The 89,493-nt window shown below is 64.1% G+C and carries 83 protein-coding genes, 1 tRNA gene and 1 pseudogene; 33 read left to right on the top strand and 52 right to left on the bottom strand.

The features are described 5' to 3' along the window. Positions 1–68: 68 nt before the first annotated feature. Positions 69–422: a hypothetical protein gene (locus NTD82_RS09185; RefSeq protein ID WP_095155568.1), complete on the bottom strand. Its 354-nt coding sequence runs from the start codon at positions 420–422 to the stop codon at positions 69–71. Between the two features lie 265 nt (positions 423–687). Further along, positions 688–777: transfer RNA gene (locus tag NTD82_RS09180), tRNA-Ser, on the bottom strand. A 289-nt stretch (positions 778–1,066) separates the two neighbouring features. Here NTD82_RS09180 and NTD82_RS09175 point away from each other — a divergent pair. From NTD82_RS09175 to NTD82_RS09165, 3 genes are all read left to right on the top strand, one after another. Next, a complete protein-coding gene (locus NTD82_RS09175) occupies positions 1,067–1,756 on the top strand; it encodes a crotonase/enoyl-CoA hydratase family protein (RefSeq protein WP_262128520.1) in 690 nt (229 codons plus the stop codon). 124 nt (positions 1,757–1,880) lie between these two features. Next, positions 1,881–2,603: a lysophospholipid acyltransferase family protein gene (locus NTD82_RS09170; RefSeq protein ID WP_095155566.1), complete on the top strand. Its 723-nt coding sequence runs from the start codon at positions 1,881–1,883 to the stop codon at positions 2,601–2,603. A gap of 66 nt (positions 2,604–2,669) precedes the next feature. Continuing rightward, entirely contained in the window at positions 2,670–3,641 is a 972-nt protein-coding gene (locus NTD82_RS09165; protein WP_095155565.1) for a magnesium and cobalt transport protein CorA, read from the top strand. Here NTD82_RS09165 and NTD82_RS09160 read toward each other — a convergent pair. After that, on the bottom strand, positions 3,619–4,347 hold the full coding sequence (locus NTD82_RS09160) for an amidotransferase (protein WP_095155564.1): 729 nt from the start codon (positions 4,345–4,347) through the stop codon (positions 3,619–3,621). The two genes, NTD82_RS09165 and NTD82_RS09160, sit on opposite strands and share 23 nt — an antisense overlap. A gap of 534 nt (positions 4,348–4,881) precedes the next feature. On the opposite strand from NTD82_RS09160, the gene NTD82_RS09155 reads away from it, so the two are divergent. Next, positions 4,882–5,682 (top strand): cytochrome c, encoded by an 801-nt coding sequence (locus NTD82_RS09155; RefSeq protein WP_262128519.1) that lies wholly within the window; start codon positions 4,882–4,884, stop codon positions 5,680–5,682. 3 nt (positions 5,683–5,685) lie between these two features. On the opposite strand, the gene NTD82_RS09150 is transcribed toward NTD82_RS09155, so the two are convergent. From NTD82_RS09150 to NTD82_RS09125, 6 genes are all read right to left on the bottom strand, one after another. Further along, positions 5,686–6,480, bottom strand: a complete 795-nt coding sequence (locus tag NTD82_RS09150) for a transglutaminase family protein (protein ID WP_262128518.1) — start codon at positions 6,478–6,480, stop codon at positions 5,686–5,688. Then, a complete protein-coding gene (locus NTD82_RS09145; protein WP_095155561.1) occupies positions 6,477–7,427 on the bottom strand; it encodes an alpha-E domain-containing protein in 951 nt (316 codons plus the stop codon). Before NTD82_RS09145 ends, NTD82_RS09150 begins: the two co-directional genes overlap by 4 nt. A gap of 3 nt (positions 7,428–7,430) precedes the next feature. Beyond that, a complete protein-coding gene (locus NTD82_RS09140) occupies positions 7,431–8,840 on the bottom strand; it encodes a circularly permuted type 2 ATP-grasp protein (protein ID WP_095155560.1) in 1,410 nt (469 codons plus the stop codon). Between the two features lie 200 nt (positions 8,841–9,040). After that, positions 9,041–9,370: a ribonuclease E inhibitor RraB gene (locus tag NTD82_RS09135; RefSeq protein WP_095155559.1), complete on the bottom strand. Its 330-nt coding sequence runs from the start codon at positions 9,368–9,370 to the stop codon at positions 9,041–9,043. A 207-nt stretch (positions 9,371–9,577) separates the two neighbouring features. After that, positions 9,578–9,814 (bottom strand): hypothetical protein, encoded by a 237-nt coding sequence (locus NTD82_RS09130; RefSeq protein WP_095155558.1) that lies wholly within the window; start codon positions 9,812–9,814, stop codon positions 9,578–9,580. Between the two features lie 159 nt (positions 9,815–9,973). After that, positions 9,974–12,058, bottom strand: a complete 2,085-nt coding sequence (locus NTD82_RS09125) for an LTA synthase family protein (RefSeq protein ID WP_262128517.1) — start codon at positions 12,056–12,058, stop codon at positions 9,974–9,976. Between the two features lie 212 nt (positions 12,059–12,270). Here NTD82_RS09125 and NTD82_RS09120 point away from each other — a divergent pair, with 212 nt between their 5' ends. Next, on the top strand, positions 12,271–12,744 hold the full coding sequence (locus tag NTD82_RS09120) for a methylated-DNA--[protein]-cysteine S-methyltransferase (protein ID WP_175653683.1): 474 nt from the start codon (positions 12,271–12,273) through the stop codon (positions 12,742–12,744). 6 nt (positions 12,745–12,750) lie between these two features. Here NTD82_RS09120 and NTD82_RS09115 read toward each other — a convergent pair whose 3' ends face one another. After that, the gene (locus NTD82_RS09115; RefSeq protein WP_095155555.1) at positions 12,751–12,942 is read right to left on the bottom strand and encodes a PLDc N-terminal domain-containing protein; all 192 of its coding nucleotides are present in this window, start codon (positions 12,940–12,942) and stop codon (positions 12,751–12,753) included. Positions 12,943–13,068: 126 nt separating this feature from the next. On the opposite strand from NTD82_RS09115, the gene NTD82_RS09110 reads away from it, so the two are divergent. Then, positions 13,069–14,010 carry a ZIP family metal transporter gene (locus NTD82_RS09110; RefSeq protein ID WP_262128516.1) on the top strand — a complete coding sequence of 314 codons (942 nt, stop codon included), beginning with the start codon at positions 13,069–13,071 and terminating at the stop codon, positions 14,008–14,010. Here the strand turns inward: NTD82_RS09110 and NTD82_RS09105 are convergent. Both NTD82_RS09105 and NTD82_RS09100 read right to left on the bottom strand, forming a co-directional pair. Continuing rightward, the gene (locus NTD82_RS09105; RefSeq protein WP_095155553.1) at positions 14,007–14,537 is read right to left on the bottom strand and encodes a hypothetical protein; all 531 of its coding nucleotides are present in this window, start codon (positions 14,535–14,537) and stop codon (positions 14,007–14,009) included. The genes NTD82_RS09110 and NTD82_RS09105 overlap by 4 nt on opposite strands. Positions 14,538–14,597: 60 nt before the next feature. Beyond that, positions 14,598–15,119 (bottom strand): ankyrin repeat domain-containing protein, encoded by a 522-nt coding sequence (locus tag NTD82_RS09100; RefSeq protein ID WP_095155552.1) that lies wholly within the window; start codon positions 15,117–15,119, stop codon positions 14,598–14,600. A gap of 273 nt (positions 15,120–15,392) precedes the next feature. On the opposite strand from NTD82_RS09100, the gene NTD82_RS09095 reads away from it, so the two are divergent. Next, positions 15,393–15,665, top strand: a complete 273-nt coding sequence (locus NTD82_RS09095; protein WP_095155551.1) for a DUF3509 domain-containing protein — start codon at positions 15,393–15,395, stop codon at positions 15,663–15,665. A gap of 96 nt (positions 15,666–15,761) precedes the next feature. On the opposite strand, the gene NTD82_RS09090 is transcribed toward NTD82_RS09095, so the two are convergent. The 4 genes from NTD82_RS09090 to NTD82_RS09075 all read right to left on the bottom strand — a co-directional run bounded on the left by NTD82_RS09090 (position 15,762) and on the right by NTD82_RS09075 (position 23,387). Next, positions 15,762–20,294 carry a hemagglutinin repeat-containing protein gene (locus NTD82_RS09090; RefSeq protein ID WP_262128515.1) on the bottom strand — a complete coding sequence of 1,511 codons (4,533 nt, stop codon included), beginning with the start codon at positions 20,292–20,294 and terminating at the stop codon, positions 15,762–15,764. A gap of 24 nt (positions 20,295–20,318) precedes the next feature. After that, positions 20,319–22,034 (bottom strand): ShlB/FhaC/HecB family hemolysin secretion/activation protein, encoded by a 1,716-nt coding sequence (locus tag NTD82_RS09085; RefSeq protein ID WP_262128514.1) that lies wholly within the window; start codon positions 22,032–22,034, stop codon positions 20,319–20,321. 198 nt (positions 22,035–22,232) lie between these two features. After that, entirely contained in the window at positions 22,233–22,799 is a 567-nt protein-coding gene (locus tag NTD82_RS09080; protein WP_095154205.1) for a murein L,D-transpeptidase family protein, read from the bottom strand. A 27-nt stretch (positions 22,800–22,826) separates the two neighbouring features. Beyond that, positions 22,827–23,387 carry an NUDIX hydrolase gene (locus NTD82_RS09075; protein ID WP_262128513.1) on the bottom strand — a complete coding sequence of 187 codons (561 nt, stop codon included), beginning with the start codon at positions 23,385–23,387 and terminating at the stop codon, positions 22,827–22,829. Between the two features lie 130 nt (positions 23,388–23,517). Between NTD82_RS09075 and NTD82_RS09070 the strand changes: the two genes are divergently transcribed. The 5 genes from NTD82_RS09070 (at position 23,518) to purT (ending at position 26,703) form a co-directional block, all read left to right on the top strand. Beyond that, positions 23,518–24,117: a CoA pyrophosphatase gene (locus NTD82_RS09070; RefSeq protein WP_095154203.1), complete on the top strand. Its 600-nt coding sequence runs from the start codon at positions 23,518–23,520 to the stop codon at positions 24,115–24,117. A 41-nt stretch (positions 24,118–24,158) separates the two neighbouring features. Next, a complete protein-coding gene (locus NTD82_RS09065) occupies positions 24,159–24,683 on the top strand; it encodes a gamma carbonic anhydrase family protein (protein WP_262128512.1) in 525 nt (174 codons plus the stop codon). Next, the gene (locus NTD82_RS09060) at positions 24,683–24,895 is read left to right on the top strand and encodes a DUF1289 domain-containing protein (RefSeq protein WP_262128511.1); all 213 of its coding nucleotides are present in this window, start codon (positions 24,683–24,685) and stop codon (positions 24,893–24,895) included. The genes NTD82_RS09065 and NTD82_RS09060 overlap by 1 nt, the downstream gene beginning before the upstream one ends. A 64-nt stretch (positions 24,896–24,959) precedes the next feature. Then, entirely contained in the window at positions 24,960–25,427 is a 468-nt protein-coding gene (locus NTD82_RS09055; protein WP_095154200.1) for a VUT family protein, read from the top strand. A gap of 94 nt (positions 25,428–25,521) precedes the next feature. Then, on the top strand, positions 25,522–26,703 hold the full coding sequence (gene purT, locus NTD82_RS09050) for a formate-dependent phosphoribosylglycinamide formyltransferase (protein WP_110968192.1): 1,182 nt from the start codon (positions 25,522–25,524) through the stop codon (positions 26,701–26,703). A gap of 45 nt (positions 26,704–26,748) precedes the next feature. Here purT and NTD82_RS09045 read toward each other — a convergent pair whose 3' ends face one another. From NTD82_RS09045 to NTD82_RS09035, 3 genes are all read right to left on the bottom strand, one after another. Beyond that, positions 26,749–28,056 (bottom strand): MFS transporter, encoded by a 1,308-nt coding sequence (locus NTD82_RS09045; protein WP_262128509.1) that lies wholly within the window; start codon positions 28,054–28,056, stop codon positions 26,749–26,751. 303 nt (positions 28,057–28,359) lie between these two features. Beyond that, positions 28,360–29,589 carry a transporter associated domain-containing protein gene (locus tag NTD82_RS09040; protein ID WP_095154197.1) on the bottom strand — a complete coding sequence of 410 codons (1,230 nt, stop codon included), beginning with the start codon at positions 29,587–29,589 and terminating at the stop codon, positions 28,360–28,362. Positions 29,590–29,599: 10 nt separating this feature from the next. After that, positions 29,600–30,412: an inner membrane protein YpjD gene (locus NTD82_RS09035; RefSeq protein WP_410017037.1), complete on the bottom strand. Its 813-nt coding sequence runs from the start codon at positions 30,410–30,412 to the stop codon at positions 29,600–29,602. 197 nt (positions 30,413–30,609) lie between these two features. Here NTD82_RS09035 and ffh point away from each other — a divergent pair, with 197 nt between their 5' ends. The 6 genes from ffh to NTD82_RS09005 all read left to right on the top strand — a co-directional run bounded on the left by ffh (position 30,610) and on the right by NTD82_RS09005 (position 34,769). After that, positions 30,610–31,986 (top strand): signal recognition particle protein, encoded by a 1,377-nt coding sequence (ffh, locus tag NTD82_RS09030; RefSeq protein WP_095154195.1) that lies wholly within the window; start codon positions 30,610–30,612, stop codon positions 31,984–31,986. 238 nt (positions 31,987–32,224) lie between these two features. Continuing rightward, the gene (gene rpsP, locus NTD82_RS09025) at positions 32,225–32,476 is read left to right on the top strand and encodes a 30S ribosomal protein S16 (protein WP_095154194.1); all 252 of its coding nucleotides are present in this window, start codon (positions 32,225–32,227) and stop codon (positions 32,474–32,476) included. A 5-nt stretch (positions 32,477–32,481) separates the two neighbouring features. Beyond that, entirely contained in the window at positions 32,482–33,018 is a 537-nt protein-coding gene (rimM, locus tag NTD82_RS09020; protein WP_095154193.1) for a ribosome maturation factor RimM, read from the top strand. Positions 33,019–33,021: 3 nt separating this feature from the next. Next, the gene (gene trmD, locus NTD82_RS09015) at positions 33,022–33,774 is read left to right on the top strand and encodes a tRNA (guanosine(37)-N1)-methyltransferase TrmD (RefSeq protein ID WP_110968198.1); all 753 of its coding nucleotides are present in this window, start codon (positions 33,022–33,024) and stop codon (positions 33,772–33,774) included. Between the two features lie 42 nt (positions 33,775–33,816). Beyond that, positions 33,817–34,167 (top strand): 50S ribosomal protein L19, encoded by a 351-nt coding sequence (gene rplS, locus NTD82_RS09010; RefSeq protein WP_095154191.1) that lies wholly within the window; start codon positions 33,817–33,819, stop codon positions 34,165–34,167. A gap of 194 nt (positions 34,168–34,361) precedes the next feature. Beyond that, on the top strand, positions 34,362–34,769 hold the full coding sequence (locus NTD82_RS09005) for an acyl-CoA thioesterase (RefSeq protein WP_262128507.1): 408 nt from the start codon (positions 34,362–34,364) through the stop codon (positions 34,767–34,769). Between the two features lie 9 nt (positions 34,770–34,778). Here the strand turns inward: NTD82_RS09005 and NTD82_RS09000 are convergent, their stop codons facing one another. Then, the gene (locus NTD82_RS09000) at positions 34,779–36,584 is read right to left on the bottom strand and encodes a cation:proton antiporter (RefSeq protein WP_262128506.1); all 1,806 of its coding nucleotides are present in this window, start codon (positions 36,582–36,584) and stop codon (positions 34,779–34,781) included. A 77-nt stretch (positions 36,585–36,661) separates the two neighbouring features. Between NTD82_RS09000 and xerD the strand changes: the two genes are divergently transcribed. From xerD to NTD82_RS08970, 6 genes are all read left to right on the top strand, one after another. Then, positions 36,662–37,558, top strand: a complete 897-nt coding sequence (gene xerD / locus NTD82_RS08995) for a site-specific tyrosine recombinase XerD (RefSeq protein WP_262128505.1) — start codon at positions 36,662–36,664, stop codon at positions 37,556–37,558. A gap of 176 nt (positions 37,559–37,734) precedes the next feature. Further along, positions 37,735–38,460 carry a bifunctional protein-disulfide isomerase/oxidoreductase DsbC gene (gene dsbC, locus NTD82_RS08990; RefSeq protein ID WP_095154187.1) on the top strand — a complete coding sequence of 242 codons (726 nt, stop codon included), beginning with the start codon at positions 37,735–37,737 and terminating at the stop codon, positions 38,458–38,460. An 82-nt stretch (positions 38,461–38,542) separates the two neighbouring features. Continuing rightward, positions 38,543–39,847, top strand: coding sequence for a homoserine dehydrogenase (locus NTD82_RS08985; RefSeq protein WP_262128504.1), 1,305 nt, complete (start codon positions 38,543–38,545; stop codon positions 39,845–39,847). Between the two features lie 95 nt (positions 39,848–39,942). Next, on the top strand, positions 39,943–41,352 hold the full coding sequence (thrC, locus tag NTD82_RS08980) for a threonine synthase (protein ID WP_262128503.1): 1,410 nt from the start codon (positions 39,943–39,945) through the stop codon (positions 41,350–41,352). A gap of 275 nt (positions 41,353–41,627) precedes the next feature. Beyond that, complete coding sequence (locus NTD82_RS08975) at positions 41,628–42,839, top strand: EAL domain-containing protein (protein ID WP_262128502.1); 1,212 nt, start codon at positions 41,628–41,630, stop codon at positions 42,837–42,839. Positions 42,840–43,003: 164 nt separating this feature from the next. Then, the gene (locus NTD82_RS08970; protein ID WP_095154359.1) at positions 43,004–43,288 is read left to right on the top strand and encodes a DUF3509 domain-containing protein; all 285 of its coding nucleotides are present in this window, start codon (positions 43,004–43,006) and stop codon (positions 43,286–43,288) included. 149 nt (positions 43,289–43,437) lie between these two features. Here NTD82_RS08970 and NTD82_RS08965 read toward each other — a convergent pair whose 3' ends face one another. Next, entirely contained in the window at positions 43,438–44,268 is an 831-nt protein-coding gene (locus NTD82_RS08965) for a TIGR02285 family protein (RefSeq protein ID WP_262128501.1), read from the bottom strand. Between the two features lie 41 nt (positions 44,269–44,309). Beyond that, positions 44,310–45,509, bottom strand: a complete 1,200-nt coding sequence (locus NTD82_RS08960; RefSeq protein ID WP_262128500.1) for a CaiB/BaiF CoA transferase family protein — start codon at positions 45,507–45,509, stop codon at positions 44,310–44,312. A gap of 151 nt (positions 45,510–45,660) precedes the next feature. Between NTD82_RS08960 and NTD82_RS08955 the strand changes: the two genes are divergently transcribed. From NTD82_RS08955 to NTD82_RS08945, 3 genes are all read left to right on the top strand, one after another. Next, positions 45,661–46,203, top strand: coding sequence for a YaeQ family protein (locus NTD82_RS08955; RefSeq protein ID WP_095154181.1), 543 nt, complete (start codon positions 45,661–45,663; stop codon positions 46,201–46,203). A 45-nt stretch (positions 46,204–46,248) separates the two neighbouring features. Then, positions 46,249–47,958: a single-stranded-DNA-specific exonuclease RecJ gene (gene recJ, locus NTD82_RS08950; protein WP_262128499.1), complete on the top strand. Its 1,710-nt coding sequence runs from the start codon at positions 46,249–46,251 to the stop codon at positions 47,956–47,958. A 119-nt stretch (positions 47,959–48,077) separates the two neighbouring features. Further along, a complete protein-coding gene (locus NTD82_RS08945) occupies positions 48,078–49,184 on the top strand; it encodes an NADH:flavin oxidoreductase/NADH oxidase (protein ID WP_262128498.1) in 1,107 nt (368 codons plus the stop codon). 36 nt (positions 49,185–49,220) lie between these two features. On the opposite strand, the gene NTD82_RS08940 is transcribed toward NTD82_RS08945, so the two are convergent. The 23 genes and pseudogenes from NTD82_RS08940 to NTD82_RS08830 all read right to left on the bottom strand — a co-directional run bounded on the left by NTD82_RS08940 (position 49,221) and on the right by NTD82_RS08830 (position 74,118). Then, positions 49,221–49,553: a type II toxin-antitoxin system HicB family antitoxin gene (locus tag NTD82_RS08940; RefSeq protein ID WP_095154178.1), complete on the bottom strand. Its 333-nt coding sequence runs from the start codon at positions 49,551–49,553 to the stop codon at positions 49,221–49,223. Further along, positions 49,550–49,803 (bottom strand): annotated as a pseudogene (locus NTD82_RS08935) (type II toxin-antitoxin system HicA family toxin). Before NTD82_RS08935 ends, NTD82_RS08940 begins: the two are co-directional and overlap by 4 nt. A 179-nt stretch (positions 49,804–49,982) precedes the next feature. Next, positions 49,983–51,845, bottom strand: a complete 1,863-nt coding sequence (locus NTD82_RS08930; protein ID WP_262128497.1) for an NAD(P)/FAD-dependent oxidoreductase — start codon at positions 51,843–51,845, stop codon at positions 49,983–49,985. Between the two features lie 16 nt (positions 51,846–51,861). After that, the gene (locus tag NTD82_RS08925) at positions 51,862–53,286 is read right to left on the bottom strand and encodes a gamma-aminobutyraldehyde dehydrogenase (protein WP_262128496.1); all 1,425 of its coding nucleotides are present in this window, start codon (positions 53,284–53,286) and stop codon (positions 51,862–51,864) included. 27 nt (positions 53,287–53,313) lie between these two features. Then, entirely contained in the window at positions 53,314–54,120 is an 807-nt protein-coding gene (locus tag NTD82_RS08920; protein WP_262128494.1) for an ABC transporter permease, read from the bottom strand. Continuing rightward, positions 54,110–55,060 (bottom strand): ABC transporter permease, encoded by a 951-nt coding sequence (locus tag NTD82_RS08915; protein ID WP_095154173.1) that lies wholly within the window; start codon positions 55,058–55,060, stop codon positions 54,110–54,112. Before NTD82_RS08915 ends, NTD82_RS08920 begins: the two co-directional genes overlap by 11 nt. A 1-nt stretch (position 55,061) precedes the next feature. Beyond that, positions 55,062–56,099, bottom strand: coding sequence for an ABC transporter ATP-binding protein (locus NTD82_RS08910; protein WP_262128493.1), 1,038 nt, complete (start codon positions 56,097–56,099; stop codon positions 55,062–55,064). A 152-nt stretch (positions 56,100–56,251) separates the two neighbouring features. Continuing rightward, complete coding sequence (gene ydcS, locus NTD82_RS08905; RefSeq protein ID WP_262128492.1) at positions 56,252–57,403, bottom strand: putative ABC transporter substrate-binding protein YdcS; 1,152 nt, start codon at positions 57,401–57,403, stop codon at positions 56,252–56,254. A gap of 83 nt (positions 57,404–57,486) precedes the next feature. After that, positions 57,487–58,950 carry a gamma-aminobutyraldehyde dehydrogenase gene (locus tag NTD82_RS08900; protein WP_262128491.1) on the bottom strand — a complete coding sequence of 488 codons (1,464 nt, stop codon included), beginning with the start codon at positions 58,948–58,950 and terminating at the stop codon, positions 57,487–57,489. 117 nt (positions 58,951–59,067) lie between these two features. Continuing rightward, positions 59,068–59,979: a LysR family transcriptional regulator gene (locus NTD82_RS08895; protein ID WP_262128490.1), complete on the bottom strand. Its 912-nt coding sequence runs from the start codon at positions 59,977–59,979 to the stop codon at positions 59,068–59,070. 126 nt (positions 59,980–60,105) lie between these two features. Continuing rightward, the gene (locus NTD82_RS08890; protein ID WP_095154168.1) at positions 60,106–60,726 is read right to left on the bottom strand and encodes a TetR/AcrR family transcriptional regulator; all 621 of its coding nucleotides are present in this window, start codon (positions 60,724–60,726) and stop codon (positions 60,106–60,108) included. Positions 60,727–60,842: 116 nt separating this feature from the next. Beyond that, entirely contained in the window at positions 60,843–61,925 is a 1,083-nt protein-coding gene (locus tag NTD82_RS08885; RefSeq protein WP_262128489.1) for an endonuclease/exonuclease/phosphatase family protein, read from the bottom strand. Between the two features lie 61 nt (positions 61,926–61,986). After that, entirely contained in the window at positions 61,987–62,958 is a 972-nt protein-coding gene (locus tag NTD82_RS08880; protein WP_262128488.1) for a S1/P1 nuclease, read from the bottom strand. Continuing rightward, a complete protein-coding gene (locus NTD82_RS08875; protein ID WP_262128487.1) occupies positions 62,955–64,235 on the bottom strand; it encodes a phosphopentomutase in 1,281 nt (426 codons plus the stop codon). The genes NTD82_RS08880 and NTD82_RS08875 overlap by 4 nt, the downstream gene beginning before the upstream one ends. Next, positions 64,232–65,554, bottom strand: coding sequence for a thymidine phosphorylase (gene deoA, locus NTD82_RS08870; RefSeq protein WP_095154164.1), 1,323 nt, complete (start codon positions 65,552–65,554; stop codon positions 64,232–64,234). The genes NTD82_RS08875 and deoA overlap by 4 nt, the downstream gene beginning before the upstream one ends. Beyond that, entirely contained in the window at positions 65,554–66,330 is a 777-nt protein-coding gene (gene deoC / locus NTD82_RS08865) for a deoxyribose-phosphate aldolase (RefSeq protein ID WP_262128486.1), read from the bottom strand. The genes deoA and deoC overlap by 1 nt, the downstream gene beginning before the upstream one ends. 30 nt (positions 66,331–66,360) lie before the next feature. Further along, entirely contained in the window at positions 66,361–67,620 is a 1,260-nt protein-coding gene (locus NTD82_RS08860; protein ID WP_262128485.1) for a NupC/NupG family nucleoside CNT transporter, read from the bottom strand. A 65-nt stretch (positions 67,621–67,685) separates the two neighbouring features. Next, on the bottom strand, positions 67,686–68,102 hold the full coding sequence (locus tag NTD82_RS08855; RefSeq protein WP_095154161.1) for a cytidine deaminase: 417 nt from the start codon (positions 68,100–68,102) through the stop codon (positions 67,686–67,688). After that, positions 68,092–69,792 carry a bifunctional metallophosphatase/5'-nucleotidase gene (locus NTD82_RS08850; RefSeq protein WP_262128484.1) on the bottom strand — a complete coding sequence of 567 codons (1,701 nt, stop codon included), beginning with the start codon at positions 69,790–69,792 and terminating at the stop codon, positions 68,092–68,094. The genes NTD82_RS08855 and NTD82_RS08850 overlap by 11 nt, the downstream gene beginning before the upstream one ends. A gap of 16 nt (positions 69,793–69,808) precedes the next feature. Continuing rightward, complete coding sequence (locus NTD82_RS08845) at positions 69,809–70,453, bottom strand: MotA/TolQ/ExbB proton channel family protein (protein ID WP_095154159.1); 645 nt, start codon at positions 70,451–70,453, stop codon at positions 69,809–69,811. Between the two features lie 79 nt (positions 70,454–70,532). Further along, positions 70,533–72,833: a TonB-dependent receptor gene (locus NTD82_RS08840; RefSeq protein WP_262128483.1), complete on the bottom strand. Its 2,301-nt coding sequence runs from the start codon at positions 72,831–72,833 to the stop codon at positions 70,533–70,535. A 115-nt stretch (positions 72,834–72,948) separates the two neighbouring features. Next, the gene (locus NTD82_RS08835; protein WP_262128482.1) at positions 72,949–73,707 is read right to left on the bottom strand and encodes an energy transducer TonB; all 759 of its coding nucleotides are present in this window, start codon (positions 73,705–73,707) and stop codon (positions 72,949–72,951) included. 3 nt (positions 73,708–73,710) lie between these two features. After that, on the bottom strand, positions 73,711–74,118 hold the full coding sequence (locus NTD82_RS08830; RefSeq protein WP_095154157.1) for an ExbD/TolR family protein: 408 nt from the start codon (positions 74,116–74,118) through the stop codon (positions 73,711–73,713). A 415-nt stretch (positions 74,119–74,533) separates the two neighbouring features. On the opposite strand from NTD82_RS08830, the gene aphA reads away from it, so the two are divergent. After that, positions 74,534–75,175: an acid phosphatase AphA gene (aphA, locus tag NTD82_RS08825; protein ID WP_262128481.1), complete on the top strand. Its 642-nt coding sequence runs from the start codon at positions 74,534–74,536 to the stop codon at positions 75,173–75,175. Here aphA and NTD82_RS08820 read toward each other — a convergent pair. The 6 genes from NTD82_RS08820 to NTD82_RS08795 form a co-directional block, all read right to left on the bottom strand. Then, positions 75,172–76,437, bottom strand: coding sequence for an NAD(P)/FAD-dependent oxidoreductase (locus NTD82_RS08820; RefSeq protein WP_262128480.1), 1,266 nt, complete (start codon positions 76,435–76,437; stop codon positions 75,172–75,174). The two genes, aphA and NTD82_RS08820, sit on opposite strands and share 4 nt — an antisense overlap. A gap of 3 nt (positions 76,438–76,440) precedes the next feature. Next, positions 76,441–78,018 carry an aldehyde dehydrogenase (NADP(+)) gene (locus NTD82_RS08815; protein WP_262128479.1) on the bottom strand — a complete coding sequence of 526 codons (1,578 nt, stop codon included), beginning with the start codon at positions 78,016–78,018 and terminating at the stop codon, positions 76,441–76,443. 84 nt (positions 78,019–78,102) lie between these two features. Continuing rightward, on the bottom strand, positions 78,103–79,050 hold the full coding sequence (locus NTD82_RS08810) for a dihydrodipicolinate synthase family protein (protein ID WP_262128478.1): 948 nt from the start codon (positions 79,048–79,050) through the stop codon (positions 78,103–78,105). A gap of 94 nt (positions 79,051–79,144) precedes the next feature. Next, entirely contained in the window at positions 79,145–80,071 is a 927-nt protein-coding gene (locus NTD82_RS08805) for a 4-hydroxyproline epimerase (RefSeq protein WP_262128477.1), read from the bottom strand. 78 nt (positions 80,072–80,149) lie between these two features. Further along, on the bottom strand, positions 80,150–81,118 hold the full coding sequence (locus NTD82_RS08800; protein ID WP_262128476.1) for an Ldh family oxidoreductase: 969 nt from the start codon (positions 81,116–81,118) through the stop codon (positions 80,150–80,152). 17 nt (positions 81,119–81,135) lie between these two features. After that, positions 81,136–82,764 carry an APC family permease gene (locus NTD82_RS08795; RefSeq protein WP_262128475.1) on the bottom strand — a complete coding sequence of 543 codons (1,629 nt, stop codon included), beginning with the start codon at positions 82,762–82,764 and terminating at the stop codon, positions 81,136–81,138. A gap of 500 nt (positions 82,765–83,264) precedes the next feature. Between NTD82_RS08795 and NTD82_RS08790 the strand changes: the two genes are divergently transcribed. Then, the gene (locus NTD82_RS08790) at positions 83,265–84,047 is read left to right on the top strand and encodes an AraC family transcriptional regulator (protein WP_262128474.1); all 783 of its coding nucleotides are present in this window, start codon (positions 83,265–83,267) and stop codon (positions 84,045–84,047) included. A 564-nt stretch (positions 84,048–84,611) separates the two neighbouring features. On the opposite strand, the gene NTD82_RS08785 is transcribed toward NTD82_RS08790, so the two are convergent. Further along, on the bottom strand, positions 84,612–85,373 hold the full coding sequence (locus NTD82_RS08785) for a DUF2092 domain-containing protein (RefSeq protein WP_262128473.1): 762 nt from the start codon (positions 85,371–85,373) through the stop codon (positions 84,612–84,614). Between the two features lie 353 nt (positions 85,374–85,726). Here NTD82_RS08785 and NTD82_RS08780 point away from each other — a divergent pair, with 353 nt between their 5' ends. The 4 genes from NTD82_RS08780 to NTD82_RS08765 all read left to right on the top strand — a co-directional run. Then, on the top strand, positions 85,727–86,413 hold the full coding sequence (locus NTD82_RS08780) for a tellurite resistance TerB family protein (RefSeq protein WP_095154146.1): 687 nt from the start codon (positions 85,727–85,729) through the stop codon (positions 86,411–86,413). A gap of 197 nt (positions 86,414–86,610) precedes the next feature. Beyond that, positions 86,611–88,173, top strand: a complete 1,563-nt coding sequence (locus tag NTD82_RS08775) for a methyl-accepting chemotaxis protein (RefSeq protein WP_410017038.1) — start codon at positions 86,611–86,613, stop codon at positions 88,171–88,173. Positions 88,174–88,180: 7 nt separating this feature from the next. Then, on the top strand, positions 88,181–88,708 hold the full coding sequence (locus tag NTD82_RS08770) for a chemotaxis protein CheW (RefSeq protein ID WP_262128471.1): 528 nt from the start codon (positions 88,181–88,183) through the stop codon (positions 88,706–88,708). After that, positions 88,705–89,493: CheR family methyltransferase (locus tag NTD82_RS08765; protein ID WP_262128470.1), on the top strand; the 789-nt coding region annotated here is incomplete at its 3' end. The genes NTD82_RS08770 and NTD82_RS08765, both read left to right, overlap by 4 nt.

The following is an 89,493-nucleotide window of genomic DNA, read 5'->3' as shown; positions in this document are numbered from 1 at the left end:
GGGGGGGTTCAAGAACGGAGCCCCCCCCGGGGGGGCGGGCGGCGCCCCCCCCTCGACTGCCGGGGCAGTTATCGCGAACCCAGGTAGAACAAGCCGCCGATGAAAATAACGAAATACAGCGGCCCACGGAAGGCGACCGGGATTTTCCAGACCCCCAGGCCCCACAACCCCCAACTGCCCACCAGCAGCAGGAGCATCTGGAAGGCCATGAACATCCTGTCCTGGGAGAGCGCCTTGGGAATGCCAATGAATATCCCCATCGAGAGAATCAGCAGCCCGAGGACAATGAAAATGTCGGCGCGGCACAGATTGCCTTCGTTGAGTTTTTCCTCCTCCCGCACATAGGAGGAGTTAGCGTTCTGGGCATTCTGCTCACTGTTGTGCAACTTGCCACGCTGGTCTCGATACTTGTTGTCGAACACGCGAAGTACTCCTGTAAGTTCATGCCGCCGGTCCCATCCGTTTGAATGTAGCCGATTATGGCAATACGCCATAATTTTAACGAAGGCATACAAAGACTGCGCTTTTGGAGATGAGTTCAGGCTGACCAGAAAAAATCGGCGCCACGCTGACCAGGACGGTCGGGAGACAAAACGCGGGCAATAAAAAACGGCGATTTGCGGGGTTAACCTACAAATCGCCGTTCTTTGCGCCCGGCAAGTCAATGACTTGCGAGGCGTTTGAAAGTGGCGGTGAAGAAGGGATTCGAACCCTTGATACAGTTTCCTGTATACACACTTTCCAGGCGTGCTCCTTCAGCCACTCGGACACTTCACCGGATCTCTTCAAGCAGTTCAGCCTGTCGAGGCGCGCTAATGTAGTCGAAAGGTTTATCGATGGCAAAGGTTTTTTTCAGATTTTTCATGCGTTTAAGCCAATCCGCGAAAAATGGCGGGTGGCAATGGCAATTTGGCCAATCTGTGGTGTGCTTTGCCAGTCCTGGTCAGGCGAGCCCCGTCGAGCAAGGACGGCAGGCGATACGGTGACCCACCGGTCAGTCATCGTGCTTTACCTGACTGCGGCGGCTGGGTAACGTCTTTGCCACTTCTTATAAAGGAACACCGCCATGAGTGAGCTGATTACCTACCAACTGGACGACGGTATCGCGACCCTGACCCTGAACAACGGCAAGGTCAACGCCATTTCGCCCGATGTGATCGCCGCCTTCAATCAGGCGCTGGACCGCGCTACCCAGGACCGGGCGGTGGTAATCGTCACCGGCCAGCCGGGCATTCTCTCCGGCGGCTACGACCTCAAGGTAATGACCGCCAGCCCACAGGCCGCTGTGTCCCTGGTCACCGCCGGCTCGACCCTGGCCCGGCGCATGCTCTCCCACCCCTTCCCGATCATCGTCGCCTGCCCCGGCCATGCCGTGGCCAAGGGCGCGTTCCTGCTGCTGTCGGCCGACTACCGCATCGGCGTCGAAGGGCCGTTCAGCATCGGCCTGAATGAAGTCCAGATCGGCATGACCATGCACCACGCCGGTATCGAGCTGGCCCGCGATCGCCTGCGCCGTGCGGCGTTCCACCGTTCGGTAATCAACGCCGAGATGTTCGACCCGGTCAGCGCCGTGGACGCCGGCTTCCTCGACAAGGTGGTGCCTGCCGAGCAACTGACCGAGGCGGCCCTGGCCGCGGCGCAACAGTTGAAGAAGATCAACATGAACGCCCACAAGCACACCAAGCTCAAGGTGCGCAAAGCACTGCTGGATCTGCTCGACGACGCGATCATCCGCGACCAGGAACACCTCGGCTGAATCCAGCCACCGGGCCAGGCGCAGCCGCGTCTGGCCCTTGTCCATTTGCCCGGTAACACAGGACGTTTGCCGCCATCAGTGCACGACCGTACACTGGCCCGTGTTTTATCGAGTGAGTCGTACGATGCTTTTCCTTCCTCGCATGCTCCTGCTGGGTGTCCATTTCATCCTGGCGGGCGTGATCGGCGTGATCATTGGCCTGTGCCGTCCCTTCAATCCCGATAACAGCCGACTTTATGCCCGCGTGTACGCCTGGCCTTCGAGCTGGCTGCTGCGGCTGAAGATCGAGGCGGAAGTCGGTCCGCTGTTCGACCAGCCACCCGGCTGCGTGATCATCGCCAACCACCAGTCCAACTTCGACCTGTTCGTGCTCGGCAACGTAGTGCCGCCACGCACCGTGTGCATCGGCAAGAAGAGCCTGGGGTGGATCCCGCTGTTCGGTCAGTTGTTCTGGCTCGGCGGCAACGTTCTGGTCGATCGCGGCAATGCCTTCCAGGCCCGCCGCGCCATCCAGACCACCACCCGCACCCTGCGGGAAAACCACACCTCGATCTGGGTGTTCCCGGAAGGCACGCGTAACCCGGACGATCAGTTGCGCCCCTTCAAGAAAGGCGCCTTCCACATGGCCATCGACGCCGGCGTGCCCATCGTTCCGGTGTGTGTCAGCCGCTATGCGCGGCGCTTGAGCATCAATGGCTGGCGCCGCCAGCGGGTCATCATCCGCTCGCTGCCGCCGATTGCCACCGCCGGCCTGAGCCAGCAGGACGTCGCGGCCCTGGTGGAGCAATGCCGTACGCAGATGCAAAACTGCATCGATCTGATGGAGCGCGAGGTCGGACGCGGCTGAGCATTTGCCGATTCGCCAGGGTCAGACCAAGCTGTCAGTCACGTTAACGCAGAGAAATGGACAACCATGGGTCGAGTCGTTGCAGCGGCGGTGTACAGCGCCGGCAGGAAAGTCACCAATATCAGCCTCGACGAAGGCGCGGAGTGGGCGAAGAAGCCCGGGCACTTCGTCTGGATCGGCCTGGAAGAGCCCAACGCCCAAGAGCTGGCCAACCTGCAACGGCAGTTCAACCTGCACGAGTTGGCCATCGAGGACGCACTGGAAAAACACAGCCGGCCCAAGCTGGAAACTTTCGGCGACGCGCTGTTCATCGTCACTTACTCGCCGGTGCGCCAGGAAGGCAAGCTGGAGTTCATCGAAACCCACATCTTCGCTGGCAATGGCTACATCATCACCTGTCGCAACGGTCACTCGAAGTCCTACGCCCTGGTCCGTCAGCGCTGCGAGGCGCGGCCACTGCTGCTGGAACACGGTGAAGACTTCGTGCTGTACGCCCTGCTCGACTTCGTCACCGAAAACTACCAGCCGGTCAGCGAAGCCATTCACGGCGAGATCGAAGAGCTGGAACAGAGCGTGCTCAGTGGCTCGCTGAACGAACAAGACATCCGCCGCATTCACGGTCTGCGCCGCGACATCCTGCGCCTGCGCCGCTATGTGGCGCCGATGGTCGAGGTCAGCGAGGAATTGCAGCGCCTGGCCTTCCCCTTCATCGACAAGAACATGCGCCCGTACTTCCGCGACGTGCAGATCCACGTCACGCGGCAGATGGAGGACCTCGCCGGCATCCGCGACATCGCCAGCCAGACCATCGAGATCGGCATGCTGCTGGAGTCGTCACGGCAGAGCATCGTGCAACGCAAGTTCGCCGCCTGGGCGGCGATCCTGGCGTTTCCTACAGCGGTGGCGGGCATCTACGGCATGAACTTTCAGAACATGCCGGAGCTGAGCTGGCACTACGGCTACTTCGCCGTACTGGGGGTGATCGTGGTGGGTTGCACCGCGCTTTATGGCAGTTTCAAGCGTTCGGGCTGGCTTTAGGCTGCGCCACAAACCGCATCATCCACTCCGCGACAGTCTGGCCCTGGTGATCCACGCCCAGGCTGTCGACGCCCTTGCGATACACCTCCTGCCCCAGATGCTCCTGACGGAGTTCCAGCAGCGCGCGGGAATAGTCGTGGATAAATTCCGGGTGGCCCTGGAAACACAGCACCTGGTCGCCGATGTGATACGCCGCGTAAGGGCAGAAGTCACTGGAGGCAATCACGGTGGCGTTTTCCGGTAGCGCGGTGACCTGATCCTGGTGGCTGATCAGCAAGGTCAGCTCTTCAACCTGCGGACTCATCCATGGCGCCTTGGCGGCCATCACATAGCGGTGGGTGCCGACGCCCCAGCCCTGGCTGGCGCGCTCGCTCTTGCCGCCCAGCAGCAGCGCCAGCAACTGATGGCCAAAGCACACGCCCAGCAGCTTGTCGCCGCGGCGGTAGCGCTCCAGCAGGAAGGTCTTGAGCGTCTGGATCCACGGATCGTCGCCGAAGGAGTCGGCCTTGCTGCCCGTCACGAGGTAGGCATCAAAGACCTCGTCATCAGGCGGGTACTCACCGTTCATCACGTTGTAGACCGTGAATTCGGCGGCGATCGGCTGGCGGGTAAACAGTTGCTCGAACATCCGTCCATAGCCCTGATACTGCTCGACCAGCTCAGGTCGCAGGACGTCGGTTTCCAGGATGCAGATGCGTAACGACATAGACTTGGCCCTGAACGACAGTGGTGAAAAAAGACCGGTAGAGCCTGCCGCGAATATGGGCTACAGGCAAGCGTTGCCTCGGACGAACGGTCATTTCATTGCAAGGCGTGTGTGTATCCCGCGCACGCGTCTAGTCGGGCACGTCTTACGCATATGGCATAAAGCCTCATAAGAAAAAACGTTAACAACACTAAAGTCGAGACGAAACCGATCTAAAACAGCGGTAACGTTGCCCCTAAGGTTGGTTGTATACCGATATCCAGCAGGTTTGTAGCCGGTACGGGAAATCCCGTGCATTTCGTGGCCAGCGGACCCTGGAAAAGGATGTCTCTCGCTCTCAGGAATAACAACAAGAAGGCAGTCAGCCATGTTCAAACAACACAAAGTACGTCAGGCCGGACTCATTCTGTTCGCCACCACACTGCTGCTGATCCTGCCGAACCTCACGCGCCTGTTCGGCTGATCGCGCCCGGTATTCTCAGCGTTCCTGCGCTCTGGTATATGCTGCCGACCCTCACTGGTTGGAGACCGTCCATGCGCCTTCGCTTCGCCCTCCTGCTCAGCGTGCTGAGCCTGCCGTTGCACGCGGCGCAATTGACCCTCCAACTGGGCGACAGCGACAAGCAATGGCAAACCGCGGAGTTGCTCCAGCACCCGCAGGCCCGGGACATCCGTATCGAGCAGGATGTGTCGTACAAGAAGCCCATGACGTATCGCGCGGTGCCTTTGGCGGTCCTGCTGGAAGGGATCAAGCCGGATGACCATCTGCAGGCCGTGGCCCTCGATGGCTTCGCTGCCGAAATGCCCGCCGCCGCGTTGCTCAAGCAAGGACCGGCACAAGCCTGGCTGGCGGTGGAAGACCCGGCTCACCCGTGGCCGCCACTGGCCAAGGACAAACCTGGCGCCGGTCCCTTCTATCTGGTCTGGACGCACCCCGAGGCCGGCAATATCAGCCCCGAGCAATGGCCCTTCCAGGTGGCCAGCATCCGTCGCCTGTCGCCGGTGGCCGAGCGTTTTCCCGCCCTGCTCCCGGCCCCCGGCCTGGCCGCGAATGACCCGGTGAACCGCGGCTTCGCCCTGTTCCAGAAGAACTGCCTGGCCTGCCACCGCCTCAACGGCGCCGGCGATGCCCAGTTCGGTCCGGACCTGAACCTGCCCTACAACCCCACCGAATACTTCCGCCCCGAGTTTCTCCGCCGCTATATCCGCGACCCGCAGAGTCTGCGCCAGTGGCCGCAAGCGCGGATGCCCGGCTTCAGCGCAAGCATACTGCCGGACGCCGACCTCGACGCCCTGCTCGCCTACCTCGGCCATATGGCCAAACGCAAACCCTGACGCTTACTGCTGCGCCGAGAACCCGGATGTCACCAGCACGTTGGCGTGCATCTGCTCGTACCCGCCGCCCCGGCGCATGCCGCGTACCGGGCAGGCGTCGAGGTAATCCAGGCCCACCGCCAGCTTCAGATGGCGCTCGGGCACCGCGAGCTGGTTGGTCACATCGAAGCTGTACCAGGCGCCGTCCAGCCAGGCCTCGGCCCAGGCGTGGCTGGCCATGTGCTGGCTGTCGTTGTCGAACAGGTAGCCGGACACATAACGCGCCGGCACCAGCAGGCTGCGGGCGCAGGCGATAAAGGCGTGGGCGTGGTCCTGGCAGACGCCCGCACCGCCGGCGAAGGCCTGGGCGGCGCTGGTGTCTACCGCGGTGGCACCAGGGCGATAGGCCATACGCTCGTGCAGCGCCCCCATCATCTCGATCAGCGCGCTGCGATCACGGCGTTGCCCGCACTGCTGGCCGGCAAACCCACGCAGCGCCTCGTCGGCCTCGGTCAGGCGGGTGAAGCGCAGGAACGGCAAGGGTGACTGCGATTCGTGTTCGGCTTCGCGAGTCGGATCGATCTCGACTTCACCGCGCGCGGCGATCAGCAGGTCGACATGCGGTTCTTCCAGGCTGAGCACATGCAGAATGTTGCCGAACGGATCGCGCCGGGCCTGCGCGGGACGCGGCAGGTCCAGTTCCCATTGCAGCACCTGCTGGCGCTCGTTGTCCGGGGGCGTCAGGCGCAGGTACTGGATGCTGGTTCGCACCTGGTCTTCGTAGTGGTAGGCGGTTTCGTGGCTAATGGTCAGTCTCATACGACCTCCAGGTAAGCGCTGTGAATGGCGTTGCCCAACTCACGCACCAGCGGAATGTAGTGGTTCAACCAGGGATGCAGCCCTTGCGAGAGGATTTCGTCGATGCCGGTATAGCGCAGACGGGCATCCACTTCCGCAGCCAGGCGCTGGGCCGGACGGCCGTTGGCGCCGGGCAGGCTGGCGAGGATCTGGTCGATTTCTTCCGTGCAGGCACGCAGGGAACGGGGGACATCGGCACGCAGGAGCAAGAGTTCGGCAACATGGCGCCCCGTGGGAGCGTCGCGGTAGATCTCGGTATAGGCCTCGAACGAGGACAGCGCGCGGAGCAAGGCACTCCACTGGTAATAACCGCGGGCAGAGCTGTCGCTGACGGTTTCGGCGTCCTCACCGAACATCTCGTAACGGGCGTCGAGCAGGCGCAGGGTGTTGTCGGCCCGCTCGATGAAGGTGCCCAGGCGAATGAAGCGGAAAGCGTCGTTGCGCATGATGGTGCCGTAGGTGGCACCGCGGAACAGGTGCGAGCGCTCCTTGATCCACTCGCAGAAACGACTCATGCCATAGCGCCCCAGGCCCTGCTCGGCGATGCCGCGAATCTCCAGCCAGGTGGCGTTGATGTTTTCCCACATGTCCGCGGTAATCCGCCCACGCACCGCATGGGCGCTGGCCCGCGCGGCGCCCAGGCAACTGTAGATGCTGGCCGGGTTTTCCGGGTCGAGGGCAAAAAAGTGCAACAGACGCTCGGCGTGCAGTTGCCCATGCCGGCCCAGGTAGTCATCCAGGGTGCCGGTGATGCGCAGCGCCAGCGCCATTTCGTCCAGGCCATCGCCGCGACCGTCCTGCGGCATCAGCGACAGCGAATAACTGACATCGAGCATCCGTGCGAGGTTTTCCGCCCGCTCCAGATAACGCGACATCCAATACAGGTCCGAAGCCGTTCTACTGAGCATGATTCAATCCTCGACCACCCAGGTGTCCTTGGTACCGCCCCCCTGGGACGAGTTCACCACCAGCGAGCCCTCGCGCAGCGCCACCCGCGTCAGGCCGCCGGGCACCACGCGGGTCTCCCGTCCGGCCAGGACGAACGGGCGCAGGTCGATGTGCCGCGGCGCAATGCCGTTCTCGACGAAGGTCGGGCAGGTCGACAGCGACAGGGTCGGCTGGGCGATATAGGCCGCCGGGCGGGCCTTGATGCGTTCGGCGAAAGCGGCGATTTCCGCCTTGGTCGACGCCGGCCCCACCAACATGCCGTAGCCGCCGGAGCCCTGGGTTTCCTTGACCACCAGGTCCGGCAGGTTGGCCAGCACGTGGGAAAGCTCTTCCGGCTTGCGGCATTGCCAGGTAGGCACGTTCTTCAGGATCGGTTCTTCGTCCAGGTAGAAACGGATCATCTCGGTGACGTAGGGATAGACCGACTTGTCGTCGGCCACCCCGGTGCCGATGGCGTTGGCCAGCACCACGTTGCCGCAGCGATAGGCCGACAGCAGGCCGGGCACGCCGAGCATGGAGTCGGGGTTGAATGCCAGCGGATCGAGGAAGGCGTCGTCCAGCCGGCGATAGATCACGTCGACCGGCTTGGGGCCGTCGGTGGTGCGCATGAATACCCGCTCGTCGCGAACGAACAGGTCCGCCCCTTCCACCAGTTCCACACCCATCTCGCGAGCGAGAAAGGCGTGTTCGAAGAACGCGCTGTTGAACCGCCCCGGGGTCAGCACCACGACGCTGGGGTTATCCAGCGGACTGGAGCTTTTCAGGGTGTCGAGCAACAGGTTCGGGTAGTGGTCGATCGGCGCGATGCGCTGGGCGGCGAACAGTTCGGGAAACAGCCGCATCATCATCTTGCGGTCTTCGAGCATGTAGCTGACACCGCTGGGCGTGCGCAGGTTGTCTTCGAGCACGTAATAGCTGCCGTCGCTGTCGCGAACCAGGTCGACCCCGGAAATGTGCGCGTAGATGTCGCGGTGCAGGTTCAGGCCCTGCATCGCCAGTTGGTATTGATCGTTGGCCAGGACCTGCTCGGCGGGAATGATCCCCGCGCGGAGGATGCGCTGGTCATGGTAGAGGTCGGCGAGAAACATGTTCAGCGCCTTCACGCGCTGGATACAGCCGCGCTCTACCACCCGCCATTCGCTGGCCGGGATGGCCCGCGGAATGGTGTCGAAGGGGATCAGGCGCTCAGTGCCCTGCTCGTCCCCGTACAGCGTGAAGGTGATGCCGGCGCGGTGGAACAGCAGGTCCGCCTCGCGGCGGCGCTGCGCCACTTGCTCAGGCGGCGTCTGCGCCAGCCAGCGGGCGAATTCCCGATAATGCGGACGGAGCTGACCGTCGGCGGCGTACATCTCATCATAGAACGTGCGAATCATGCCGAACTCCTTGTCACCCGTGCACAGGCACTGTCGCAAAGCCCGTGCCAGCGGAATTAATCCTTTTCAATCAACGGGTTGGGGAAATCCAGAAAAGACGCCGCACCAGACTTGTGCAGCCAGCCCCACGCGAATAGGGCACGCGCTTCATTGCGAAGCGTGTGGGTTCCCGGGACGGCCAGGCCGCCCCGGGGTGCATTTCAGGTTACCGCGCGCTCCTGCTTCACTCCCCAGCCCTGGGCTTCACCGCCCAGTGGCACGACCACGGCTTCGAAATCCTGTTCGAATTCGCCGATGCCACCATAGGTGGCGTACATGATCTTGCTCAGTTCCAGTTGCCAGCCGTCGTCACTTTCATGCACCTGGGCACACAACGACTCACCCCGGAACTTTCCTGCAGCCCTGCGCGCCCGTTCCTCGTCCGGGAATACCGCATAGAACTCGATTGGATGGATTTGTGCGAAGTTGAAACCGCCTTCTTTCATGCGGCGCAATACCGTGCTGCTGATGTCCTCGTACAAGTTGCTCATGAATCGTCCTCCTCAATCACGATGGATAGACTTTCAGTGCTTGCGCACTTACCCCTGGCGCGGGACGCGGGTGGGGTTCTCGAGCGAATGCAGCAATGTTGCGGTAATGAATGTAGCGGTAATGGGAGAAAAGAGCCGTCGCCATAACCGACGGCCCTGCATGCAGCGTAGCGGCTGGTGAGGCACAACGCCAGCCAGCCTGTGGATTCAGGTCCGTTCAGTGATGTCGGTGATCTCCACCCCGTTCTGTTCCTTCAGCCACTTCGCGGTCGGACAGTCGGCACGGTCCTGGAAATCATTGAGGTCGAGTTCATCCATGACCGGGAACAGGTGGCCCCTGATCCGCCGCGCTGCGTCTTCAATGCTCGGGCGGTCTGCGGCGGCAAGCAACAACGAAGTGCGTTCGCCCTTCTGGTCCACAAAAGTGATTTCCCACTCTTTCATCTGGCGTGTCCTCGATGGCAGGTACAGGAGTGTTTCCAGCCTGTCTTCCGTTGACCCTCGCCTGCGGACATTGTTCAAGTCGGTTGGCCCGGCGGCGCACCCATAAAAAACCCCGGTCAGGCCGGGGTCTTGTGCAACGAACGGATTACGCCAGGGCGATCAATCCGGGATGCCGTGGACAACACCGGCGGTATTGTCCAGCAGGCTCTTGGTTGCGGTCTGGATGAAGGACTCGAGTTTCTTGAGCATGGCGTCCTGCTCCGGATGCTCGATCAACTCGGCCTTGAACTCGCTGCCCAACTGATAACGGTACAGGCGCGGCGACATGTCCTTGGACTCGATCAACACGCGATCACCCTGGATCAGGCCGACGATCTGCTCGCTGCCCGAAGGCTTGATCATGCCGATGCCCTGATCGCCTTCCGGCAGGTTCAGCAAGTCACGTCCCCAGCACTGGTGACGGGTTTCGCCACCCAGGCGGCCCATGACGGTCGGAACGATATCGATCTGGGTGCCAACGGTATGGCTGCGCTTGCCGAACTTTTCCTGGATGCCCGGAGCGATCAGCAACAGCGGCACGTTGAAACGGCCCAGGTCCAGCTCAGTGACCTGCTGGTTATTGCCGAAGCCATGGTCACCGACGATGACGAACAGGGTTTCCTTGAAGTACGGCTCCTTGCGCGCCTTCTCGAAGAACTGGCCCAGGGCCCAGTCGGAATAACGCATGGCGGTCAGGTGTTCGTCCAGGCGACCATGACCGGTCACCGGCTCAACCGGCAGGTCTTTCGGCAGGGCATACGGGGTGTGATTGGACAGGGTCTGGAGTAAGGCATAGAACGGCTTCTTGCCATAGTTGTTCGCCAACTCCTGGTTACCGCGGTCGAACATGTCCTGGTCGGACACGCCCCAGGTCGGGTCGGAGAACACCGGATTGACGAAGTCATTGCGGCCGATGAAGGTGGTCATGCCCTGGTTGCCGAAGAAACCGGACTGGTTGTCCCAGGCGAAATCACCGTTGTAGACGTAGACATCGTCGTAGTCTCGGGCGCTGAGCAGCGCGGGCAGGCCCGACAGTTTGTGGCCGCCTTCCGGGGTCTGCATCAGGTATTCGAAGCCCGGCAGGTTGGGGAAGCAGGCCATGGTGGCGAACATGCCCTGGTGGGTATGGGTGCCGTTGGAGAAGAAGCGGTCGAACAGCAGGCCTTCCTCGGCCAGTTTGTCGAAGTACGGGGTGATGTTGCCCGAAGCCCCCAGCGCACCGACGGAATGGCCGGCGAAACTCTCCATCAGGATGACCACGACGTTCTTGATCGGCAGGGTGTTCTCGGCCGGCGGCGTGAAGTCACGGCGAATCGCGGCGCTGTCGGCGTCGACCAGCTTGTCGCTCGGCGTCAGCAGCATCTGGCGCACCGTGTCCTGGGCGACCTTCTGATCGAGGGTGGACTTCCAGATGTTGTCGCGGTCCTCGGACATGCGGCTCTTGGCGGCATCGATCAGGGTCAGGGTGCCGTTGAGACCCAACTGGTTGACGAAGTTCGAGTCGGTGGTGAAGGCATCCCCCCAACGCATGGGCGGGCCCTGGCGCAGGGTGCCACGGGCGGCAATCACGGCCACCAGCAGGATCATGAAGAACACCACGCCGCGCACGTACCACGGCGCCACGCTGCGAGCACCGGCGAGGTTGCTCTGGTACTCGCCACGGGGCCGGGTCAGACGGTCGATGCCTTTGAACGCCAGGCTCATCACGATCGTGCCGCCGACCCACGCCAGCAGGTAGCGCACCACCGGGAAGCCGTACCACAGCATGCTGCCGACGGTCTTCGGGTCTTCCTTGATGTACTGGAATACCAGGCCGTTGAGGCGCTGGTGGAACTCGCGGTAGAAGTCCATCTCCACCAGGCCGAGGAACAGCACGATGCTGGAGGTCAGGGTCAGCCACAGGCGGAAGAAACCGCGCGCCGCCATCGCCCGCGCACTGAGGATCGCCAGCAGCAGCGGAATGCTCAGGTACACCACCACCCGCAGGTCGAAACGCAGGCCGTTGAGGAAACCTTCCACGACAGTGGACGACGGCGTATCGCCAACCATGTCGCTGTTGTAGGCCAGCAACGCGAGCCGCACCAGGCTGAGCATCGCCATGATCGCCAGGCCGCACAGCAGGGTGTAGAGCAGGTGTGATTTGACCGTTGGTTGCAACAGGCGCGAAGCAGCCCGCTGTTGACTCAAGGCGTCCGTATTAGCCATGAATTGGAAGATCCCTGGGATTCGGTTGTGGAAGGCATTGACGCGAAGCGGCGGCAGCGGCTCGGGTTATACCCGAAAAGTGCCGAACCATTAGGCGAATGGATAATTGCGCGCGCGGATTGTCTGCAATCGATTGTGAAAATTTCGTTGAGAACACCGGGGCCGCGGATCAGGCTATCTTTATTGCCCTCTCAAGCAAAGAGCCCGCCCACATGCACTATCGCTATCACCCCAGCCCCATTGGCCAGTTACTGCTGGCGGGCGACGAACAAGGCCTGCACCTGTTGCACATGGACAGCGCCCATCCCTGGGAACTGGATGCCACCTGGCGCCAGGCCGACAGCCAGCTCGACGACGTGGCGCGGCAGCTGGACGAGTATTTCGCCCACAAGCGCGAGCGCTTCGAACTGCGCCTGGCTGCCCGCGGGACGCCGTTTCAACAGGACGTCTGGCGAGCACTGGTGAACATCCCCTACGGCACCACCACCAGCTACGCCGAACTGGCCCGCACCATCGACCGGCCCAAGGCGATCCGGGCCGTCGGCACGGCCAATGGCGCCAACCCCATCGCGGTGATCGTGCCCTGCCACCGGGTGATCGGCAGCGATGGCAGCCTCACCGGATTTGCCGGCGGCCTTGAGCGCAAGCAACTGCTGCTGCAACTGGAAGGCGCGTGGCTGATCTGAAGCGCCCTACAGCCGCACATCGCCTCGCGGTCCGGCGATGGCCCAGATGATCAGACCGAGCACCGGCAACAGCAGGATCAGCAAGATCCACAGCACCTTGGCGCCAACCCCGGCGCTGCTCTTGATCACGTTGATGATCGCCCAGATATCCAGGGCAAGGATGATCAGGCCAACCAGCCCGTTGAACGCGGAACCCATGATGAAGCTCCCATGTATGAGTGAGCCTTCAGGATAGCTGGCTATTGGCCTGATAGACGCGTTTGCTTCGGCTCCGCCCTGCCGCTGTGCTTACACTCGCGCCATTGCCTTTCGGAGAAATGCGTTATGCCCTCGACGTCCAGCCACAGCCACTCCGCCCCCGTGTCGCTCTACACCGCGTGGCTGCAACAGGCGCAATCCTCGCCCTGGATGAGTGCCGGCCTGGGTCTGAGCCTGCTGGCGGTGCTCTGGCTGATGGGCGCCAGCGCCTGGAACGCCATTCACGGTGACCACCAGGAAAACCTGCACATGGCCCTGCTCGGCGGGCTGGCCGGTTTCTCCGCCACCGCCCTGGGCGCATTGCTGGCCATCGTGCTGCGCGATGTCAGCAGCCGGATGCAGGACGTGATGCTCGGCTTCGCCGCCGGGATGATGCTCGCCGCCAGCTCGTTTTCATTGATTCTGCCGGGCCTCGACGCCGCCCGGGAGATTACCGGCAGCGGCCCCTACGCGGCCCTGACGGTGGTGGTCGGCATGGGCCTGGGCGTGTTGCTGATGCTTGGCCTCGACCGCTTCACCCCGCACGAACACGAAAGTACCGGCCCTTGCGGCCCGCAGGCCGAGCGGATCAATCGGGTCTGGCTGTTCGTGCTGGCGATCACCTTGCACAACCTCCCCGAAGGCATGGCCATCGGCGTGAGCTTTACCACGGGTGACCTGAGTGTCGGCCTGCCGCTGACCAGCGCCATCGCCATTCAGGACATCCCCGAAGGCCTGGCGGTGGCCCTGGCGCTGCGCGCCACGGGGCTGTCGACGTTGAAGGCGGCGCTGGTGGCGGTCGGCTCGGGCCTGATGGAGCCGATTGGCGCGGTGATCGGCCTGGGAATTTCCAGCGGCTTCGCCATCGCCTACCCGGTGAGCATGGGCCTGGCGGCGGGCGCGATGATCTTCGTGGTGTCCCATGAAGTCATCCCGGAAACCCACCGCAATGGCCATCAGACCTCGGCGACCCTCGGCCTGATGGGCGGCTTCGCGGTGATGATGTTCCTCGATACCGCGCTGGGTTAAACGTGCAGCGCCACCCGCAGCGCTTCCAGGGCGGGCGCTGCGGTGATGTTCAGTTCGGCGCACAGTTCCAGCACCCGCGGCAGGTCATTGCCGCACACCAGCACCATCTGCAACTCGTCGTCCAGCAACTGGCTGAAGTTCATCAGCACATAGCCGCCGGCTTCCTTGTTCATGCTGCCCATCTGGATCTGGATGCGGTTGAGCGCGGTCAGCGCCTCGACCTTGGCCAGTTGCTTGGGTTTGATATTGAACGGGACGCTCTGGTCAAACGAATCGGTGATCTGCGCGAGCAGGTCCTGGTAGCTGTCGGCCTGGAACAGCACGGTGTCGGGCAGGCTGCCCACCACCACCCATTCACCCAGCGGGATCGGGAAGGTGTCGTCGTAGTTGATATCGGGGTTGGCGGCGAGGAAGCCCGCAGGATCGGCATAGGCCTGCACCGCTTCGTCGGCGATCCGCTCGATGTCCTGCTCGGTCATGCAGCCGGAGCTGATTTTGCCAAGGAGTTCGACCAGTTGGTTTTTCATGAGAGGCCCTGCGACGCTGGAAAAAAGTCGCCAAGGATAGCCGCAAAAGCCTCCCGCCGGTTAGGCCAGCGCTTGCAACTGCTGCGTGGTGTCAGCAGCGCCCATGGCCTGGGCGGCGCCGAGGGCATCGATGCCACGGGCGTCGCGGCGCTTGGGGTCGGCGCCGTGCGCCAGCAGGTAGTCGACGATCGCTGTGCGGTTGAACATCGCCGCCATCATCAGCGCCGTGCGCCCGTCGCCTGCGGCCGCATCCGGCTCGGCGCCCTGCTCCACCAGCAACCGGACCATTTCCAGGTTTCCCTTGAACGCCGCGCCCGCCAACGGCTGTTGGTTATTGTCGTTGGCGATGGACGGATCGGCGCCATGCTGCAACAACACCCGCGCCGCCTCCAGATGACCGTGATAGCTGGCGAGCATCAGCAAGGTGTCGCCCTTCTGGTTGCGCAAATTGGCTGGCAGACCGTTCTCCAGCAGGCGGGCGAGCATCGGCGCATCGCCCTGGCGGGCCCGGTCGAAGACTTGCGCGGCAAAGGCGGCAGCTTCATCGGCGTCCATGGTGACGGGCTGACGTTGATCGGACATACGGAACCTCCTGACGGGGATAAAGCCCAAGTCTTGTGAGGATTGGTCCCGGAATGGCTGTGGATAATTCCATGGCGTCGGCAGAAAAAACGCGAGGGCGGACGACCCTTGCAAAATGCACTGTGCAAAATGCACGACCTTGCACAATGCACGGCGGCCTTATTGCCAAAAAACAATAAGACACTGATTTATAAAGTATTTTTAATTTCCGGAAAGCTGGCACAGTCGCTGCACCCATCACTCCATGTCTGCCACCCACAGCCAGGAGCTGATATGGACCTCATTCAGGAAAAATTCGCCTCGGTATTCTCCGCCTACCAAGTGGCCACTCAAGCCCGCCCTGATGGCGGCATCCTGCTGACGCTGCGTGCTGCCGACGGCACACAGGTCAAACGCTCGATTTCCTACGCTCAACTGCACAGCGCCGAACAACTGTCGTGGGCCATCAGTGCCATTCGCCGTGACCTGGCCGAGCAAGCTAGCGAGTTGCCGGTGATTTCGATGTTGCAGAGCCAGCAGCGCTTTGCTTTGCCGACTTATCGCTGAGCGCTGACACTATCGCGAGCAAGCTCGCTCCTACAGGGTGTAGGAGCGAGCTTGCTCGCGATGGGGCCCCAATTGATTTAACTGACGGGCGGAACCTCATTTTTTCTCAATAATCCCCGACTCCAGCCTCACCTCCCGATCATGTCCCCCGGTGCGCAACAGCCCCAGATCCAGCGAAGAATCCCCTTCCTCCAGATTCATCCCGCCATTCTTGTAGGTATTGACCAGATCGCTGCCCAGCTCCACTGGCGCATTCGACAGGTTGGTCCCCACCACTCGCCGCACATCGCGGCCGTTCAGGGTTTCCTGGCTGATCCGCTCGCTACCCAGTTCGACCTTGCCCTGGCTTGAACGAACATCCGCCCCCGACAGCTTCACATCGCCGCCGACCTGCAAGGCAACGCCTTCCTGCCCGCTCAGCCGGCTCTGGCTGGCGACGCTGTCACGCCGTGCGTAATCCACTTTCAGGTCCAGCGTCGGTGAAATGCCCGGGTCGGCGCTCTGCACCGCGCCGCCGACTTTCTTCTCGGCGCTGGCACCCAGCGGACCACCGAAGGAGCGCACGGCGTTGAGGTAGCCCTGCGGGTTCTTCTCCCGGCTCAGTTGCGCATCGACATTCACCTTCAACGCGTTGACCCGGTCCTGGCGGCTGGCCAGTTGCAGGTCACCGCCGATAACGCCTTCGATACGCCCGGCATTGACCCGCACGCCGTTGAGCAGCATGTCGTTCATGCTGTACAGGCCGACGTTTCCGGCGTCGAGCTGGCTGTTCTGGTGCACAAGGTTGTCGCGTTGGTCGAGGTTGAACTGCGCCCGGCCATACAGACCTTTTTTCGTGTCGTCGCGCGTGGCTGCCGGGGTCATGGCGATGCCGGCACCCACGGTCAGGTCGAGGTTGTCGCGGCGCTCGCTGCTGGTGGCGGACTCGATCAGCACGCCGCCGTTTTCCGCCGCGACCTTGATCCGCTCGGCCGATGCCTGCAGGCCCTCAAGGTGAATCGCGTCGTCCTGTCTCGCCTGGCTCGACAGGTTCACCTCCTGTTGCGCGGTGAAGACCGCGCCCTGGGTACGGCGGTCGGACTCGGAAATCCGCCCGTTGCTGAAATGCCCGCCCAGCCCGCCGCCCTTGCCGGCGTCGTTCATCTTCAAGACCACCTCACCGCCGCCGCCAATGTTATCGCCGCTGGCCTCATGACTGTCGCTGGCCGCCAACACCCGCAGCGGGCCGTCGGCCTGCACGTCGATATTGGTTGGCTTGGCGCCGCTGCTGCCGATGCGGGTGCCGGCGAGCGTCAGCTCACCGCCGGCCTTGAGGCGGACATCGCCCGTGCTGTCGATGCTGGCGACCCGCGCCTGGCTGTCCTGGCTGTCGCTGCGTTTTCGATCCAGATAGCCACGGGCCTCCAGTGCACTGCCCGCCGGGCTGTTACCCGCCTTGAGCCAGGCATTGCCGTCGAGCTGGCGCAGGCTCTGCTCCTGGCGATCGTTGGCCTGGGGCAGGCTGAGATTGCCGGCCGTCTCGAGGGTCAGACCGCCCTTGCCGGCGTCGAAGGCGGTGCCCTCGTAAAGCCCGTCGCTGCCCAGTTGAATCTGGATGCCCTGCTGACCGTAGAGGCTCCCCGGGCGGGCGGTGGTCGTGGTGTTGCTGCTGCTCAGCGATCCGCCCTTGCCGGTGATTTTCCCGGCAATGTCCTTGCCCGTGCTGGTTTCCACCCGGGCAGTGCCGCCGGCTTCCAGGCGCTCGACGGTTTCGGCGGTGGTGTCTTGCGCGGCGACGAACTGGTGATTCCGCGCATCGATCTGCAGTCCGCCTTTTTCGGCGCGGTAGCGAGTGCCGGTATCGCTCACCTCATCGGCCTGGACCTTCACCGTGGTGCCGGACAGCTCGCTGACCCGCGCGGTTTCGCTGCGGCTGGTCTGTTCGCGGTTGAGGTGCTCCAGCGCCAGGTCCACGCCCAGGGTCGGCGGCGCCAGGGCGTCTTCCACCGAGGCTTGCTGGAAGCGCGCGGCCTCGTTGCCGTTGATCAGGTTTTCGATCGGACGGGTGATATCGCGGGTTTCCAGACTCAAGCCCAGGCTGCCCTGCCAGTTGCGCTCGCTGTCGCGGGTTTCGCGGACGCTGGCGGTGGCGCGGTTTTCCACCCGGGTTGCGTCGACCAGCAGGTGCTCGCCGGCGCTCACCTGCGCCGCTTCATTGATCAGCGTGTCGGCCTTGATGCGTAACGGTCCCGCTGCCGTCAGCTCGCTCGGGAGGCTGTCGACCAGGCTTTCCTCCTGTTCCCGTCGCTGGTAGGCACCCTCGTAGCCGCCGCCCTGGCGATCCATTCCTGCGGTCACCGCGAGGCCGCCCGCCGAGCGGGTGCTGGTGCTGAGTTGCCGCTCGCGGGTGGTTTGCGCGCCCAGGGTGACGGTCTTGCCGCTGATATCGATGGCGCCGCTGCTGTCGAGGTTGCTGCTGTTCAGCGACACGTCGGCCTGGCTGCCAATGTTGATCGCCGCGCCGCTGAGCTGGCTGGCAACCAATGTGTCCTGGCTGGCGCTGCGCTCGCTTTTTTTCACTTCATAGCCCGCTGAGGCCACGTATTGCTTCGACGCCGGCTTGCCGTCGAGCGCTTCGGCCGTCTGCCGGGCGCTGGCGTAGAGGCTTTTGTCGGTTTGTTGGGTGGTGCTGTTTTCGCTCTGGGTGGCGGCGCTGACGTGCAGGTCTTTCGCGGCGTCCAGTTGCAACTGCCCGCCGGCTTTCAGCCGCGCACCGATGACCCGCAACTCGTCGGCGCTGGCCAGGCGCAGGTTGCTTTCCGAGGCCAGGTCGCTGACCAGCGCGGTGTCACGTTGCTGGTGGGTGTCGGTGCTGCTGCCGAGCAGGCCGAACAACTTGCTGTCTTTGCTGCTGGTGCTGCGGGTCGAGCTTTCCCGCGCCGCTTCGACGCTGAGCAGGGCCTTTTCGCTGGCCAGCAGGGCGTCGCCGGTGCTGCTGATCCGGCTGCCGCTGACCCGCACTTCATCGGCGATCACGGTCAAGGCACCGCCCGCCTCAAGCTGGCTGCCACGAACGGTGTGCTGTTCGCCTTGTGCCCGCTCGCGGTTGCCGAAAAACGCCCCGGAGGCCAGGTCGCCCCGGTATTCCTTGCGGGAGTCACTGCCCTTGAGCGAGGTCCCGGCGATATCGAGTTCAGGGGTTTTGATGCTCATGTCCGCGCTGCTTCGCAGCTCGCTGCCGATGATGCGGGTGGGCCCCGCCGCCTCCACGGTCAGGTTGCGGCCTGAGAGTTGGCTGGGGCGGGCGCTTTCGCGGTAGTCGTGGGTGTCCTGGTCGCCGCGCCACAGGTGCTTGCGGTGGCGAATGCGTTCGTCGCGGGTCACGCTGTCGATGCCGGCGCTGACCTCCAGCGTGTTGCCGCTGCGCAGCTTCAGGTCGCCGCCTGCTTGTACCCCGGCGGCCAGCAGGCGGGCGTCGCCACCGGCGTCGAGGGTGATGTCGCTGACGGCCTGGAAATCGCTGCCGGTGGTCAGGCGTTCGACTTCGCTGCCCGTGCGCTCGAAGGTTTCGGTGGTGACGAACCACCACTTCTTGTCCCACTTCTCGTTGTCGCGGCGGATGCTTTCGCGGGTCTTGGCGTCGAGGGTGAGGTTTTTGCCGGTGCGGACCTTGATCTGTTCGGCCCGGCCTTCGACGGCGCTCAGCGTCATGTTGTCCTTGGCATCCAGCTCGAGGTTGCCTTTGCCCGCGTCGAGACGACTGCGTTGCTGCGCGCTGCCGCTGATCTTCAAGTCCCCGGCCGAGCGAATGCTGATGCCTTGGCGAGCGTCCATCGACGGCGCCTCGATTCGCACGCCCGCGCCCTCGGCGGTGCTGATGATCCGGATGCGCCCGGCCTGCATGGCGCCGAACAGCCTGGCGTCGATAGAGCCCGGCGTGCCGGCCAGATGCTCGACGATCTCGCCGCTGGCGCGGTCGATGCGGTTGCGGCCGACGGTCAGGTCCAGGTCGGTCGCCGCGCGAAGTGGGCCATGGCTCTCGATGCGCGGGGCGATCAGTTCCAGGGCGCCTTCTGCATTGCTCAGACCAAGGCCGTCGACCCGCAACTCGCCGCTGGCGGTGAGGCTGTTGAGGTAGGTGAGGCGCTGGTCTTCGATTTCCGGGCGCCCCACCAGAAAGCCCGCGCGGGTGGTGTTGATGAAGCTGCCGCCGTTGATGGTGATGCCGTTGGGGTTGGCGAGGATGTAGTCGGCGGGCTGGCCGAAGATTTCCTGGGTGCCGTCGATGCTGGAGGCGTTGCGGCTGATCACCTCGTTGAGGATGGTGGACGCCGCCTGGCCTTGGAATTGCGGGTTGGCGCCCAGCGCGCCGGCCAATTGCGATTGCCCGGCGTGCAGGGCGTTGTTGAGCACCACGCCAGGCTGGCCGACGTTGTAGTCGAGGAACTGGTTGTGCGACAGGCCGCTGGCGGACGGCGCGACGATGTTGATCACCGGCACACCGTTGTGCTCGTTGATGGATGGCGTTCCGCCCGGGCCGGTGGCCGGTTGCAGGCCGTTGTTGGCGATGGCTCCGGTGGGAACCAGCAGGCTGACGCTGATCGCCCAGCGCAGCAGGTCGGGGGTGAACCGTGGAGGTAGAGGGGTCATGGTGGTCTCTCTCTTGGGTGGGGATCAGAACGTCAGGGTCAGTTGCGCGCGCCAGTAGCCCGGCTCCAGATCGCGGCGCCGCGTGCCGCTGGCCTGCAGGGCGCGCTGGTAATCGAGGCTCAGCTGGCCGCGAGGCAGGCTCAGTTGCAGGCCGGCGTGGGCGCCGAGCAGTCGTTGTGTGGGGCTGCCGTGGTCGTAGCGGCTCCAGCCGGCGTCGAGGCCGAGGCTCGGACGGATTTCCAGCGGCACCGGCAGCGGGTTGTTCAGCGGCAGGCTGAGGGTGTTGCGCCAGACCGCGCCGCTGGCGCCGGACACCGTGGCGCGACGAAAGCCCCGCACCGCCGTGTCGCCCGCGACCGCCATCTGCTCGATCGCGGGTAGCGGTTCAGGGCTGTATTGCAGGCTCAGTTCGCTTTCCCAGCGCCAGCGAAACGCGGGATCGACGCCTTCGCGCAGTTGCCAGAGGCTTGCCAGGTACTTGCGGAACAGCGGCTGCGGCGCGCGCGGGTTTGCTGCGCGGTCATCGGATCCGAACCAGCCGAGCCCCTGGTTGTAGCCGAGGGTGGCGTTCCACAGCGCATCGTCGCGCCAGCTCAGGTTGAGACTGGCATCGAGGCTGGTGAGCGTCGGGCTTTGCAGGCGAAGGCGCAGTCTTTCGCTGGAGAACCGCGTGTCCAGGCGCTTGTAGTTGAGCCGCAGGTTGGCGCCGAGGGTGGTGGACTGGTCGTGCCATAGCGCGCGGTCCACGCCGAGGCTGTAGAAATCGCTCTGGCCGCTGTTGCTGGCGTTCGAGCCGGGCAGGGCGGCGCGGTATTCCAGGCGGTCCAGGCTCAGGGCTAAACGCCAGGGGCCATAAGGGCTGTTGTAGTAGAGCCCGTAGCCACGGCTGTCGCCACGCCCGGGCAACAGGCGGCGAAGGCTGTGCAGACGCAGGAAATCGTTGTGTTCCAGCGGACTGTCTAGGCTCAGGCTGACACCCAGTCGCTCGCGGCCCGTCGCCTCGCTGCCGCGGTTGTCGAGGCTGGTGGCCAGCTTCAGGCGTGATGCCGGTTGCCGTTGCGAGCGAATGATCACCCGCGTGCCGCCTCGCAGTTCGCCCGGCTCAAGGTCCGCGCTGAGGTCGAACGCCTGCAGGCGATTCATCTGGTTCAGCCCCTGCTCCAGCGTGCTCAGGCGCAGTGGCTGGCCAAGCAGATCGGGAAAGGCGCGGGACAGCGACAACGGCAGATCCGGGTCATCGAACTCCACCGATTCGACAAAACCTTCGACGATCAGGATGTCCAGGCTCGCCCCCGCGTGCGGCGGCTGGGCCAGATAAGGCCGGCTGGCGAGGTAACCCTGTTGCAGGTAAAGCCGAGTGATGGCTTTGAGCTCCGCGTTGACCCGTGCCTCGTCCATGCACGGTTGCAGCAACGGATCGACCACCTCGTTCAGCGCTTCGCGTGAAATCAGCGTGTTGCCCGCCAGGCGAAGGCCGGAGACAGGCCAGCAGCCTTCGGTTTCGAGCGCCGCAGCGGGCGTCTCGTTCGGCGTATCGATGACCGTCGGTGGCGTGAGCTGGCGCAAGCGCTGTTGCCGCTCCAGGGCCTCTGCGTCGCGGCGTTGCTCGCGCAATAGCGGCAGGACCGAAAAGGCCTCGTCGGCCAGCGCGGGTGCCACGAACAGCAAAATCAGGGTGATGAAGACCGTGGATGCCAGCGCCGGGTAGCGCGGGTTTCCGGTTCGCGATGAACGGGACATAGGCTGGCGTCCTTATGTTCTTGTTCTAGGACGAAGGAAGCATTTCAGGTGAGATGAATCTAAGGGAGGAGCATCCGTTTGAATGCTGGGGATGAGCGTGAGGAGGGGTAGGGGACGAGCGCGAGTGCCCTCGGAAATTTCCGAAGGTTATTCAGGAGGGTAGGAAATGTCCGGCGCGAAGGCGCCGGAGCGGGTCGATCAGGGGCGGATCTCGATCATGGTGCCGTCTTTTACCAGGCTCCAGACTTCGCGCATGTCGGTGTTGCGCATGGCGATGCAGCCTTCGGTCCAGTCCAGCGTATGGAAAAGCTGTTCCGGGTTGTCCTCCGTGTCCGGCGTTCCGTGAATCATGATCATCCCGCCGGGCTGAACGCCTTCGCGACGTGCCCGGGCGGCATCGGTGACGTTGGGGTAGGACACGTGGATCGCCAGGTTGTAGCGGTCCGAGACCTTGCGCCAGTCCAGCCAATAGAAGCCTTCCGGGGTGCGCTTGTCGCCCTCGCGCTCCTTGGCGCCGACGGGCTTCTTGCCGAGGGAGATGCGGTAGGTCTTGAGCGGTGCGCCATTGCTGATCAGTTCAAGGCGGCGCTGCGACTTGAGCACCAGCACCTTGTCGATCCGGTTCGATGGCTTGACCTCGGCGGGAGAGGACTGCGGCGCAAGCGGCGCGTCCTTGAGGATCGGCTTGGTGACGATGGTTTCGGTGTAAGCCGCCTGGGACACCGAAGCCACACTGAGGCAGAAAAGGGCAAGCAACCAGCGCATGAAACGGTATCCCTGATAATCGCGGTTTTACGAATCGGACTTGGGTGGCGGGGCGAACGACGCTGGCAGGCTCTCGGTGTGAACCGGGTAGTGCTGCCTTTCGCGGTCCCGATAGTAGCATTCTAGTGTGACGCGGATCGTCCTGAAAGCCAGCTCGTCCCACGGGATCTCGTTTTCTTCGAACAGGCGCACTTCCAGGCTTTCCTCGCCGATATCGAAGTCCAGGTCGGCCAGTTCGGCGCGGAAAAACACGTGTACCTGGTTGATGTGCGGCAGGTCGTACAGGTGATACAGGGTCATCTCGCCCAGGCGCGCGCAGGCTTCTTCGACGGTTTCGCGGCGGGCGGCCTGTTCCATGGTTTCGCCGTTTTCCATGAAGCCGGCGGGCAGGGTCCAGTAGCCGCGGCGCGGCTCGATGGCGCGACGGCACAGCAGCACCTTGCTGCCATGGTTCGGCAGCACGCCGGCGACGATATTGGGATTCTGGTAGTGGATGGTCTGGCAGTGGTCGCAGACATAACGCAAGCGGGAGTCGCCTTCGGGTATGCGCTGGGTGACCGCTTTGCCGCACGCGCTGCAGTATTTCATGCTTATCTTCCTGGGAGGTGCGCTATCTTCGCGCCGCGGTCCCGCGCCCCGCAAGTGCGATCGTCGCCGGGGGTTGGGCGTGGCGCGGCTTTGGTGCATGATGCAGAACGTTACTGGAATGAGAGAGACCATGCTGGACGAGCTACTTCGCCGTGTGAGCAGTCACACCCCGGGCACCCTGGAAACCGATCGACGTTTTCCTGAGGCCGCGGTGCTGCTACCGATCACCCGTAGTGAAGAGCCCGAGCTGGTACTGACCTTGCGCGCCAAGGGCCTCTCGACCCACGGCGGCGAAGTGGCATTCCCCGGCGGTCGCCGCGACCCGGAAGACCCCGACCTGATTTTCACCGCCCTGCGCGAAGCCGAGGAAGAAATCGGCCTGCCACCCGGCTTGGTGGAGGTGATTGGTCCATTGACCCCGCTGGTCTCGTTGCACGGACTGAAAGTCACGCCTTTCGTCGGGCTGATCCCCGATTACGTCGAATACCGGCCCAACGATGCCGAGATCGCCGCGGTGTTCAGCGTGCCGCTGGAGTTCTTCCGCCAGGACCCGCGCGATCACACCCACCGCATCGATTATCAGGGCCGCAGTTGGTACGTCCCCAGCTACCGCTTCGGCGAGTACAAGATCTGGGGCCTGTCGGCGATCATGATCGTCGAACTGGTCAACCTGCTCTACGATGCGCGCATCAGCCTGCACCATCCGCCTGAACGCTTCACCCCACTCTGAGCGGGATCACCCGCCGCGAACCCCACCGTGAGGAACCACGCATGAAATACCGTCTGGGCGACTTTCGGGTCGAAACCCATCCACAAAGCTGGGTGGCGCCCAATGCCACGCTGATCGGCAAGGTACGCCTGCAGGCGGGCGCCAATGTCTGGTTCAACGCGGTCCTGCGTGGCGACAACGAACTGATCGACATCGGCGCGAACAGCAACGTCCAGGACGGCACGGTGATGCACACCGACATGGGCTCGCCGCTGACCATCGGCAAGGGCGTGACCATCGGCCACAACGCCATGCTCCATGGCTGTTCGGTGGACGACTACAGCCTGATCGGTATCAACGCGGTCATCCTCAACGGTGCGCGGATCGGCAAGCACTGCATCATCGGCGCCAATGCGCTGATCCCCGAAGGCAAGGAAATCCCCGACGGCTCGCTGGTGATGGGCTCGCCGGGCAAGGTGGTGCGCGAACTGACCGAGGCACAGAAGAAGATGCTGGAAGCCAGCGCCGCCCATTACGTGCACAACGCCCAGCGTTATGCCCACGACCTGGCGCCGCAGGAGGATTGATGAGCACCGCTGAAAGGCCCGTGGCCTCACCTTGCGTCAGCATTTGCGCGCTGGACGAACAAGACATCTGCACCGGCTGCCAGCGCACCGCCGCTGAAATCACCCGCTGGGGCCGCATGGACAACACCGAGCGCCGGCAGGTGCTGCGCTTCTGTCACGAGCGCGCCGTGGCCGCCGGCCTGGTCTTCGCCCAACCCCGCGCGGCGAACTGATTCCCGGGGCTTGGCCGCACGCGGGCTGTGAAGTACCCTGTGCGGCTTGCTACCGGTGCCCCCAATGTTCTTTCTCATCGCCTATATCAGCAGCGTGGTGCTCATCAACTACGCCTTCTCCAGTGCGCCGCACCTGGACGTGATCTGGTCCGCCTGGGGCGGATTGGTGTTCGTCCTGCGCGACATGGTGCAGACCCGCTTCGGCCACGGCGCGCTGGTCGCCATGCTGGCGGCGCTGGTGCTGTCCTATGTCACCTCCGACCCGACCATCGCCCTGGCCAGCGCCACCGCGTTCGCGGTGTCCGAGCTGATCGACTGGGTAGTGTTCAGCATCACCAAGCGCCCGCTGCATGACCGCCTGTGGATCAGTTCCGCGCTGAGCATTCCGCTCGACACCTTCATCTTCTTCGGCATGATCGGCGCCCTGACGCCGGCCGTGGTCGGTACTGCCCTGGCGTCGAAATTCGCCGGCGTCACCGCGGTGTGGCTGGCCATGGCCTGGCGGGTGCGGAAAAACGCCATCGCCGGCTGAGCCGCGACGGCGTTCAACCATGTAAAATGTGCCCCTTTCGCTGGCCCGCACCGTGCTGGGGCGGCCATGGATTCCTTCCCTTTGAGGACCTGAGATGACCCGTATCGGAACCCCATTGTCGCCCACCGCGACCCGTGTACTGCTCTGTGGCTGTGGCGAGCTGGGCAAGGAAGTGGTGATCGAGCTGCAACGCCTGGGCGTCGAAGTGATCGCCGTGGACCGTTACGCCAATGCCCCGGCCATGCAGGTGGCGCATCGCAGCCACGTGATCAACATGCTCGACGGCGCCGCCCTGCGTGCGGTCATCGAGGCCGAGAAACCGCACTACATCGTCCCGGAAATCGAAGCCATCGCCACCGCGACCCTGGTCGAGCTGGAAGCCGAAGGCTTCACCGTGGTGCCCACCGCCCGCGCCGCGCAACTGACCATGAACCGCGAAGGCATCCGTCGCCTGGCGGCTGAAGAGCTGGACCTGCCCACCTCGCCTTACCACTTTGCCGACACCTTCGAGGACTACAGCAAGGCCGCCCTGGACCTGGGCTTCCCGTGTGTGGTCAAGCCGGTGATGAGTTCGTCGGGCAAGGGCCAGAGCCTGCTGAAAAGCGCCGACGACCTGCAGAAAGCCTGGGACTACGCCCAGGAAGGCGGCCGTGCCGGCAAGGGCCGGGTGATCATCGAAGGCTTCATCGATTTCGACTACGAAATCACCCTGCTGACCGTTCGTCATGTCGGCGGCACCACCTTCCTGGCGCCTGTCGGACACCGTCAGGAGAAGGGCGACTACCAGGAATCCTGGCAGCCACAGGCCATGAGCCCGGTGGCGCTGGCCGAGTCCGAGCGCGTGGCCAAGGCGGTCACCGAGGCGTTGGGCGGCCGCGGTCTGTTCGGCGTCGAACTGTTCGTCAAGGGCGATCAGGTGTGGTTCAGCGAAGTCTCGCCGCGCCCGCATGACACCGGCCTGGTGACCCTGATTTCCCAGGACCTGTCGCAGTTCGCCCTGCACGCCCGGGCGATTCTCGGCCTGCCGATCCCGTCGGTCCGTCAGTTCGGTCCGTCGGCGTCCGCGGTAATCCTGGTGGAAGGTCAGTCGCAGCAGACCGCGTTCGACAATCTCGGCGCTGCCCTGGCCGAGCCTGATACCGCGCTGCGCCTGTTCGGCAAGCCGGAAGTCAACGGTCAGCGCCGGATGGGCGTGTGCCTGGCGCGCGACGAGTCGATCGAGGCCGCCCGGGCCAAGGCGACCCGCGCTTCGCAAGCAGTCAAGGTCGAGCTGTAAGGCTGTAGACGCGGGGCGGGCCGCCTGGCTCGCCCCGCGTTGTCGTTACAACTCCGCGTGCCGGGTTTCCTTCAGGCACAGCACGGCGATCAGGCTCAGCAGCGCCGCGGCCGACACATACCCGCCCACCCAGCTCAATCCCCCCATCGCCACCAGCTTCTGTGCGAAGAACGGTGCTGCCGAGGCGCCGACGATTCCGCCCAGGTTATAAGCCGCCGACGCGCCGGTGTAGCGCACGTGGGTGGGGAACAGTTCGGGCAGCAGCGCGCCCATCGGTGCGAATGTCACCCCCATCAGGAACAGCTCGATCGCCAGGAACAACGCCACGCCGGCGGTGGACCCGGAGGTCAGCAACGGCTCCATGGCAAAGCCCGAGGCGATCGCCATCAGCGCGCCGATCACCAGCACCGGCTTGCGCCCGTAACGGTCGCTGAGCCAGGCCGACAGCGGCGTGGCCAGGGCCATGAACAGCACCGCGAAGCACAGCAGGCCGAGGAAGGTTTCCCGGGTGTAGCCCAGCGTCGACACGCCGTAGCTCAGCGAAAACACCGTCGAGATGTAGAACAGCGCATAGCACACCACCATCGCCCCGGCGCCGAGCAGCACCGGCAGCCAGTATTGGGCGAACAGTTCGACCACCGGCAGCTTCACGCGCTGGTGGCTGGCCATGGCCTTGGCGAACACCGGGGTTTCTTCCAGTTTCAGGCGCACGTACAGGCCGACGATCACCAGTGCCGCGCTGAGCAGGAACGGGATGCGCCAGCCCCAGGCGCGGAAGTCTTCGTCGCTCAGCAGCATCGCCAGCGCCAGGAACAGGCCGTTGGCGGCGAGGAAACCAATGGACGGGCCGAGTTGCGGGAACATGCCGAACCAGGCGCGCTTGCCCTTGGGCGCGTTCTCGGTGGCCAACAGCGCCGCGCCGCCCCATTCGCCGCCCAGGCCCAGGCCCTGGCCGAAACGCAGGATGCAGAGCAGGACCGGCGCCCAGTTGCCGATGCTGTCATGCCCCGGCAGCACGCCAATCAGCGTGGTGCACACCCCCATCAGCAGCAGCGAGGCGACCAGGGTGGATTTGCGTCCGATCCGGTCGCCGAAGTGGCCGAACAGCGCCGAGCCCAGTGGCCGCGCGAGGAAGGCGATACCGAAGGTGAGAAACGCCGACAGCATCTGCGCGGTGCCGGAGGTCTGCGGGAAGAACACCGGTCCGATCACCAGCGCGGCGGCGGTGGCGTAGACATAGAAATCGTAGAACTCGATGGCAGTGCCGATGAAGCTGGCGGTGGCGACGCGGGCCGGCGAATTGCCGGACGGCGCGGTGTCGGCCTCATTGTTGTAGGTGCTGCTGGTGGTCATGCAAGGTCCCCTGACAGTCGAAGGCTTCCTGGGCGGCCGCGCACGGGCGACGGCGCTGCGTCGGAGCATTTTTTTGGTATGGGTCGCGCGGCCGAGCATAGCCCTGGGGGGATGGGGGCGGGCGCGGGCACTGTTCGGGGTGTGAAGCGGTGCCGGTAAAGCGCGCGATGCAGGCGGTGCGGACTGGCCGGAAAGCGCCGGGAGCGGGTAGCGGGCGCGACGGCAGGGCTGGGTAAGCGTGGCCCGAGTATAGCCAGATTCGATACGAAATGTGTCTATGTCAGGCGTTGCGGGCGTAACGAATCAGGCGGCGGGCTGGCGGGCGACGGTCCAGACCAGGATCCGGCTGGCGCAGTTGTCTTCGGTTTCGAGGATTTCCAGGCGGTAGCGGCCAATCTTCAGGCACACCGCGCTGGCCGGGATGCTTTCCAGCGCCTCGGTGACCAGGCCGTTGAGGGTCTTCGGTCCGTCGCTGGGCAGGTGCCAGCCAAGGCTGCGGTTGAGCTCGCGGATCGCCACGTTGCCTTCGATCACGTAACGGCCATCCCCTTGCGGGTGGATATGCGGGTTGTCGAGGTCGTCCTGTTCTTCGAACTCGCCGACGATTTCTTCGAGGATGTCTTCCAGGGTGACGATGCCCTCCACCTCGCCGTACTCGTCGACAACGATGCCCATCCGCCGCTGTTGCTTGTGGAAATTGAGCAACTGCAGTTGCAGCGGGGTGCTTTCCGGGACGAAGTAGGGCTCGTAGCAGGCGGCCAGCAGGGTTTCGTGGGTCAGCTCGGCCTTGGGCAGCAAGTGGGCGATATGCCGCGTGTTGAGCACCGCCTGGACCTGGTTGATGTCGTTGTGGAATACCGGCAGTCGCGTGTGTTTGCAGGTGTTCAATTGCGCGATGATCTGCTCGATCGAATCGTCCAGGTTGATCCCGTCGACTTCGCTGCGCGGCACCAGGATGTGGTTGACAGTGACCCTCTCCAGCGCCTTCAGGCTGGTGGGGAGACTGCTGTGGGAGGGGTTTTCCTCCGAGGCGTCGCTATCGTCCGGCTCGCTGTCGGCATTCTGTTCATGCTGGTTGACCATGCTCGGCCGCACTGAAAAAGGGCGCAGGATCAGGCGCGCGATGCAGTCCAGCAACCAGGCCAGCGGCTGCAGCAGGCGCAGCGGAAGGCGCAGGACGATGCCCAGGCCGATAAAGGCTTCCGGGTTGCGTCGGGCCAGTTGCCGCGGCAGGTACTCTGCGCAGACCAGCAGCAGGATGGCCGCTGCCAGGCAGCCCAGCCAGAAACCGGTCTCGCCCTGGCAGCGCAGGCCGGTCAGGCCGGCGAGGGCCAGCACCAGCAGCTTGCCGAGGGTGGCGCCGAAGATCAGCGCCTGGGGCGGGAGGTCAGAGGTGTCGCGGGCGCCGCCATTGCCGTTGCGCCGGTTGCCCGCCAGTTGCACGCGGGCGGCGTCGACCGCGGTGAACAGTGCCGACCACAGCAAGGCCAGGGCCAGAAGCCCGAGCAGCGGAGCCAACGGCAAGGTGTCCATAGTTCGCCCGTCAGATATGCAGAATGAATTCGCGTACCAGCTTGCTGCCGAAATACGCCAGCATCAGCAGGCAGAACCCGGCGAGGGTCCAGCGGATCGCCTTGTGTCCGCGCCAGCCGAGGCGGGTGCGGCCCCACAGCAGCACGCTGAACACGATCCAGGCGACGCAGGCCAGCAAGGTCTTGTGGACCAGATGCTGGGCGAACAGGTTGTCGAGGAACAACCAGCCGGAGATCAGCGACAGCGAGAGCAGGCCCCAGCCGGCCCAGAGGAAGCCGAACAGCAGGCTTTCCATGGTTTGCAGCGGCGGGAAATTGCGGATCAGCCCGGACGGATGCTTGTGCTTGAGCTGGTGGTCCTGCATCAGCAGCAACAGCGACTGGAACACCGCGATGGTGAACAGGCCGTAGGCGAGGATCGACAGCAGGATATGCGCGAGGATGCCGGGCTCTTCGTTGATCAGCGGAACCGTGCCCGACGGCGCGAATTGCGCGATCAGGGCCGTCAGCAGGCCCAGTGGGAACAGCAACAGCAGCAGGTTCTCCACCGGACTGCGCAGGCAGGCGAGCAGGGTGATGGCAATGACTGCGGTGGCGATCAGGCTGGCGGCGCTGAAGAAGTCCAGGCTCAGTCCCAGCGGCGTGAGCAACTGCCAGTACAGCGCGGCGCCCTGGGCGATGACCGCCAGGCCTCCCAGCAGGCCGAGCAGCCGTTTGTCGGCCTTGACGCCCCGGGCCAGGCCGGTGCCTTGGAGGATGATCGCGGCGGCGTAGAGGCAGGCGGCGATCAGGTTGGGTAGCAAGCTGGGTGACAAGGGGAGCATAAGTCCTGTTAGGCAAGCCCGAAAGCCGATGAGTTTGGCATAGAACCCGGCCCCCTAGGAAGACTGTGCGCCGACGGTATGGTGTGCGCTGGCGCGAGTCTTCGTTATAATCGCCGCCCTGCCCCTGCCCAAGGCCGGCCGAATGCGCCTGGGGCGGCTGATAAACCTCGGTTCTACAAGAGCCCGAAAGGATCCCCATGTTTGAAAACCTGACCGATCGTCTGTCACAGACGCTGCGCCATGTCACTGGCAAGGCCAAGCTGAACGAAGACAACATCAAAGACACCCTGCGCGAAGTGCGCATGGCGTTGCTCGAAGCCGACGTCGCCTTGCCGGTGGTGAAGGACTTCGTCAACAAGGTCAAGGAACGTGCGGTCGGGACCGAGGTTTCGCGCAGCCTGACGCCGGGCCAGGCGTTCGTGAAGATCGTCCAGGCCGAACTCGAAGAATTGATGGGCGCGGCCAACGAAGACCTGAGTCTGAATGCCGCACCGCCCGCCGTGGTACTGATGGCCGGCCTGCAGGGCGCGGGCAAGACCACCACCGCCGGCAAGCTCGCGCGCTTCCTTAAAGAGCGCAAGAAGAAGACCGTCATGGTCGTTTCGGCCGACGTCTACCGTCCGGCGGCGATCAAGCAACTGGAAACCCTGGCCAACGATATCGGCGTGACCTTCTTCCCGTCGGACATCAGCCAGAAGCCGGTGGCCATCGCCGAAGCGGCGATCCGCGAAGCCAAGCTGAAATTCATCGACGTGGTTATCGTCGATACCGCCGGTCGTCTGCACATCGACGCCGAGATGATGGCCGAGATCAAGGACCTGCACGCCGCGGTCAAACCGATCGAAACGCTGTTCGTGGTCGACGCCATGACCGGCCAGGACGCCGCCAACACCGCCAAGGCGTTCGGCGATGCCCTGCCGCTGACCGGTGTGGTGCTGACCAAGGTCGACGGTGATGCCCGTGGCGGTGCCGCGCTGTCGGTGCGCGCGATCACCGGCAAGCCGATCAAGTTCATCGGTATGGGCGAGAAGACTGAAGCGCTCGAGCCGTTCCACCCTGACCGTATCGCCTCGCGGATCCTCGGCATGGGCGACGTGCTCAGCCTGATCGAGCAGGCCGAGCAGACGCTCGACAAGGAAAAGGCCGACAAACTCGCCAAGAAGCTGAAGAAGGGCAAGGGCTTCGACCTCGAAGACTTCCGCGACCAGCTCCTGCAAATGAAGAACATGGGCGGCCTCGGCGGCCTGATGGACAAGCTGCCGAGCATCGGTGGGGTCAACCTGGCGCAGATGGGCAACGCCCAGGGCGCAGCCGAGAAGCAGTTCAAGCAGATGGAAGCGATCATCAACTCCATGACCCCGGCCGAGCGCCGTGACCCTGACCTGATCAGCGGTTCGCGCAAACGCCGTATCGCCATGGGTTCCGGCACCCAGGTGCAGGACATTGGCCGCCTGATCAAGCAGCACAAGCAAATGCAGAAGATGATGAAGAAGTTTTCTGCCAAGGGCGGCATGGCCAAAATGATGCGCGGCCTGGGCGGCATGATGCCTGGCGGCGGCATGCCCAAGATGTAAACCCGATTCAAGTCGTTGGCGTGTAGATGTGCCAGCGACTGAAATCCCGCCTCGGCGGGACCATTGCTGCCTTTTATATAAGGCAGTGCAAACCGCAGATCAGCAGGCAGGCCTTTTACCTCGTGTAAAAAGGCATTTGCAAATACCCGTGTATTCCTTGAGAATATGCGGCCTTTCGGGCACCCGTGTGCCCGCTGTGCATTATGATTTGCAGCACCGACTACAGGAACGATGTTCAATGCTAACCATCCGTCTTGCCCGTGGCGGCTCCAAAAAGCGCCCATTTTACACCCTGACCGTGACCGACTCGCGTAACGCTGTTACCGGTTCGCACATTGAGCAGGTTGGTTTCTTCAACCCTATCGCTCGTGGCCAGGAAGTTCGTCTGTCCGTTAAGGAAGACCGCGTTGCTCATTGGCTGAGCGTTGGCGCACAGCCTTCTGAGCGCGTTGCCAAGCTGTTGAAGGACGCTGCCAAGGCTGCCGCCTGAGCAATATGAACGCGACGCCAAAAAACGCTGATGACTTGATCGTTGTCGGCAAGATTTTTTCGGTTCACGGCGTTCGCGGCGAGGTGAAGGTCTATTCCTTTACCGATCCGATCGAAAACCTGCTGGATTTCCCCAACTGGACGCTTCGGCGCGAAGGTGTGGTCAAGCAGGTAGAGCTGGTCTCGGGCCGATCCACTCAAAAGGATCTGGTCGCCAAGCTCAAAGGGCTCGACGATCGTGATGAAGCTCGTCTTCTGAGCGGTTATGAGATTTGTATCTCTCGCAGCCTTTTGCCCAACCTGACCGACGGCGATTACTACTGGTATCAGCTCGTGGGTCTGAGTGTCATCAACCAGGACGGACATCTGTTCGGCAAGGTTGATCACCTGTTGGAGACCGGTGCGAACGATGTAATGGTGGTCAAGCCCTGCGCTGGCAGCCTGGATGATCGTGAACGGCTATTGCCCTATACAGAGCAATGCGTGTTGGCAATCGACCTGGCGGCAGGCGAAATGAGGGTGGAATGGGACGCGGACTTCTAAGCAATGGCCAGCCTGCGCGTAGACGTCATCACGCTGTTTCCCGAGATGTTCTCGGCCATCAGTGAGTACGGCATTACCAGCCGAGCGGTGAAACAGGGGTTGTTGCAACTGACCTGCTGGAACCCGCGGGACTACACCACGGATCGTCACCACACGGTAGATGATCGGCCTTTTGGCGGTGGTCCGGGCATGGTGATGAAGATCAAGCCTCTGGAAGACGCCCTGGTCGAGGCCAGGCAGGCAACCGGAGGAACGGCGAAGGTGATCTACCTGTCGCCACAAGGCCGCAAGCTGACTCAGTCGGCGGTCAAGGACCTGGCGAAGCATGAATCGTTGATTCTGATAGCCGGTCGTTATGAAGGCATTGACGAGCGCTTTATTGAGGCTCATGTCGATGAAGAGTGGTCGATTGGTGACTACGTATTGTCTGGCGGTGAGCTGCCGGCAATGGTCCTGGTTGATGCGGTTACACGGCTGCTGCCCGGAGCTTTAGGGCATGCGGACTCGGCGGAGGAGGATTCCTTCACCGACGGTCTGCTTGATTGCCCGCACTACACCCGTCCGGAGGTGTATGCGGATCAGCGTGTTCCCGACGTGTTGCTCAGTGGCAACCATGCACACATCCGGCGTTGGCGTTTACAGCAGTCCCTTGGGCGGACCTATGAACGACGCGTCGATCTTCTGGAAAGTCGCTCACTTTCTGGAGAAGAGAAGAAGCTGCTCGAGGAGTACCTCCGCGAGCGGGACGATAGTTAACGTATCGATGGTAGATCCGACGATTTACCTTAGGAGCACAAGATGACCAACAAAATCATTCAGCAGATCGAAGCTGAACAGATGAGCAAAGAAATCCCGGCCTTCGCCCCGGGCGACACCATCGTCGTTCAGGTGAAAGTGAAGGAAGGTGACCGCTCCCGTCTGCAGGCTTTCGAAGGCGTTGTAATCGCCAAGCGCAACCGTGGTCTGAACAGCGCTTTCACCGTTCGCAAAATCTCCAACGGTGTTGGCGTTGAGCGTACTTTCCAGACCTACAGCCCGCAAATCGACAGCCTGGCCGTGAAACGTCGTGGTGACGTGCGTAAAGCCAAGCTGTACTACCTGCGTGACCTGTCCGGTAAAGCAGCTCGCATCAAGGAAAAACTGGCTTAAGTCCAGTCCGACCTTTGCGAAAGAAAGGGCAGCCTCCGGGCTGCCCTTTTTGTTTTTCAGCGCTGTGAGCTTCAAGCCGCAAGATGTTTGTCGGTTAAATATGTTGGGGCCCTTCGCGAGCAAGCTCGCTCCTACAGTGCCCCCCAACCTTATGGCTTGCAGCGTGCAACTGCATTCTTTGTTCAAGTGATCCCATGACCCCCAGAGACCAGGAAATCGAACGCCGCACCGAGCTGTCGGTCACCCGCGTGACCAAGGCGGTATTCCCCTCCACGACCAACCACCACAACACCCTGTTCGGCGGCACCGCGCTGGCCTGGATGGACGAAGTGTCGTTCATTGCCGCGACGCGCTTCTGCCGTCTGCCACTGGTAACCGTGTCCACTGACCGCATCGACTTCAAGCACCCGATCGCCGCGGGTTCCATCGTCGAGCTGGTGGGTCGGGTCGTTAAAGTCGGCAACACCAGCCTCAAGGTGGAAGTCGAAGTGTTTGTTGAAAGCATGAGCTGCGACAGCCGCGAGAAAGCCATTCACGGCCTGTTCAGTTTTGTCGCCATCGACGATGACAAGCGTCCGGTTCCGGTATTGCCCGGGTTCTGATCGCAGTGCTCAACGGCTTTCATCCTGTCTAATCAGCGCCAGCACCGTCCACCCCGGCCCGGGCTTGAGCGGGCTGTCCGGGCCGAACACATGCACCCAGCCATTGGCGTCCCGGGCAAACAGCAAGGTCGCCCGCTCACCATGCAGCGCCCGATAGGCGTCCCAGTCGAAGGCTTCGGTCAGGTGTGTGCTGTACAGCTCGGCGCCGTGGTGCAGTTGATTGGCCAGTTGTACATAGGTCAGTGGCGGATTTCCCAGCACATGCCCGCGGTGTTCGTCACTGGCCCGGTGCTTGTCGCTGCGGCTGACCTCCAGGCCGCTGGCCAGCGAAAACAGCCGGGTATGGCCGAAGTCGTGACGAAAGCGCATGCAGGCCAGCGCATTCAACTCGCCTGCGGGAGAAAGCCCGAGCAGATGGCCCAGGCCGACCAGGTCCAGGTGCGCATCCGCATGCTGCGAGGCCGGATTGCCAAAGTAAGTCGCCAGCCCGTCCATGCGCGCCGCGCGGATGTTCTCCCAACTGGAGTCGGTCAGCAGCACCCGGCAATCCATCTGTTGCAAGGCCTTGCCAATCGCCCGTGCGGGCGGGTTGGCGCCGACGATAAGAAAGCCGCTGGGCGCGGGCTCCGCGACTTTCAGCAGGCGGGCCAGCGGCCGCGCCGTTGCGCTCTGCAAGACCACCGTGCCGATGATCACGGCGAAGGTCAGCGGCACCAGCAGCAAGGCGCCCTCGTGACCGGCCTCGTTCAGGCGAATCGCAAAGATCGCCGAGACCGCCGCCGCGACGATCCCCCGCGGTGCGATCCAGGCCAGCAGCGCCCGTTCGCGCCAGTTCAGCGGCGAGCGCCAGGTTGAGAGCGCGACGTTCAGGGGGCGGGCGATCAACTGGATCACCAGCAGCAGCGCCAGCACCGACGGGCCGAGGCCGAGGAGGGCGGTCAGGTCCAGGCGCGCGGCGAGCAGAATGAACAGCCCGGAGATCAGCAGCACGCTGAGGTTTTCCTTGAAGTGCAGGATCTGCCGGACGTCGACGCCTTTCATGTTGGCCAGCCACATGCCCATCAGGGTCACCGCCAGCAGTCCCGATTCGTGCATCACCTGGTTGGCGGCGATGAAGATCCCCAGCACCGCCGCCAGCGACGCCAGGTTGTGCAGGTATTCCGGCAGCCATTGCTCACGCATCACCTGGCCCAGCAACCAGCCGCCGGCGGCACCGAACGCGCTGCCACAGAGAATGACTCCGGCGAAGGTTCGCAGGCTCTGGCTCAGGCCGTCATCCGCGGCGCTGGCGATGATGAAGCTGTAGACCACCACGGCCAGCAGCGCGCCGATCGGGTCGATGACGATGCCTTCCCAGCGCAGGATGTTGGCGATCGTCGCCTTGGGTCGCACCACCCGCAGCATCGGCACGATCACCGTGGGGCCGGTAACCAGCGTCAGGGTGCCGAACAGCACCGCCAACGGCCAGTCGAAACCCAGCAGCCAGTGCGTTGCGACGGCAATCACCACCCAGGTGACCAGCGCGCCGACGGTCACCATGCGCTGCACAACGCTGCCGATGTCGCGCCATTGCGACAGGTGCAGGGTCAGGCTGCCTTCGAACAGGATCAGCGCCACCGCCAGCGACACCAGTGGCATCAGCAGCGGGCCGAACATTTCCTGCGGATCAAGCCAGCCCAGCACGGGGCCGGCGAGAATGCCGCTGAGCAGCAGAAACAGGATGGCCGGGAGCTTCAGGCGCCAGGCCAGCCACTGGCAGCCCAGTGCCGCCGCACCAATGCCGCCAAACGCGAGCAGAATCTGTTGTTCGTTCATTCGGACTCCCTATCCCGGCATGGTTATGGAAGACTAGCGGCACTTCGGCGTTTTCATCGCCCCGTCTCCGAGTTTTCATGCCTGCTATCGACCACCCCCTGATTGACCAGTTTCTTGATGCCCTGTGGCTGGAAAAAGGCCTGTCGGACAACACCCGAGCGTCCTATCGCAGCGACCTGGCGCTGTTCAACGGCTGGTTGCAGGAAAAGGGCATTGCATTGCCCGATGCCGGCCGCGAACTGATCCTCGATCACCTCGGCTGGCGCCTGGATCACGCCTACAAGCCGCGCTCCACGGCGCGTTTTCTTTCCGGCCTGCGCGGTTTCTACCGCTACCTGCTGCGGGAAAAACTGATTGCCGTCGACCCGACCCTGCAGATCGATATGCCGCAGCTCGGCCGGCCATTGCCCAAATCGCTCTCCGAGGCTGACGTCGAAGCCCTGCTACGGGCGCCGGACCTGAGCGAAGACATCGGCCAGCGCGACCGCGCCATGCTCGAAGTGCTGTATGCCTGTGGTTTGCGGGTTACCGAACTGGTCAGCCTGACCCTCGACCAGATCAACCTGCGCCAGGGCGTGTTGCGGGTCATGGGCAAGGGCAGCAAGGAGCGGCTGGTGCCGATGGGCGAGGAGGCGGTGGTCTGGCTGGAGCGCTACCTGCGTGACGGTCGCAACGGCCTGCTCAATGGTCGACCCAGCGACGTGGTGTTTCCCAGCCAGCGTGGTGAGCAGATGACCCGCCAGACCTTCTGGCACCGTATCAAGCACCACGCCCAGGTCGCCGGGATCGGCAAGGCGCTGTCGCCCCACACCCTTCGCCACGCCTTCGCCACTCATCTGCTCAACCACGGCGCCGACCTGCGCGTGGTGCAGATGCTGCTGGGCCACAGCGACCTGTCGACCACCCAGATCTATACTCACGTAGCCAGAGCGAGGCTGCAGGAACTGCATGCTCGGCACCATCCCAGGGGTTAGAGAACGAATCGGCCGCGGCCGCTTCGTTTGTCTGCGCATTCGAGCGGTCAAGGTGCCCGTCGCAGGGCGATGAATATGGTAGTCTTCCGGGGTTTACGTCTTGGGCCGGCCAATCCCCCGTGTTTTCCATCCGGGCGTCCCCATCCCGGCCCCTTGTACGCTTTCAGGAGCTCCAAATGCGCATGATCAAGATTGTTGCCGCCGCCGCGCTGGCGCTGGCCAGTTCGTTCGTCCTGGCTGACGAGCAGGCGATCCGCAAAACCCTGCAGTCGCTGGAGTCGGAAGTCCCGGTCGACAGCATCGCCGCCAGTCCGCTCAATGGCCTGTACGAAGTCAAACTCAAGGGCGGGCGTGTGCTGTACGCCAGCGCCGACGGCCAGTTCCTGGTCCAGGGCTATCTGTTTCAGGTGCAGGACGGCAAGCCGGTCAACCTGACTGAAAAGACCGAGCGTCAGGCCATCGCCAAGACGATCAATGCCATTCCAGGCGCGGAAATGGTGGTTTATCCTGCCATTGGCCCGGCCAAGTCGCACATCACGGTGTTCACCGACACCACCTGCCCGTACTGCCACAAACTGCACGCCGAAGTGCCTGAGCTGAACAAGCTCGGTATCGAAGTGCGCTATGTCGCCTTCCCGCGCCAGGGCCTCGGCTCGCCGGGTGACGAGCAGTTGCAGGCGGTCTGGTGCTCCAAGGACCGCAAGGGTGCGCTGGACAAGATGATCGACGGCAAGGAAATCAAGGCCGCCAAGTGCGAGAACCCGGTCAGCAAGCAGTTCACCATGGGCCAGTCCATCGGTGTCAACGGCACGCCAGCCATCGTGCTGGAAGATGGCCAGGTGATCCCGGGCTACCAGCCGGCCCCGCAAGTGGCCAAGCTGGCCCTGGCCGTCGCCAAGTAATTCAATCAGTGAGCCGCCACCATGGGGAGGCGGCTTTTTTCACGATCGGTTCCACACCGGTCGTTCAATGGGGAGTTTCACAGTGAAACCGGTCAAAGTAGGCATCTGTGGGTTAGGGACCGTCGGTGGCGGAACCTTCAACGTACTTCAGCGAAACGCCGAGGAGATTGCCCGCCGCGCCGGGCGTGGAATTGAAGTGGCACAGATTGCCATGCGTTCGCCCAACCCGAACTGCCAGATTACCGGTACCCCCATTACCGCTGATGTGTTCGAAGTCGCGAGCAACCCCGAGATCGATATCGTCATTGAACTGATCGGTGGCTATACCGTGGCCCGCGAGCTGGTGCTCAAGGCCATCGACAACGGCAAGCACGTGGTCACCGCGAACAAGGCGCTGATCGCCGTGCACGGCAACGAGATCTTCGCCCGCGCCCGCGAAAAAGGCGTGATCGTCGCCTTCGAAGCCGCTGTGGCCGGCGGCATCCCGGTGATCAAGGCGATCCGTGAAGGCCTCTCGGCCAACCGTATCAACTGGGTCGCCGGCATCATCAACGGCACCGGCAACTTCATCCTCACCGAAATGCGCGAGAAGGGTCGCACCTTCCCGGACGTGCTGGCCGAAGCCCAGGCGCTGGGTTATGCCGAAGCGGACCCGACCTTCGACGTCGAAGGCATCGATGCTGCGCACAAGCTGACCATCCTCGCTTCCATCGCTTTCGGCATCCCGCTGCAGTTCGACAAGGCCTACACCGAAGGCATCACTCAGCTCACCACTGCTGACGTGAACTACGCCGAGGCCCTGGGCTATCGCATCAAGCACCTGGGCGTGGCGCGCAGCACCGCGACCGGTATCGAACTGCGCGTGCACCCGACGCTGATCCCGGCTGACCGCCTGATTGCCAACGTCAATGGCGTGATGAACGCCGTGATGGTCAACGGCGACGCCGCGGGTTCGACCCTGTTCTACGGCGCTGGCGCCGGCATGGAACCCACTGCTTCCTCGGTCGTCGCCGACCTGGTGGACGTGGTTCGTGCCATGACCGCCGACCCGGAAAACCGCGTTCCGCACCTGGCCTTCCAGCCGGATTCGCTGTCGGCCCACCCGATCCTGCCGATCGATGCCTGCGAAAGCGCCTACTACCTGCGCATCCAGGCCAAGGACCATCCGGGCGTACTGGCCCAGGTGGCAAGCATCCTCTCCGAGCGCGGGATCAACATCGAGTCGATCATGCAGAAGGAAGTCGAGGAACAGGACGGCCTGGTGCCGATGATCCTGCTGGTCCACAAGGTCCAGGAGAAACGCATGAACGACGCCATCGCGGCGCTGGAAGCCCTCCAGGACGTGATCGGCAAGGTCGTGCGGATCCGCGTCGAACAGCTCAACTAACGTCTAGCTGCAAGTTACAAGCTGCAAGAAGGTGCACCGCCGCTCTCTTGCAGCTTCACGCTTGAAGCTTGCAGCTCAAAGAAAGGTTTGCCCTCATGCGCTATATCAGTACCCGTGGCCAGGCTCCTGCCCTGAATTTCGAAGACGTGCTGCTGGCCGGTCTTGCCAGCGATGGCGGTCTTTATGTGCCGGAAAACCTGCCGCGTTTCACCCAGGAAGAGATCGCTTCCTGGGCCGGCCTGCCATACCACGAGCTGGCGTTCCGGGTGATGCGCCCGTTCGTCACCGGCAGCATCGCCGACGCCGATTTCAAGAAGATTCTCGAAGAAACCTACGGTGAGTTCGCTCACGCCGCGATCGCACCGCTGCGTCAACTGAACAGCAACGAATGGGTGCTGGAGCTGTTCCACGGCCCAACCCTGGCGTTCAAGGACTTCGCCCTGCAACTGCTCGGTCGTCTGCTGGACCACGTGCTGGTCAAGCGCGGCGAGCGCGTCGTGATCATCGGTGCTACCAGTGGTGATACCGGTTCCGCGGCCATCGAAGGCTGCCGCCGTTGCGACAACGTCGATATCTTCATCCTGCATCCGCACCAGCGCGTGTCGGAAGTGCAGCGTCGCCAGATGACCACCATCTTCGGCGAGAACATCCACAACATCGCCATCGAAGGCAACTTCGATGACTGCCAGGAAATGGTCAAGGCCAGCTTCGCCGATCAGGACTTCCTCAAGGGCACTCGCCTGGTAGCGGTCAACTCGATCAACTGGGCGCGGATCATGGCCCAGATCGTCTACTACTTCCACGCGGCCCTGCAGTTGGGCGGCCCGGCGCGTTCCGTGGCGTTCTCGGTGCCGACCGGCAACTTCGGCGACATCTTCGCCGGCTACCTGGCGCGCAACATGGGCCTGCCGATCAGCCAACTGATCGTCGCCACCAACCGCAACGACATCCTGCACCGCTTCATGAGCGGCAACCAGTACGTCAAGGAAACCCTGCACGCGACCCTGTCGCCGTCGATGGACATCATGGTGTCGTCGAACTTCGAGCGCCTGCTGTTCGACCTGCACGGTCGTAACGGCGCGGCTATCGCCGAGCTGATGGCCAACTTCAAGCAGGGTGGCGGCTTCAGCGTCGAAGAAGACCGTTGGGTCGAAGCCCGCAAGCTGTTCGATTCCCTGGCCGTCGATGACGCGCAGACCTGCGAAACCATCGCCGAAGTCTTCGCCCAGACGGGCGAGATCCTCGATCCGCACACCGCGATCGGCGTCAAGGCCGGCCGCGAGTGCCGTCGCAGCCTGGATACGCCGATGGTGGTGCTGGGCACCGCGCACCCGGTCAAATTCCCGGAAGCGGTGGAGAAGGCCGGCATCGGCAAGGAACTGGAACTGCCAGCCCACCTGACCGACCTGTTCTCCCGTGAAGAGCGGTGCACGGTCCTGGCCAACGACCTGAGCCAGGTTCAGGCTTTCGTCAGCAAGCACGGCAACCGCGGCAAACCGCTCTGATCGGACACCGGAAAAGAAAAAGCCCGTCGAGTGACGGGCTTTTTCTTTTCCGGCTGCAAGCTGCGAGCTACAAGAAAGAGCAGGTATCGCGCAGGTCGGTTTGTTCTTGCAGCGTGACACTTGAAGCTTGCAACTGCGTTTCAGGCCGGTTCGTCGGCGGCGGTTGGAAATGGAGCGCTAAATTTGGGATTTTTCCTATAGGGCCGCCGTTCTGTTTTCCCTAGAGTTGCGACTTTGTGCCGCCGCACGAGCCTGCAACCTGCGGAGAAACGTTGATGCACTCGCTCAAGGTCCTGATCCTCGAAGACCATCCCTTTCAACTCATGGCATTGCACCAGATGCTCAACGCCAACGGCGTGTTCGACGTCCTGGCCGCCGAGTCGGTGGAGTGCGCGAAGCAGATGCTGGCCCGCCGTGGGCCGGTGGATATCGCCATCTGCGACCTGTACATGGAAGGTGCCGACGGTTTGGCGTTGATCCGGCACCTGGCGGAAAACGCGCTGGCTGACGCGTTGATCGTCCTCAGTGATGCCGAGCCCGCGCTGCTCGACAGCATTGGCGAGCTGTCCCGGCAGCTTGGTCTGCACCTGCTGGGCTGCGTGCGCAAGCCGGCCAGTTGCGCCACGCTGCACCGCCTGCTGTCGCAGTACTGCGAAGACGCACACGTGCCACAACAGGCGGGCGTACCGCCGCATATCCTCGAACTGACTCGCCTGTCTCCCGAGCAACTGGCCTTGTCCCGCGCGCAGTGGCGGGTTCGTTACCAGCCGATGATCTGCGCCGCGGGTGCGCTGGTTGGCGTCGAAGCGAGCGTGCGCTGGCAGCACCCGACCCTTGGTCTGTTGGCACCGGGCCAGTTCTTTACCGTGCCCAATGGGGTCGGGCTGCTCGACGTGCTGACCTGGCATGTGCTCGAACATGCACTGGCTTTCAGTTCGGTGACCTGCCTTGGCGGTGGTCAGCCGCTACCGGTGACGGTGGAACTGCCACCCGCGTTGTTGCCGGATGCCGGCTTCGTCGCACGGTTGGCGCAACTGCTGGTGACGCTGGAACTGCCTGCCAGCGTGCTCACGCTGACGTTGAAGGAGGGCCACTGTGGCCTGCTCGACGGCGAGCAATGGGCGGTGTTGCGGCAGCTCGGTTGTCGTCTTGCACTGGAATGTTCAGGCAGCGCCGCCGGCCATCTGCCGCAACTGTTTGCGCTGCCCCTGAGTGAATTGAAGTTGCCTGCCGAGTTGCTGCGCGGCCTGGCCGCTGACGGCAAGAAGTCGGGCGCGGTGGCGACGGCGTTGATCCTGGCGCGGCGCCTGGCGTTGGACGTGGTGGTGCAGGGCGTGGAGACCTTCAACGATTGGCGGGCCCTGAACCATGTAGGAAAACCGCGGGTGCAAGGTGGTTTTGTCGCGAGGCCGATGGGCGAAGAAGAGTTGTTGAAGTGGATGAGTGCCCATGAGCCGGCGGCGCTGGCACGAAACGGTGCGGCTTGAGCTGGCTACTGGCTTTCTGATATTAATCAGGGGTGCAGATTGAATCTGTCATGTTCCGTGGGCATTCTCGCTGAACGTGTAGCGAAGTGACCTGGCCGAACTTTCCCGCCGCTCACAGGGTCAGTTAAAGACCCTTTGTCCTAACGAGGTGAATAGTGAACAAGATGGAATCTGTCAGCTTGTTGCTCAACGAAGCATTCGCACCTTATCTGGTCACGCTGGCGCCCCAGGGGACTACCGATTTTGCCTTGTCGCTGAGCGACGAGTCCGGCCTGGAAGTGTTGCAGCGCACGGTCAGGGCCAGCCAGTTGCAGGATCAGCGCCTGCTGGTGGACTTGGTGGACGGTCTGCAACGCGATCTGCGCATTGCCGAAGGACGTTTGCAGCCCTGTGTGATCGCGGCCTGGCAACACGCCCGACAGGATAGGAATTTATCGGCTACCTTGTAGGAACCTTTCCTTAGCAACGTAATCAGACCTTATACAGGCAGCCAGATGGCATTTTGCTCCGATGCTTTCTGACTGTCATACACGAGGCCCAAGGGCCTTCGTTTAACCCCGAGCGGCCTCCCCACCGTCCGGGGTTTCTTTTTGCCTGTTTACGGCGCGTCATCGTCGAAAAAGCGTTCGGCATCCTTCATGTAGCTTTCGCGCATTTGCGGGTCGAGCCACTGGCCATAGAGCGGCGGCAGGGTTTCCTTGCGCAGCTCCAGCAGCAACTGGTTGATGTGGGTAACGGCTTCGTGACCCAGCGGCGTATCGGAACAGCCGACGTGGATGAACTGGTACTGCGTCACGCCCTGGATCGGGTAGAACACCAGATCGTCCAATGACTGGCCCAGTTCAAGGCTCAGATAACGCACCTCTGGCCAGTAGGCCAGCAGCCATTTCAGCCGCCCCAGATGCTGCATCTGCAGAAGGCTTCTGACCGCGTCGGTGCCGTAATGTGGCGTCAGGTTTTCCGCGGGCGTGGTCTTCAGCACGCTGTCGATCGGTGTGCTGTAGCTGCGTTCGGCGACCATGCCGAGCCGGGCCGGCGGGTTGGCCAGCAGGGCCTTGAGGTCGACGGCATGGTTGACCAGGAACGGCTCCACCAGCGCCTGGTCCTGCTTGCGCACCACCAGGCCGTTGCTCAGGGTGCCCATGCTCGGCACCGAAAAATGGATGAAGCGCGCACGTTCGGGCGTCCAGAGCAGCGTCGGGTCGCAATTGAAACCGCCCTCCTGGAGCATCTGCAAGGCTCGGGCACGGTTGACCCGCTGGATGCTGTGGTCGTACTCGGGCATGCGCTCGATCAGCATCGCCAGCATCTGATCCACCGCGCCCTGGCTTTTGCGCGAACCCTCGAAAATCGTCAGCGGCGGCAAATCACGCAGCAGCCAGACCAGCCGCTCCTTCGCCCACGCTGCGCCCGGCGCGGCCAGCAGCATGCCGAGCAGAGCGCCCAGGCCGAGTCGCCGCAGCGCCCCGGTCAGATGGCACCCTGTTCACGAAGATTGGCGATGGCCGCTGCGCTGTAGCCCAGCTCACCCAATAACCGCTCGGTGTGTTCGCCCAGTTCTGGACCGACCCATTCGGCGGAACCCGGGGTATCGGAGAGCTTGGGCACGATGCCGGGCATCTTGAACGGCTTGCCGTCGGGCAGCCTGGCCTGGAGGAACATCTCGCGGGCGAGGTATTGCGGGTCGCTGAACATGTCTTCGGCGGAATAGATGCGGCTGGCCGGCACTTCCGCGTCGTTGAGCGTCTGCATCAAGGTGTCCAGCGGCACGCTGTTGGCCCAGCGGTCGATCACGCCATACAGCTCGTCGCGGCGCAGGTCGCGGCCGTCGTTGCTGGCCAGGGTCGGGTCGTCGGCGAGGTCGGGGCGACCGATCGCCAGCATGAAGCGCTTGAAGATTGCGTCGCCGTTGGCGCCGATCTGCACGTGCTTGCCGTCGGCGCTGGTGTGGATGGAAGAGGGCGTGATGCCGGGCATGATGTTGCCGGTGCGCTCGCGGATGAAGCCGAATACGTCGAACTCCGGAACCATGCTTTCCATCATGGCGAAGATCGCTTCGTACAGCGCCACGTCCACCACTTGGCCTTCGCCACCGTTCACCTCGCGGTGGCGCAGCGCCATGAGCGCGCCGATCACACCCCACAGGGCGGCAATGGAATCACCGATGGAAATCCCGGTGCGCACGGGCGGGCGGTCTTCGAAGCCGGTGATGTAGCGCAGCCCGCCCATGGACTCGCCCACCGCGCCGAAGCCCGGCTGGTCTTTCATCGGCCCGGTCTGGCCGAAGCCGGACAGGCGCACCATCACCAGTTTCGGGTTCAGCGCCTTGAGCACGTCCCAGCCCAGGCCGAGCTTTTCCAGCACGCCGGGGCGGAAGTTCTCGATGAGGATGTCGGCATCGGCCAGCAGGCGCTTGAGGATCGCCAGGCCGTCGGGATGCTTGAGGTTGAGGGTCAGCGACTGCTTGTTGCGCGCCTGGACGAACCACCACAGCGAGGTGCCCTCGTAGAGCTTGCGCCACTTGCGCAGCGGGTCGCCGCCGTCGGGTGACTCGACCTTGACCACCTGGGCGCCGAATTCGGCACAGATCCGCGAGGCGAACGGTCCGGCAATCAGGGTTCCGAGTTCGACGACCTTGAGGCCGGCAAGAGGTTTGCTGGGCAGCGACATAAGACATCCGTGGCGGTGGGCAAGGCGCTCGTTTTTATCACAGGGCGAAAGGCTCAGATACTGTTGTAGCTCATGATTGTGGGTTCGCTTAGTTGATAGCCGTCGCATCGGGTAGACTGGGCGACTTTCCCCGTTATCAGAAGCCCGCCCCATGGCCCAGCCGTCCACCACCTACAAATTCGAACTGAACCTCACTGACCTCGACCGCGGCGTGTACGAAAGCGTCAAGCAGACCATCGCCCGCCACCCTTCGGAAACCGAAGAGCGCATGGCCGTGCGGCTGCTGGCCTACGCCTTCTGGTACAACGAGCAGTTGTCGTTCGGGCGTGGTCTGTCGGACGTCGATGAGCCTGCGCTGTGGGAAAAGAGCCTGGATGACCGCGTTCTGCACTGGATCGAAGTCGGCCAGCCGGACGCCGATCGCCTGACCTGGTGCTCGCGCCGCACCGAGCGCACCAGCCTGCTGGCTTACGGCAGCCTGCGTGTGTGGACCGGCAAGGTAGTCGATGCGGTCAAGGGCCTGAAGAACGTCAATATCGCCGCGGTGCCGCAAGAGGTGCTGGAAACCCTGTCTACCAACATGCCGCGCGCCATCAAGTGGGACGTGATGATCAGCGAAGGGACGATCTTCGTCACCGACGACCGTGGTCAGCATGAAGTCCAGTTGGAGTGGTTGCTGGGTGATCGCGGCTAAGCAGCCGTCCGTTTTTTTGTTTTTCATGGAAGCCAAAGCCGTCCCATGCGTATCGAGCCGCGTTCACTGCCGTCCACCCTGCCGTTTCTTGGCGACCTGCCACCCCTGCTGACCCGCCTGTACGCCGCCCGTGGCGTGCAGAGCGCGGAAGAGCTGGACAAGAGCCTGGGCCGGCTGCTGCCGTACCAGATGCTCAAGGGCATCGATGCCGCGGTGGACCTGCTGCTGGACGCCCTGGCCAAGCGCCAGCGCATCCTTATCGTCGGTGACTTCGATGCCGACGGCGCCACCGCCAGTACGGTCGGCGTGCTCGGCCTACGTCTTCTCGGTGCGGCCCATGTCGATTATCTGGTGCCCAACCGCTTCGAATATGGCTACGGCCTGACCCCGGAAATCGTTGCAGTAGCGCTGCAGCGCTCGCCGGACCTGCTGGTCACCGTGGATAACGGCATTTCCAGCGTCGAAGGCGTGGCGGCGGCGCGGGCGGCGGGGCTGAAAGTGCTGGTCACCGACCACCACTTGCCCGGCAGCGAATTGCCCCAGGCCGATGCGATCGTCAACCCGAACCAGCCGGGGTGCGAGTTCCCGAGCAAGTCGTTGGCCGGCGTCGGGGTGATCTTCTATGTGCTGCTGGCATTGCGCGCGCAACTGCGCAGCCTTGGCCACTTCCAGGACAAACCGCAACCCAACCTCGGCGAACTGCTGGATCTGGTGGCCCTGGGCAGTGTGGCCGACGTGGTGCCGCTGGACGCCAACAACCGCATCCTGGTGCACCAGGGCCTGGAGCGGATTCGCGCCGGTCGCGCCCGCCCCGGACTCAAGGCGATTCTGGAGGTGGCGCGCCGCGATCACCAGCGCATCACCTCCACCGACCTCGGCTTTATCATCGGCCCGCGCCTCAACGCCGCCGGACGCCTGGATGACATGAGCCTGGGCATCGAATGCCTGCTTAGCGAAGACCCGCAACTGGCGCGGGACATGGCTGCGCAACTGGACGAACTGAACCAGGACCGCAAGTCCATCGAGCAGGGCATGCAGCGCGAAGCCCTGGCCCAGCTCAAGGACCTGCCGGTGGAATCCATGCCGTTCGGCCTGTGCCTGTTCGAAGCCGATTGGCACCAGGGCGTGATCGGTATCCTCGCTTCGCGGATGAAAGAGCGCTATCACCGTCCGACCATCGCCTTTGCCGATGCTGGCGAAGGCATGCTCAAGGGCTCGGCGCGGTCGGTGCCGGGCTTTCATATTCGCGACGCGCTGGACGCCGTGGCGGCGCGTCATCCGCAGCTCATCAGCAAATTCGGCGGCCACGCCATGGCGGCGGGCCTGTCGTTGCCGGCAGAGAATTTCCCGGCGTTCGCCGAGGCCTTCGACGAGGAAGTCCGGCGCCAGCTGCGTGAAGAAGACCTGACCGGCCGGTTGCTGTCCGACGGCACCTTGGCGGTCGAGGAATTCCACCTCGAACTGGCCCGCGCCCTGCGCCATGCCGGGCCGTGGGGTCAACACTTCCCCGAGCCGTTGTTCCACGGCGTGTTCCAGTTGGTGGAGCAGCGGGTGGTGGGCGAGCGGCACCTGAAGGTGGTGCTCAAGAGCGAATGCGGTGCGGTCCGGCTGGACGGCATTGCCTTCAGTGTCGACCGCGAAGTCTGGCCGAACCCCACCGTGCGCTGGGTGGAACTGGCCTACAAGCTCGACGTCAACGAGTTCCGCGGCCAGGAAAGCGTGCAGTTGATGATCGCGCACATGGAGCCGCGCTGATCGGTCCGCTGACCCGAGGGTAGGAAACTGGTCTAGGCTCAGTAGGACCGGCACTGAGCCGCAGGGAAGAATGAGCGCTCGGTTCGGCCTACCATTCGGAGTCATGGAGAGGTGCCCTCATGAGCCTGTTGCTTGAGCCATACACCCTGCGTCAGTTGACCCTGCCTAACCGCATCGCCGTTTCCCCCATGTGCCAGTATTCCAGCGTCGATGGCCTGGCCAACGACTGGCACTTGGTGCACCTCGGCAGTCGGGCGGTCGGTGGCGCCGGCCTGGTGATCACCGAAGCCGTGGCGGTTACCGCCGACGGTCGCATCACCGCCCAGGACCTGGGCCTGTGGGACGACGCGCAGATCCCGGCGCTACAGCGAATCACTCGTTTCATCACCGCTCAAGGCGCCGTGCCGGGTATCCAGTTGGCCCATGCCGGGCGCAAGGCCAGCACCCATCGGCCGTGGCTGGGCAAGCATGGCAGCGTCAAGCCGGAAGACGGCGGCTGGATCCCGGTGGGACCGTCAAAAATCGCCTTCGACCCGCAACACACGCCGCCCACCGAACTCAGCGAATCGCAGATCCGTGATGTCATCGATGCCTTCGTCGCCGCGGCGAAAAGGGCGTTGGTGGCGGGGTTCAAGGTGGTCGAAATCCACGCGGCCCATGGTTATCTGCTGCACCAGTTTCTGTCGCCGTTGAGCAACCAGCGGCGTGACAGCTATGGCAGTTGCTTCGACAACCGCATCCGCCTGACCCTGCAAGTCACCGAGGCGGTGCGCGAGGTCTGGCCGGATTCCCTGCCGCTGTTCGTGCGGGTGTCGGCGACCGACTGGGTCGAGGATGGCTGGAACCCGGACGAAACCGTCGAACTGGCCAGACGCCTCAGGGCGTTGGGCGTGGACCTGATCGACGTGTCCTCCGGCGGCACCTCGATGAACGCCGAGATTCCCACCGGCCCTGGCTACCAGACCCGTTTTGCCGAGCGGGTGCGCAAAGAGTCGGAGATTGCCACCGGCACCGTCGGCATGATCACCGAGCCGGCCCAGGCCGAGCATATCCTGCGCACCGGCCAGGCTGACCTGATCTTCCTCGCCCGCGAGCTGCTGCGTGATCCGTACTGGCCGCTGCATGCGGACGATGATCTGGGCGGCAACAAAGCGGTCTGGCCGGCGCAGTATCAGCGGGCGACCAGTCGGGAGCAGCCGATTCATGAGTCGGATTTGAGGGATTGAACATGTTGGGGGGCAGATCGCACGATCTGCCCGCTTTCAGGCGTGGGCTGCTTGATTCAGCACGTCATTGACCCATTGATTGATGCTTTTTTGTTCCAGCTCGGCTTTAGCGGCCACGCTGGCATGTAGTTCCGGTTCAAGGCGCAGGCTCAGTTTTCCGGAATAGGTTTTCTGCGGCTCGCGCCCCAACCGGGCGCAGGTTTGCAGATAATCATCCACCGCCTCCTCGAAAGCAGTGCGCAACTCCGAGACGGATTCGCCATGGAAGCCAATCACATCGCGAATACCTGCTACATGACCGACCAGCAGTTGGTCTTCATCGCTGTACTCGATTCGAGCGGAATATCCCTTGTAGGTCATTACGTTCATGGGGTCACTCCTGCCTGCTCCAGAAACAGGCGCGCATCGCGAACCTGGTAGGGCTTGGCATGTTTGTCGGGGTGAGGGCGATGAAAGTCGCGATCACTCCATTGAGATCAAAACGAACCCTGGAGCCACTGCCTTCGATCACCGCAGCTCCGACACTGTTGAGCAGTGACTCGATACGGGACCATTCAAGGCTCTTGGGTAGCGGTTTGCTGAAGATCAACTTCAAGGTGCTGGGTTGATGATTATTCATGGTATCAAACTATGATACCAGCCGATTTTGCTCAATCTTCCGGGCGTAGGAGAGGGTGGAGGGTGTTGTAGCCGGCTTCTTTGAATAAGACAGCCACCCTGTGCTGGATGGGTTTGGGGCCGCTGGGCGGCCCTTCGCGGCTAACAGCCGCTCCTACAGGTTCTGCGTCAAACCACGGTTCAACCCAACTCCCCAACTGCCCGCCACGCCTCATCAATCGCCGCATGCGCGTAAGCGCTCCACGCCGCATCCGAGTTGGCGATGGTGACGTTGCCCAGCGGTTTCTTCGCTTGTTCCATCCACTTTTCAGTCTGTCCGGCGTCGTCGTACAGGCTGTTGGTGAAGCACGCATAGCCGTGGGACCAGCGGTTGACGGTGATCGCCAGAATATCTTTCTGGTGATCAAAGCCACCGGGGCCGAGCATCCGCTGTAGCTGCTCCCGCAACTGTGCCTCAAGCTGATCGAAACTTTGTGCGTAAAGTTTTGCCCGCCCGGTCCGCGCCTGGTCGCGGGCGTTCATGCCGGCGTTAGGCGTGGTCGGGACGTAGACCAAGTGCAAGCCGATCGGCTTCGACGGGTCTCGCGGGTGCTCGTAGCCGCCCATGCTCACCGGATAGTCCAGCTTGATCCGGCTGTAAGGCTGGGTCGCGGCGTAGATTTCGTGCACGCCAAGCTTCTGGAACGCCTGCCAGTTACGCACCACGACCTTGGTGTACACCAGCGGGAACTTGACGTTCTGGCTCAGCGCGTTGGCCTGTTCGGCCGGCAGGTCGCGCAGCAGGTACGGGATCATCATGTTGTAGCAGGCCAGCACGCAGTGTTTGCCGCGCACCTGTGTCAGTTGCCCGCCACGGCTGTAGCCGATGTTCACCCCGCCATCGACGTTGCGCACGCTCACCGCCGTGCTGTTCAGGCGGATGCGCACCGGGTGCGCGGCCTGGTCCAGTTGGCCGTAGTCGAATTTCGCCAGGACGATGTCTTCCATGTCCTTGCCCGGCGCCACCTGCGGAATCAGGCTGCGCACCAGCAGCCGGGCGACCGAGGCGTTGCCGTCGGGGAAGTGATAGATGTACGGCTCTTCCATCTCCGCCCGGGCTTCTTCGCTGATGGGGTCGAGTTGCATGGCGGCGAAGCCCGGGAAGCCGACGTTGTAGGCGTCGGCGGCGGCCACGGCATCGATACTCAGGGCCATGAAGTCATTGGTGCGGCCCTGGAAATAGGCCACCGCCGTCGGCGACAGGCCCACGTCCTTGAGCAGGAAGTCGCGGTAACTGGTGCGTTCCAGGTGCGCGGTTTTTTCGTCCTTGCTCTTGCCGGCCAGGTAGTCCCGCGGTGCTTCGTGCAGGTCGATCAGTGCCTTGCGGTCGGCTTCCGGCAGCGGGAAGTCGTTGATGAAATCGCGGATCGAGCGGGCATTGAGGCGCTCGGGGGCGATGTCGTCGGCCACCATCGGCGTCGGGTCGCCGGTCACCAGCTTGTCTTCCCCGAAAGTCTCCTTGTCGAAGAACACCCCGCGAGACAGCTTCAGGTCCGGGTAGAAGTTGCGGTCGAAGGCGGTTTCGAAGCGCTTGATGTCCACGCCCAGCGCCTTGAGCAGGCCGTTCACTTCCTTGCTGTAAAGGTGGTTCGGCGACTGGAAGGCTTCGCTGCCGCCATAGCCGATGATCATCTGGCCGCCGGCGCTGAATTCGTTGCGCTTGGCGTGGCCGCCAAAGTCGTCGTGGTTCTCCAGCACCAGAATCCGCGCTTGCGGGTGACGCTGGCGATAGAACCAGGCCGCCGACAGGCCGCTGAGGCCGCCGCCGACCACTACCAGGTCGTACTGTTCGGCGATGGGCAGGGTGTCGGTGTCGAACGTCTTTTTTTCCCAACCCATCTGGTGCGCCACTTCAAAGGCGCCCGCGTGGCTGCCGCGCAGGCCGGTCAGCGTCGGCGGATAGTAGCGTCCGTCCGGTGCGGCCTGGAGGATCTGCAGCGGGGTCATCCCCGCCGCGATGCCGATGGCGACGCCGTTGAGAAAGTCGCGTCGTGTGATTTGCATGCAAGGTTCCTGTCGATCAGTGCTTGAACATCACGTGTCTGATGCACGTGTAGTCTTCCAGGCCGTACATGGACATGTCCTTGCCGTAGCCGGAGAGTTTCTGGCCGCCGTGAGGCATTTCGCTGACCAGCATGAAGTGCGTGTTGACCCAGGTGCAGCCGTATTGCAGACGCGCCGATACGCGGTGGGCGCGGCCGGTGTCGTTGGTCCACAGCGACGAGGCCAGGCCGTAGTCGGAATCGTTGGCCCACGCCAGCACCTGGGCTTCGTCGTCGAAGCGGGTGACCGAGACCACCGGACCGAACACCTCGCGACGCACGATCTCGTCGTCTTGCTGGGCATCGGCCAGCACCGTCGGCTCGAAGAAGAAACCGTCGCCGGGCACCGCCTTGCCGCCCGTGACCAGGCGGATATGCGGCTGGGCGACGGCACGTTCGACGAAGCCCGCCACGCGGTCGCGGTGCTGCGCGGTGATCAGCGGGCCAAGCTCGGTGTCCGGGTCGTCCTGCAGGCCGTACTTGATGCTGGAAACCGCCTTGCCGAGTTTTTCCACGAACTGCTCGTAGATGCCGCTCTGCGCGTAGATGCGGCACGCCGCGGTGCAATCCTGCCCGGCGTTGTAGAAGCCGAAAGTGCGGATGCCTTCGACGGCGGCGTCGATATCGGCGTCGTCGAAGATGATCACCGGGGCCTTGCCGCCCAGTTCCATGTGCATGCGCTTCACGCTGTCGGCGGTGCTGGAAATGATGTTGGCGCCGGTGGCGATGGAGCCGGTCAGCGAAACCATGCGCACCTTCGGGTGGGTGACCAGTGGCGCACCGACGCTCGGGCCCTTGCCGAAGACGATATTGAGCACACCCGCCGGGAAGATCTCGGCGGCGATCTGCGCCAGGCGCAGGGCGGTCAGCGGGGTCTGCTCGGACGGCTTGAGCACCACGGTGTTGCCGGCGGCCAGGGCCGGGGCGATCTTCCAGGCGACCATCATCAGCGGGTAGTTCCACGGCGCGATGGAGGCGATCACTCCGACCGGGTCGCGGCGGATCATCGAGGTGTGGCCCGGCAGGTACTCGCCCGCCGCCGAGCCGTTGAGGCAGCGGCTGGCGCCGGCGAAGAAGCGGAACACGTCGGCGATGGCCGGAATCTCGTCGTTCAGCGCGGCGCTGTAGGGCTTGCCGCAGTTGTCCGATTCCAGTTTCGCCAGTTCCTCGCCGTTGGCTTCGATGGCGTCGGCCAGTTTCAGCAGCAGCAGCGAACGGTCCTTGGGCACGGTCTGCGACCAGGCGTCGAAGGCGTGGTCGGCGGCGCGCACGGCGGCATCGACCTGGGCCGAGGTGGCCTCGTTGATGGTCACCAGGGTGGTGCCCCGCGACGGGTTGAGCACGTCGTGGCCCGGTCCTTCGCCGGCCACCAGTTGGCCGTTGATCAGCAGCTTGGTTTGCATGATTCAGTCCTCGTCAGGCAGTCAGGGTTATTTGCCGCTGCCAGCGACGCTTTCGCCGCCGCGGGTCAGGTAGTAGGCGCCAAGGATCGGCAGCATGGTCACCATCATCACCAGCATGGCGACCACGTTGGTCACGGGGACGTCGCGCGGCCGGCTGAGCTGGTTGAGCAGCCAGATCGGCAGGGTGCGTTCGTGCCCGGCGGTGAAGGTAGTCACGATGATTTCGTCGAACGACAGGGCGAACGCCAGCATGCCCCCCGCCAGCAGCGCCGAGCCGAGGTTCGGCAGGATGATGTAGCGGAAGGTCTGCCAGCCGTCGGCGCCGAGGTCCATCGAGGCCTCGATCAGGCTTTGCGAGGTACGGCGCAGGCGGGCGATGACGTTGTTGTAGACGATCACCACGCAGAAGGTCGCGTGGCCGACGACGATGGTGAAGATCCCCGGCTCGATGCCCAGGCTCTTGAACGCCGACAGCAGGGCGATACCGGTGATGATGCCGGGCAGGGCGATCGGCAGGATCAGCATCAGCGAGATGCCTTCCTTGCCGAAAAAGCTGCGCCGGTACAGCGCCGCCGAGGCCAGGGTGCCGAGCACCAGGGCGATCAGCGTGGCCAGGCAGGCGACTTGCAGCGACAGCTTGATCGACTCGAGCACGTCAGGCCGCGAGAAGGCCACGCTGAACCACTTCAGGGTCAGGCCCTGGGGTGGGAAGCTGAACGCCGAGTCTTCGGTGTTGAAGGCGTAGAGGAAGATGATCAGGATCGGGAAGTGCAGGAACACCAGCCCGCCCCAGGCCGCCAGGCGCAGGCCCAGCGAAGCTTTTTCAGAGTGCATCGAAGGCCCCCAGGCGTTTGACGATGGACAGGTAGATGGCGATCAGCACGATCGGCACCAGGGTGAACGCCGCGGCCATCGGCATGTTGCCGATCGCGCCCTGCTGGGCGTAGACCATGCTGCCGATGAAGTAGCCGGGCGGACCCACCAGTTGCGGGACGATGAAGTCGCCGAGGGTCAGCGAGAAGGTGAAGATCGAGCCGGCAGCGATGCCCGGCACCGACAGCGGCAGGATCACCTGCATCAGGGTTTGCCGTGGGGTGGCGCCGAGGTCCGCCGAGGCTTGCAGCAGCGACGGCGGCAGGCGTTCCAGCGAGGCCTGGATCGGCAGGATCATGAATGGCAGCCAAATGTAGACGAACACCATGAAGCGCCCCAGGTGCGAGGTCGACAGCGTGCTGCCGCCCACGCCCGGGATGCCGAGGATGAATTGCAGCACCGGCTCCAGATTGAGCGCCTGCACGAACCACTGCGCCACGCCGCCCTTGGCCAGCAGCAGGGTCCAGGCGTAGGCCTTGACGATGTAGCTGGCCCACATCGGCATCATCACCGCGATGTAGAAGAACGCCTTGGTCTTGCCCGTGGTGTAGCGCGCCATGTAGTAGGCGATCGGGAAGGCCAGTGCCGCGCTGCCGATGGACACCGCGACGGCCATGCCCAGGGTGCGCAGGATGATGTCGAAGTTCGCCGGGTTGAACAGCGCGGCGAAGTTGGCCAGGGTCAGGTCCGGCGTCACCGCCATGGTGAAGTCGTCGAAGGTGTAGAACCCCTGCCACAACAGGCTCAGCAGTGAGCCGAGGTAGATCGCGCCGAACCAGATCAGTGGCGGGATCAGCAGCAGCGCCAGGTACAGGTTGGGTTTGCGGTACAGCAGGGTCGAGAAACGCCGCATCGGCGATCCCGCCGCAGTCAGCGCCGGTTTTTCCAGGGCCAGGCTCATTTCAGCGACCCTCGCTCAGCACGGTTTCGGCCAGTGGCGTCATGGCTTCCCGCGCCCAGTGCGCGGCCAGGCGCTGGCCCGGCTGCAACTGGGCGGCCTCGGTCTGCCACTGGTTGTTGGCCTGGCTGACGTTGAGCAACTGACCGTTGTCCAGTTTCAGTTCGTAGCGGGTGGCGCTGCCTTGGTACTGGATGTCGTGCAGCACGCCGCTGATCTGCACCTGGTCGCTGGCCGCGGCATCGCCGAGGCGGATGTGCTCGGGGCGGATCGAGAACGGCTGGACGCTGCCGCTCAACTGGCTGGCCAGCTCACCACGGACCACGTTGGACGTGCCGACGAACTCGGCGACGAAGGTGGTCGCGGGCTTCATGTACAGGTTGCGCGGGGTGTCCACCTGCTCGATGCGACCGCGGTTGAACACGGCGACGCGGTCGGACATCGACAGCGCTTCGGTCTGGTCATGGGTGACGAAGATGAAGGTGATGCCGAGCTGGCGCTGGAGCTTTTTCAGCTCGGATTGCATCTGTTCGCGCAGCTTCAGGTCGAGGGCGCCCAGCGGCTCGTCGAGCAGCAGCACGCGCGGGCGGTTGACCAGGGCGCGAGCCAGGGCCACGCGCTGGCGCTGGCCACCGGACAATTGCACCGGCTTGCGCCCGCCGTAGCCGCCGAGGGCGACCATGCCCAGGGCTTCTTCGGCGCGGGCGTGCCGTTCCTGTTTGCCGATGCCCTTGACCTTGAGGCCGTAGGCGACGTTGTCCAGCACGCTCATGTGCGGGAACAGCGCGTAGTCCTGGAACACCGTGTTGACGTCGCGCTGGTAGGGCGGCAGGCCGGCGGCCTCGGCGCCGTGGATGCGGATCGAGCCGTGGCTCGGTTGTTCGAAGCCGGCGATCAGGCGCAGGCAGGTGGTTTTGCCCGAGCCGGAAGGGCCGAGCATGGAAAAGAACTCGCCGTCCTGGATATCGATGGACACCCGGTCGACGGCTTTCACCTCGCCGAACAAACGGGAAACCTGGGTGAACTGGACTGCAAGGGTCATGGTGCGGTGCTCCGGATAGGCATGGGGGTGTGCAGCGGCCCAGGCCTGGACGACTGAACTGATGTGGAGATTTTTTTGGGGGGGCATCGCGAGCGAGCTCGCTCCTACCTGTGGGATGTAGGAGCGAGCTTGCTCGCGATGAGGTCGGTCGCTTACCGCCCGCCCATGATCGCAATGTAATCCTGGGTCCAGCGGCTATACGGCACGAACTTGCCGCCTTCAGCCTGCGGGGTTTTCCAGAAGGCGATCTTGTCGAACTGGTCGAAGCCGTTGGTCTTGCAGCCTTCGGCGCCCAGCAGTTCGCTGCCGGTGCAGGCCGCTGGCACCGCCGGCGACGAACCGAACCAGGCGGCAACGTCACCCTGCACCTTCGGTTGCAGCGACCAGTCCATCCACTTGTAGGCGCAGTTCGGGTGCTTGGCCTCGGCGTGCAGCATGGTGGTGTCGGCCCAGCCGGTGGCGCCTTCTTTCGGAATGGTCGAGGCCACAGGCTGGTTGTCGGCTTTCAGGCCGTTGACCATGTAGCCCCACGAGCTGGACGCGGCCACGCCTTCGTTTTTCACGTCGCTCATCTGCACGGTCGCGTCATGCCAGTAGCGGTGGATCAGCGGCTGTTGCTGGCGCAGCAGATCGAGCACCGCCTTGTATTGGACTTCGGTCAGTTCATACGGGTTCTGGATGCCCAGTTCCGGCTTGGTCGATTTCAGGTACAGCGCCGCGTCGGCGATGTAGATCGGGCCGTCATAGGCCTGCACGCGGCCTTTGTTCGGCTTGCCGTCCGGCAGGTTCTGCGGTTCGAACACCACGCTCCAACTGGTCGGTGCCTGCGGGAAGACCTGGGTGTTGTACATCAGCACGTTCGGGCCCCACTGGTAAGGCGTGCCGTACACCTGCTTGTTGACCACGTACCACGCGCCGTCTTGCAGACGCGGGTCAATGTTTTTCCAGTTCGGGATCAGTGCGGTATTGATCGGCTGCACGCGCTTGCCGACGATCAGCCGCAGCGAGGCGTCGCCCGACGCGGTGACCAGGTCGTAGCCGCCCTTGGCCATCAGGCTGACCATTTCGTCGGAGGTCGCGGCGGTTTTCACGCTGACCTTGCAGCCGGTTTCCTTCTCGAAACCGGTGACCCAGTCGTAGTTCTTGTCGCTTTCACCGCGCTCGATATAGCCGGGCCAGGCGACGATATCCAGTTGGCCTTCGCCGGCACCCACAGCCTTCAGCGGTTCGGCGGCCTGCAGGCTGGCGCTGGCCAGCAGGGCGGTGCTCAGGGCGCTGAGCAATGCGGTCTTGTGCACGAACATGGTGTTCCCTCTTTTTCAAATTATGGTCGGGGCAGTAAGTGAAAGCGGTACAACGGTCTTGTTAGCGTAGTGCGTATCGGTATTCAGCTCAGGTGTTCGCCGTGGCGGGCCATGATGTGTCTGACCACGCTGTAGTCCTGCAGCGAATCACTGGACAGGTCTTTTCCATAGCCGGAGCGTTTCAGGCCGCCGTGGGGCATTTCGCTGACCAGCATGAAATGGCTGTTGATCCAGGTGCAGCCGTACTGCAAGCGCGCGGCGACCTGCATCGCCTTGTCCAGGTCGCGGGTCCAGACCGAGGAGGCGAGGCCGTATTCGGAGTCGTTGGCCCAGTCCACCGCCTGTGACAGCTCGTCGAAGCGGGTCACGGTGACCACCGGGCCGAACACTTCGCGCTGGACGATCTCGTCGCTCTGCTTGCAGCCGGCCAGCAGGGTCGGCTGGTAATAGTAGCCAGGGCCTGAATGCACGGCGGCGCCGGTGACCCGTTCGATATGCGGCTGGCTCAGGGCGCGCTCGACGAAGCTGGCCACGCGGTCGCGTTGGCGGATGCTGATCAGCGGGCCGATCTCGTTGTCGGCGTCACGCTTGCCGGCGAAGCGCAGGCTGCTGACCGCCGCGCCGAGTTCGGCCACCAGTTGGTCGTGAATGCCGGCCTGGGCGTAGATGCGGCAGGCGGCGGTGCAGTCCTGGCCGGCGTTGTAATAGCCGTAGCTGCGCACGCCCTCGACCACGGCCTTGAGGTCGGCGTCGTTGCAGACGATCACCGGGGCCTTGCCGCCCAGTTCCAGGTGGGTGCGTTTGAGGGTCTTGGCCGCGGCCTGGAGGATTTTCTGCCCGGTGACGATATCGCCGGTGAGCGAGACCATGCGCACCTTGGCGTGGCTGACCAGATGGCTGCCAACCCCTTCGCCGCCGCCGCAAACGATATTCAGCACGCCGGGCGGCAGCAGCTCGGCGAGGGTCGGCGCGAGGGCCAGGATCGACAGCGGGGTGTGCTCGGACGGTTTGAACACCAGGGTGTTGCCGGCGGCGAGGGCCGGGGCGATCTTCCACGCGGCCATCATGATCGGGTAGTTCCACGGCGCGATGGACGCCACCACGCCCAGCGGATCGCGGCGGACCATGCTGGTGTAGCCGGGCAGGTATTCACCGGCCAGTTGCCCGGTCTGGCAGCGCACGGCGCCGGCGAAAAAGCGGAACACGTCGATGGCGGCCGGCAGGTCGTCCTGGCGCGCCAGGTGCAGCGGCTTGCCACAGTTGAGGGCTTCGAGGCGGGCCAGGTGATCGGCCTGCCGCTGCATGGCATCGGCGATGGCCAGGAGAATGTTCGAACGCTGTTGCGGCGTGGTCCGCGACCAGGTGGCAAAGGCGCGGTGGGCGACCTGGATCGCCGCCTCGACCTGTTCGGTACTGGCCTCGGCGATCTGCGTCAGCACTTCGCCGTTGGCCGGGTTGAAGATTGGCTCGGCCAGGCCCGCGCCGGCAACCAGTTCGCCATCGATCAACAAGGCTGTGGACAGCGGGGTCGAGTGCGCACCGGACATTCTTCGAGTTCTCTGTTGTTTTAATTATTCGCTCGCCAGGGGTGGGCGATATTTCTTACAGAGCCTAGAGCGGTGTGCGCAGGTCGACAAATTCTAAATATTGAAGGGGGCGTTCGATTAAATAGATGGCTTGCGGGCGCTGCCCGGTTCGCGGGCTACGGTCAGGAACGGGTCCACCAGCGCCGGCCGCGCCGTACCCCGGCGCCAGGCCAGGCCGATATCGAGGGTCTGGTTGAGATCGGCCAGCGGCCGCGCCTCGATGATGTCGCCTTCCAGCGACCAGGGGCGGTAGGTCATGTCCGGCTGGATCGACACGCCGAGGCCCGCCGCCACCAGGCTGCGCACCGCCTCGGTGGACGCCGTGCGCAGGCTGATGCGTGCCTGCAGGCCGGCGCCGGCCCACATGCGCCGGGCGTTCTGCTCCATTTCATCGACATTGAGCTGGATCAGCGGCTCGTCCGCGACATCGGCGAGGCTGATGCTGTCGCGCTCCAGCAGCGGGTGCTGGGCCGGCAGCCAGAGACGGTGCGGCGAGTGGGTGAGGACCTCGGTCTGCAGGGCCAGGCGGTCTTCGAGGTTGGACAGGATAAGCACGCCGACGTCGATTTCGCCGGCCACCAGCAGGTGCTCGATATACGGCCGTTCGTCTTCGGTCACGCGGATTTCGACGTTGGGGTAGGCGCGCTGGAAGCGGGTCAGCAGGTCGGCGAGGTAATAACCGGCGACCAGGCTGGTCACGCCGATGGTCAATTGCCCGGCGACCTGGTCGGTGCTCTGTTGCAGGCTGCGCTTGGCGTTATCCACCGTGGCGAGGATCAGGTGCGCCTGGCGCAGGAACTGATGGCCTTGGTGGGTCAGGGTCATGCCCTTGGCGTGACGGCTGAACAGGCTGACGCCGATTTCCTCTTCCAGTTGCTGGATCGCCAGGGTCAGGGTGGACTGGGAAATGAACACCGCCTGGGCGGCGGCGGAAATCGACCCGGTTTCGGCGACGGCGATGAAATGACGGATCTGGCGCAGGGTCATCATGGCGGGGAGGCTTTTATGAGTTTTGTTGGTGCCTGGCAGTGTATATCTTTTTTTTAGATGGCTTGGGGCGCTGGCTTCTCGGGACGCCACAGCGAAGCGATAACGCCCGAAAGGCCGACAGCGGTCTCAGGGCTCCAGTCCGATCCCCCGCAACACCACCGCCGTCACGGTCTGCACGGCCCGCTCGAACTGTTCGTCGCTCAGCGGCTGGTGATCGTTGAGCGCCCTGACCTGGTAGTCGAAGTCGGCGTAGTGCTGGGTCGAGGCCCAGATCATGTAGAGCAACGCGAACGGTTCAACGTCGCGGATACGTTTTTCCTCTACCCACTGGCGAATCTTGTTCTCCTTGAACTTGGCGCCGGCGAACAGGTGTTCGTCGAGGATGTCACGGAACAGCGGGGCGCCGTGCATGATCTCGTTGGCCCAGAGTTTCGAGCCATGGGGGCGGATGCGCGAGTGGGTCATCTTTTCGCGCACGTAGCTGGTCAGCACCACGCGCGGGTCGTCGAAGTGCACGAAGCAGGCGCCTTCGCGCTCCCATACCTTGAGCAGGTTGACCAGCACTTCGCGGTACAGGTCGTCCTTGGTGGTGAAGTAGTAATGCAGGTTCGAGCGGGGCAGGTCGGCGCGCTTGGCGATGTCGGACATGGAGGTGCCCGCGTGGCCCTGTTCGGCGAAGACCTGTTCGGCAGCCAAGAGGATTTTCTCGACGTTTTTGCGCCGGATGTTGATCTTGTGGTTTGTCATTCCGTTCCTTGGCGTTGCCACTTGTGGCGGCAACGCTACTACAAACACCGGGTGATTTCGTTGACGTGGGACGCGTGCCAGGGTCGCTGGAGCCACAGTCTTGTCGGACAATTCTGTCAGCGATGGATCTCCGCGTACATCGGCCAGTGATCGGAGACGCCCTCGGGGTATTTGCCGCCCTCGAAGCGCGCCGGCGAGCCCCATTTGTTCACTTGATAGCGGCTCTGATGAGGCAGGCGGATGCTGGCGGGATCGACCTTCCAGCCGTTGAAACCGGTGGTGGTCATTTGCTGCGGGAACAGCAGCATGTCGAAGAACGACCACTCGCGGTTGCGGTGGTAGTAATAGCTGCCCTTGCAGTCGTTGCAGCCGATCAGGTGCGACACGCTCCAGGTGCTGGTGAGGCGGTCGGCGATGTAGCGGTGCTGGCGCTCTTCGCCGGCGTTGATGTTGAAGTCGCCACCGACGATCGGCAGCACATCCGCAGGCAACTGACGCTTGAGCTCGGCCAGGTAGTCCACCGCCTGGCGCCGAAGATAGCCGGGGCCGCCGCCGGAGGGCAGGTGCACGGCGAACACCGAGGCTTTCTGGCCGTCCGGCAGGAGCAGGCGTACTTCGAGAATGCCGCGGGTCTTGCCGGTTTTATCGGAGCTGTCGCCGTTCTCGTTGCGGTAGGGGACCTTGTGCAGGATCGGTCGATCCCACTGCGGCAGGCGGCTCAGCACGGCGGTGTCGATACCACGCTCGTCCCAGCCTTCCAGCAACACGCGGGTCTGGTAGTCGGACGTGCCGAGGCGGGCGTTGAGCATGTCCACCACGTTCAGGTTTTCCACTTCTTCCAGCAGCAGGATATCGGGACCGCGCCCGTTGCCGATCTGGCCAATGACGCCCGCCAGGCGGGTGAGTTTTTCGTCCAGCCGGGCATCGGTCCAGTCGTTGTTCTCGCACTCGTCGCGCCAGGCCGCCACGGTGATTCTGGCGCAGGTCGCCAGGTAATCGGGATGTGCCTGCTTCACGCTGCGCGGCAGGTAGGCGAAATCTTCCTTGCCCTCGTCGTGGACGGTGTCGAACAGGTTTTCGACGTTCCAGGTCATCAGTGACACACGCTGTTCGCCCTTACCGGAGGGGGGCGTAGCGGCGCAACCGGCGAGGCCGAGGGCAAGCAGTAACGGCAGGAAACGCAGGCTTGGAGAGTTCATGGCTACTCACGTTAAGCGAAGAAAAAAATGGCCGGCAAGACCACCCCGGCCAAAAGGGGATTCAGGACGCGGGACGACCGGCGACCAACGCGGCGTTGAGCAGTCGGGCAAGGCGGGCGGAGGCTAGCTGCACCTGTTTCTCGGCAACCGGCACGAAGGTGCTCATGTACTTGCCGTCGATGCCGTCGCCCGCGCCGTCACGCGGTTTTTCGTTCATCAGCTTGTCGCCACGGCTGTAGTCCTTGCCGGAGCGGTTGTATTCGATGTTCTTGGCGGCGTAGTCGATATCGCCGCTGTCGTCATCGCCCTGGGCGCGATGGGTGGGCAACTTGCGTTTCTTCTCGGCCTTTTGCGGGTAGATGCCGCCGTCGCGAACGATCTGGCAGGCCTGTTGCGACCACTGCGCGGGGTTGTCCGAGTCGGCTGCGGGAAGGTCTTTCTGTAGCTTGTCGGCGTAGGTCTTCACGTCCAGCTTGGCCGAGCCGAGCAGGAAGTCATCCCACACCTGGCGCAGGTTGTAGGTCTTGCCGCCGGCCTTGACCGGGAAGTCGTAGCCGCCCTTGTCGTCCTTGAAGCTGTTGTTCAGCGGCGAGCTGGCATCGCTGGTGTGGTGGATCAGGAACAGCAGGGCCATCAGGCGCGTCTGGTTGGGCGCCTTGGGATCGGCCAGGGCGGCGCGATTCCGTTCGATGGCGGCGACGCTGCAGATGCCGTCCGGGCAGTCGCGCGGGAGCTGGAAGGTGCAATCGTCAGCCTTGTAGATCACCAGCCGCTGGTTTTTGGTTTGCTGCCACAGCTCTTTGGTCTGTGGGTTCTGGTCCAGGTTGCCGGCCCAGTTGGCCACCACGGCGAAGTCGGTCTGCTTGATCAGGCCCAGCAGGCGCCCGGCCTCGGCCTTCGCCTCGGGGGTGAGCTGGCGCTGGGTCAGTTCGCCGACCAGGGCCGTGCCCTGTTGGCCCCAGGCCAGGACCTGGCCGGCCCACAAGCCGGCGACCAGCATCAGGCCGTTACGCAGGGATTGGCGTGCATTCATTTGCAGGTACTCCGTGGCGCGGCGCACTGGCCGCGGGGTGAGGGTGAGGTGAAATGTGTCGAGAGGAACGAGCGCCCGTGGGTGCAGGGCGGCATGCCGAAAAAGGCGGCCAGGGTCTGGCCGATATCGGCGAAGGTATCCCGCTCGCCAAGGCTGCCGGCGCTGACGCCGTTGCCCCAGGCGAGCACCGGGATGTGTTCGCGGGTGTGGTCGCTGCCCGGCGCGCTGGGGTCGCAGCCGTGGTCGGCGGCAAGGATCAGCAGATCCTGCGGGCCCATCTGCGCCAGCAGTTCAGGCAGGCGCTGGTCGAAGGCTTCGAGGGCCGCGGCGTAGCCGGCAGTATCGCGGCGGTGGCCGTAGAGCATGTCGAAGTCGACGAAGTTGCTGAACACCAGGGTGTTGTCCGGTGCATCGGCCAGGGCCTGCAACGTGGCATCGAACAGCGCGGCGTTGCCGTCGCCCTTGTACTGCCGGCTGATGCCCTGGTGGGCGAAGATGTCGCCGATCTTGCCAACGGCGAACACCTGGCCGCCGCTGGCGCACAGGCGCTCGAGCAGGGTCGGCGCCGGCGGTGGCACCGCATAGTCGCGGCGGTTGCCGGTGCGCCGGTAATGCGCGGCGCTGTCGCCGAGGAACGGCCGGGCGATGACCCGGCCGATGCCGTAGGGGTTGCACAGTTCGCGGGCCAGTTCGCACAGGGCGTACAGCCGCTCCAGGCCGAAACGGGTTTCGTGGGCGGCGATCTGCAGTACGCTGTCGGCTGAGGTGTAGAGAATCGGCTGGCCGCTGCGAACGTGCGCGTCGCCGAGCCGTTCGATGATCGCGGTGCCCGAGGCGTGGCAGTTGCCGAGGGTGCCGGGCAGCTCGCCGCGGGTAATCAGTGCGTTCAGCAGTTCGGGTGGAAAGCTGTGTTCCGGCGCGGGGAAATAACCCCAGTCGAACAGCACCGGCACGCCGGCAATTTCCCAGTGGCCGGACGGTGTGTCCTTGCCGCTGGACAATTCCCTGGCGTAACCCCACGCGCCCTCGACCGGACCGTCGGCGCGCAGGCCCGGCGGGAAGACGCCGCCACTGAGGGCCGTGGCATGACCCAGGCCGAGTCGCGCCAGGTTCGGCAGGTGCAGTGGCCCCTGGCGTCCGCGATCATCGGCCTCGCCGCGGGCACAGGCCTCGGCGATATGCAGCAGGGTGTTGGCGCCGGCATCGCCGAAGCGCTCGGCGTCGGCGCTGGCGCCGATACCCAGGGAGTCGAGGACCAGCAGCAGGGCGCGCTTCATTGCGGCTCCAGGCACAGGCGGGAAATCAGCGCGGGCGCCTCGAAGGGCACGCCGGCAATGCGGTAGGCCGCCTGCACCGCAGCGGCGGCCTGCTCGGCCTGGGCCAGGTCGCGGGCGTGCACCCGTGCCAGAGGCTGGTTGGGGCCGACCGCTTCGCCGGGGAAACACAGGCGGGTGAGCCCCACGGCGGGGTCGATCGGGTCTTGCGGGTTGCGTCGACCGCCGCCGAGGTTGACCACCGCCAGACCGATGGCGCGGGTGTCGATGCTGTGCACGATGCCCGCTTGCGGTGCCGGCACCGGGATCACCACCGGTGCGGCCGGCAGGTGCGCGTCGGGGCGCTCGGTCAGGTCGGCGGGGCCGCCAAGGGCCTCGACCATGCGCTGGAAACGCTGCAGTGCCGCACCGCTGTGCCAGGCGGCAAGCAGTTGCTCGCGGGCCAGTTCGAGGCTGCTGGCGAGCCCGGCGCAGAGCAGGGTCTGTTCCGCCAGGGCCAGGGTCACCTCCCACAGGCGCGGGCTACGCACTTCACCGCGCAGCAGGGCGATGGCTTCCTCGACTTCCAGGGCATTGCCCGCCGAGCGGGCCAGGGGCTGGCTCATGTCGGTGATCAGCGCCCGGGTGCGGACCCCTGCGCCATTGGCCACGGCGACGATGCTTTCGGCCAGTGCCGTGGCATCGCCGGGCAGGGCCATGAATGCACCATTGCCCATCTTCACGTCGATCAGCAGCACATCAAGGCCCGCTGCCAGTTTCTTGCTCAGGATCGAGGTGATGATCAGGTCGATCGACTCCACCGTGCCGGTGACATCGCGGATGGCGTACAGGCGCTTGTCCGCCGGCGCCAGGTCGTTGGTCTGGCCGATGATGGCGCAGCCGACCCCGGCCACCACCTCGCGCAGCTTCGCCATATCCGGCTGGCTGTCGTAGCCGGGGATGCTGTCGAGCTTGTCGAGGGTGCCGCCGGTGTGACCGAGGCCGCGCCCGGAGATCATCGGCACGTAGCAGCCGCAAGCCGCCAGCAGTGGCGCGAGCGGCAGGCTGACCAGGTCGCCGATGCCGCCGGTGGAGTGCTTGTCCACCACCGGCCCGGGCAGGTTCCAGCTCAGCACCCGGCCGGAGTCACGCATCGCCGAGGCCAGGGCAATGCGCTCCTCGACGTTGAGTCCCTTGAGCAATACGGCCATGGCAAAGGCGGCCGCCTGGCCTTCGCTGATGCTGAAATCGGTGATGCCGCTGACGAAGCGGCGGATATCCGCATCGTCGAGCACCTTGCCGTCGCGTTTGCGGCGGATCACTTCCTGTGGGAGCCAGGCCATCAGTACGCTCCTCGCGTCGGGCTGGCCGTGTCCGTGCCGAGGTGGCGCAGCAGGTCGTCGAGCAGGCTGGAAGCGCCCAGGCGCAGATGCCGCGGCGAGATCCAGTGCGGGCCATTGATCTGTTCGGCCAGTTGCAGATAGACCCGCGCATCGGCCAGCGTCCTGATGCCGCCCGCCGGTTTCAGGCCAACGTGGGTGCCGCTCGTGGCGATGCATTCGAGCATGATCCGCGCCGCCTCGACGCTGGCATTGACCTTCACTTTGCCGGTGCTGGTCTTGATGAAGTCGGCGCCGGCATCGATGGCATCCAGGCTGGCCTGGCGGATCAGCGCCGGGGACGCCAGCTCGCCGGTCTCCAGAATCACCTTGAGCACTGCGCGGTCTGCGCACAGCGCCTTGCAGGCGCGGACCAGGGCGAAGCCGCTGTCGGCATCGCCGGCCAGCAGCGCGCGCCAGGGGTAGACCATATCGATTTCATCGGCGCCGTCGGCCAGGGCCTGGCGGGTCTGTTCGAGCACTTCGTCAACGGGTGCGCTGCCGGCGGGGAAGTTGACCACGGTGGCCACCGCCACGGTCTGCGCGCCGAGTTCATCGAGGGTCTTGCGTGCCAGGGCAACGAAGCGCGGGTACACGCAGACCGCGGCCACGTGGCCGGCCGGGGTTGTGGCTTTGTGGCACAACTCGACGATGTGCGCGTCGCTGTCATCGTCGTTCAAGGAGGTGAGGTCCATCAGCGCAATCAGCGTGCGCGAGTGCTTTGCATCGAGTTCGGTCATGTCAGTTCACACGCATTCATTGGATTCGGTTCAGATGGCCAGGAAGAGCCCGGCGAGTGCCGCGCTCATCAGGTTGGACAGGGTGCCGGCCACCACCGCCTTGAGGCCCAGACGGGCGATGTCCGGGCGTCGCTCGGGGGCCATCACACCCAGGCTGCCCAGTTGGATGCCGATGGAGGCGAGGTTGGCGAAGCCGCACAGGGCAAAGGTGATGATCACCTGGGTCTGCGTGGACAGCACCGCCACGCCCTTGGCGGCGGCTTGCGCCGGGTCGAGGTGGGCGGCGAAGTCGACGTAGGCCACGAACTCGTTGAGCACCAGCTTTTCGCCGATCAGGCCGCCGGCGGTGATGGCTTCGCTCCAGGGCACGCCCAGGACGAAGGCCAGGGGCGCCAGCAGGTAGCCGAGGATCAGTTGCATGCTCAGTTCCGGGACCCCGAACCAGTTGCCGCTCCAACTGAGGATGCCGTTGAACAGGGCGATCAGGGCGATGAAGGCGAGCAGCATGGCGCCGACGTTCAGCGCGAGCTGCAGGCCGGACGAGGCGCCGAGGGCGGCGGCGTCGATAACGTTGGCCGGTTTGTCGCCGTGGTCCTGGGGCACGTCGTCCGGGCGCTGCTGCGGGGTTTCGGTTTCCGGTTCCATCAGCTTGGCCATCAGCAATCCACCCGGAGCGGCCATGAAGCTTGCGGCAATCAGGTATTTCAGTTCGACGCCCAGGCTGGCATAGCCGATCAGCATCGAACCGGCCACCGAGGCCATGCCGCCGGCCATGACCGCGAACAGCTCGGAGCGGGTCAGGCGCCGGATGAAGGGGCGGATCACCATGGGCGCCTCGGTCTGGCCGACGAAGATGTTCGCCGTGGCGGCCATCGACTCGGTGCGGCTGGTGCCCAGCACGCGGTGCAGGCCGCCGCCGATCACCCGGATCACCAGGTCCATCACGCCCAGGTAATACAGCACGGCGATGAAGCTGCTGAAGAACACGATCAGCGGCAGCACGCGGATGGCGAAGACGAAGCCGCCAGTGCCGAAGACGTCGAACATCTTGCTGCTGCTCAAGCCGCCGAAGATGAAGCTGATGCCCTGATCGGCGTAGCCCTGCAGCGAACTCACCGACTCGGAGATACCGCCCAGGGTGCTTTGGCCCCAGGGCACGTACAGGGCGAATGCGCCCAGCCCGGCCTGCACGGCGAACGCCGCGCCGACGGTGCGCAAACGGATGGCCTTGCGGTTACTGGACAGCGCCACCGCCAACAGCAACAACACCACGATACCGATGAAGCCCATCGATCATTTCCCCGGAGGATTCAAGTAAGCGCCGCCGACGTCTGCGGTCGGTCTGGCGGGTCTGGTCAAAACTCGATGAAGGCGCCGGGCAGCAATTGCCCGGCGGTCCAGTGGCGCGTTGCCGCGCTGTCGTGGCCGACGCAGATCACCGGGCAGTCCTGCGCCAGCAGTTCCACCATCACCTGGCGACAGGCACCGCAAGGCGAAATCACCGGCACCTTGGGCGCGTACACCAGCAGCGCCTTGAAACTGCCCGGTGCCAGGCCCTGGCTGATGGCGCTGAACAGCGCGCTGCGCTCGGCGCAGTTGGTCAGTCCATAGGACACGTTCTCCACGTTGCAGCCGCGAATCACCTTGCCGTCGGCGGTCAGCAACGCGGCGCCCACGGGGAACTCCGAGTGCGGGCACCAGGCGCTGTCGGCGGCGGCGATAGCCTCCGGCAACAGGCGATCCTGCAGCGTTTGCCAGTCTTCACTGCGCATTGCTGGCCACCTGCGCTGTGGCTTTCTGGATGCGCTGCTGCGCCTCGGCGAGGCCGCCGGGCTGGCCCGCGCGATCACGTTCCTGCAGGTAGCTGATCATCGCGTCGAGGTCGTTGATCCCGGTGTCGAGGCGGTCACTGGCCTGTTTGAGCACGCTGAAGTTGTCGCCGCCCTCGGCGAGGAAGCTGTTCATGACGATGCGGTAGGGCTGCTCCGGCTGCACCGGCTGGCCGTCGACCAGCAGGCTGCCTGCGAGCACGCGCTGGCCCTTCGGCTGGCGGTCGTCCCAGCGGTAGGTCAGCGAGGCCGAAGGTTGCAGCGGATAGAAACCCATGCTGCCGTCCTGCCATTGCTGCTCCAGCAGTTGCCGCAGTTGCGCGCCGGTCAGGGTGAGCAGGATCAGGCTGTTGTTGAACGGCTGCACGGTGGCGACCTGGCCGTAATTCACCTGCTCCTGGCCGTCCTCCAGGCTGATATCCATGCGCATGCCGCCCTGGTTCATCAACGCGACCTGGGCACCGAGGGCGCGGGTGGCGGCCAGGTGCGCGTCGGCGATCAGGTCGCCCATGGCCGATTCGCCGGCCTCGTTGGTGGCACGCAGCACTTCGCGGGCGCCCAGGCGGGCCACCGGTCTGCTCAGTTGCGCCTGGCTGCGGGTTTCGATTTCCGCCAGCAACGGAGCGATTTCGGAGCTGGCGTGGTAGCGCTGGGCGTCCACCACCAGGTTGTTGGCTTTGACGTCGAGCAACTGGTGCTTGTCGGTATCCACGGTCAGGGTCAGGTGGGTCAGCAGGCGGCCGAAGGAGGCGCCCTGGGTCACCAGCTTGTCGCCGACACGGCACAGGTAGCCTTCGTGGGTGTGGGCGGTGAGCACCACTTTGATCGTCGGGTCGAGCCGCTTGGCTACGTCCACCACGTCGCCGCTCAACTGGCTGCATTCCTGCTGGTCGAAGCGCTCCGGGGTGGCGCCGCCCTGGTGGATCACCGCGACGACGGCATCGACCTTTTGCGCGGTCAACTCCGGCAGCAGGGCGTTGATCGCCTCGGCTTCATCGATGGTGTACAGGCCTTTCATGCTGTTGGCGCTGACGTAGGCATCGACGTTCCTGAGGGTGGCGCCGACGAAGGCGATCTTCGCCCCGTGGGCCTGTTCGATGCGGTAGGCCGGGAACAGCGCCTTGCCGGTCTGGCGGTCCATCAGGTTGGCGGAGAGGTAGGGGAAGCCCGCGCCTTTGAAGTCCTTGTCGAACTGGCACGCCTGGGCGGCGCGGTCGGACTGGCAGCCGCCGTTGATTTGCCGCAGCAACTCGGCCTTGCCGTGGTCCAGCTCATGGTTGCCGACCACGGAGAATTTCAGGTCCAGCAGGTTCAGCGCTTTCAGGCTGGGCTCGTCGGCCCACATCGAGGAGATCGGCGGGCTGCCGCCGACCATGTCGCCCACGCCCACCAGCAGCAGTTGCGGATCCTGCTTGCGCAACTCGCCCAACGCACCGCTGAGCGGACCGATGCCGCCGGCCTTGAGCTTGACCTCGCCGTTCTGGAACGGGCTCGGTTGCAGGTTGCCGTGGAAATCGTTGAGGGCGGCGATAGTGACGTTGACCGGCGGCTTCGCCGGTTGGCAGCCGCTGGCCAGCAGCAGGGCCGCCAGCAGCAGCGGCAGGGGACGTAAGGCAAGACGTGGATGCGGCATGACGATCCTCGGCCGGTCAGGCAGGTTGCAGGCTGGAGGCAGCCGGCGCGGTAACGGGCCGGGTGCTGAAGGCGGTGCCCATGCCGGCGCGCAGCAGGAGCATCTTCAGGTTGTCGTTGATCAGTTCGAGGCGGTCTTGAAGGTGGCTGTTGAACACCAGGCCGACCAGCGCGATGGCAATCCCCAGGGCGGTGGCGTACAGCGCAGTACCGATGCCGCGAGAGACTTCGCCCGGGTCGGAAACACCGGCTTCGGCCAGCGCCTTGAAGGTGTCGATGATGCCGAGAATGGTGCCGAGCAAGCCCAGCAACGGTGCGCCGGCGACCACCGCTTCGAGGATCCACAGGCCATGGTTGAGCTTGCCGCGCATGGCGATGTAGATCGCCTGGCCGAGGTCTTCCAGCTCATTGTGCGAATGCAGGCCGACGCGGCCGTCGAAGAGCTGACGCAGCAACTGCAACGGCAGGCTGTCGCGCTGGCGCAGTTCGGCGGGCAGTTCGTCGAAGTGGCGCACCTTCTGGTGCAGGGCCGCTTCCAGGGCGCGGGCGCGGCGCAGGTTGTGGGCGAAGAAAATGCCGCGTTCCACGACCACGAAGGCGGCGAGGGCGGCAGCGCCGTACATGATGTAGAAGGTGATGTCGTGGAGCAGGTCCATGTTCATGGCGGGTTACCTCTGGCGGTTCAGGCACGGGGCAGGACCGGCTCGCGGGCCGGTCCTGGCTCTGGGTTAGAAGACAGGGTTAGAAGTTGGCTTCCACGGAGAGCGCGACCGTCTGCTCTTCGCCGATGGTGTAGTAAGGCGTCTGGGCGCCGGCGAAGGCCGAGCCGCTGCCGTTGTAGCGCACCGAGTTGAAGGTGGTGGTCTGCACGCCGGAGAGGTACTCGCGGTTGAACACGTTGTTCAGCGACAGGCGCACGGTGGCGTCCTTGACGAACTTCTTGTTCACCGGCAAGCGGTAGCCGACGTTCATGTCGACGGTGGTGTAGTGCGGGATGCTCTGGTCGTTGGTCAGGTCGCCGAACTGGTTGTCGACGAACTTGCCGATGACGTTGCCGTAGAAGCGACCGTCGTCGTAGCCCAGGCTCAGGTTGAACATGTTCTTCGGCACGCCGGCGATCTGCTTGCCCTTGGTCGGCACGTACACACCGTAGTAGAGGGTGTCGTTCTGCTGCTCGGCCTCGGTGTAGGTGTAGGAGGCGTAGTAGTTGAAGTTGTGCGGCAGCAGGCCGCTGAACTCCAGTTCGACACCTCTGTTCTCGACCTTGCCGACGTTGAGCATCAGGTAGTCACCGGTGACCTCGTCGCGGCTCGACACCTGGCGATCCTTGAACTTGAGGTAGAACAGCGTGGCCGACAACGCCATGTCATCGGTGGCGTAGCGCCAGCCCAACTCCTGGTTCCAGCTCAGCTCGGGTTTGAGGCTGATCGAGTCCCCGGCGTTGTAGAGCACGTAGTTGGGCGGTGTGCGCATGTTGCGGGTGACGTTGTAGAACGCCTGGTTGTCCTCGTCGATCTGGTAGCGCGCGCTGAAGCTCGGGAGGAACTCGTGGTAGGTCTTGTCGCGCTTTTCAGGCGTGTCGTAGAGGCTGGCCTTCAGGTCGCCGTCACGGGTGGAGTGCTCGTAGGCCAGGCCCATGGTCAGGGTCAGGTCGGGGGTAGCGGTCCAGGTATCCTGGACGAACAGTTTGTGCACCGGGGTGATGGTGAAGTAGTTGCGGCCCTGTACAACCTTGCCGTTGGCGTCCCTGACCTGGTTGGAACTCTCGTAGTTGCCCCAGATGTCGGTCGGGCTGCCATCGGCTTCAAGGTAGATGAACGGTTGGGTCTGGCGCTGGCGGGCGCGTTCGTACCAGTAGCCGAAGTCGATGTTGTGTTCGTCGTTGAACGCCCAGCTCAGCTTGGTGTTGACCCCCGGACGCCAGGTTTCGGTCCAGGACGGACGGTAGTAACGGCCGCTGACCGGGTCGCCGTCGGCGTTGTACTGGGCGGTGGTCTTGAGGTTGCTCAGGTCATAGTTGCCGGAGCTGTTGGTGGTTCGGGTGAGGGTGGCTGGCGAACCGAAGGCGCGGTAGCTGCCGCCGTTGGCCCAGTAGTAGTAAGGCGCGACGGTCAGTTGCAGGTCATCGCGCAACTGCCAGCGGCTGGTGACCGATGCCGTGACGTTTTCGTACGGGTTGCGACTGGTCTCGTAGCTGGCGGTGGTGAGCTTGCCGGTGGTCGGGTTGTAGGTCGGTACGTTGGGGAAATCGTAGTCGTGGTCCGACTTGTACTGCGCCAGGCTCGGGGAAACGTAGTTGTAGTTTTCCTGCTTGTGGTACTTGATGATGCCCTGGATCGAGTTGCCTTCGCCGAACTTGAACAGGCTGTTGAGTTCGAACTTCTCGGCGTCCAGGTCGCCTTTGCCTTTCCATTTGTCGCTGTTGGTTTTCGACGCGGAAATGTAGTTGCTCAGGCCGTTGTATTCACCGGTGTTCAGGCGAACGAAGGTCTTGCTCAGGTTGTTGCTGCCAACGGTCTGTTTGAAGAACACCCCGGCGTCCTTGCTCGGAGCCATCGAGACCAGGCCGATGTTGCCGCCGCTGGAACCGATATGCGGCGCATCCAGTTCGGAGGAGCCCTGGGTCACGAAGACTTCCTGGAGGTTTTCCGGGTCGCCCAGCAGGTTCGGGTACACCTCGAAGCTGCCCGAGTCGTTGATCGGCACGCCGTCCATGGTCATGCCGATCTGGTCGGATTTCATGCCGCGCATGGTGAAGTTGAAACCGCTCAGGCCGGTGCTGTCGTCGCTGGAGACGTTGATGCCGGGCGTGTATTTCAGCTTGTCGATACCGTTGCTTGTCGGACTCATCTTGTCCAGGGCTTCCTTGGTGACCGTGGAGCGCGCCTTGGCCGCTTCCTCCTGCACCATCAAACCGTTGCCCACGGTTTGACCGGTAACGTTGACGCTACCGATATCGACGGAGTCTTCCGCCAGTGTCGAGGCGGTCCAACCGCCGCAACCAACGGTCAACATCATGACGAACAGCCGATTGAGTTTCACCAAGCTTCCCTCCCTTGTTTGTGATTGATCGTGTGAAGACAGATGCCAGGTTTCGCGCGTGCAGAGGCCCGCCCGGCGATCTGAGCGATCGTCGGCTGGGCACTTTCCGGGGAACCTAGTTTTCTATGTTGTAAACAAGCGTCGCGATGAAACGGTACTTATCCCTGCCCTCGAACACTGCCTCGGGAAAGGGCCTTACTTGCTCGATACGGCGCAAGCTGGTTTGCGCTGCCTTGTTCAGCAGCATGCTCACGGCTTTCTTCTCGATGCCCGAATCGAGCACCTTTCCTCCCCGGTCGATCAGCAGCCAGATCACGACACTGCCCTCCGGACGTTGCAGCGATGCCTCGCGGCCTCGCGGGTATTGCTTGTACTTCTCCAACTCCGCGTGCAGCGCGGCGATGTAGCTGTTTTCCAATGCCGCGATGTTGACCTTGGGCGGCGCCGGCGGTGGTGGTGGCGCCGGTGTCGCGGCCGCTGGCGGTTTGCTTGCCACTGCCGGAGCCACTGCTGGTTGCGCGGCGGGCTGGGGTGGTGCCGGCTTGGCCACCTGGGGTTTCGGCTTGGGCGGCTGCGGCTTGGGCTCAGGCGGTTTTGGCTTGGGCTTGGGCGGCGGCTCCGGCAGTTCGACCACCGGCTCCGGGTCCGGCTCGGGCAGTGGCTCGGGCACAGGTTCCGGTTCTGGCGGCGGAGGCGGCGGAACCGGTTCCGGCTGCAGGTCCGCCGGATCGATCAGTGCCACCTCCACCGTGGTTTCGTCGTACTTCGGGGTGATCTTCAACTCCGCCTTGAGGGCGCTCTGGACAGCGATCACCAGCAGGCAGATGGCCGGCAGGCACGCGATGACTTTTCGCGATTTGAACAGGACCGACATGGCTTACAGCTTTCGCGTGGCGATGGAGACGGAGGAAAAACCGTTGCTCTTGAGCAGGTCCATCACGGCCACGAGCCGACCGACTTCAACGTCTCGGTCGCTGTTGAGGATGATCACCAGTTTCTCGCTGGTGTTTTCCAGGGTCTTCAATTGCGCGACCAATGCGTCTTCGCCGAGGTCCTGGCCGTCGAGTTGCAAACGCTCATTCAGGCCGAGGGTGATCACCGCCTTGTTCTGCGGTTTCAACTGCTGGGCGTGGGCGGCGCCGGGCAACTGGGTCTTGATGCCCAGGGCCGGAATCACGTTCAGGCTGATCAGCACGAAAAACACCAGCAGGAACATCATCACGTCGATCATCGGGATGATTTCGATATGCACGCGTTTCTTTTTCGGTTCTTCCCAACTGCGCATTGCCTTGGCTCTCCACTTTTGTTCGTCGGCCGGCTGATAACGGCGCGGCTACTTCGACTGTGTTGTGAGAGCCCTCGGTGCGAAACCTTTCAAAGCTGTCACTGATGTCAGGAACACCCTAGGAGGAGGACGTTACAGTTTGATTAAGTGCTCGCTGTCGAGTGGCAAAAAGATATCAATCCCGGAAAAACGATGCGATTGAAGGGGGCGGTGGCAGGCTGTAAGGGTCTAAATAGACTGTTTGTTGAACAGTCTGGAACCGGTAATGGGATGCGGGTATCAGTTGCTGACGAAACCTGGCGTATCGAAACGAAATTGACATGACTGTCAGTTATTCAGGTAGGCCCCTTGTCGGGCACCACGGGTGTGGCGCCAGCGAGTGACAAGGTCTCCACTTTCGAAACGAGAGGTTTGTGTGCGTACTTTCCAACGGATGCTGGCCGCATTGCTGGCGCTGACCCTGGCGGGATGTTCCGACCCGTCGCGCCCTGCCGGTGTGCACTGGATTACCCTGCAGCAACTCACCAGCAGTCTCGGCGACACGGCGCCGATGGCGGTAGGGTTCGATATCGACGACACCGTGTTGTTCTCCAGCCCCTGTTTCTACGAGGGCCAGCAGAAGTATTCGCCGGGCAGCAACGACTACCTGAAGAACAGGGCGTTCTGGACGGAAACCAATGCGGGCTGTGACCGCTATTCGATTCCCAAGGACGTGGCCCGTGCCCTGATCGACCTGCATCAGCGTCGCGGCGACACGCTGTTTTTCGTCACCGCCCGACCGCAGACCGAGGGTGAGCAGGTCACCGCGATCCTCAAGCAGGCTTTCGCCATCAGGGACATGCAACCGGTGGTGTTCACCTCCGGCCCGGAGAAGGCGCGCTTTCTCCAGGACCGTGGTGTGCACCTCTACTACGGTGACTCCGACAGCGACATCAGTTCCGCCCAGTCCGTCGGCGCGCGTGCGATCAGGGTGATGCGCGCCGCCAACTCGACCAATCAGCCGCTACCCGCCAACGGGGCGTTGGGCGAAGAAGTGCTGGTGGACTCGACTCACTAGAAACGCGCGAGCCGATAGGCTGCGACGTTCGGCAACGCAGTGGCGGGCGTCGCCGAGCCCGCCAATGCTGCGACCATCTCCGCCGTCACCGCCGCCTGGGTCAGCCCCAGATGTTGATGACCGAAAGCCAGCAGCACACGGCCTTCGCACACCCGGTCAATCACCGGCAACGAATCCGGCAGCGAAGGCCGAAAGCCCATCCACGGCGTCGCCGCTTCGGCATTCAGTTCGCGCTTGAACAGGCCCTGGCTCAGCCGCTGCAACTGCCAGGCCCGGGCCATGTTAGCCGGGCGCTGGAGTCCGGCGAATTCGACGGTGCCGGCCAAACGCAGGCCGCCGGACATGGGCGTCATGATGAACTTGCGCTCCAGCGAGGTGACGGCGAACGGCAGCCGGTCGTGCTCGCGGGGCAGCATCAGGTGATAGCCGCGTTCGGTATCCAGCGGCACCCGCGTGCCGGTCAGCGCTTCGGTCAGGTGAGCCGAATGCGCGCCGCAGGCGATCAGCACCCGAGGCACCACCAGTTCGCCCTGTTCGGTGCGCAACGCGACGCCGTCGGCCTTGAGTTGCCCGCCCTGTACGTCGCGCTGAACGAACTGCACGCCCGCAGCCGTGGCGGCGTCGAACAGTGCTTCCACCGCCTGGTGCGGATCGAGGAAGTGCCCGGTCGCGGGGAAGAACAGACCGCCCAACAGATGCTCGCTCAGTTGCGGCGCGGCGGCGCGCACGGCGTCCGCCTGCCACAGCTCCACCTCGACATTCTGCTGGCGCATGCGCGCTTGCAGGGCGTCGATGGCCGGGCGGGATTCGGGGCGCTCGAAGACCAGCAGCGAACCGTCCTGCTTGAGCATTTCCGCCCGGCCAATGGAATCCAGCAGGCGCCGCCAGGCCGCCAGGCTGCCTTCGTTCAGCGCGCGAATGCCGGCCACGCTGCGGCGAAACGGTGCCGGGCGCAGGTTCAGCAGCAGGCGAGTGAACCACGGCAAGGCTCGCGGCAGGTATTTCCAGTCCAGGCGCAGCGGGCCCATGGGGTCCATGAGCATCGCCGGCAGGCGCTTGAGGATCGACAGGTCGGCGATGGGAAACACCTGCTCGGTCGCCAGGTGCCCGGCGTTGCCGAACGAGGCGCCCATGCCCGGCGCCTGGCGGTCCACCAGCAGCACCCGCTGGCCCTGGCGGGCCAGTTGCAGCGCGCAGGCGACGCCGACGATGCCGGCGCCGACCACGGCGATGTCCACGTTGGGGGTGAAGGTCGTGGCCATCGATCAGACTTCTCTCTGGCCGTCGAGCAGGCGCCGCAAGTGCAGCGGATTACCGTGTTGCAGCGCAGCAGGCAGCAGATTGTCGGGGAAGTCCTGGTAGCACACCGGCCGCAGGAAACGCAGGATCGCCGCCGTCCCCACCGAGGTGCTCCGGGTATCCGAGGTGGCCGGGAACGGGCCGCCATGGACCATCGCATCACAGACTTCCACGCCAGTCGGCCAGCCGTTGACCAGCAGGCGTCCGGCCTTGCGTTCAAGCGTCGGCAGCAGGGCGCGGGCGTCGTCGAGGTCGGCTTCGTCCAGGTGCAGGCTCGCGGTCAATTGGCCTTCGAGGTGCTCGGCCACCTGACGGACCTGCGCGTCATCGGCGCAGGTCACCACCAGCGAGGCGGAGCCGAACACCTCCGCTTGCAGGCTCGGATCGGCGAGGAAATCTCGCGCCTGGGTGACGAACAGGTGCGTCTGGCACTGGTTCGGGCCTTCAGCGGCGAGGCCGGCGGCGGCGGTGTCGGCGTTGGGGTTGCCGGCCAGCGCTTCGATGCCGTTGCGGTAGGCGCTGAAGATGCCCGGGGTGAGCATGGTCTGCGCCGGGCTCTGCCAGATGTGCTGGGCGGCGGTGGCGATAAAGCGGTCGAGGTCGGCGCCTTGGCGGGCGATGACCAGGCCGGGGTTGGTGCAGAACTGCCCGGCGCCCTGGTTCAGCGAGGCGACGAAGCCCTGGGCCAGTGTTTCGGCGCGGGCCTGCAGGGCGGAGGGGAAGAGGAACACCGGGTTGATCGAACTCATTTCCGCGTACACCGGAATTGGCTCGGCCCGTGCTGCGGCCGCCTGGCACAGGGCGATGCCGCCGCTGCGCGAGCCGGTGAAACCTACGGCCTTGATGCGCGGGTCGCAGACCAGCGCGATGCCCACTTCACGACCGGAACCGTACAGCAGCGAGAACACTCCGGCTGGCAGCTCGCAGTGTTTCACCGCGCGGGCCAGTGCCTGGCCGACCAGTTCACTGGTGCCGGGATGGGCGCCGTGGGCCTTGACGATCACCGGGCAGCCGGCGGCCAGGGCCGAAGCGGTGTCGCCGCCGGCGACGGAGAAGGCCAGCGGGAAGTTGCTGGCGCCGAACACGGCCACCGGGCCCAGCGCCACCTGGCGCTGACGCAGGTCGGCGCGGGGCAGCGGCTGGCGTTGCGGCTGCGCGTTGTCGACGCGCACGTCCAGCCATTCACCGGCGCGAACAGTACGGGCGAAGGTGCGCAGTTGCCCGCAGGTGCGACCGCGTTCGCCCTGGATCCGGGCGCGGGGCAGGCCGCTTTCGGCCACGGCGCGGTCGATCAGTTCGTCACCCAGCGCTTCGATCTCGCTGGCGATACGTTCGAGAAACTGCGCGCGAACTTCCAGCGAGGTTTCCCGATAGCGGTCGAACGCCGACCAGGCCAGGGCACAGGCTTGTTCCACCTGCTCGGTGGTGCCGCCCGGATAAGCCGGTTCGAGCACCAGGTTGGTGGCCGGATCGATCGCGCGGATGGCTTCGCGGCTGCCGGTTACGGCGTGCTGACCGATGAGCATGTTGCCTGTCAGGGTCATAACGGCTCCTGAAATGAATTCGAGGGTGGCCGGCTGCGTACAGCCGGCAAGAAACGGAAGCGGCGCACAAGGCGCCGCGAGGGATCAGGCGACGTTGTTGCTCGCCGACCAGGTGGCGAACCACTGGCGGAACAGCGTGTACTGGGTCTCGGCGTAGTTGCGCTGGGCGTCGCTGAGCACGTCGGTTTCGTTGAAGTGCAGGCTGTATTCGGTGTCGCCGTTGAGCACCATCAGGTGCTTGTAGTAGAGCACCAGGTCGCAGCCTTCATCGAAGGACGACAGCACTTGCAGGGCGTCCGACAGCTCCAGTGCCTGGCGGCGAGCGACGGCGTCACCCTTGGCGGCTTTCTTGCTCAGGTCGACCAGCAACAGCACTTCGCGCGGCAGGGCGTTGCCGATACCGGTGATGGCACCGGTGGCGCCGCAGTTGACGAAACCGTGCACGACCTGGGTGTCGACGCCGGCCATCAGGATCACGTCCTGGTCCTGCGAGGTGATGTGCTCGGCGGCGTAGCGCATGTCGGCGGCACCGCCGAACTCCTTGAAGCCGATCAGGTTCGGGTACTGGCGGCGCAGCTTGAAGAACAGGTCGGCGCGGGTGGCGAAGCCGTAGTAAGGGCTGTTGTAGATCACCGCCGGCAGTTTCGGCGCGGCTTCCAGGATTGCCGCGAAGTGCGCTTCCTGAGCGGCCGGCGAGGCGCCGCGGGACAGCACGCGGGGAATCACCATCAGGCCGTGGGCGCCGACTTTGGCGGCGTGGGCGGCGTGGGACACGGCTTCGCGGGAGTTGACCGCGCCGGTGCCGACGATGGTCGGAATGCCGGCGGCCACCAAGCGCGCCACACCTTCCTGGCGCTCGGCTTCGGTCAGCAGCGGCCAGTCACCCATGGAGCCGCAATAGACCACGGCGCTCATGCCGGCTTCGATCAGTGCGTGGCCTTTTTTCACCAGCGCGTCGAAGTCCGGTTTGCGGTCCGGGGTGCAAGGGGTCATCAGGGCGGGGATGGTGCCGGTGAAGATGTTGGTGGTCATGAGTCTTGGTCCTTTGTGTTCAGTTTGAGTCGGGAGAGGGGGCGGGACCGCTTGGCGGTCCTTCGCGAGCGAGCTCGCTCCTACAGCAGGGGGCTCAGATGCCCCAGGCGAAGGGGTCGTTTTCGTCGATAAGCAGGGTGGCGTCGGCGGTCATGTAGGCGCGGCCGGTGATGAACGGACGGATGCGCTCGCCGTCCCATTCGTAGCGACCTTCGAAGCGGCTGGCGGTGATGCTCGCCTGTACCCAGGGCTCGCCGGCGGCCAGCTTGCCGTCGGCGGCCAGGCACGCGAGTTTGGCGCTGGTGCCGGTGCCGCAGGGCGAGCGGTCGTAGGCTTTGCCGGGGCACATGACGAAGTTGCGGCTGTCGGCCTCGGCGTCGTCGGCGAACAGTTCGATATGGTCGATCAGCGCGCCGTCTTCGCCGTGGATGCCTTGGTCTTCGAGGGCGCGAAGCATCTTCCAGGTGAAGTCGGTGAGCAGCTCGACGTTGCTCAGGTGCAGTTCCTGGCCGTGCTCGGACACCAGGAAGAACCAGTTGCCGCCCCAGGCGATATCGCCGAAGACGCGGCCGTAACCCGGCACGTCCACCGGCACCTGCTTGCGGTAGCGGTAGGACGGCACATTGGCCACGGTGATCGCGCCGTCGGCATGCAGGGTGGCGCTGACCTGGCCGACCGGGGTGTCGATCTTGTGCTCGCCAGGGGCGATCTTGCCCAGGTGATACAGGGATGCGACCAGGCCGATGGTGCCGTGGCCGCACATGCCCAGGTAGCCGGCGTTGTTGAAGAAGATCACACCGCAGGTGGCGTCTTCCGATACCGGTGGCGTGTACAGCGCGCCCACCAGGACGTCGTTGCCACGGGGTTCGAGCAGGCAGGCGCGGCGCCACTGGTCGTGCTGCTGGCGCAGGGCATCGCGCTTTTGCGCCATGGTCTCGCCGGCCGGTTGCGGGAAACCGTCCAGCACCAGGCGGGTGGGTTCGCCTTCGGTGTGGGAGTCAATCACGCGGATCTGTTTCATCAGTCTGTCCCTCAAGAATGCGTTGTTGTCAGGTCAGGCCAACAGGCCTTCGATTTCCTGCAGCAGGCTGCGCTCGACCTACACGCCATCGGCCTGCGAGCGCTGGCGCGCGGCGAAGCGGCGTTGCGAGGGCAGCCTCGCGCCCTGGCCGGTGATGGCGCTGAACAGGTCCTCGGCGCGTTGCTGGCCCCGCTCGAAATCGTCACCGCCGAAGCGCTGCGGATCGAACGCCAGCAGCAGTTCGCCATGGCATGGCGTAGCCCCGGCCCCGGCGTCGAAGGCCAGGGAGTCGGCGCTGGTGAGGTCGCCGATCAGCGCGCCGGCCAGCAATTCGATCATTGCCGCCAGGGCCGAGCCCTTGTGTCCGCCGAAGGTCTGCATGGCACCGTCCAGCGCGGCGCGGGCGTCGGTGGTCGGCTGGCCTTCGGTGTCCAGGCCCCAGCCCAGTGGAATGGCTTTCTCCTGGCGGGCGTGCAGTTCGATGTCGCCGCGGGCGATGGCGCTGGTGGCGAAGTCGAAGACGAACGGTTCCTGTCCTGCCCGTGGCCAGGCGAAGGCCAGCGGGTTGGTACCGAACACGCCCCGGTTGCCGCCTTCCGGCGCCACCCAGGCATGGCTCGGGGTCATCGCCATGCCCACCAGTCCGTGGGCGGCGATGGCTTCCACTTCCGGCCACAGCGCCGAGAAGTGGAAGCAGTTGCGGATCACCAGTGCTGCCACGCCCTGTTTGCGCGCCGCCTCGACCAACTGCGGCAAGCCGTGCTGGAAGGCCAGCAGCGAGTAGCCGAAGTGTGCATCCACCTTGACGATGGCCGGCGCCGGCTGACTCACGGTCGGTTGCGCCGCCGGATCGACCTTGCCCGAGCGCAGCGAACGCACGCACACCAGCACCCTATACAGGCCGTGGGAGTGGCATTCGTCGCGCTGGCCCTGGGTGATCACCTCGGCGATCGCCCGGGCATGGTCGTCGGCCATGCCGTTGTGGGTCAGGGCGCGGTGAGCCAGGTCGAACACCTGGTCGAGGCTGAGGTTGATGCGCTCGCTCATGGCAGGTCTCCGCAGGCTCAGGACAGTTGGGCGCGGGCGCCGGCCGGAGCGCTCTGGGCACTGTGCTCGATGTCGCTTTCAGCGTCGTCGGACTCCAGTTGCACCAAGTGCGCCGGTACGCCGGTGGCTGCGCCCCAGTAGTAAATGCCGAGGGCGCAGGCGGCCACGACCAGGGTGTCGAACGGATGGGCAATGACACCCATGCCGCCGAAACTGCCGAGCCAGGAAAGCAGGATGGTCACCGCGTAGAAACCGATCAGCCAGGCCGACGAGCGCACTTGCTGGGCCAGGCTCAGGTGCTGGGTCGGGACGAAGCGGCCGCACATCAGGTAGATCACGAACATCAGGATTTGCAGGCTGAGCAGCCAGGACACGGTCTTCCAGCCGGACCAGTAGACGATCAGCGCGGCGATGATGAACGACAGCGGACCGAGCAGGCCCATGCGGCGGACGCGGAACGGACGTGGCATGTCAGGGGCATTGCGGCGCAGCGCGGCGACCGAGACCGGGGCGACGGCGTAGCTGAGGATCAGCGCGGCGGACACCACGTTGATCAGCGCTTCCCACGACGGGAACGGCAGGGTCCAGAACACCGAAAGGCCGAAGGTCAGCCACAGCGCCGGGCGCGGGATGCCGGATTGCTCGTCGATGCGGGTGAAGACCTTGAAGAAAGTGCCGGTCTTGGCCCAGCCGTAGACCACGCGCGGCGTGGCGTTCATGTAGATGTTGCCGCAGCCGCTGGGCGAGATCACCGCGTCGGCCACCACCAGGTACGCCAGCCAGCCCACGCCCAGCGCCAGGGCGATGTCGCGGTACGGCAGGGCGAGTTCCTTGGCGATGCCGGACCAGCCGTTGGCCAGCATTTCGGTAGGAATGCCGCCGAGGAAGGCGATCTGCAGCAAGGCATAGATGGCGGTGGACAGCAGCACCGAGAGGATCAGCGCGATCGGGATGGTGCGTTGCGGGTTCTTCACTTCCGAGGCCACCGAGATGATCGGGGTCAGGCCCAGGTAGGCGAAGATGATGCCGCCGGCGGACACTGCCATTTCCACGCCGGAAAGCCCGAATGGCATGAAGCCCTGGGAGGTGAAGTTTTCCGGTTTGAAGAAGGTGAACAGCACGCCGATCACCAGCAGCGGCACGATGAACTTGAACACGCTGATCAGGTTGTTGGACTTGGCGAAGGTCTTCACGCTGTAGTAGTTGAGGGCGAAGAACAGGCAGAGCAGGCCGAACTGCACCAGCCAGCCGAGGACGGTCGGGTCACTGGAACCGACCTTGGTCAGCTCCGGGAACCAGGCTGCGGCGTACTGGCGCGCGGCAACCACTTCGATGGCCACCAGGCTGGAAAACGCGATCAGCGTGATGAAGCCCATCAGGTAGCCCAGCAGCGGGCCGTGGGAATAGACCGGGTAACGCACCACACCACCGGCGCGGGGCAGGGCGGCGCCCAGTTCGCAGTAGACGATGCCCAGCAACAGAACGGCGAAACCGCCCAGCAACCAGGAAAAGATCCCCGCGGGACCGGCGATGGCGGACACGTGGCTGGCGGCGAACAGCCAGCCCGAACCAAAGATGGCTCCCAGTCCGATAAAGGTGAGGTCTATCAATGAAAGTTGTTTCTTGAACTTGCCTTTGCCTGACATGGCGTCGCCTTCTTGTGGGTTATTGGATAGGCAGAAGTGATGTCACTTTGAAAGCACTGTTTCGGGGATCACCCGATACGGTGTTTGCGGTTGTGGGCAACCGCGCTCTTATAAAAATCCGTATTCATGGAGTCATTGCATTGGGGGACGAAGACACACTTCCTCGTTACCCCGGCGCACGCTCGCCAACGCATTCCAGGGCGCGGGCTGGTGGTCTTGCCTGGACTTCGCCACAACGTTTTCGACGACTCAGGCAATGCCAATACAGTGGACCCATCGGCGCCTCGGCGCTTGATGGTTTTCTTCAAGAGGAATGACGAAATCGGCATAGTTAGGAAATTTCCCTATGACTCTTCGGAAAATTTCTGAAGCCTTACAAGCCACGCCCTCTGTGGCGTCCGTCGAGGCTCGACAGTCCGGGGAGGGTGCGGCAAAGTGTCCACCTGGTGAGAACCCGCTTGTGGATTTTTACCAATCGGTCAAGAACGAGAGCCCGCCCCATGACCCCCAGCGCGTTTGCCATCCTCTGTCAGGGCAATGATCAGTGCCGCCCTGAAACCATCGAAGAGCTGTTATCCGGCATGGCGTTCTTATTGCCGTTGTTCGATGCCATTCCCAATGTGGCGATATTCATCAAGGATGTTCAGGCGCGTTATCTGTTGGCCAATCTGGCGTTGATACAACGCTGTGGTTTCAAACAATTGCGGCCTTTGTTGGGCAAGACCAGCGCCGAAGTCTTTCCGGCGCAATTGGGCCCCGGATATACCGATCAGGATCGCCGGGTACTGGAAGAAGGCCGGGTATTGGAGGACCAACTGGAATTGCACTTGTACGGGTCGCGCGAACCGGGCTGGTGTTTGACCCACAAGCGCCCGTTATATAACCGGCGGGGTGAAATCATCGGCCTGGCCGGGGTGTCGGTGGACCTGCAATCGGCCAGCGATTCGCACCCTGCGTATCAGCGGCTGGCGGCGGTGGACGAGTACATCCGGGCGAATTTTCACCAGCCGGTGACCATGCGCGAGTTGACCCGTGTGGCGGGGATTTCCGTGGCGCAACTGGAACGCTACTGCAAGCGGGTGTTCCACCTGACGCCGCGGCAGATGATCCACAAAGTGCGGCTGGAACATGCGCATCAGCTTTTGCACACGGAGTTGCCGATCACCGAAGTGGCGTTGCGCTGCGGGTATACCGATCACAGTGCGTTTACGCGGCAGTTCAAGGTGCTGACCGGGTTTACGCCGAGGCAGTACCGGCAGGCTACGGGGGGCGTTCTGGTATAGCGCCCCGTTACCAAGGCGCCCTGACCACCACGAACCGGACGCTGTTACCCACATACTGCGGCTGATACCACGTGCTCCCGCAATGCTGGTACGCGACCCCGCTGGCCACCACCGACACACAATCCGGCGGCACCGACGCCACTTCGCTGCCAATCGCAATTGCGGTCGCGGTGGTTGCCCCGATCACTGCGGCGGTCGCCCAAGGGTGATACCAGCCATCCGGTGGGGGCGGCGGTGGAGGTGGCGGAGGCGGCATGGGTCCTGGCCCGGGTCCGGGAGGCATGGGATGTGGTCCGGGGCCCGGCTCAGGATGTGGCCCCGGATGCGGCTCTGGCCCAGGATGCGGCCCCGGCCCCGGCCCCGGCCCCGGCCCCGGCTGCGGCCGAGGCATGGGCTGCGGCCGATACCCCGGCTCGAACCCCGGCCGCTGGAATCCCCCACCCGCATGATGCGGCACCACGAACGTGCGCCCACCACCGCCCCCGCGTAACTGCCAGGCCTCGCTCACGGCGGGAGTCAGCAGAACCACCGCGACCCCGAGCACCAGCGCACCGCGCCCGTAATTCATGGCTGTTCTCCCTTGCGCAGTTCGACCAGCGGCACCGCCAGCGCCTTGGCCGGCGGAATGAAGGTGAAGGCGTCGGCCTTGATCGGCGAGGTGAGGTCCCAGGCGAAGCTGACGCTGTGCCGCGGCCGCTCCGGGTCGTCGCGGCGGGTGATCACCAGCCGGCACGGCAATGGCGCCGCGCCTTCGCGCAGCCACAGTTGCCAGTCGATGTCCGGCTGGCGGTAGGCGTAGTGCGTGCAGGTCTGTCCTTCGATGTTTTCCTTGTCGATCACGTAGGCCTGGCTGATGCCGACGTCATCGGCGGTCCCGGCGTTCCAGCGAAACAGGTCGGCCAGCGGCAGTTCGATGCCGTAGCGATCGGCCAGCCGGTCCAGCAGTGTGTCGATGCTGTCGGGGGCGTCGCCGCGGGTGAAGTAGTTCAGGCGCTGGTCGTACAGGGTGAAGCGCTTGCCGTCGTAGAAGAACTGCCGGCTGGCACTGTTCTGGTCGACGTTGACGTAGAGCTTGTCGGGACGCTCCGCGAGCACCTGGGTGTGGTGTTGGAAGGCGATGGTCTGGCCGCTGTCGAGTTGCTGGTCGGTTTCGCTGCGGGCGCTCAGGCTGAAGCGTTCGATGCTTTGCAGGTAGTTGCCGAGGGCAACGAGCGCGGCGATGGCCGCCGGGTCGCGCTGTGGATCATCCGCGCCGTGTGCGTTCGGCGGCAGCAAGGACAGCGACAGTGCCAGTGTGGTGGCGGTGAACAACAGCGGTAAGCGCATCGACGAACTCCGTTTGGCAGATGGGCTGTCGCGACAAGCGCGGGTGATCGGGCAGGCCTGTGCGGGGCACCTCTGAAAGTAGTTGGGCGAAGGGGTTAATACAAAAGCGCGGTTAACCGAATTTGCTATATGCGCGACGATGCAGCCGAACAAAGCAACGATTGCCATCGATTCGAGGACGCCGGCGTTGTCACGAGAGGAAATACATTTTCACCCAGAGGCCCGGAAACCCGCGGTTAGGATTCGGCTCTTATCCGTCAGTGTTTTTCCCACATTGGCAATTCAGGTTTTCCGATTACCACGCTGACATTTCATCGGGTGCTTTCGGACAGCCGCGCCTCAGGAGGCTCGCAATGAACACCCGTGGTTTGCTCGATCAACTGCTCAAGTCCGGTCAGGACTTGCTGCAAAAACAGACCGGCACATCCTCCAGCGCGAACAAGGGCGGCAGCGGCGGCCTCGGCAGCCTGCTTTCCGGTGCCGGTGGCGGCGCACTCGCGGCGGGGGCGATGGGGTTGCTGCTGGGTAACAAGAAGGCCCGTAAATACGGTGGCAAGGCGCTGACCTACGGCGGCCTGGCCGCGCTCGGCGTGCTGGCCTACAAGGCCTACGGCAACTGGCAGGCGCAACAGGCCGCCGCGCCGAAAGGCGAGCCGCAGACCCTCGACCGCCTGCCCCCCGCGCAAGTCGAGCAGCACAGCCAGGCGATCCTCAAGGCGCTGGTGGCCGCGGCCAAGGCTGACGGGCATGTCGATGAACGCGAGCGCGAGTTGATCGAAGGCGAGTTCGTCAAACTTTCCGGCAACGACCGCGACCTGCAGCACTGGCTGCACGCCGAACTGAACAAACCGCTCGATCCGGCCGACGTCGCGCGTGCCGCCGGCACGCCGGAAATGGCCGCGGAAATGTACCTGGCCAGCGTCATGCTGGTGGACGAAGAACATTTCATGGAGCGCGCCTACCTGGATGAACTGGCCCGCCAGTTGCGGCTCGATCCGGCGCTTAAGGTCGAACTTGAGAAGCAGGTTCGGACGATCTGAGTCAATGAAATGGGCAAATGGCCACAAATGAGGCCGTTTTGCCCATTCACTCCTGTAGGATCAGTCCCATGCTGGCGTAAGGCGTGGGCTATAATCAGCCCATTTTTCCTGACGCGTAGAACGCTCGAGGGCTGATTGTGAAGAACTGGACATTGCGCCAACGGATCCTGGCAAGTTTCGCCGTGATCATCGCCATCATGTCGCTGATGGTCATTGCCGCGTATTCGCGGTTGATGGCCATCGAAAGCAGCGAAGAAACCGTCCGCTCCGACAGCATCCCCGGGGTCTACTACAGCTCGATGATCCGCAGCGCGTGGGTCGACAGCTATGTGCTGACCCAGCAACTGGTGGGCCTGTCCAATCACCGTGAGCTCAGCGACGCCGACCTGGCGTTGTACAAGAACTTCGAAGAGCGCCTGCGCCAGCAGATGGCCAACTACCAGCAGACCATGAACGATGCCGAAGACACGGCCAACTTCGAAACCTTCAAGGTGCTGGTCGAGACTTACCATCAGGCGCTGAGCGCGGTGCTGGCGGCCTACGGCAAGAAGGACTACGCCGAAGCGCAACGCTTGCTTATCGAGAAGCTGACCCCGGCTTGGGCCGACGGTCGCAAGAACCTCAACGGGCTGATTGACTGGAATCGCCGCTCCGCCGATCACGCCACCGACAACATCGTCGACGCCGTGTCCACCGCCAAGATCAGCATGATCGTCTCGCTGCTGCTGGCGGTCGTTGCCGCCGGCATCTGCGGCCTGCTGCTGATGCGCGTCATCACCGAGCCGATGCAGCGCATCGTTCGCGCCCTGGAAGTGCTGCGCGGCGGTGACCTCAGCGTGCGCATGAACCTGGACCGCAACGACGAATTCGGCGCGGTGGAAAACGGTTTCAACGAGATGGTCAGCGAACTCACCGGCCTGGTGTCCCAGGCCCAGCGCTCGTCGGTGCAGGTCACCACCTCGGTGACCGAGATCGCCGCCACCTCCAAGCAGCAGCAGGCCACCGCCACCGAAACCGCCGCCACCACCACCGAGATCGGCGCGACCTCGCGGGAAATCGCCGCGACCTCGCGGGATCTGGTGCGGACCATGACCGAAGTGACGTCCGCCGCCGACCAGGCCTCGGTGCTCGCCGGTTCTGGCCAGCAGGGCCTGGCGCGGATGGAAGAAACCATGCACCAGGTGATGGGCGCTGCCGATCTGGTCAACAACAAGCTGGCGACCCTCAACGAGAAGGCCGGCAACATCAATCAGGTGGTGGTGACCATCGTCAAGGTCGCCGACCAGACCAACCTGCTCTCGCTCAACGCCGCCATCGAAGCGGAAAAGGCCGGTGAATACGGTCGCGGGTTCGCCGTGGTCGCCACCGAAGTGCGCCGCCTGGCCGACCAGACCGCCGTGGCCACCTATGACATCGAACAGATGGTCCGGGAAATCCAGTCGGCGGTGTCCGCCGGGGTGATGGGCATGGACAAGTTCTCCGAGGAAGTGCGCCGCGGCATGTTCGAGGTGCAGCAGGTCGGCGAGCAGTTGAGCCAGATCATCCATCAGGTCCAGGCGCTGGCACCGCGGGTGCTGATGGTCAACGAAGGCATGCAGGCCCAGGCCACCGGCGCCGAGCAGATCAACCACGCCCTGGCCCAGCTCAGCGACGCCAGCAGCCAGACCGTCGAGTCGCTGCGCCAGGCCAGTTTCGCCATTGACGAATTGAGCCAGGTGGCGGTCGGCCTGCGTGGTGGCGTTTCACGGTTCAAAGTCTGACGTGGCGATGAACGAGCTCAAGCCCCGCCGCAGCGAGGACGCGGCCTGCCAGGGACGGTTGTTCCTGGTGTTCCGCATTGGCGGGCAGCGTTTTGCCCTCGACACCCGCGAGATTGCCGAGGTGCTACCGCGCTTGCCGCTCAAACCCATCGCGCGCACGCCCGAGTGGGTGGCCGGGGTGTTGTCCCATCGCGGCGCGCTGGTGCCGGTGATCGACATCAGCGCCCTCAGCTTTGGCCAGCCGGCGTCGCACCGCACCAGCACGCGCCTGGTGCTGGTGCATTACCGCGCGGACACCACGCGCCCGGACCTGTTGCTCGGGCTGATTCTCGAACAGGCCAGCGATACGCTGCGCTGCGATCCGGCGGAATTCCGTCCCTACGGCGTCGACAACCGCGAGGCGCCGTACCTCGGCCCGGTGCGCGAAGACGCTCAGGGCCTGTTGCAGTGGATCGGCGTTCAGGACCTGCTCAGCGACGACGTCCGCGCCTTGCTCTTTCCGCCCGCCGGGACCGCGCTCGAGGTGCAGCCATGAGCATCGAACGGCGGTTCTTCCGCTTTTTGCAGGATCGCATCGGCCTCGACGTCGCCTCGGTTGGCGAGCAGATGGTCGAACGCGCCTTGCGCCAGCGCTGCGCGGCGCTGGCGGCCCACGACCTGGACGATTACTGGCTGCGTTTGCAGCAGTCTTCCCAGGAACAACAAGCGTTGATCGAGGCGGTGATCGTTCCCGAGACGTGGTTTTTCCGCTATCCGGAATCCTTCACCGCACTGGTCGGCCTGGCCCACAAACGCCTGGCCGAACTCGGCGGTGCGCGGCCGTTGCGGATTCTCAGCCTGCCCTGTTCCACCGGCGAGGAGCCGTATTCGATTGCCATGGCGCTGCTCGACGGCGGCGTCGCGGCCCACGCGTTTCGCGTCGATGCCATGGACATCAGCCCCAATTCCATCGCCCGTGCCGAGCGCGGGCTGTACGGGCGCAACTCGTTTCGCGGCAGCCACCAGGACTTTCGCGAGCGGCACTTCAGCGAAACCGATGACGGCCATCGCCTCGACGACCGCGTGCGCAAGCAGGTGCAGTTCGAAGCGGGGAATGTCCTCGACCCTGCGCTGTTGGCCCGTCAAGGCACCTACGACTTTGTGTTCTGCCGCAACTTGCTGATCTATTTCGATATCCCCACCCAGCAGCGGGTGTTCGAGGTGTTGAAGAACCTCACTCATGCCGGTGGCGTGCTGTTTATCGGCCCGGCTGAAGGCAGCCTGCTGGCGCGGTTGGGCATGCGCCCGTTGGGTATCGCTCAATCGTTCGCCTATGTGCGG

It is taken from the genome of Pseudomonas sp. 5P_5.1_Bac1 (assembly GCF_025466015.1).
In the GTDB taxonomy this organism is placed as follows: domain Bacteria; phylum Pseudomonadota; class Gammaproteobacteria; order Pseudomonadales; family Pseudomonadaceae; genus Aquipseudomonas.
The sequence above is the reverse complement of the archived record's forward strand: the minus strand, read 5'-3'. Positions and strand labels throughout refer to the sequence as shown.

Coding starts and splice junctions, on each gene's coding strand:
- NTD82_RS09165 (WP_095155565.1), top strand. CDS start 2,670: ATGGGTCGAGTCGTTGCAGCGGCGGTGTACAGCGCCGGCAGGAAAGTC.
- NTD82_RS08875 (WP_262128487.1), bottom strand. CDS start 64,235: ATGAAGCGCGCCCTGCTGCTGGTCCTCGACTCCCTGGGTATCGGCGCC.
- NTD82_RS08790 (WP_262128474.1), top strand. CDS start 83,265: ATGACCCCCAGCGCGTTTGCCATCCTCTGTCAGGGCAATGATCAGTGC.
- deoA (WP_095154164.1), bottom strand. CDS start 65,554: ATGGCCTGGCTCCCACAGGAAGTGATCCGCCGCAAACGCGACGGCAAG.
- NTD82_RS09065 (WP_262128512.1), top strand. CDS start 24,159: ATGAAATACCGTCTGGGCGACTTTCGGGTCGAAACCCATCCACAAAGC.
- NTD82_RS09140 (WP_095155560.1), bottom strand. CDS start 8,840: ATGATTCGCACGTTCTATGATGAGATGTACGCCGCCGACGGTCAGCTC.
- NTD82_RS08975 (WP_262128502.1), top strand. CDS start 41,628: ATGCACTCGCTCAAGGTCCTGATCCTCGAAGACCATCCCTTTCAACTC.
- NTD82_RS09130 (WP_095155558.1), bottom strand. CDS start 9,814: ATGAAAGAGTGGGAAATCACTTTTGTGGACCAGAAGGGCGAACGCACT.
- deoC (WP_262128486.1), bottom strand. CDS start 66,330: ATGACCGAACTCGATGCAAAGCACTCGCGCACGCTGATTGCGCTGATG.
- NTD82_RS08795 (WP_262128475.1), bottom strand. CDS start 82,764: ATGTCAGGCAAAGGCAAGTTCAAGAAACAACTTTCATTGATAGACCTC.
- NTD82_RS08850 (WP_262128484.1), bottom strand. CDS start 69,792: ATGCCGCATCCACGTCTTGCCTTACGTCCCCTGCCGCTGCTGCTGGCG.
- NTD82_RS09005 (WP_262128507.1), top strand. CDS start 34,362: ATGACCCCCAGAGACCAGGAAATCGAACGCCGCACCGAGCTGTCGGTC.
- NTD82_RS09170 (WP_095155566.1), top strand. CDS start 1,881: ATGCTTTTCCTTCCTCGCATGCTCCTGCTGGGTGTCCATTTCATCCTG.
- NTD82_RS09045 (WP_262128509.1), bottom strand. CDS start 28,056: ATGACCACCAGCAGCACCTACAACAATGAGGCCGACACCGCGCCGTCC.
- NTD82_RS08915 (WP_095154173.1), bottom strand. CDS start 55,060: ATGAGCCTGGCCCTGGAAAAACCGGCGCTGACTGCGGCGGGATCGCCG.
- NTD82_RS08830 (WP_095154157.1), bottom strand. CDS start 74,118: ATGCGCAGTTGGGAAGAACCGAAAAAGAAACGCGTGCATATCGAAATC.
- NTD82_RS08895 (WP_262128490.1), bottom strand. CDS start 59,979: ATGATGACCCTGCGCCAGATCCGTCATTTCATCGCCGTCGCCGAAACC.
- NTD82_RS08940 (WP_095154178.1), bottom strand. CDS start 49,553: ATGAACGTAATGACCTACAAGGGATATTCCGCTCGAATCGAGTACAGC.
- NTD82_RS08785 (WP_262128473.1), bottom strand. CDS start 85,373: ATGCGCTTACCGCTGTTGTTCACCGCCACCACACTGGCACTGTCGCTG.
- NTD82_RS09060 (WP_262128511.1), top strand. CDS start 24,683: ATGAGCACCGCTGAAAGGCCCGTGGCCTCACCTTGCGTCAGCATTTGC.
- NTD82_RS09100 (WP_095155552.1), bottom strand. CDS start 15,119: ATGTCCGATCAACGTCAGCCCGTCACCATGGACGCCGATGAAGCTGCC.
- NTD82_RS08925 (WP_262128496.1), bottom strand. CDS start 53,286: ATGCAAACCAAGCTGCTGATCAACGGCCAACTGGTGGCCGGCGAAGGA.
- NTD82_RS08930 (WP_262128497.1), bottom strand. CDS start 51,845: ATGCAAATCACACGACGCGACTTTCTCAACGGCGTCGCCATCGGCATC.
- NTD82_RS09080 (WP_095154205.1), bottom strand. CDS start 22,799: ATGCGCTGGTTGCTTGCCCTTTTCTGCCTCAGTGTGGCTTCGGTGTCC.
- NTD82_RS09135 (WP_095155559.1), bottom strand. CDS start 9,370: ATGAGCAACTTGTACGAGGACATCAGCAGCACGGTATTGCGCCGCATG.
- NTD82_RS09150 (WP_262128518.1), bottom strand. CDS start 6,480: ATGAGACTGACCATTAGCCACGAAACCGCCTACCACTACGAAGACCAG.
- NTD82_RS08810 (WP_262128478.1), bottom strand. CDS start 79,050: ATGACCACCAACATCTTCACCGGCACCATCCCCGCCCTGATGACCCCT.
- NTD82_RS09115 (WP_095155555.1), bottom strand. CDS start 12,942: ATGGGTTCCGCGTTCAACGGGCTGGTTGGCCTGATCATCCTTGCCCTG.
- rpsP (WP_095154194.1), top strand. CDS start 32,225: ATGCTAACCATCCGTCTTGCCCGTGGCGGCTCCAAAAAGCGCCCATTT.
- NTD82_RS09090 (WP_262128515.1), bottom strand. CDS start 20,294: ATGACCCCTCTACCTCCACGGTTCACCCCCGACCTGCTGCGCTGGGCG.
- NTD82_RS08780 (WP_095154146.1), top strand. CDS start 85,727: ATGAACACCCGTGGTTTGCTCGATCAACTGCTCAAGTCCGGTCAGGAC.
- NTD82_RS09070 (WP_095154203.1), top strand. CDS start 23,518: ATGCTGGACGAGCTACTTCGCCGTGTGAGCAGTCACACCCCGGGCACC.
- NTD82_RS09125 (WP_262128517.1), bottom strand. CDS start 12,058: ATGGCTAATACGGACGCCTTGAGTCAACAGCGGGCTGCTTCGCGCCTG.
- NTD82_RS08910 (WP_262128493.1), bottom strand. CDS start 56,099: ATGACCCTTGCAGTCCAGTTCACCCAGGTTTCCCGTTTGTTCGGCGAG.
- NTD82_RS08855 (WP_095154161.1), bottom strand. CDS start 68,102: ATGCGCAGTGAAGACTGGCAAACGCTGCAGGATCGCCTGTTGCCGGAG.
- NTD82_RS08800 (WP_262128476.1), bottom strand. CDS start 81,118: ATGAGCGAGCGCATCAACCTCAGCCTCGACCAGGTGTTCGACCTGGCT.
- NTD82_RS09085 (WP_262128514.1), bottom strand. CDS start 22,034: ATGTCCCGTTCATCGCGAACCGGAAACCCGCGCTACCCGGCGCTGGCA.
- NTD82_RS09095 (WP_095155551.1), top strand. CDS start 15,393: ATGGACCTCATTCAGGAAAAATTCGCCTCGGTATTCTCCGCCTACCAA.
- NTD82_RS09110 (WP_262128516.1), top strand. CDS start 13,069: ATGCCCTCGACGTCCAGCCACAGCCACTCCGCCCCCGTGTCGCTCTAC.
- NTD82_RS09055 (WP_095154200.1), top strand. CDS start 24,960: ATGTTCTTTCTCATCGCCTATATCAGCAGCGTGGTGCTCATCAACTAC.
- NTD82_RS08965 (WP_262128501.1), bottom strand. CDS start 44,268: ATGCTGCTGGCCGCGCCGGGCGCAGCGTGGGCGAAGGAGCGGCTGGTC.
- NTD82_RS08845 (WP_095154159.1), bottom strand. CDS start 70,453: ATGAACATGGACCTGCTCCACGACATCACCTTCTACATCATGTACGGC.
- ffh (WP_095154195.1), top strand. CDS start 30,610: ATGTTTGAAAACCTGACCGATCGTCTGTCACAGACGCTGCGCCATGTC.
- NTD82_RS08880 (WP_262128488.1), bottom strand. CDS start 62,958: ATGAATGCACGCCAATCCCTGCGTAACGGCCTGATGCTGGTCGCCGGC.
- recJ (WP_262128499.1), top strand. CDS start 46,249: ATGCGTATCGAGCCGCGTTCACTGCCGTCCACCCTGCCGTTTCTTGGC.
- NTD82_RS08815 (WP_262128479.1), bottom strand. CDS start 78,018: ATGACCCTGACAGGCAACATGCTCATCGGTCAGCACGCCGTAACCGGC.
- NTD82_RS08835 (WP_262128482.1), bottom strand. CDS start 73,707: ATGTCGGTCCTGTTCAAATCGCGAAAAGTCATCGCGTGCCTGCCGGCC.
- ydcS (WP_262128492.1), bottom strand. CDS start 57,403: ATGTTCGTGCACAAGACCGCATTGCTCAGCGCCCTGAGCACCGCCCTG.
- rplS (WP_095154191.1), top strand. CDS start 33,817: ATGACCAACAAAATCATTCAGCAGATCGAAGCTGAACAGATGAGCAAA.
- NTD82_RS08775 (WP_410017038.1), top strand. CDS start 86,611: ATGTCGCTGATGGTCATTGCCGCGTATTCGCGGTTGATGGCCATCGAA.
- NTD82_RS08970 (WP_095154359.1), top strand. CDS start 43,004: ATGGAATCTGTCAGCTTGTTGCTCAACGAAGCATTCGCACCTTATCTG.
- NTD82_RS08805 (WP_262128477.1), bottom strand. CDS start 80,071: ATGAAACAGATCCGCGTGATTGACTCCCACACCGAAGGCGAACCCACC.
- NTD82_RS09035 (WP_410017037.1), bottom strand. CDS start 30,412: ATGCTCCCCTTGTCACCCAGCTTGCTACCCAACCTGATCGCCGCCTGC.
- NTD82_RS09145 (WP_095155561.1), bottom strand. CDS start 7,427: ATGCTCAGTAGAACGGCTTCGGACCTGTATTGGATGTCGCGTTATCTG.
- NTD82_RS09105 (WP_095155553.1), bottom strand. CDS start 14,537: ATGAAAAACCAACTGGTCGAACTCCTTGGCAAAATCAGCTCCGGCTGC.
- xerD (WP_262128505.1), top strand. CDS start 36,662: ATGCCTGCTATCGACCACCCCCTGATTGACCAGTTTCTTGATGCCCTG.
- NTD82_RS09155 (WP_262128519.1), top strand. CDS start 4,882: ATGCGCCTTCGCTTCGCCCTCCTGCTCAGCGTGCTGAGCCTGCCGTTG.
- NTD82_RS08920 (WP_262128494.1), bottom strand. CDS start 54,120: ATGCACTCTGAAAAAGCTTCGCTGGGCCTGCGCCTGGCGGCCTGGGGC.
- NTD82_RS09175 (WP_262128520.1), top strand. CDS start 1,067: ATGAGTGAGCTGATTACCTACCAACTGGACGACGGTATCGCGACCCTG.
- NTD82_RS08860 (WP_262128485.1), bottom strand. CDS start 67,620: ATGGGCTTCATCGGTATCGTGGTGTTGTTGCTGTTGGCGGTGGCGCTG.
- NTD82_RS08820 (WP_262128480.1), bottom strand. CDS start 76,437: ATGGCCACGACCTTCACCCCCAACGTGGACATCGCCGTGGTCGGCGCC.
- NTD82_RS09000 (WP_262128506.1), bottom strand. CDS start 36,584: ATGAACGAACAACAGATTCTGCTCGCGTTTGGCGGCATTGGTGCGGCG.
- NTD82_RS08955 (WP_095154181.1), top strand. CDS start 45,661: ATGGCCCAGCCGTCCACCACCTACAAATTCGAACTGAACCTCACTGAC.
- NTD82_RS08900 (WP_262128491.1), bottom strand. CDS start 58,950: ATGTCCGGTGCGCACTCGACCCCGCTGTCCACAGCCTTGTTGATCGAT.
- NTD82_RS09075 (WP_262128513.1), bottom strand. CDS start 23,387: ATGAAATACTGCAGCGCGTGCGGCAAAGCGGTCACCCAGCGCATACCC.
- thrC (WP_262128503.1), top strand. CDS start 39,943: ATGCGCTATATCAGTACCCGTGGCCAGGCTCCTGCCCTGAATTTCGAA.
- NTD82_RS09160 (WP_095155564.1), bottom strand. CDS start 4,347: ATGTCGTTACGCATCTGCATCCTGGAAACCGACGTCCTGCGACCTGAG.
- NTD82_RS09120 (WP_175653683.1), top strand. CDS start 12,271: ATGCACTATCGCTATCACCCCAGCCCCATTGGCCAGTTACTGCTGGCG.
- NTD82_RS08770 (WP_262128471.1), top strand. CDS start 88,181: ATGAACGAGCTCAAGCCCCGCCGCAGCGAGGACGCGGCCTGCCAGGGA.
- purT (WP_110968192.1), top strand. CDS start 25,522: ATGACCCGTATCGGAACCCCATTGTCGCCCACCGCGACCCGTGTACTG.
- NTD82_RS08945 (WP_262128498.1), top strand. CDS start 48,078: ATGAGCCTGTTGCTTGAGCCATACACCCTGCGTCAGTTGACCCTGCCT.
- trmD (WP_110968198.1), top strand. CDS start 33,022: ATGGCCAGCCTGCGCGTAGACGTCATCACGCTGTTTCCCGAGATGTTC.
- NTD82_RS09040 (WP_095154197.1), bottom strand. CDS start 29,589: ATGGACACCTTGCCGTTGGCTCCGCTGCTCGGGCTTCTGGCCCTGGCC.
- NTD82_RS08890 (WP_095154168.1), bottom strand. CDS start 60,726: ATGACAAACCACAAGATCAACATCCGGCGCAAAAACGTCGAGAAAATC.
- dsbC (WP_095154187.1), top strand. CDS start 37,735: ATGCGCATGATCAAGATTGTTGCCGCCGCCGCGCTGGCGCTGGCCAGT.
- rimM (WP_095154193.1), top strand. CDS start 32,482: ATGAACGCGACGCCAAAAAACGCTGATGACTTGATCGTTGTCGGCAAG.
- NTD82_RS08960 (WP_262128500.1), bottom strand. CDS start 45,509: ATGTCGCTGCCCAGCAAACCTCTTGCCGGCCTCAAGGTCGTCGAACTC.
- NTD82_RS08885 (WP_262128489.1), bottom strand. CDS start 61,925: ATGAACTCTCCAAGCCTGCGTTTCCTGCCGTTACTGCTTGCCCTCGGC.